Here is a 115,343-nt window from a genome sequence, read left to right as displayed (position 1 = left end):
AGGAAGTGAAATTGATGGAATCTCTGATAAGCTTTTAGAAATTTCAAATCAAATCGTTCACATTAATATGTTTGGAAAAAACAGCAGTATGAATGTTGTTCAGGCTACAAGTATAATTTTGTACGAATTAACTTCTAAATAAAAAATTTAACTTTTTATAAGAACTAGACTACATAAGGGTTCGTAAATTTCTGGTTAATAATTTGTTATAAAAATTTGGTAGTTTACAATATTTGTTATAAAATTGGGTTAATATTTAACCTAAAAGTAATTTTATAACAAAAACCCCTTTATCATGAAAAAAATTTTTTTTTCCGCAATTACAGCTCTTATGCTGTTTTCTTGTCAAAATGAACAAACAGAATCATCAGATTCAAGTTCAAATTTAAATTCAAGTGTTGCTACCAGACGTGGATGTGCGTCCCAACAAGTTTTAGACGCACAGTTAAAAGCGGATCCAATGCTGGCAATCAGAATGAATGAAATTGAAGCATTTACAAACAAAAGCATCCTGACCAACCGTTTAGTAAATGGTAAAATCGAAATTCCTGTTGTTGTAAATGTTTTATACAGAACCGCTGCGCAGAATATTTCAACAGCACAAATTCAATCTCAAATTGATGTTTTAAACAAGGATTTTAATGCCTTAAATTCAGATTACAACAATGTTCCTGCACTTTTTTCTGGTGTAAAAGCAAATGTTGGGATTACATTTGTTTTAGATCAGGTGATTAGAAAATCGACTACCAAAACCCAATGGGGAACAAACGATGCTATGAAAAAAACTGCTCAGGGCGGATTGGCTCCAACTTCACCAACAACGAAACTTAATTTATGGTCATGTGTTATTGGTAATGATATTCTGGGATATGCGCAATTTCCGGGTGGACCATCATCAACTGATGGTGTTGTGATTGATTACAGATATTTTGGATTATCAGGTGCTGCCAATGCTCCTTTTAATTTAGGAAGAACTGGAACTCACGAAGTAGGTCACTGGATGAATTTACGTCATATTTGGGGAGACGCAACTTGTGGAAGTGATTTGGTATCAGACACTCCTGTTCATAACGAAGAAAACTATGGTGTTCCGGCTTACCCGCATTACAGTACATGTCCTGGAACTCCTGTAGAAATGACAATGAACTACATGGATTATACTAATGACAATGCCATGTATATGTTCTCAACAGGCCAAAAAAACAGAATGGCTGCTATATTTGTTTCCGGAGGGCCAAGAGCTTCTTTTGGAATCTAAAAAAGCATACATTATAAAACATCAAAGCGAGATATAACAATCTCGCTTTTTTTGTTTGCAGCAAATAATCTAAAAAGCTTTTCCTATATTTATGGTCAAAATTCAAAACATGATAACATCAAAAATTATTTCAAATGGAATCTTAAGAGCTTTAACAACTATTTTGATTATTGGAGCCGTCTTATATTTTTTGTATGAAATACAAACCGTAATTGTATATCTGTGTATCTCACTCATATTATGTTTGATCGCAAATCCTATGGTTCAGTTTTTAAAAAACAAATTAAAGTTTGGCAATTCCCTGGCTGCTACAACTGCTATCCTTTTTTTTATTTTAATGATGGTTGGTTTTATCTTTTTGTTTGTTCCGTTAATCATTTCACAGGCCAACAATTTAGCATTGTTAGACTCCAATCAGCTGCAATTACAATTTATTGAAACTGAAAGAAGCATAGAAACCTATTTTAATATCAAACATGTAGATATAGATCAAATGCTTAAAGAATCAAAAATAACATCAATGTTTAATTTTAGTTATTTTACGCGATTTATAAACTCTATCTTAGGATTTGTTGCCGATATGGGAATGGGATTAGTTTCTGTATTTTTTATTACTTTTTTCTTTGTAAAGGATCAGGATGATTTTAAAGCAAAGGCCAGAAAAATTTTGCCTGATAATAATGAAGATAAAATTATAAACTCAATTACAAAAATAAATCACTTTTTAACACGCTATTTTATTGGGTTATTATTACAATTAACAGTTGTGTTTATTTTGTATTTGATTGTACTAATCATTTTTGGAAATAAAAATGCTTTTGTAATTGCCTTTTTATGTGCTATTTTAAATATCATTCCGTATATAGGACCAATTATCGGAACAATATTAGCCGGAATTTTAACCATGATTAGTTTGATTGGTGCTGATTTTCAATCTGAAATTTTACCAACAACTATTTATGTCATCATAGGATTCCTGATCGTCCAGGCTATTGATAACAATATTAGCCAGCCTATAATTTCCTCAAAAAGTGTAAATTCGCATCCGCTGGAAATATTTCTGATTACGATAATCAGCGGAATTACTTTTGGAATTGTAGGAATGATTATCGCCATTCCGGTTTTTACAATGGTAAAAGTAATTTTGAAGGAATTTTTTCCTGATAACAAAATTGTGACCGTATTAACCGAAAGAATTTAACATTGAACTATTCGATTTTAAACAAAAACATTCAGGAATTTATATCTAAAAATAGTGGTGCATCCATTTCAAAATTAGCACTTCAGAAAAATCCTTTCCCAGAGGTTGACTGGATTTTAATTTTGAATCAAATTGAGGCCAAAACAAAAGCTAGGGAAAAATTACCCACATGGTTTTCTACAGAAAACATAATTTATCCGGGTAAAGTTTCTGTAGAACAAACTTCTTCAGAGAAAACTGCTTCTTATAAAGCTTCATTAATTTCAGGAAATACGCTGATAGATCTTACAGGTGGTTTTGGCGTTGATGATTATTATTTTTCTAAACAATTTAAAGTCGTTACACATTGTGAAATCAACGAAGATTTATCGGCAATTGTAAAACATAATTTCACGCAATTAGGTGTAAAAAATTGTTTTTGCTACGCCAACGATTCTGCAAATATCTTAAATGAGTCTGAACCAGACTTTAAATGGGATTGGATTTACATAGATCCATCCCGTAGAAATGATGCTAAGGGTAAAGTGTTTATGCTAAAAGACTGCTTGCCAAATGTTCCGGAATTATTGGATTTTTATTTTGAAAAAACAGATTCAATATTAATTAAAACAGCTCCTTTATTAGATATTTCAGCAGGTTTATCAGAATTAAAATTCGTAAAAAACATCCATATTATTGCTTTGGAAAATGAAGTAAAAGAATTGCTTTTTGAAATTCATAATCATTATACTGGCGAAGTAACCGTAAAAACTGCTAATATTTTAAAAGCAAACATTGAAACTTTTGAGTTTGTTTTGGACAAATTAGAATATGCATCATATCATTTACCACAAAAATTTCTGTACGAACCCAATTCGGCAATTATGAAATCGGGAGGTTTTGATGAAGTTAGTACTTCCTTCCAAATAAATAAACTTCATAAACATTCTCATTTATACACTTCTGATGAATTAATTGCTTTTCCAGGACGGAGTTTTGAAATTGAAAAAGTGTTATCATACAACAAAAATGACATGAAATCGGAACTTTTAAATCAGCAGGCAAATATTACTACACGTAATTTTCCTGAAACAGTAGAAAGCATTCGAAAAAAGTGGAAAATAAAAAATGGAGGAAATTCATATTGTTTTTTTACAACTGATAAAAATAATAGCAAAATAGTTTTAATTTGCAGAAAAATAACTTAAAAATGAAACACTTAATTACACTAACTTTTTTTCTGCTAACTTTCTCCACATTTGCCCAAAAACCTTGTGAATATGCTACGAATGTAACGGATTCAATTGGTACATATAAAGTTACAAATGAGTATTTAATCAGTGAAAAAAACTTTGGCGGAACATCAAATTATATCTTTTTTTCTTTGGCAAAAACTGATGCCTTGCCAACATTAAATCTTCAATTAATTCAAAAAAGCAAAGACTTTATAAAAGCGGATTGTTTTGACAAAAACTCGAAAGTATTTTTACAATTGCAAAATGGCAAAATTGTAACCCTATTGCACATTAATCAGGAAAACTGCGGAACACTTATTCGTGATAAAGAGTTTAACAACAGAATAAATTCAGGAATTTTTGTGTTTATGAAAGATAATTATGAAGAATTAAAAAAATCACCTGTTACCATTATGAGAATCAAATATTTAACCGACACTCAGGATTATATTGTACGAAGTGAATTAACTTCTGAAATGAACGGAAAAGTATATCATCCGGATACTTATTTTATGGAAAACATCAGATGTGTTGAATAATTAATCGCAATTCCATTTTTGACTGGAAACCTTGTCTTTCAAACCTGTTTTTAAATTATAATGCCACCATTCTGAATCAAAAGAATTAAAGCCATTTTTAGCCATTATTTTTCTAAGGAATTTTCTATTAGAAATTACTTTTTTTGAAAGTTTAGTATAATTATGACTCGCCTGAATTCCAAAGAAATCAAAGGGAGTTCCCATGTCAACTTCCTTACCTCCGGCATCAACTATAGAAATATCAACGGCTCCACCTCTATTATGAATGGAGCCTTTTTTTGGATCTGCTACATATTCAGGATTGGAAACAATTTCCCACATTTTTTTTTGAATAGACAAAGGTCTGTAACAGTCATACAGTTTTATTCTATAGCCTTTGTTCATAAACTCTTTATTAGCTGCTATCAAAGCCTTTACTGTTTTTAAACGCAAAAAACATTCGGCACAATCATAAACTTTGGCTTTTAAAAAATTATCCTCGGTTGCATATTTCATATCGTAGATAAAATCTTTACTGTACTCTTTTAAATTAACAAAAGTACTATCGGCAATTGTAGTTTCAGATGTATACACTTCATTTTGAGCTATGGAAGAAGAAATCCAAAAAAAAGAGACCAGAAAAAAAAACAAATTTGTAACTGTAGTTAATGGTGATTTTACTTTCATAATGAAGATTACTGTGTTTAGGTAAATATAAACAAAATTTAAAAAATGCCCATATTCTCAGGTTTAATCGTAAATCCTAAACGCACCATACTTTTATGTTCTCGGTAATCAATTAAACTTTCCGTATATCCTACAAACCACTGGAGTGTGAGGTAATAATTCTCATCTTTGTAGGGTCTCCAGTTTACCTGTGTCTGCAGGGATCCGTAATTGATAAGGCCGCTTCCTTTTCTAAAAAGTATGTCTGCACTCCATCGTCCCGGTTGTAGCTGGTAGGTTGCGCTTGCTTCACCATAACCTACATACTTAGTTAGTCCAGGATTATCTTCCTTATCAACAAGAGGAAACCATCCTCTAATGCCAACTATCCATCTTGGCGAAACCTGAGATTTTAAAGAAAAAGCCAGCATATTCCATGTTCTGGAATAAATAGAATCCCTGCCGTTTGATTCATGTTCTAATGAGATTGCCCCATAGGTAAGCCTTCCTCCTTTTAAGTAAAATGGACGAACAATGGCCAAACCCGGATTAAAATTGATTTCTGAAAATGGTTTTGAAGTTGCGTAAATATCCCAAAAAGCTTTTTGAGTGTACATTAAATAAGGAAAGAAACCACCCCACAAAGGTTTTGAATTCAATCGTAATTTAAAGCTAACCTGATATTTTACATCAGCGGAGTTGCGGTCAATATCAGCATTTATTGGTACTCCTGTTAAAAAATAATTATCTCTGTGAACAGAGAAACCAGGTTCTTTTAAAAGTGAATCTGCTGCGCGAAAATCTTTTCCGGGTTCTAAAATTTGAGCGTTTGCCTTGATTGAAAACAAAGCAACGAAAATTAATACGTATTTAAAGTGCATTCTTTTTGTAAATTGTAGTTATTTTTGGATTTATACTAATTTACGTTATTCAAAAAATCATATTAACTCAATAAATAAGAAAGTTAACCCAATAAATTTATTACAATTCCCTGACCGTAAAACATCATTTAAAAAATTAGAACTTATATCCTTTTTTATTGAAATCTCTAATCACTATGCTCTCTCTTTATGTTCTATCAGTTTTAAAATTTTTCCGCACTGTACTTATACCATTTTTATAGCCTGCTGTATAATACGGTTTTTTAAGCTTTTAGGAAAAGATATCACTACTCTTAAATAAACAAGACCGTTTCCCCTTAAATTTTGTCCGTTTGAACTATTTTTTTTGGTGTTCTCTCACTAATGACTTTTACGTTTGTACTATCAAATTAAAAAGGCATGTTGCCTGATAACATTTAAAATAGTAAATCATGAAAAATTTATTTTTGCTCTGCATTGTTCTGGTATCCACAAGTTCTTTTAGCCAAAGTTTTTTCGACAGGCTGCATTTTGGTCTTAAAGCTGGTGGAAATTACAGTGATTTTTACAATGCTGATTTTGACACAGAAGGTCTTCCCGGATTTCATGCCGGAGCGATTATAGCCTTTGATATTAATAAAAACTGGTCAGTACAGGAAGAGTTTTTATACTCTACACAAGGTGCAAAGTTAAAAAGCGAATTCTCTGATGACAAAGACCTGAAACTATCTTATATCTCAGTGCCAATTGTCGTAAAATATAAAACAGACTTCGGGTTATATTTTGAAGCAGGTCCTCAAGTAGGAATTTTAGCTTCTGAAGATTTTAAAGAAATAACCAATGATGATTTCGCAGAAAAAATTGATGCCGGTATGGTTGGCGGAATTGGGTATCAATTTTCGAATGGTTTAGGTATTGGGGCCAGATACTACATGGGATTGACTGATGTAAGCAAAATGAAATCAACCACTGTAAAAACTGATTTTCAAAATCATATGTCACAAGTCAGTCTTTTTTACATTTTTTAAAGCAAATTAATTTCATTTTATAGCTAAAAGACAAATAGTACCACCTGTTGCAGGCGGTATTATTTGTTAATCAAAATTATAAGAGCAGTATTGCTATTTTTTGTACTTTTCCTCCATTAGAATACAAAAACAGAATAAATCCACACTTACAACAGTAATGAATAATATCGCAAAATCTTTCTCTCCTTTAATATTGAGGGAAATTTATAAAATGAACATTTTTTTGACGGTTTTAATATCGTTGATTGCGTTATTTTTTCTGTTCATTTTTAAGAATTCGGCTATTCTCATATTGTTCATGACCTTAAAAAGCGTTTTTTACATTTTTACAGTAACATTTTCACTCTCCGCCATTTTGGAATTCTGTGCCGTAAAATTTCCAAATGATATTATTAAATTCAGGATTTGGCGTTATGGAACAAGTTTTTGTACATCCATAATACTTCAAATGTTATTATGGCCGTTTTTCGCTTACATGGCTAATATTGTCTGGAGTTTTTACGATATTGAACTTATTATGACCTTTTTAATGGAAGCTTTTTTTATTGCTTTTCTCGTACTTTTACTGCAGGATTTTGCCATTTTAAGATTAGCTAAAACACAAACTGAACTTGAAAATTCAAAATTACAGCTTCGTACTGCAGAAGCTGAGAATCTACTTCTAAAACAGCAGATACATCCACATTTTTTATTTAATTCGCTCAATACACTAAAAGCGCTATACAAAAAAGATCTCGCGCTTGGAGAGCATTATCTTATACAGCTGGCCGGTTTTCTAAGAGCTGCCGTTACACTCAATGACAGTATGGTTACAACTTTGCGGGAAGAACTGGATTTTTGTCAAAACTATCTTGAAATGCAGAAAATACGTTTTGGCGAAGCATTAGAATGGAACATCAAAATTAATGATCCCAATATGCTCAAATTCAGTGTTCCTACTTTTTCTCTTCAGCCCTTGGCAGAAAATGCTATCAAGCACAATAGGTTTACAAAACAACAGCCATTAAAAATTAAAATTGAGCAAAAAGAGCAATATATATCAGTATCTAATACAATGAACCTAAAGGAATCCGGTGAAACATCTTTAAAAAGTGGACTGGCAAATCTGGCTGAGCGCTGCTTCATCTGTTCTGGAAATGAAATTATAATCAACAATGACGGCGTTACTTTTTCTGTAAGCTTTAAAATAAATACCGATGAAAATCATAATTATTGAAGATGAATCACTGGTAGCAGAAGATCTGGCATCCAGTCTGAAAAACTGTAGTGACGAGATTGAAATCGTAGCCTTATTGGGATCTGTAAAAGAAGCAATTGTTTACTTCAGAACAAATCCGCAGCCTGATCTTATCTTTAGCGATATTCAGTTAGGAGACGGTCTGAGTTTTGAAATTATAAAAACTGTACCTCTTAATGTTCCTGTAATTTTTTGTACTGCTTTTAATGAATATGCACTTGATGCTTTTAAATCCAATGGAATCGAGTATATTCTGAAGCCTTTTAGTGCAGCCGAATTAAAAGTCGCCCTGGCTAAATTTCACAGCATGCAGCAATTAATGAGCGGTCAGATTGCTGAACAATATCAGAAAGCAATGGAGATAATTTCAAATCTAAAGCAGCCTGTTAGCACCTCTATACTGGTAAAATACAGAGATCGACTCCTTCCTTTTTCCTTAGATAAAATTGCTTTGTTTTATGTCGAAGCCGAAACAACGGTTATGCTCGCACATAATGGAAAAAGTTACACCCTGACTGAAAGCCTTGAAGATATGGAAAAGAGAACCAACCGATTTTTCTTCAGAATGAACAGACAAGTCCTTGTAAACCGTAATGCAATAGCAGATGTAACAGATTATTTTCCGAGAAAGCTAAAAATCAACCTTTCATTACCTTTTCACAAAGATATTTTTGTCAGTAGGGAAAAAAGGTCAAAGGTATTAGCATGGCTAGGAAACTGATCTTAGCAAAAGCATTCGCTTATAAATCAACTTTTGAGTTTTCCTTTAAAATAAATACTCAAACACTCAAGGAGGAGGCATAAAGCTAAAACTTAAGCAACCTCAATACTTCTAATGTATCATTTTCTTCGTTTCCTTTAATCAAAATCCTCACGTATAATTTCTATAACGGTTCACCCGCAAAATTGTCCGTTTGACTTCATTTTTTAAGCTTTATAAGAAATTGCTCTCTTACTTTCGCAGTATAATATCTTATTAAAACCAAATAAAATGATTTAAGGTAAAATATAAGCAAAAGATGAAAAACGAAGTAAAACCCAAAATTAAAATTATGAAAACAATCTTTAAAATGATTTCTGTAAAAGCCTTAGTAATAATAGCACTGCTATCTTTATCTTCTTGTGACAATAATGATATAGATCCCTTTGGTTCTGCACGTCTTAAAGTAGTTAATGCTGCTCCCAACTCAGGCTCGCAAAGATTTGTCATGGCCAATATCCCTTACATTAGTGATCTGGAATATTTAGATCATTCTGTATCTTATCATGATGTAGCTTCAGGAAACAACTTGGTAAGCCAGTTCAGAGATGAAGATGATAATAATTTGTATGCTACCGAAGAACTTGATCTGGATGATGATAAAAGATATACGGTATACCTGACCGGAGAATCAAGATCAGATTCTGAGGTAAGGCTTTATGAAGATAATATTAGTGCTCCCTCTAGTGGAAAAGCCAAAGTAAAATTTATTCATTTAAGTAGTGGAGCTCCCTCAAATATTGATTTTATTGATGGACAGGGCAACAACCTTGCTTTAAATATTACACGCTACAGTCAAAGTAATTACTCTGAGATTAATGCAGGCTCATTAAGTATTCAGGTTCGTGGAAACGGCGGAACTGAAAATCTGGCAACGCTGCAGCCTACAAATTTTGCTTCAGGAAAAGTATATACTGTTTTTATAGCTGGGTCTTCTGCATCAGGATATACAATAGAACAGATTTTACATAATTAAGGTAAAATATATTATAATACGCCCCTCTAAATTGATAATTTAGAGGGGCGTCGTTTTAAATCAAATTGTTTTTATTGTACAGATATATAAAAAACATAAGCTTTAAGAATCAAATTTAAATCGGTTTACGATAATCGGAAAGGATTAAATCTAATTGTTTAAAATATTTAATGCCAAATACAATAGAAATAAAAATCTTATTTCACCAAATAGGAAACTTTATCTGCTTCACAAAGTCTGAAGTAACCAAAAGCAAAATTATTGGAATTAGTTGTATTAATAATATTACCTCTGATATTACCGGGAGGAACAGAGAAAGGATTTCCACCATATATTTCTAAAATTAACTTCATATAATTATAAAAATTTTTAGAAATACCGCGATGTGTAATATTAACCGTATTGCCGGGTTTCATTTTATCTTCGTCCGAAAATCGTGTACTGATTTGATTACCATTAATTAATTCATCATCTGTCAACTCATATTCAGGAAAAATCAGAAATTCACTTTGATAATCAGTAAGATAATAATTGGTCTCATTTGCCGGATCTTTATAATAAAAAGTAAGCTCTATTACATCCTTACCACCAAAATCCGGAACAATTTTTTGTTCTACCTTATCAATTGGTGTTACAGAAGTCAGCTTTTCAGCAGCTGTAAAAGTCTGCCCTTCGGCTGTTACATAAAGTGTGTAATTCATATTGATAACAGGTACAAAGTTTGTACATACATAAAATCCAGGTTCGGTTTCATTAAAAGTAAATATATCACCATTACTGTTTTCAATCCTAACCTGTGCTCCCGAAACTTTTGGTGTAGTATTATTGTAATAAGGAGCTGTTTTACTGATTTTTATAGTCTGTTCATTACCTGTTGTTCCTTTTTTCCAAATAATCTCTGCATCTATAACTATTTTTGTTTCACCTGTTTCTAAATCAAGATTTACTACATCTTCACAAGATGAAAAAAACAGTACAAAAAGAAGGCTTAATAAAGCCAATGCTTTACTTTTAAAAGTATACTTTTCTATTCTTTGCATATTATTAAAATTTAAAATTATAAGAGACACCAGGTACTATTCCAAAAATGGATAGTCTTCTGGTCTCATTCGCTCCTGTATCTTCATTAGTTGCAAACGTCATTGAAGCGGCATTTTTTCTGTTGTAGATATTATAAATGCTAAATACCCAATAGCTTTGCCATCCTTTCTTTTTATCGGGTTTGGGCGTATAAGTCGCAGCCAAATCTAAGTGATGATAAAGTGGCAGCCTATTTTCATTCCTGAGTGAAAAATTAGGGATATTGATTCCTCCAAATTCATAATAGCCATTTGCATACGTTACAGGCTGACCTGACTGTAATGAAAAATTAGCATTAAAAGACCATTTTGGATTGTAGAGATAACTGCCCACAATATTCAAATTATGGAGTTTATCATATCCTGATAAATACCAATCACCGTTTGCAATTCCAGGTTCTTCGGGAGTTCTTCCGGGAGTTTTTTGCTCAGCTCTTGATAAGGTATAAGAAACCCATCCTGTGAAATCACCTGTGTTTTTTCTAAATAATAATTCCATACCGTAAGATCTGGCTTTACCATTCAAAATAACCTGTTCTATATTATTATTTGCCAGTATATCTGCCCCATCTATATAATCAATACGGTTTTGGATATTTTTATAAAATAATTCTCCTTCAAAAGAATATTCAGCATCCTTAAAATTCTTAAAATACCCTATTGCATATTGATCCAGAAGCTGTGGCTTTGTAAAAGGCCCACTCGGAGTCCAGATATTCATGGGTAATGGCGACTGCGTATTGGATAAAATATGAATATATTGTGCCATTCTGTTGTAACTTGCTTTTACTGAATTATTATCATCAAAAGCATATGATAATGCAGCACGCGGTTCTAAATTATTGAACTTACTTATTGTTTCTCCACTTTTATATGAGATACTTCCTGTTGGAGTTCCTTCTTCATAAATATTATATATCGGATTATACGCAACTGCCTGCCCATTTTCATAAGTACTAATATTCTCGCTTCCTAAACGGTAAAACATACTATAACGAAGTCCGTAACGAAGATTCAGCTTCTCTGTAATCTGATGTTCGAAATCAAGGTAAGCAGACGATTCTAAAGCATATTTTTTATCCAGCTGTTTGTAATTGAATTGCGAATCTGAGCTTGTTGGCTGTACTGTCCCCGGGTTAAAATCAAAATATTGACCGTCTATTCCGTAGTTAAGTTTTAGTTTTTCAGATATAGTTTGACTCCAGTTATACTTTAACCCATAGCTTTTTATGGTATTGTCCCACTCAAAATTTTCTGTTGAAATACCCAAATTAAATTTATAATCAGTGTAAAAAACAGATAAATTGGTATTTAATTTATCCGAAAAATTATGCTTCCAGCTTAAGATACCCATAGTATTTCCATAAGTACTGGCAAAACGGTCGCTTATATCAAAAACATCATTTCCAAAATATACTGAAAAAGCAAGCGTGTTGTTAGCACCCAGACGATAATTTAATTTAGCATTAATATCATAAAACATAGCCGAATTATTATTATCTGCCAACTTTAAAAATAAATGAGCGTAAGAGGTACGCGCTGCAACAACAAAGGAACTTGTTTCTTTTTTGATAGGGCCTTGTACTAACAAACGACTCGATATCAATCCAATTCCTCCATTTACTTTATAATCTGTAAAATCTCCGGTTAGCTGACTCACATCAAGAACTGAAGAAACCCTTCCTCCAAACTTAGAAGGAATCCCTCCTTTGTATAAATCCAGTCCGTTGACCACATCTGCATTAAAAATTGAGAAAAAGCCAAACATATGAGAGTCACCATACACCGGAGCTCCGTCTAAAAGAGTCAAATTCTGGTCAGCAGCACCTCCACGAACATTAAAACCTGAAGAAAGCTCCCCTGCATTTGTAACTCCCGGCAATGTCAATATTGATTTTAAGGGATCTGGTTCTCCCATGGCTGATGGTATTTTTTTGATCTCTTCCATCGTAAGCTTATTAACACTCATCTGAGTATTTCTCACATCAACTGCTTTGTTGTTGGTAATAATTACCTGTTCCAGCTGCTGACTATCGGCATCCATAACAAAGTTTATTCTTTCATCATCAGAAATTGTTATTAGCTTTTCTCCATTTTTAAAACCAACATAACTAACGATAATTGTATAAGTCCCTTTATTCAATTCTATTGAAAACTTTCCGTCTGCGTCAGTCGTACCCCCTCTTTCCAGTTCTTTGATAAAAATATTGGCGCCAATAACAGGCTCTTTGTTCTCATCTAAAACCTGACCGGTTAGCTTGTTTTTTTTTTTTGCTGTAGCAGCTTTAGCACTTTTTTGCTTTACGAAAATATTATTTCCAGCGATAGAAAACTGAATCAAAGTATTCTTATTCAGTTCATTGACAAGTGCTTTTATTTCGATATTTTTATAAGTGCTTTTTTGATTAAAATACTTTTGATTTGTATTTATCTGATCCGTAAAAGCAAATTTAAAATCCGTTTGGTTCTCAATTTGCGTAAACACTTCTTTTAATGTCATATTTTGATCTACAGTTACCGTTACATTTTGAGAGAACATAGACAGACTGAATAAAAAAAAGCATGCTGAAATTATATGCTTCATGAAATTTTGTATTTTTGAATTATTATTAAATGGGATAGTTCTATACTATCCTGACTATGAGGAGGATGTTTAGTTTCGCGGCTAGTGCATCCTTTTCTTTTCTATCGAAAAGTAATGTGTTTTAAATTTTCATTTATTTCAAAGTTTAGGTTATACATTTCTGCTATTAATTGAACAATTGTTTTTAAATCTTCTTTTTTATTGATTCGTACTGTAATTCTCTGATTATCATATTCCTGCGGAATAGTCATTTTGTAACCATAGTTCTCCATTATATAATTACTGACAGCACTCAGTTTTTCATTTTCAAAATCCGTAAATCTGTTAAATTCGGCTACCTCAGCAATATTGTTTCCATACATAAATTTTTCTCCCGATTTAAGGATCCACTTTTTATTCTGGTTTTTTACATTCATTTGTACACTTCCTTCATAAAGAGCAACGGTCACTCCTTTTTGTACATTTCCCTGAACCGTAAAACTAGTCCCTAACACAGTGGTTGTAGTTTCATTGCAAAAAACCTGAAAAGGATGTCTTTTATCTTTTTTAACTTTAAAATAAGCTTCTCCCTCAACTATAATCTTTCTGTTTGTTTCAAAATTATTGGCATAAACAATTTTAGAATCCGGGCTCAGTTCTACCCTTGAACTATCCGGCAAGGCTACCGTTTTTATTATTGAAGTATTATTTTCAATTGTATTTGAAGTAAGGTAAAAAGCATCCTGTAAAGGGCTTCTGTTAAAATAAATACCTGTTACTGTCAACATAAAAATGATAACCGCTGCCGCTGCTGCATAACGCCAAATTTTAAACTTTGGTCTTTTAGCATCAAAGGTTTTAGACTGGAATTCTTCCCACGAAGCTTCTTTTTCACTGTCTGAATGCAAAAGAGGGGTTTCATTCCATAATTTTTCAAATTCCTTGTCCAGTTTTTCTTTATCCATGACCTTTTACGGGTTAAGTTTTTTACAATAAAATCCTTGTTTAGAAAAAACACCATACACCATTTCCTGAATCTCTCTGTTGGTTTCGATCCTAAGAATTCTTTCGCGGTTTTTGAAATCAAAATTGATAATACAATCAGAAATGATGAATTGTAAAAGGGCTACAAGCAGACCTGCGTCTTTCTTTGTTCTGACATTCGTTTTATACGCTTCAATATGCATTTTTGTTCTCGTTTTTATATATAACAAACGAGAACAAAAAAGTTCCTAATGGTTTTCGACTTTTTTTCGAATAAATTTACTGGCGAGATAAATATGATTGGCAATTGTCTTTTCAGAAAGGTCTGTAATTGCTGCAATCTCCTTATAACTAAGATTTTCCAGTTTATGTAGCGTAAATATTTTTTGCTGCTGTTCCGGAAGCTGATTAATGAAAATTTGTAGTTTTTCCTGTCTTTCTTCAAAAATTCCGGTATCAGTATCCTCTTGTTCAACTTCGAGTTGCAAAGGGTCAAGCTGAATTATTTTATTTTCACGGTTAACATGATTGATGATAATGTTTTTGCAGATAGTGAACAATTGTTTATCAAACAATACATCTTCATTAAGTAACTCCCTTTTATTATACAACCTCAAAAAAGTTTCCTGAACAAAATCCTGGGGAGTAAGAACTGTAAAATTAAAACGTTTGGCAATGTTTATCAGTTTGTCGTAATACTTTAGATAAGCCTCCTTAAAAGCAGCTTCATTACCTTTTTTTAAACTAACTATAAACTTTTTGTTCATCTGGTAAAGATAATAACTAGTCTTAAAAAGTCAAATATTCCTATAATTTTAAATCAAAATATTTAAAAAGCCTTCCTAAAAAGCAAAAAACCCGAAGTGATCGGGTTTTTGTTTAAAAATTAACTCTGGTAGACAATCTCCTTGCTCCTGTTGAGTTGGGATGAATTTCATCTCGCCAGTACTGGGATGAATTTAAGAGTCCGCGATAATCTATGATTCGGCTTTGAAAACGATAACCCTGATGGGTAAAGTTATTTTTGATTTGCCTCAATAACGAATAAAACTTATCCAATAACCGAATAATGATATAGGCTCTCAAAATTTCGTCAGTAATACCCAAATGATCAAAAACCGGTTTAATCCAGGGGCCTAAAGGCAAATCAATCCCTATAATTGAAGGTCTCACACCAAGTTTGTATAAAGGGTAATCATAAGTATGCATATAAAATATTGTATTGGGAGTAGCATGTGCGTTAACAATACTTCCAAAACCAAGATAATTTTGCTTAATTGTATTAAAAATTAAACCCAGATTGACTGAATTAAAAAGTGCACTATCAAAAGTAGCTGTATTTAAATATCTTTTATATAAAATACATTTTTGATACAAAACATCTCCGGAAGGAAGGTTTTTAAGTTCACTCAATTTTGCCTGATCAGTAAAGAAATTCGAATTAAAAGAAGTAACTCCGGCATTTAATATTCGGCCCAACTGTGGAAAAACATCATTTCCGCCACCACTAAAATAAATCCGGTCAATTCGGTAACCACTAACATATTGTACAAAATGAGTTCTGTCAGCATACATCTGCGAAGTTGTTTCTCCAAATTTTGCCAAATGCAGACAATTTAGATTAAGTCTTTGATTTTGGTCAGTAATCGTGTCGTATAAGTCAAGAATTCTTGGTACAGGGTAATCCAGCCAGGAATCTCCTTCAAAAATCACATTTAGTGTATCGGCATTTCCGGCATTTCTCCTAAATAAAAACGAATTGGTCAAAAACGGCTGATGCAACGACTCATCTTCTCCTTCTGCCAGCGATATGCCTGACAGGCTCAACTGCTTCAATGCATTATAAGTCTCATCATTTGGATTAATCAAACCGGTAACTACAATTTTATAGTTGGTCTGAAAATTCAAAATTGAAATAACAGTATTGTCCATTAAACTGTTTGTAATACTTCCGCTATTGGTTATGGGATATCCTAATATTTTGAGATAATCCTGAATTAGCGAAACATCTGACGGATTGTTTACCCCATTCAATCCAACACTGTTATTTATGACACCTTGTGTTACTACAACAGGCAGATTAGAATTTATAACCGGGGTATTTGAAATTAAATTTTCCATGGTATTTCAGGTTTACGTTATTCTGTTTGGATTGATGTAACCATGTCCGGCTCTAAAAATCTCTAATTTATTATCTTTGAAAGAGGCAGTATCACAGGCGCTAAAAAGTTTTTTTCGTATTGAAATAATATCCAGGTTAGGTTCTTTCTCCAGAATTTTCATTACCAAAGAAGCAACATAGGGTGCTGCCATACTGCTCCCGCTTTTAGAAGTAAGCTTATTTGACGCTCTGTTTTCTCTGCTCGAAGAGGAGCAGGATGATTTTATCTTAAACCCGGGGGCGACAAGTTCTGGCTTCATTCGCCCATCAGCGGTTGGTCCGGAACTGCTAAAAGACAGGATCGGTTTTGCATCATCATTCTGATTGTAGGCTCCTACAACAATACTGTATTTTGAATTACAGATCGAGTTTGTTGTATGCGTTTTATTTACAATAGCTGGTAAAAAGATAGATTGTCCGCCATCATCGCGCTCGATGTAGCAATGGTAGCGACCGTTGTTGACAGTCCTGCCTATTAATTCAATCGTCCAGAATTTAGAATTCAGTTTTCCATTAACGAGAATATTGATTTGATTTTTGCCGGTATTAGGTTCTTTGCATCTGTGCAGACAAATTCCAACCTCATCATCATCTTTTACAATTAATTCATCTTTAAAAGGTGTTGACGAAAGCAATATTTTTTGATTGTCATCATAAATATTGACACTTAAAATATCATCACCGTCGTACCAGATTTCCATTTCGTTGGGTGTACGATCATGCTTTTTGAACATCCACGGAATTTTAACTTTCTGATTCAATTTAATATCACCATAAGTATGCGCATTCGCCTGATGATAATTTCCAGTACTTTGTACAATCGCTGTTCCTTTTCTGTGCGTCACGATATAGTCGATGACCTGTTCAAACAGGGTTAGTCCAAAATGATGATCGCCATGACCTCCCAGACTCATATTTATTACAAGCGGCCGTTCACCGGCTTGTTTTGTAATAAAATATAAACCATCGCAGCCTTTTACAGAATCGCCCAAAGACAAATTAGATCCGTTTACATAATTGGTCCCCATATCTACCGCTATAATCGAGGCATTTGGCGCAAAGCTTTTGGGTGCAACGGCACCATTTCCACAGGCAATTCCGAGTACATGCGTACCATGAGTTCCATTACCAAATAAATCGGATTTTCCCGGATGATAACCAAGTTTCTTAAAAGGAAACTCATCTAATAATGCTTCATTAATCTGTGCCTGACTAATTATCCTTCCATATCCAAATTCATTGCCATCATATCTGTCAGACTGCACCCAAATTTTTTCAAAGCGTGTTTTACCGTTATTAATAAAATCGGGATGGCTAAAATCGAAACCAAAATCAATAATTCCAAAAACCACATTCGAGACAGTATCGCTTAAAACCTCATTTTTTTTATCTAAAACCCTGGTTTCAGGATTAGGCTCAACATCGTCATTTGCAGGAATCACACTTGGTGCTTTCAGACTTTTTACTTTTTTACTGTTGTAAATAGAACATAAATAACGACGTTGCGTTTGGATGCTTACAATTTCTCCAAATTCTGAAATAATTTTACAATGATCAGGATAGTCTTTTTCTTTTTCCAAACGCATTAACAACGATAGTTCTTCGTCAGGATTACCATATAATATAACTTTGAGTCTTGGATCCATTGGTTTGTTTTTAAGGTTGCAGATTAATTTGGTCTAACTTATATTTTATCTCATACAATTCAGAATTGAGATACGTGAAATAGAGATTTTCTTCGACCAAAGAGAAGAAAACTACATTTATTTCGTTTTCCTGAGTAATGAAATTGTTGATTTCGCTAATATATTGGGTATTTTTAAGATCAATTTTTTTTAATCCTGAAATAAAATCCTGATCGATTTGCTGCAGTTTCAAAAAATTAGTATCAGCTGCTATTTTACTAACCAGTTCGATTGTTTTATCAATTGAAAAAACCTTTTTTGGGATTAGCTCTTTAAACAATAATTTTTTTTCTTCCTCGGCTTTTTTTGAAAATTTCAGATTACTGGAAAACAAACCGGGACGAATACAATTGATTTTTTTCAGAATTTCAGTGGTCGTTTTCTCAATTCTGTCTAACACAACGGTTTCAGGGTGATCAACTGCCGTTTTCATTTCTGATTATTTTTAGGAAGCCCTTTTTGGTCTTTTGTAGCTCCAGAAGTATCAGGAGTCTGATTTACTTTAGAAATTTCCTCCAGTTTCTTTTTGATTTCCAGAATTGATTCATTTATTACTATATGGTTCTTTTCTAAAAACGTAATTTTTGTGTCTAATTTTTCTGCAATCATCTTATTAAATTCTGCTTTGTTGGCTTCTAAACCTTTAGTAATCTCATCTTTTAAAATTTGATTACTATTTGAAATTTCATTTTTTACCGCTTCTAATGTTACAACTTCTGTCTGTGTTGCCGGGGTTCCGGTTGGAGTTTCGGTAGAAGTTCCTGACGGATTTGCAGGCGTGCCTGTACCCGTTGCAGGGTTTGTCCCCGGAGTAGTACCTGGTACTGGTGTAGCAGGATTAGTGCCGGTACCAGGAGTTTTTGTTACAGTAGCTGGCGTACTAAACTTCTCTCCTTCTATTTTAGCTTTGTTATCGATAATTAAATAGCTCATCAATGGATTTTCAGAAACCATACCTGTTAACAAGGCTGTATTCGTTATTTCCTGATTACCGGGAACATTATAAAATGCTGCCCTGCTGTTTGCTATTATGTAATTGACTAATATATTAAATGGATTCATTTTTTTATTTTTAAGTGTTAATAGAATAAAAGGGCAATTGGGTGTCAATTGCCCTTTTTACATTTATTTATTCATCATCATCATCATGACAAGAGGCATCATCGTATTATTGTTATTGCCGCTAGTACCCTGATTTTGCTGAGACATAATCATTACCATTGGTAACATCATGTTCATATTGTCTGATTTTCCGGAACCAGAATCTCCCATAGTTGTCATCATTGGTAAAAGCATAGACATTGTCTGATCAACATAAATAGCACTTGTATCTTTTTTTTCAGCTATATGTTTTGAAACTACATCCCCTTCTTTATCCAGAACTTCAATAATCTCTAAATTTTCAGGTTTAAGTTTTGGCTGATTCAATAAAGCCCCCATCATGCTCATCATTTGCATGTTCTTTAAAACCTTGGTTTGATTTTCACCTTTACGGGCATCCAACTTTGCAAGTTCTGTATGTTTTTGATCTAATGCAACCAATGTTTTATTTGTTGCCAAAGAGGTTTTCTTCAATTCGTTTACCTGGCTTGAAATCGCGTCTAATGATTTCTTTAACTCGCTTTTGGTAGCATAATCATTTGCTCTTCCGCTTAGTGCTTTTCCAAAATTAGATCTTTGCTTTACGGCTGAACTCACATTTGGTCTTATTCCTTTTATTGAAGGTCTTCTGCGTTTGGCAGCTTCATCATAACTTTCGTCATAGCTTTCTAATAAATCTTCGCCTAAAAGGTCTTCGTTGAAATAATCTTCATTTAATAAATCTTCATCTAAATAACTTTCGAAATAATTCATAATTTTAAATATTAATGGTTAATTTTTATTGAAATAATGTTTGTTATATTTTTGGATGGCAGGCTGAATATATTTGTTGAACAGAATAAAATCAGGAGTGCTGTAACCCGGTTTTCCAATTCCAAAACATTCCGGGCAATCGTCATTTTCGCCGAAACATTCAGAACAGGCTCCAATGGCTTTTGCCAAATCATCGTTCTGATTTAACTCAAATTCCAGCTGAAATTTCAATCCCTCGATTATCGTAAAAAGTTTCTGATTGATTTTTTTAAGTTTCTTGATTCTTTCTTCAAGTTCCAAATCAACTTTTGGCGGTTCTGTTTGCTCTTCCGGTTCTTTTTTTTCCATCAGGGGCTGCATAAGCTCAAAATATTTAGCCATCTCGGGATTATGTTCTTTCAAATATTCTATATAAGCATCCATTTGTATAACTTTTAAGTTTTATAAACTGGCAATAGAATTTTCAATTCTATTGATTCTGTTTGGTGTATTCGAACCCACAAATTGTCCATATTGATCTACATAATAGTCTTCTGTCGGAATTAGTCCTCCGTTGTAATATTCATATAAAATATTCTCGGTTAGATAATTAACAGTCTCAATTAGTTCAGCAAAAGAATGGCTTTCAATAGGTGCATTTGGACTTGCAGTACCTAAACTTTGCTGTGCTTGTCCTGCCTGAAATTGAGGATTATTAATTACGCCTCCCAACTGGTTGTACAAACCTTGTACTCTGGCAATATCCTGTGCTGCCTGTGGACGCAACTGAACAGGGTTATCCTGAACATATTGCTGGATTGCCGGCAAAGCTGCTCTTCCAGCATCGGCCAAATAGCGGGTTGTATTTCCCCACGCTTGCCCCAGTGGTGAAGGTGCTTGTCTGCGTCTGTTATTATTAGCTGGTCTTCGCTGTTGTTGCGGAGGTCCTTGTCTGCGTTGTTGCTGACGACTGTTGTCTAATGCAGCACTTCCTGCTCCTGCCAGATTACTAACCAGTCCACCAACCGCTCCGCCTATTTGAGGTGCTCCAAAATAAGTACCAACAGCAGTTCCTACTATTGGAGCCACTGCCGAAACACCGCGCAAAACTCCTGAACCAATACTGCTGGCTACATTTCCTAAACTTGACCAAAACCCTTCTGCTTCACTTTCAGACATTTGATCTACTCTTGATAAAAGGACATCTTCTAATTCACTTTCATTCAAATTAGCATATTCCGGTCCTAAAACATATCGTACAGCTTCAAAATAATTGTCTTCGCTGAATGATTCTCCTGCAAAAACTTCGTGATATAAACTCATAACTTTAGTATTATAATTAGCTCTTACTCTTTTAACTAGGCTTTTCAGATTTCACCTATCCATTTTGTGCACCAAATGAACGATGTAAAATTGATTTTATTTATTTTCCTACAAAACAGTGTTATAACCCAAATTTTTAAATAAATTTACCCTACAAAAAAAGGGTGATTTTCCCCTTTGTTTTTGTAAGAATTTAAAATAATTTTGCTCAAACAAAAACATTTAAAATATTAAATAACAATTAATTAACCCCTAACTATTAAAAAAATCATGGAAAGAGAACCAGAAAGACCCACTCAATTAATTACAAAAAGATTCGCGAAGGAATTGCATTTAAATTTTATGAAATACCGCGCCCGGGTAATTGCTAAATACATTACAAAAGAAGATGCCAATAATGTTTGGTTTTCTGTAGAAGAGCTTGAAAATTATATTCATTATATTAAGGCTAAAGGCAAGAAAAAAGGATATGATGTAAACGGAATCCGTTTTTACTATGGTGTATATCCAGATGAAAGAAAATATGAAGAAAAAGCAGGCCGGATGACCATTTTTTTAACACCCACAGGAACAAAAATCAGAAAAACTGCACCTGATGACATACAACCTTTTGCTTTGGTTCGTCAAATTGGTATCGAAGAAATACCAGGAATTGAACCAATGAATTACGGAAGTATCGGAAATCCTCCCAGCAAAACATACTAGAAGATTATGTTTGAATTTTTAAGATTTTATACTGTCTATTTAGCTTTATTTTCCGGAATTATCGGCCTAATTTCCTGGCACAAACTTCCTACGAATAAAGCTAAATTTTTAGTAATTTTGATTTGGTTTTCTGCCGCAATAGAAAGAATAGGTTATTATTTTACGGCATGGACAGGCATATTAAATTATTATGTTTTTAATTTTTATATGCTGGTCAGTTTTTGTGCTTTTATCTTACTTTTAAGGAGTGTTTTGTCCAAAACAAATTATCGAATAACAGGACTTTTCAGTTTAATACTGTTTATCCTTTCATTTTTTTTGAATATCTTATATTTTAAAGAAGATATTAACCAGTCATATACCTATAGTTTTGCCATTGGCGTGCTGTTAATTATGATATTATCCTGCTTATACTTAGTCGAAATTTTTAATTCAAACAAAATATTAAATTTTAAAAAATCAGTCTTTTTTTGGTACATATTAGGAATTTTAGTTTTTCATGTACCATTCCTGCCCTTTATGCTTGCTTTAAACTGGTTCCTGATCAAACATGACGAATCTATTTTTAGCTTAGTAGTGTTTATTTTAAATGTCCTGGCCCACAGCTGCTATATTATTGGATTCTTATGGAGCGAAAAGAAATACAATTATTAGTCATTTCGTTAAGTATTGTTTTTTTAACTTTACTGATTACTTTGCTTGTGATATTCTTTTATTTTTTAAAAAAGAAAAACAATTATCTGGTAGAGAAAATGGAATCAGAATTGTATTTTCAATCCGAGTTAATTAAAACCAGGATTGAAATTAAAGATCAGACTCTTAGCGAAATTAGTAAAGAACTCCATGACAATATAGGTCAGATAGTTTCTGTGGGTATTATGCAGCTCAATATGTATCTTAACAATGGGAAACCTGTCCTGGTAAATGAGCTTAATGATCTTAAAGAAATACTAGCCAAATCACTGGATGAGATTCGGATTTTATCCAGGATCATCAATAAAGACAATCTACTGCACAGCAATTTTATTGAAGCCATAAAACAAGATCTTGAGCGTATAAAAAAACTAAAAAACATTCCATACAATTATACCGTTACGGGAGAAATTCCCCAGATTGATCAGGAACATGATTTGTTTATTTATCGCATTTTTCAGGAAGCCCTGCACAACAGCCTTAAACATTCTCACAGTGATTTATTTGAAGTAGCCATTAATACAACTGATACTGTTTTTCGATTAAAAATAAAGGATTTTGGAATTGGCTACGATACCAGTCAGATAAATTCGGGATTAGGCTTAAACAACATGAAATTAAGAGCCAAGTTAATTGGAGCAATCTTAATAATGGAATCAAATTCATCAGGAACGACCGTAATTTTAGAATATCCTTTAACCCAAAACAATGAAACCTAAAAACAAAATTATTATTGTAGATGATCATCAGCTCTTTTCACAATCACTGGAACTTTTAATCAATAGTTTTAAGGATTTTGAGGTAATTAACCGATTCGAAAATGGCAAAGTCTTCGTTTCCTACCTGCAAGATCATGAAAATGCAGATGTCGATTTAATTTTACTGGATGTCAATATGCCGGTTTTGGATGGCGTTAGCACCATGAAATGGATTAAAGAAAACAGACCTGATTTGAAGGTAATCGCACTTTCTGTCAATGATGATGAAGAAATAATCATCAAAATGATTACGAATGGTGCAAAAGGTTACTTACTAAAAGATACTTCTCCGGAAATATTTAAGGAAGCCATGATTTCAGTTATTGAAAAAGGCTTTTATTTAACAGAATTAGTTTCGGGGATGCTGGTAAAAAAAGCCAATGATGACTCTAAAAAAATCAATCTGAAAGAAAAAGAAATTGTTTTTATAAAACACGCCTGTACCGAAAAAACGTATAAAGAGATTGCCTCAGAAATGTGTTTAAGTCCAAAAACAATCGACGGATACCGGGAATGTTTATTTGATAAACTAGAAATAAAAACCCGAATTGGATTGGTTTTATATGCAGTGAAGCACAAAATAGTATTGGTTTAGAAATTCTAATACACTCACTTAGTCCATTGGGTACAATACATAAGTCAAAACCTTATGAATTACACTGACTTATTTGCGACGGAATCCAATAGATTGCGCCATACAAAAGAATTGAAATCTTAGAGAAAACAACCTATAACCAATTGAAGATTTCAAATAATTAATTCTTTTTATATAATTGCTTTATGTTGTTAAACGATTAGGATATTTTTCAGTCTTAATCTGATGTCAAATATATCCATAGATGAAAATCTTTACTCCTGCTTCGGCAGAGACCTATCTTTTATAGTAACTTTGCGCACCTGTAAAAGCAAAAACATGGAAATATAACTTACAGATGTATCTATTAGAAATAAGAGTTATAATTATTTAGACTCTTGAACTCAGTATCAATAGTATCTGTGTTTGTTTTCTTATGTAAATCAAGATCCGGTAAAAAGTGGAAGTAAAAAAAGTGCAAAATGAAATGGAAAGCTGGACAATTTGTCCGGAATGCCAGGGACGCGGAAAAAAAAGTCGAAGGCTAACTAAAAAAGTAAGACTCCATTACCAAATCGCATTAGATGAATTTGAAAAAACTAATGGTAAAGGTACAGCACCTGTTCAGCCTAAAGGCAACTTATATTCATGCGTAAACTGTTCCGGAACCGGTCTGCTTCCTGCCCACAGGCCTCCTGTTGCAAATAAAGAGAATTATCCTCACGTGGCAATTATTGGCGGGGGCATAGGCGGAATCGCCCTGGCTGTTGCTTGTTTACACCGTGGAATCCCTTTTACTCTTTATGAGCGCGATAAAGACTTTAATGCCCGATCTCAGGGTTATGGACTAACATTACAGCAAGCCAGTAAAGCAATTCAGGGCTTAGGTATTATTTCTTTAAAAGAAGGAGTATTTTCAACCAGACATCTGGTTCATACTCCCGAAGGAAAAGTTATCGGTGAATGGGGAGTCAGAAAGTGGCTTCAGTCAGAAGAGAGAATGCCCCCAAAACGTAGCAATATTCATATCGCAAGACAATCTTTGCGATTCGCACTATTGGAGCAACTTGGTGGAAACGATAACATACAATGGGGACACCAGTTAATCGATTTTAAACATAGTGATGGTAATGTTCATCTCAACTTTCAGGTCGATGGAAAGATGAAGAGTGCCAAAGCAGATCTTGTAGTTGGAGCCGATGGTATTCGTAGTTCGGTCCGTAAATTACTTATTGGAGAAGATATTACTCCCCTATGTTATTTGGGCTGTATCGTAATATTAGGGATTTGCCCTTTGAGTGCTGTCCAAAATCTGAATAGTGCTTTATTAGATTCCGCTACTGTATTCCAAACTGCTAATGGCAATGAACGAATCTATGTCATGCCTTACACGGCCGATTCTGTAATGTGGCAGCTTAGCTTTCCAATGCCGGAAGATGAGGCAAAAAAGTTAAGTGCGAAAGGTCCTCAGGCACTCAAGGAAGAAGCCTGCCGAAGAACGCAGTGGCACGACCCGATTCCTCAAATTTTATTAGCCACCCAGGAAGCTTATATTTCGGGATATCCCGTGTATGACCGCGAATTACTCACACCGGAATTATTAGAGAACTCAGGACAAGTCACTGTGATTGGAGATGCTGCTCATCCTATGAGTCCTTTTAAAGGCCAGGGTGCGAATCAGGCGTTGCTGGACGCCCTTGCGCTTGCACGGGAAATTGCAAAAGGATGTAAATCTTTATCTCACTGGAAAAAAACTGGTTTGAGGGAAAGTGTATTAACCGGATTTGAATCCGAAATGCTGACACGCAGTGCCTCAAAAGTGCAAGATTCAGCTGATGCCGCAGAGTTCTTACATTCCGAAATTGTACTTCATGAAAGTGATACGCCCAGAAGATGGTTCAAGAAAAATAACGAGTAAAAAGTATTTACCTGATAGATTAGCTTATCTCTTTTTAGATAAGGTCAAAATTAAAACACGTGAATTAAGGAAAACCGTAAAAACAACATCACCTTAAAGCCTAAATTTAAAACAATAATTAAAGATACCTGTTGAAGACAATAACGGGGATGTATAATTTCAAGTTAAATTTATGCTAAAGAGAACCATTTTAATTGAAAACAAATTTTCTATAACAGCTAAAAACAATCAGCTTGTATTAAAATCAGAAATAAAGGAAAGCACTATTCCCATTGAAGATATAGGCTTTCTCGTTCTTGATCATAATGAGATCTACCTCAGCATACCGGCCATGAATTTACTTGTTGACAATAACACTTCTATCATTATCTGCGGAAAAAACCATCTTCCCAACGGAATGTTCTTAAACCTGAACAGCCATCATATTCAGCAGGAAATATTCAAAAATCAAATTGAAGCTTCCATACCTTTAAAGAAACAGTTATGGCAGCAAACCATAATTGAAAAAATTAAAAATCAGGGGCAGTTACTTGAAAAAATAACCGAATCCAAAAATAGTTTTTCATTTCTGGCCAGTAAAGTCTTAAGTGGAGATTCTACAAATATGGAAGGAGTTGCTGCACAGCAATACTGGAAATATTTCCCTCAGCCTAATTTAGAATTTGACGGAATAAAACGGGAACGATATGGCGACTATCCTAATAATTTCCTGAATTATGGTTATGCCATTTTAAGAGCTGCAACTGCAAGAGCTCTTTCCGGAAGCGGATTATTGAATACATTAGGAATCCACCATAAAAGTAAATACAATGCTTTTGCACTTGCCGATGATATTATGGAGCCTTTTCGTCCTATTGTAGACGAAAAAGTCTTTGAAATTATGCAACGTTTTAGTGAACAGGAACTAAACACTGCTATCAAATCTGAATTATTACAAATATTAACGAGAACAGTTTATTTTAAAGATGAGAAAAGTCCTTTGATGATCGCATTACAAAAAACGTCAAGTTCTCTCCAACAATGCTTCACGGGAAATCGAAAAAAAATTAAATATCCTGTACTATGGAGCTTAACGGATATCGAATAATGTGGCTGTTTGTTTTCTTTGATCTTCCCACAGAAACAAAAAAAGACAGAAGAAATGCGTCCGGATTTAGAACTAATTTATTGAAGGACGGCTTTTCAATGATGCAGTATTCTGTTTATGTACGTCACTGCGCAAGTAGTGAAAGCGCTGATGTTCATGAAAAGAGAATCCACAAACTACTACCGCCTTTAGGCAAAGTAAGCGTGCTACGAATAACCGATAAACAATTTGGCAATATTTTGAATTTCTGGGGAAAAGCAGCCGTGCCATCTGCTCCTCAGCCTACACAACTGGAATTGTTTTAGCCTAAACTGAACTAAATTATTATTTAGAAACAAAAAAATGCTTCAATCGTGGGTTATCAATCCAAAAAAGAAGCATTTTTTTATACGATATTTCAATTTAATCTTTTGATTATTAGATGGTAACAAGCCAACTAATATCGTGTTTTCTAATCTTTAATCAAATCACAACATTTTTAAAGTAGAATTACATTTTTGAAATTTTTCCGGAAACTGAAACTTTTACTTTGATTGGATTAAAAGAATCCCAACCTGTTTTACCTGAGCCAAATCCTCTTATTTGTTCATAAATAGGTGAAACTTTATTTTGAGATTCTGCATTAATAGACTGTCTAAATTCATAATATTTGGAAGACAAACTTTGAACCCTGTAAAAACTATCTCTTAAAATTTCATAATCAGGATTTTCCCAATTTACCTCATCTTCATTTAACCCTAATAAAAACATATCATTAATATGCAAAGTCGTAACTATTTCCTTGCCATCTAATGGCAATTGATAAGTTGGAAAACCTTTTCTTTTTCTTTCTACTACTGTCCAGAAAGTCACGACTTCTTCTTTTAAATTTCCTTTCTCATCTTTATAAATAAGCACGTGATGATTATTTCGTGGATTTACCCATTGATTTAAATTATCTTTTAACTGCTCGGCACCACCTATATTTTCTCTCATTCTAATTTTTAAAATTGGGACTGGTGCTCCACTTTTATTTGGTAAAAATATCTGAGGTTGCTTTACTCCATTTTCATCAACAACAAAAAATGTGTTTGCAGGAATAGTTCCTTTTACAAATCCTCCAATTTCCTGAATTCTTTTATGAATTAGCTTTCTAATAGTTTCGTCAACTACTTTTTCTAATTGCTTTTCAGTTGTTAAACTATCAATTGATTTCCTAACGTGAAATGCTTCCTCTCCATTAAAGTTTCGCTTTCCAAAAACAGTTTCTTTATGTAATTGTCCTCTTGCTGCTACTCCAATGTTTTTATGAATTACTCCGTTTTTTTCTACTTTATGTGTTCTAACAGTTACAATATTATTTAGCCTTTTGTGCGAAATCAATATTTTATCAACTGCTTTTTCTGCATCATAACGAAATGTTTCCCATGGCATAGGAAAGTCTTTTAAATCATAATTTCTATTATAACGATTCCATTTTGATAATTCCTGCAAATAACTTGTCTTACCACAAGCCATTACTAAAGCATCTATTGCATGATGACGATGGTCTTCACGAGTTTTAGCATTCTCATCATTTAAAACAGTATTTAAACCCCATTTTTGACGCAAATTTGCAGTCATCTGTCCAGGTGAAACAGCTACTTTGTTGCATATTTGAGTCAAATAGTTTTTAGCTTCCTTGCTTATATATCTTGTATCATTTAATTGTCTTGAAGAAAAATCATCATCAAACTTTTGTTGTACAAATCGCTTAAATTTTTGATATGCATTTGGGTATTCTTTCGTGTCAGAGAATAGTTTTAAGGCTCGTTCTTTTCGGGCAATCCAATCCAATTCATCATTTCCATAAAACTCAAATGGTGTTTTATCTCCCTTACGTCTGTTTTCATCAGCATAACACAAAGTTTTATTATTGAAACTGTCGTTTAATGAACGACTCCAAGGATGAATATGTTCGATTTGAACTTCACCAGTAAACAATTTAGCAATAGGAATTGGAACTCCTGTATATGCACAAGTTTGTTTACACTCTTCCCAAAGTTTAAATTTTAAAATATTATCATGAGAAACTCTGACATATTTTTCAACTTCAGTTTTAACTCTGTCATTTTCTCTTTCTAATCGTTTTTGATCTCTGCGAATTTTATTTCGTTGTGATTTAGATATTTTCAAATCACGAGCCATTTCAACTTTTATTTCGTCAAGTTGGCCGTGTTCATCAATTAATTCATTGACCAACTTACGCAATTCAAACAATGCATTAATTACAATAGGATTTCTAATGGCTTGAATTTCCTTGTCGGCATCCTTTCCAACGGGCAATTTTTCAAGCAATGATGCTACATCAATTGTTGCAGAATGATGATAAAGTTTTTTTAATTGTTTGTCGTTAAATTGAAATTCTTTACGAAGTAAATCCTTAATGGTATCTATAAAACCGCCTGAAATTTTAGACCTGACAATTCCTTCAATGTTATCAATTAAATCTAATTGTTTCTGATTATTTTCTGATGTGTCATTTTGCCATTTCTCGCCAAAAGTATTTTTTATTCCACCCATAACAACTGCAACATCATAGGTATATCCTTTTTGCATGAATGGCAAAATATTACCAATAGCTTTTCTACTTAAACTCGCATAACCATCTTTTACATTAAACTTTGATATTGCTATAGCTTGTTCTTCTGTGAAATTCCAGTTTTTAACAGCATATTCTTTAAGATTTGATTTACTGTCAAAAAAATATAAAACGTGCCAAATATCTTCTTGTTCTTTATCTGAAAATTCAAACCATTTTTTACCAAAGAATTTTTTATTTGACAGATTAGAAATAGTGTGCGTTCCAACTATTTTATCATCATCCTTATAATTGAATTTGAATTCTGCACTTTCTTTACCAATAGCTTTTCGCAATTTTTTGAATTCAATTTTATCTGACAAAAGTAATTGCTCAATCAGTTTATCTTTTTCCTCCTGAGATATTTTCTTTCCATTATATTCAACAGTGTTTACCCATTGATAAATTCTGAACATTTCAACAGGAACAGCACTTACCGGGCATTTCGTTTTTGTAGGTTCAAAGGAACAGTTACCAACTAAATGCTTTTGTGAACGCAAAGGTCTTTGATGAAACAAAATACCATCTTCTTTGTAATTATCCTGCTTTCTTCCTCCAAAAATTGTTTTTAAATCATAATTTAAAACCGAATGAAATTCTGCTTGTTTGTCCCAAATCAATTCAAATTCATCAACATACATTTTACGTGTGGTGTACCTGTTTCTGATTCTTTCCAAACCATCCTGAAAAGGTTGATTCGCTTTTGGATATATTTCATATAAATAAGAACCTAATGTTTTACCTTCAATACTTTCTAATGTATCATCAATTCCTATTTTTCCTTCCTTTGCATTTCCTTTAAAAATAGCTCCATCGTCATTACCTCCTTTTCTACTGTTACTTAAAAATCCACGTCTTTGAATTAAATGGTAAAAAATTCTGCCAATTTCTTCTAATGATAGTTTTTCGTTTAAGGCTTTTTTTCTAAGCTCATATGGATTTAATGCAAACCACTTTGAGAGTTTATCTGTTGGGAATAATTTTGTTTTTTTCCAATCCTCAAAATCATCAGAATTCATTGGACACATATTATTTTCAGAAAGCTTTTGTAGTAAAATTTTCTTTCTTAAACGTCTTCTAAAAAATTGACGCCGAACTCCTCTTGCACCAGTTCTACTTGCATTTTTTGACATTTCGTTATCGCCATCCCCCAGATTTTCAACTCCCATTGGAAATATTCTACTTCCAATACCTAATATTTTATTTTGAACATCATCAATCAATGCCCAACCAATTGAGTTTGTTCCTAAATCCAATCCTAAAATTTTCGCCATATCTCTTAAAATTTAAACCGAACGAAATATAGCACAAAATAAATTAAAGCAAATACGGTTTTCCTTATTCAAACCAATTTACTTTTTCTATATATTTGTAACTGATTAAAATTTCTAATCTTTAATCTTATCACAATAAGGCTATATGCCGTAGATGAAAATCTTTAGTCCTGCTTCGGTGGGACTTTTTTATTTAGATAAACCAGAAAAGGTATACCACGGTATACCTTTTAATACTAAGCTTTTTTAGTAACAATAATTAGTTAGATATTCCCTAATCCTGCTTAATAAAATACAGTTGCTGCAGGTCATTTGCAATTGACACTAATACATTGTAAATATATTGAGACACCAAAGCTCCTCCTTCAATATTTATTAAATCAATATCGTCTTCGGGTGTATGATATTGCGGGTGGCCTCCGGTATGAAATCCTACAGCGGATATACCAGCTTTATAAAACGAGACATGATCAGAGCCTCCCACTTCGCCAGCATGTACAACCGGATTAAGGGAACTGTTTTCTCCTAATTTTTTCATCAATTCTACTCCATCTGGAAACGTTCCTGCGCCTCCCATGTAAATTTGCTTCTCTTCATTTAACCTTCCCACCATATCCATATTCAACATTACTTTTACAGCGTCTTTTTGAACCGGTAAATGTGAGACAAAATATTTAGAGCCTAATAATCCTTCCTCTTCTCCGCTAAAAGAGATAAAAATAATACTTCTTTTAGGCTTGACTTTAGCATTTGATAATTCCTGCAATATGCATAGCAAAGCCGAAACTCCGGAAGCATTGTCATCTGCTCCGTTATGAATGGCGAAAGCTTCTTTCTTTTTACTGCCTGAATTTTGTCCGCCCCATCCCCAATGATCATAATGAGCTCCTATTACTATATATTCGTTCTTAAGTTTCTCATCTGATCCTTCTAGGTAACCCACAACATTTTGAGTCGATACACTATCTGATTTCATCTTGTTTATTCCTTCTTTCACAAAAAGTGTAAAAGGCTGATAAAAGTTGTTATCAAATTTTTTCAACCCGTATTTTTTAAAATATTTTTTGATATAAGCAGCTGCTTCATTATTTCCTGTAGTTCCCGGAAAACGTCCTTCTAACTTATCCGAAGAAAGGTATTTATCATGTTTATAGAATGTCTGTGCCAGATTGTTTTTTTGGGCATTTACAGTAATCCCTAAAAATAACAGACTGCCAAAAATGATTGTAATTTGTTTACGCTTAAAAAATTTCATAATTGAATTTATCGGTTGAAGTCTATTTGAGTTCGAAAATTTTATCCATTAAAAGCCATTTTTCTCTCGTTTTTGCCTGAGGAAGTGCTTTTTGAAATTCCCACATCAAAGTTTCCCATTCCTGAACTTTTGGATTTTCTGCATCCCGTTTTGCTTTTTCTTCGAATGAAAAATCAGAATTGGCCTCAATAATCATAAACAAACGATCAGCAACATTATAAATTTCAAGACTGATAATTCCGGAATCTAAAATGCTCTGCTGTATTTCGGGCCAGACGTTTTTATGAAATTCTATATATTCGGCAATTAAATCCGGATCATTTTTTAAGTCCAGAGCAAGGCAAAATTTTTGCATCTTTTTTTATTTTAAATCAAAAATTGTGTGTTTAATAAATTTACGATTATAAGTATATAAAACATGTACTTTTTTATCTGAAGTCCGGATAATGGCCGGGTAACTGAATTCGCCTTCTTTTTGATTTTCCAAATCAAATAATTTGCTCCAGAACAGACCATCTTTAGAATATTCTACATCAAGGACATTTCTTCCGTTAAACCAGTCTTTTCCCATCTTTAAAGGGTTATTAACCAATAAAAAAGATTTATTGGATAAAGTCACTGCATCTACTCCCGAATTCGAATTCACAACGTTGATACTGTCTGTTTTCTGCCAGGTTTTACCATTATCTTCTGACCAGCTTGAAATTAATTTATTGTGCCTGCTTCGTGATAAAATCTGAATCTCTTTAGCCGAATGAACTAAAAAAGTGGGCTGGATGATGTCGAAATTTTTCCTGTCATTAATATCCGTTATTGTCCAGCTGTCTGTTGCTTCGGTATACGTTTCTATGAATACTCTCCATTTATTATCATCGATACTTTCAGTGCTGCTTCCGCACAAAATAACTCCAGCGGTCGTTTCAATTGGTTTATTTCGAATTGGTCCTAATATTCCTTTTGGAAGATATTTTGCCTCACTCCAGGTGTTTCCGTTATCTTTAGAAACTATCATAGCACCAAACCATTCTCTCGGGTTCTTGCCGACTTTATAAAACAAATATAATTTTTGAGCTTTACTTTTAAATAAAACCGGATTCCAGCAAGGCAGGGTATCACCATCTTTAATTAGTGGCTCAATAATTTTTTTAGGCGCTGACCATTTTTTTTCTTTATAGGAAGAAATATAAATACTTACATCTTTTGCTCCTTCATGTTTTCCGCCAAACCAGGCAGCCAAAAGAACGTTAGGCTCTATTTCAACCAATGTTGAGGCGTGACTCGCTGTTGTAACAGGATTTTCAGTAATATAGCTTTGAGTAATATTAACAGCTTCCGGATTAGTTTGTAATGAACTGCAGGAAAAAACAGTTAGTACTAATAGCAGGATTACATAATTAAATTTTAAAATTATTTTCATTTCACAATTAATCTTTCAATTCGCCCACCAAAACTCCTGAAACATTCCAATGGTTTGTACTCGGACCTTCATTTGGGCCTTGTTCTATAACTACTTCTATTATATGATTACCTTTTGGCAGCTTCAGCGGAATAATATAAGGAGGGGTTAATGTTCCCGGACACCAATTTGACCTACTTAAATCACTGGAAGATAAACCATCAGAGAAATTCCCCGAAGCCGGATTAGATAATCGATAGGTTGCACAATCAGTTCGCCAGGGAATAATTTTAAAAACCTCCTGACCATCAACAAACACTTTATTCATTCTTGGTACAAACTCATCTCCATTTCCCCAGCCTCCATGACCAGTTGTGGTATACAAAAGCTGTAAATTTTGTAGATTTTCCTTAATTTCGAAATTTACTTTTAAAGTATCATTCGCAAAAAGACCTCCGTAATTCTGACCTGACATTTCCATCGTATTTACTGTTGAAAATAAAGGTGCTACGTACTTTTTCTTATTTGGTTTCTCTTCGTTATTTTTCATTGATGGATAAGCATCGAGTTCGAGACTTATTGTGTGACCTCCAGCATCATAATTACCAATAAAAACACCAATCCAGATTTCATCTTCATCGGTAGGAATAAGAGAAGTGACGTCTTCTTTATAAACAACGTCTTTTGCCCAGTTATAATTATTTATTTTTCGTTTATCATTAAAATAATTAACTCCAAATGGCGTAAAAAACCGGAGTATTTCTATTGCCGGCGTATAGTCTTTTTCTTTTTTAATTCCCTGATATTTGTTTTTTTTATTATCTGTATAAATTGGTAATTTATCTAATCCATGTAAATAAGCATCTAATAACGTAGTCGTATTTTCCTCTTTTTTTGCTGGGATAATAAATACTGAACCAGTTCTGTCATACGCATCACCAGTAGACTTACTGGTTAGTTTTGCAAAAATGGCACTGCTGTTTTTTAATTCGGGAGTAATTTTTATTTTTTTTAATACGACACTTCCTTTTGAAAAATGATACACTTTATCTGTTGCAAGTTCCGATTCTTTAGGAATAACACGATTGGGGTCAAAATTTAAAATTTCATTATCAAAAATCCTTAAGACTTTATACCTTGAATTTATTGCAATTTCCTCGAATTCAGATGTAGTAACAACCTTGGTTTTATCATCATAATTAAGCTCAGGAATATATTTGTTTTCTTTATTGATGGCGCTAGCGATAAAAGCATAATTCCCATTAACAACAAGTTGTAAAACAAGCGCATTTTTATTGGGTAAATAACTACTATTTGGGCTTCCTTTTACAGTTGTTTGTTCAGTAAACCAAACATCTATGGTATTAGAAAAATAGGAAAATGTAGCATGTTGACATTTATACCCCATTATTATTCGGGTATCACTATCAAATTTAGGTTTAGGCAAGCTGTCAAATGGAATTATTTTTTTGAAAACAATATTTCCATCCTTGATGGTGGTAACGTTGTAATTGTTTTTTAAATCGATGTATTGTTGTATTTTATCTGTTGGTTTTGATAAAAAAACCATTTGATTGTATACATAGATTGCGATATTCTCGCCTGTTTTTTTTCCGTTTTCAAATTTATCATACTTAATTTTATATACCTCTGATTTGGTTTGAGCAACGAGTACTAAAGAAAACAACAACAATATGGTATTGAAAAATTTTATCATGTATTTACAAATCATTTATTATCTAATTTTTGACAAATATTAAACTGGAAAAAACAGAGGTAAGAATTACATCTTACCTCTGTTTAAACTTATAAGTGCTTTAATCGCACATTATTATTGGAATTTTACTTTATATCCCAGAATATTTTGGTACTTAAATTATCATTTGCTTTTACAGCATTATAATTATCCGGATTATAAACACTCTCTGAAGTTGGATATGTCCAGCGTGTTGGTGGTGTTTTTCTCACACTGCTTGTTTCATCTTCACGGAATGTAAGAGCGGGAAGTTTCAATCTTCTTTGTTCAGCCCAGGATTCATCAGCCTGCATTATATTGTAATGAATGTACTTTTGAAAAGCAATTAATTCCAATTGAGCTGCAGGTGTTGTAGCTCCTGCAAAGTTTATAGCAGCAATATAAGCATCAACTTCAAGTGTTGTAGGCTCTACAGTTGGTTTCCAGTTCAAAACATCAGCTTTATCAGCTAATCTTACATAATACTCTACAGATTGTCTGATCGCTTTTTCGAAATGTGTTTTAGCCGTTGCTGAATTACCATTTCTTGAATAGTACTCGGCAAGAATGAGGTTTACTTCAGGAGCATTTATTAATGTTCCCGGCAACCATTTATTTCTACTGAGAACCGAACGATTGTAAACAGCAATCTTACCATCAGTTATTAATTGTGTCTGAGCCCCGGATGCCAATGCAGGATCCAGTCCTTCATAAGTAGGAGCCACTATCACTACGTTGTTCACTACACGTGATCCTCTTTCAAACAGCCAGGATTTACGAGGATCATTATTTGCATTCATGTGATCAATCATTGCTTTTGGAGCAAGATTATTTAAATCATCTTCTAAAGCATTAATAAAACCTGAAGTATCTAAATCAGTATCCTGAGTATAAACCCTGAAAGCAATATTTTCGGAATTTTCATCTACAATTTCTCCAGCAGCAATGATTTCAGCCATTTCAGTATTTGCTCTTGTTGCAAAAGCAGGAACTGCAGAAACTCTGTTCAAGATTTTTAAGCGCAAGGAATTACAATAGTTTTTCCAGCTTACCAGGTTTCCTTTGTTGATCAAATCCTGATTTTGGAATTCTAATGCCACACCAGCAGACAAAGTAATAGTATTCAATTCAGTAGAAAAAGCTTTCAATTGATCCAACATAAGGGTATATAGTTCTGTTTGGTTATCATACTTTGCTAATGCAGCACCATAATTACCTCCTGTTAAACTAATTTTACCTGCCTGAGAAAAAGGAATATCTCCATAGTTATCAATCATTTTTTGAGTATGATCGTATAAATAAATAGTTGAAGTAATGGTATAGATTCTATTTTCAGTCTGCGTAGCAGCAGGCAAAGAAGCCATCACTTTTTCCAACTCTCTATATTGAGCCATAAACTTATAAAATCTATCCCATCTGTTCACTGGTGCAGCTCCTGAAACATAGCGCCCGGATGAATTTACAAATCCATGTGCCTGCGTGTAGCTAAGAGAAGTAGATTTTAGAACTGTATAATAATTCCAGTAAGAAGGAATTACATCCTCAAAGTTAATTTTCATGAATCCGGCAAACTGTTTAGGTACAGTAGTTGTTTCAACCGTAGACGGATTAGTATACGCATCTGCAAAATCGTCTTTTGAACAAGAGCTTAAAAAAACTGCTGCAGTTGTTAGCGATATATATAATAATTTTCTCATGTTATATTTTTTAAATTATGAAATATCAAATTAAAAAGATGCTCTTAACATACATCCAATACTTCTGGTAGCCGGATTGGTTCCCGCATTGTTAATGTTTTGAGACCATTTAGAGCCTGCAGTAGTTGCTTCTGGGTCCATATCCTTAATTGACCTGTAGATAAAGAATAGATTACGTCCATAAGCTGAAAAATTAACTTTAGAAGCACCAATTTTACTAGCCCATGCACTTGGCAAACTATACGATAAGGATATTTCTCTCATTTTTATATAATTATTTTCCTGAATATACAATTCATAACGTGAGCTGCTGTATTGAGGTCCTCCCCAGTTATAAGTCATGTTATAGTAACCTGCCTGAGATATTACATTTGTATTTGTTGCGCCATCTGCTGTCACACCATTCATCAACATACCATCACGATATAATGTTTGACCGCCTGGTCCACTTGTAGCACTATTAGGAACCTGAACACCCTTACCATTAGCATCTACAAAATAAGTCAGACCACCACGCTCGTTAGTACTGTAATTCAAACTTTCTTCCGTCAATCCTCTTGAAGTCATCCAATTAACCCCAGTTGGCATCAAATACCCTCCATAAGAATAATCAATATTAACATCTAAAGTGAAATTTTTATAGGTGAATGTGTTCAATAAACCTCCCACACCTTTAGGCATTGCACTACCATATTTTTGCCATTTATCTCCATCAATCATATAAAATCCATCGGAGTCAACCATTTTATTACCATCGGCATCTGTCTTAACAGGGTGTGCATAAATACCTCCCATTGGATCACCTACTACTGATTTTAACTGAGCTGCTGATCCATCATAGTCAGCATGTAATAATTCAGATGCACCGTTAGCCAATTTCACCACTTTGTTTACATTTTTGGCCCAGTTTAAAGTAACATCCCATGAAAAAGATGCAGTTTTTATCGGAGTAGCGGTTAAAGATATTTCAACTCCCTGGTTACTCAATTCTCCAACATTCGCTAAAATTGACGATGCTCCTGTTGTAGGCGCCAGTGTCAAATCTAAAATTTGATCATAAACCTTTGCATTGTAGTACGAAACATCCAATCCCAATCTTCTGTCAAAGAATTTGGTTTCAAAACCAAGCTCATATTCATTTTTCATCTCAGGTTTTATACCTTCATTACCATAATTATTCATAGAGTTTGTAATCAACACAGGAGTAGTTGTACCCTGATTACCCAGTGTCGTTTGATTGAAAGCTACGTTAGCCTTATATAGCTCCGGATAGTTACCCACAATACCCCAGGAAGCACGTAGTTTTGCATAACTGATTACTTCAGGTAATTTAACCGCTTCTGACAATACAAAAGAGGAGTTTACAGAAGGATACGTAAATGCATTATTATTAGGATTCATAGTAGAAGTACGATCTCTTCTTAATGTTCCTTCAAGGAACAAGTAGTTTTTGTAGCTACCATTTACAGTTCCAAATACAGCGTCCTTTACAACTTCATATTTTGTACTAGTACTTTTTGCAGTGTTTACTGAAGAATTCATATCATACCAGCCTTCAACACTCAAACCACCATCTGTAAATCTTGCTAAAGTAGATCCCGTTTCTTTTGTTGCCGTATAACCAGCTGAAGCACCAATTTCGAAAGCTTCATTAATTTTTTTGTTGTAAGTCAACATCACATCTCCATAAAGAATATTATAGTCTTTAGCATCCATTTGATAAGAACCAGTACCAAATCCATAAACCAAAGGCCTTTCAACCGGGTTTTTAGTTTCTACATTTACTGATGTTAAATCAGTAGAAACACGACCACGTAATTTCAAATCTTTATGAATCGTATAGGTTTCAGTAACACTGGCAATCAAACGATTTGTAATTTCGTCTTGTTGATTTGCATCTGTATTCCAAAAATAATCAGCAACATCTGCCTTGAAACCATTACGAATGATATTTTCATCTGGAGTCAAACTTTGATTTGACCCGGTAACATATTTGTATCCTAAACTGGTTCTGTATTTAGCTTTGTACCAATCACCATTATCAAACGGACTTATCATACCCGTAAAGTTATTGATCAATCGATCCATACCAATAGCACGGTTATGAATATTTTGATTCATATAGCTCACGATCACATCAGTTTTCAAATTTTCACCAGTTTTGAATGATGCATTAAGGTTAAGTGTATTCTTTTTATTCATGTTCCCCATACTCAACCCTTTTGATTCATTGTGGGTGTAAGAAAAACGAATACTGCTATTATCTGTATTGTTAGAAAGCGCGATGTTTGTTACTCCATCCCATGAATTTTGGAACATGTTTTTGTATCCGTCTTTTTGAGCCGAATAAGGACGAACAACCCCATCCCATGACATAATTGGCTGACCATCGAACCAAGGTCCAAAGTTATTAGTACTGGCTGAAACACCTCTGGTATCGTTAATTCCATCATTATTTGTATCATAATGAGCAAAACCATCAGGTGCTAAGTAGCCAGAAGAATAATTTGCATTTGTCCAGCCCGGACCTCTTTCATATTGAAATCTTGGTAAGTATGCAATTTGGTTTTGTGCATAACTGGTACTAAAATCTACACCAAGCCCTTTTTTACCTTTACCGGATTTAGATGTAATCAATACAACTCCGTTTACGGCTTCAGAACCATATAATGCAGCTGCTGAAGCTCCTTTAAGAATAGATATACTCTCAATGTCTTCAGGGTTAATATCTGCCAGACCATTGCTTCTAATACGCTGATCACTCCAATAATCATTATTTTTAGCCTCTCCATCACGAATTGGGACACCATCTAAAACAATAAGCGGTTGGTTCTTACCTGTAATAGAGTTAATCCCACGAATCTGGATATTGATATTTCCAGCTCCGCCAGGAGTAGAAGTAATACGCACCCCTGGTGCTTTACCATACAGAGCATTAGCAACGGTAGGTGAACCTGTCTTAACGATTGCCTCAGACTTAATCACACTGGTAGCATACCCTAAAGCCTTTTTCTCTTTAGACTGACCAAGTGCAGTTACAACAACTTCTCCTAATTGCTGACTGTCTGCACTTAAAGCTACATTAACAGTCGTCTGTCCTGAAACAGGAACTTCTTTTGTAGCAGAACCTACATAAGAAAATATCAAAATTGCAGATTGATTGGGAACAGCAATGCTGTATTTACCATCAAAATCCGATGATGTATTGGTTTTAGTCCCTTTGACATTCACATTTACTCCTGGAATTGGCATTCCTTCAGCATCTGTGATTGTTCCTGTTACTGTCGCTGTTTGAGCCTGAAGGTTTTGAAAACCGAACAAGAAAAACAAAAACAGTAATTTTAGTACGTTTTGATTCATAGTTTAAATTGTTTTTTGAGTTAATAACATGTTAAATTTAAGAATCCATTTTGTTAACTAAATCATTATTTCGACAAATGACATCTTTCAAAAGGTGTTGGGCAAAATTTTGGTCAAAACACTTTATTTTACCACTAAAATCTTTACTTTTTTGGAAGTAGCAATATCATAATCTTTGCGATTTGTTAATTTCTTAAAAGAATTATTTACAAAAAACTTAAAACGTTAATTATTATACATCATCATTGCACAAAGATTACTTTATAACCTTAAAATTTAATCTTAGCAGATTTGTCGAATTTCCTCCAACCATTACTTCAAAGTCGCCCGGCTCAACAACAAACTTCATTTCCCTGTTATACAGACCTAATTCGTCCGGAGTAAGTATAAATTCAACAGTTGTAGTATCTCCTTTTTTAATATTTAATCTTTTAAAACCTCTTAAAGTTTTCTCAGGAGTCGTTACAGAACTGTAAACATCATTCACATACAATTGTACCACTTCATCTCCATCAAAATTTCCAGTATTTTTTACATCAACAGAAACTTTTACTTCTCCGTTTGGTTTGATTTCGTCAGCACTGATTTTCAAATTTGAATATTCAAACTTTGTGTAACTCAATCCATAACCAAAAGTGTATAAAGGATTTTCGCTTTCGCTAACGTATCTATGAATCGCAGATGGTTTTTGGTTATAATATATAGGTAACTGTCCTACTGATTTTGGAACTGTAATTGGCAGTCTTCCACCTGGATTGTAATCTCCAAATAAAACATCTGCTACAGCTCTTCCTCCTAATTCCCCAGGGAACCATCCTTCTAAAACTGCAGGAATGTTTTCGGCAATCCAGTTTACAGAAAGTGGACGTCCGTTTAATAATACACAAACAACCGGAGTTCCTGTTTTTTGGATGGCTTCGATTAATTCTTGTTGTATTCCGTGTAAATTCAAATCAGCAACGTCTCTGTTTTCTTCTACTAATTCGTTAGATTCTCCTAAAACTACAATCGCAACATCTGCCTTTTTTGCGGCATCGATTGCTGGCTGCATGTTTACTTTTTCTAAGTTCCAACGCAAGTGCGCTCTGGCCCCCCAGCCGCCTTCCCACATTTCAATGCGGACTTTGTATTTCTTTCCTGCTTCAATATTTTTTGGAGTTGTTACGATACTTGTAGCACCTTTTGTCCAATTGTCAATAACCAATTGATTGTCAACCCACATTCTGATTCCGTCATCAGAACTCAAACCTAACCAGCCGTCAAATGATTTGTCTGATTGAATGTAACCTGTCCAGCGAATAGAGAAATCATCCACATTAACACCATCACCAGGAGCCCAAGGCCAGTCAAATTCTAATTGGCTGTCAATACGAGTTAAAGCTGGAGTTCCTTCAAGATTTCTATTATTGAAATATTCTCCTTTTAATCCGTTTTGAGATCCGTCTGAAGTAAATAAATATTTTGATGGAATAGCCTGTCCTTTAACAATCAGCGGTACTCCTTCTTCGTAAACCACATTCGCTGTTTTACCAACTAACTGTTGAACACCTTCAAAAACTGTAACTCCAACACTATTTTTGGGAGAATAACCTCCAAGTCTTGAGGCATTTGCGTTTGGCCCGATAACAGCAATGTTTTTAAGATTTTTACTTAATGGCAAAATATTGTTCTCATTTTTAAGTAAAACCATCGATTTTTGAGCTGCTTCTAAAGCAACAGCCTGGTTTTCTTTGGTATGAAAACGCTCTTTAATCAGATTTTTATCTGTGTACGGATTTTCAAATAATCCTAATAAGAATTTTAAACGTAAAACTGCTCCTGCTGCACGATCAATATTTTCTTGAGTTAATTTTTTCTCATTTACTAATTCAATAATGGTGTTTTGCCAGAATTCATTTGTAAAATCATAAAACTGCATATCAACTCCTGCAGAAACTGCTTCTCTAATACTTTCTTTTGGAGAATCAGAAACTTTGTGTGTCGTCTGAATGTATTTAATCGCTCCTAAATCAGAAACTACAAGTCCTTTAAAGCCCCATTCTTTTCTCAAAACATCCGTCAATAACCAATGATTTGCCGCACAAGGAATTCCGTCTAACTCAGAATACGCACACATGGTTCCCAACGCACCGCCTTTCATAAATGCTTTTTGGAAAGAAGGCAAATGGTCTTCTCGAGCCGAACGTTCTCCTACTAAAATCGGAGAAGAATTTCCTCCTGCTTGCGGAATACCGTGAACAGCAAAGTGTTTTGGCTCAGCAATAATAGAACGATCCGATTTTAAATCATCTCCTTGAAGTCCCTTGATGAATGCCAAACCAATTTCACTATTCAAAAAAGCATCTTCTCCGAAAGTTTCAGCAACCCTTCCCCATCTTGGTTCGCGTCCTAAATCTAAGTTTGGACCAAATCCAAAATGAACGCCATGAGCTCGGGCTTCCATACCAATCACTTTTCCAACTTTATCCAATACATTCACATCCCAGGTTGCACCAAGTCCGATATTCATTGGGAAAGCCGTACTTCCTTCATCTAAATAGCCGTGAAGCATTTCGCACATAATCAATGCTGGAATTCCCCAACGGTTTCCTTTGATTACATTGGTTTGCAAATCATTAATCATTTTTGCCGAACGCGGATAAAGATCATGAATCGCTCCAATTCCTAATTTGCCGATTTTTTCTGCCGATTTAGATTTTGCAAAATCTTCTTTATCTTTAAAAAAGTCACCTCTGTACATATCCATCTGACGCACTTTTTCTTCAAGTGTCATTCTGCTTAACAAATCTTTTACCCTATCTTCTACCGGCATTTTTGAATCCTGATACGGGTATTTTTTCTGTGCATAGTTCTGGTTAAAAAAACCTACAGCCATTACGAGGATAATGGCTGTCTTTTTAATTCTTACTTGTAACATAGTAGTGTGTTTTTAATTTTGAATCACTTTTAGCATTGTTCCATTCACAAAATCGTTATGCGAAATAAAAAAGCTGTTAAGTGATTTTCCGTTTAGTTCAATCGAATTGATTTTTCCGTCATTATTGATTTGTCTTTCAATTACAATGCTTTCCTTTTTATAATATCTTGGATCTAATTTGATCGTTATTCTATGAAACAATGGTGCTGTGATGGTATAAATTGGATCACCGGGAGAAATTGGGTAAATTCCCATCATCGAATATACCAGCCAGGCCGACATTGTTCCTGTATCATCATTTCCGGGTAACCCTTTTGGTTTGTTTTGGAAATATTCTTTCACCAATTTTTTCACCATTTCCTGACTTTTCCATTCTTCACCTTTTATATAATTGAATAAATAAGGATAAGCAATATCCGGCTCGTTTGCCATATCAAATTGTTTGCTGTCAAAAACCTTTTGCAACTGATCTGAAAAAGGTTTCTCGCCGCCCATCAGTTTCATCAATCCTTTGATGTCATGCGGCACCATAAAAGCATATTGCCACGCATTGCCTTCTATAAAACCAACATTTTCCTGAAAATTAGCTCCGGATTCAGGATCAAAAGGTTCATACCATTTTCCGTTAGCCGTTTTTGGACGAAGTAATTTTAAATCTTTGTCAAATAATTTTCGGTAGGATAGCGAACGTTTCGTAAAACGCTTATAATCTTCTTTTTCACCAAAAGCTTTTGCTAAAAGCGAAATCGCATAATCTGAAGTATTGTATTCCAGTGTTGTAGAAACGGGACCGCGATAATTTGTTGATAAATATCCTTTTTCGATATATTCTTTAAGTCCCGGACGCAGCGGATTATTTTCAATTTGATCAGCACCTTTTAACATGGCATAGTAGGCTTTGTAAAAATCAAAATCCTGAATTCCTTTTAAGCAGGCGTCAACTATCACGATACTTGCGGGATCTCCTACCATTGTAAAGGTTTCTGTTGAATTTAATTCCCATTTGGGCAGCCAGCCGTTTTCATCATACATTTCCAACATACTTTTTATCATATCCGATTGTTGCTTAGGATAAACCAAAGACGTTAACGGATGCATATTTCGATAGGTATCCCACAATGAAAACGTGGTATAACGAGTGCCTTCGGTTTTTGCAATCTTACTTCTTTTTATCACCGGATATTCTCCATTGACATCGTTTAAAGTATTTGGGTGAATTAAAGTGTGGTATAATGCCGTGTAAAAAATAGTATTGTCGTCATTTGATCCTCCTTCGACTAAAATCTTCGAAAGTTCTTCGTTCCACTCCTTATAAGTGTCATTATAAACGGTTTCGAACGATTTACTTCCGGTTTCTTTTTCTAAGTTTTCACGGGCATTTGCAATGCTTACATACGAAATTCCAATTTTAACCTCAACAGTTTCCTGCTTATCAAATTTATAGGTAAAATAAGTCCCAATGCTGTCACCAACAACCGTTTTAATGGTATTATCCATCATTCTGGTTTTGCCGTTGTAGGTCATCCACTGTGCCTCTGTGCCTTCGTATTTTGATGGCTTTTTCCAAACACCGAATTTGTTTGCTGGTTTAGAAAATTTGGCAACGAAATAAACCGGATAAGCATCTTCAGGACTGTTGTAACAAAATGATCCAACGCTTCGCATTCCTTCAATTTCTGTCGAAGACACCACTTTTACCATCGCCCCTTCTTCATTTGTTAAACCAAGACCAAGATTTAGTAAAACATTCGATTGCCCTTTCGGGAAAGTAAATTTACTTACGCCCACTCTTTTAGATGCTGTAAACTCTGCTTTTATATTGTATTTGTCAATGTCGACACTGTAATATGCTGTCTTTGCAACTTCATTTTTATAAGTTGAACCGTATTTTAAATGATCTGTTTCTACAGGTCCCGTTGTTGGCATTAATAATAAAATACCTAATTCGGGACAGCCCACACCGCTTATATTAACCTGACTAAATCCGGTTAAAAAAGTATTTTCGTTTACATACGGATTCGAAAGCCACTGACTGTCTTTTTCTAATTTATTTTGTTTCCCGGCAACATTAAACGGACTAATACTCGCCATTCCTCTTGGTGCAATTGGCCCTGGAAAAGTGGCTCCGTAATTGGAAGTTCCAATAAACGGATTTACAAAATCTGCAGGTTCTTTCTGTGCAAAAATAGGGATGCTAAAAAACAGCATATACAAAATACATGCTGTTTTTGATATTATTTTTTTTGATATTGAAAACATACTTTTATCTGTTAAATAGCTTCAATTTTTAAAGCCCAGGCTTCTTTACATGGTAAATTATTTCTTAAATTTTCCGGAATAACTACTTTAAATCCGTTTCCTTCTTTTGTCCATTTTAAAGAAGTTTTAGAACCTAACATGGTAATTTTTGTTCCTTTTTTAGGACTGATTGATTTTACAGTAACTGCAGCAGGAATTTTATTTTCTCCTTCTTTAGCTAAATAAAATGCAAATACATTACCCGCTTTATTTTGTGTAAAACAAATGTTTTCTTCTTTATAAGGTTCGATTGGTTTTGTGTTGTAAATCGCTGTGCTGTTTACTTTCATCCAGTCTCCGTAAGCCTGCAATAAATCGTAAGCCCCTTTGTCCCATTCTCCTTCCGGACCAGGCGCAATATTCAATAATAAGTTACCGCCTTTTGCTACAATATCGACTAACATATGAATTCCTTGTCTTCCGGTCATGTATTCAGCACCTGGCGAATAAGACCACCCGCCACCAGCGGGAATACAAGATTCCCAAGGGTAAGGCAGCGTTTTAGCTGGAACACGTCCTTCCGGAGTTAAGTAGTTTTGATTTTTACCATGAACGGCTCTGTCAACAACAATTAATCCTGGTTGTTTTTGACGTGCTTTTACAACCAATTCATCCATTTTAGGATCTTGATCTACCACTCTGTGTTTGATGAAACCGTTTTTAGATTCGTTTTCAGTAAATTTCTCGTCGTAGTTTTCTTTGATGTTCACTTGGTCTCTTTTTCTAACCCATCCTCCATCTAACCATAAAATATCAACTTTACCATAGTTAGAAAGAATTTCTAAGATTTGGTTGTGCGTGAAATCAACATATTTCTGCCATTTTTCTGGGTATAATGAGGGATCATAGTTTACGTTTCTGTCGAATGGAGGAAAGTAAGGATCCCAGTAGTTTTCGTTATGCCAGTCAGGTTTAGAAAAATAAGCTCCAGTTGAAATACCTTCACCTCTAAAAGAGTTGAAGATCTCTTTTAAAACATCTGCTTTTGGGTTTGTATGAAAAGGAACGTCTTTACTCGTAATTTTATAATCAGAATATTTAGTATCATACATATTAAATCCGTCATGGTGTTTTGTGGTGAAAACCATGTATTTCATTCCCGCATATTTAGCTGCTTTTGCCCATTTAGCAGGATCAAATTTTACAGGATTAAACGTTTTTCTTAACCCTTCATAATCTGCAATGTACTGATTGTAATTAGCAGGATTACTGCCTTTTTTACGCTCACACCATCCGTAATCTTCCGGGCAGATAGACCATGATTCTACAATTCCCCATTGGCTGTAAGTCCCCCAGTGCATTAGCAGACCAAATTTTTTGCCTTGCCATTCGTCTAAGTTTTTTAACACCAGCGGATCTGTTTCCGGTACGTATCTTTCATCTTCATAGATCGCCTGTGCGAAAATCTGAGCTGAAAATAAAAGGGCGATTATGAATATTCCTTTTTTCATCTTTAATCTAATTTATTATTCTTTGTTTTTTAGTTTAGTTTATCAAGTATCGGTTGATCTGTAAAAATTAATTCTTTTTGGGTATTTTCATTAAGCTGCTCGAATACAACAAAATTATTTGCACCAGTTTTCAACCAACAGCTTGGCACATAAAGCGTTTGCTGCGGCCCTACTTTCCAGTAGCGTCCAAGATTGTGTCCATTAACAAATACAATTCCCTTTCCCCAATTGGTCATATCGAGAAAAGTATCGGCTGTTTTCTCTATGTTTACTGTAGATTCATATAAAACCGGACGTCCAGGTTTTATCGTTTCATTTTTAAGAACTGGAACTTCATTCATTGGCATTTTATACATTTCCCATCCACCACTAATTTCATATTCATTAATAAATACTGGAGAAATAATTCCTTTAGTATTATGTACTATTTCCGCTCCATAATTAATACGTCCCATATTTTCAACAAGAATTTCTAAAATACCGTTAAAAGGAATAGAAACTGTCAACTCGTAATTTTTGAAAACTCTATTCAATTCACCCACCTTAACTCCATTTACGTAAACTGTAGCAAAGTCTCTCAATCCCTCAATCTTTAATTTTCCGGAAGAAATTGGCTGCGTAAATCGTTTACGATATAAAACATATCCATGTCCCTGACCTAATTTTTCAAATGTTAACGGCTGATCATTTACAACCGCTTTTTCTGTTTTGATCCAGCTTAAAACATCCATACTCGATTTGATAAGCTGATTAGGATATTTTGCAACTGGTATTTTCTCTGGAATCGGTGCTAATTTTGCTTTAGAATACTTTTGCATGACTTCACGTATAGCCATGAATTTTGGTGTTGCCCAACCTGCTTCGCTAATAGGCGCATCATAATCATAGCTTGTAATATCCGGCTGAATATCACTTTCTTCATTATAATTTGCTCCAGAGGTAAATCCAAAATTAGTACCACCGTGCACCATATAATAATTAAAAGAAACGCCTGCATCTAGGTACTTTTTAGTTTGACTTGCAATCTCCTCAGATCCAATTTTAATAAATGGTTCTGCCCAATGATCTAACCAGCCAGAATAAAACTCTGCGACCATGTAAGGCCCCTGACCTTTATGGTATTTATCAACCTGTTTTTTTAAATTTTCTATATTTGATTCGCCATTTGCAGTTGGCAACACGCCTTCAACAGCGCCTCCTTCAAACAACCAAGTACCGTCAGAAGTAAAAAAAGGCTCTGGAAACCCAGTTTCTTTAAGCATATTGTAAATTGCAGTTTTGTATGCTTTATGATCATCGGCACTAATATCCGTTCTTTGAGAAACATAAGAACCAAATTCATTTTCGGCCTGAACCATAATAATTGGTCCTCCCTGATTAGCAAAATTTCCTTTTACCACTGCATACAAATGTTCTAGGTACGTTTTACAAGCTTCTAAAAATGCTTTGTTATTGGTACGAATTACTAAATCTGGATTATTTTGCAACCACCAAGGATATCCTCCAAATTCCCATTCACCACATGCATACGGACCTGGTCTAAGAATCACATATAATCCTTCACTTTTAGCAATACGTAAAAACTCTCCTAAATCTCTATTTCCTGTTTTAAAATCCCATACACCTGGCTCTATTTCGTGATAATTCCAAAACACATAGGTTGCTACAGTATTCAATCCCATAGCTTTAATCATTTGTAGCCTATGTCTCCAATACTCTTTAGGAATACGCTCATAGTGCATTTCTCCTGAATGTATTTTTATAATTTTCCCATCTTTTTGAAATTCTCCATTAGATATAGAAAATCCTTTGCTTTGTGCCATAGTAAAAAACGGCATAAAGCAAATCAATAATACTCCGAGCTTAAATAATATCTTATTCATTTTTTTTCAGATTATACATTTATGACTTTAAACTTTGTGTTAGAAACTAGTTTCTTTCTAAACTCTTTTCAAAAAGTCAAAAAATCTATGTTTCTATGTGTTTAAAAATATTTAATTCACCAAAATCTCATCCACAAACAACCAAGAGCTTTCTCCTTTCGGACTTTTCTTCAAGTTACCTCCAATTACTTTTACAAAACGTGCATTTTGCTTTTGGAAATTGATTTTGAAATCTTTCAATTCTGGAACTGCATTTACCGCATACGGGCGTGTTATTTTTCCAACTTGTGTATATTTAATTCCGTCTGTAGAAATCAACACTTTGACTTGAATTGGAAAATTAACTCCTGCGCCTTGGCTTTCTAAAGCTCCAACAGTGACTTGTTCAATACTTTCTACTTTTTCAAGATCAATTATCAATTCCATATCATTAACCAGCCAAGCTTGCCATTGTCCATCGTGGAAATTTTTACTTCCTCTGATAGTGTTCACCATTGTATTTGCATCTCCTTTATAATTCTGATTATAAGGTGTTAAGTATTTCACTTTTTGTGCAAATGCTTTATGGAAAACAATTGTATCTGTGTATGTTTTTCCTACTGGTTTATCATTTTGAAATAAAGAAGCTTTTAAAACTGTTGTTTCTTTGATTTCAATTGGAACAACATATTTTACAGCATGATGATCGATGCTTTTATCTCCTAAAGCATAACGAATGTCTGGATTAGGAAACTCGTTTTTCAATTCTACTTTAATTTGTTTGTTTGCCAAATCAGCTGTTGAAGAAGCTGTTACCAAATACGCACTTTTCGCATAATTGATTCCTAAATAATCGTAACGTTTGAATAAAGAGAATAATCTTGTGGTAAAATCATTCCAGTTGCGTTTCTCTTTCGGACTCCATAAAGTCTCTGATAATGCAGCCAATCTTGGAAAAATCATATACTCAGAATCTTTTGGACCAGCGATATGTTCTGCCCATAAATTGGCTTGTCCACCTAAAACGTGCGCTGCTTCCTGAGGTGTCATTGTTGCAACTACAGGATCAAATTTGTACACTTCGTTTAACGGATTATAAGCATCAAATGCTAAAGGTTCTTCGTTTTGCGGACCTTGATAAAAATTAAAATAACAAGGATTTTCCGGTGTCATAATTACATCGTGACCTTGATCTGCTGCTTCGATGCCGCCTTTCATTCCTCTCCAGCTCATTACTGTTGCTTCAGGAGCTAAACCACCTTCTAAAATCTCATCCCAGCCAATTACTCTTTTTCCTTTTGAATTGATGTATTTTTCCATTCGTTTTACAAAATAACTTTGTAATTCTTCTACGCTTTTAAGGTTATTGTCTTTGATTCTTTTCTGGCAGTGCGGACATTTTGCCCAATTGGTTTTAGTAGCTTCGTCTCCGCCAATATGAATATACTTTGAAGGGAAAATCGTAATTACTTCGTCAATTACATTTTTTAAAAACTCAAACGTCGTTTCTTTTCCTGCACAATAAATATCTGTAATTGGCCATAATCCGCCTGACGGAACACCAATTTTCTGATCAAAACATGCCAGTTCAGGATACGAGGCAATAGCACTGCTTACGTGTGCCGGCATTTCGATTTCCGGGATTACTTCAATGTTTTTTGATGCGGCATATTTTACAATTTCTTTTAACTCTTCCTGAGTAAAAAAGCCTCCGTACGTTCCTTTTTGATCTGCTGTTACCGGAAGTCTTGCATTCCAGGATAAGTTTTCCTGATCTACTCTCCAAGCGCCAACTTCAGTTAGTTTTGGATATTTTTTAATTTCGATTCTCCAGCCTTGATCATCAACTAAATGCAAATGCAAAACATTCATTTTGTGCATTGCCAAACGATCGATTGTAGCCAGAATGTAATTTTTATCAAAGAAATGACGTGATAAATCCAGCATTAAACCTCTCCATTTAAAACGAGGTTCGTCTGTTATGGTCAAACTTGGAATTTCCCATTTTGCAGTAGAAATCGCAAATTTACTTTCAATTGCTTCAGGAAGTAATTGTCTTATACTTTCTAAACCATACATAAAACCTACATTTCCTTTAGCAGCAATAACAATGCTCGTCGGATTTACATCTAAAACGTAAGCTTCATTTTTTAAGTTCGGATCAACTTTAAACTGAACAAAATTGCTTACTGGCGCTTTTGTTGTCGTTTCTGGTTTCCATCCTGCAGCAACTTCAAATTTAGAAGCCAAAGCATTTGCGGCATCTTTTTGGAAATCACCGTTTACTACAAATTTTGTATCTTTTGTAAATTCAAAAACACCAGTTTTAATAAGAGTCTGACTCGGTTTTGGAATGATACGAATATCATTTTCCGTGTAAACTTTCTGCGCGTTAGCCGAGAAAATTGAAGTGATTAGGGTTAATAGGAATAGTACTTTTTTCATTCTTTGTTTTTTGGGTTCTCTATGCGATTATTTCTTAAACACATATAGACATAGTTTTTTAAAGCTTAGAAAGGCGTTACACTATGCATGAATGCACATAGAAACTGGTTTTATTTTTATGTTTTGAAGTTTTTGACTTCAGTTTGTCATTTCGACGAAGGAGACCCGAGCGATATCGAACAGACGAAGTAAATCTTCGTTAGTAGCTCCTCAACGTAACTCGTCAATCTTTGTAGAGTTTCTTGCGGAGATTTCTCCTTCGTCGAAATGACAAATATTGCGTATATTCCAATCTGTGTCGAATCCCGAGTATGATTCCTCGTTCCTCGGAATAACAAAACTTTGTCACAATTATTTATCCCACGACATTTTAAATTTTGCATCCTCCATTCTGTGACCTTTTTCATCATCTGAAACGGCGAAATTAAATCCTGATCTTAAACTGTAACCTGCGTATTCACCATTTTTATTCAAAGCAATAAAACCAACCTGCAGGTATTCCATGTCTTTGTGGTTTTTATGTTTGTTGTAAATACGCTCTGTAATTTCTTTACAGGCATCGTAAGGAGATTTTCCCTGACGCATTAATTCAACAACCATGGCGCTTCCTGCGGTTCTGATAACAGCTTCGCCTAAACCGGTTGCTGCAGCCGCCCCTACTTCATTATCCAGAAAAAGCCCCGCACCGATTATTGGGGAGTCGCCAACGCGTCCGTGCATTTTCCAGGCAGCACCACTTGTTGTACAGCCTCCGGCAAGATTGCCGTCCTGATCTAACATTAGCATGCTTATGGTATCGTGATTTTCTATATTGATAACGGGTTTATATTTAGAATCTTCCAGCCATTTTTTCCAGTCTTTCTCTGATTCTGGAGTTAACAGGTTTTCTTCTTTAAATCCTTCTGATAAAGCAAATTGCAAAGCTCCTTGTCCGGCTAACATCACGTGAGGCGTGTTTTCTAAAACCCTTTTAGCAACCGAAATTGGGTGTTTAATTCCCTGCAGAAAACATACAGAACCGCAATTGCTATTGTGATCCATAATACAGGCATCTAAAGTTACTTTTCCTTCGCGGTCTGGATATCCTCCGTAACCCACACTACGAACAGTCGGGTCTGCTTCTGGAATTTTCATTCCGGCTTCGATTGCATCTAAAGCTGATTTTCCTGCTTTTAACTGTTTCCAGGTTTCCTGATTGGCAGGCAAGCCATGATTCCAGGTCGAAATTACAATTGGCTTTTTTGAAGGAAATTCTAACGCACCTTCTTTTTCATCTTCTTTCTCTGCAAATCCGCTAAAGCCAATAACAGAACTTACGGCTGCTGCACCTAAAGCGGCTTTTTTGATAAAATCTCTTCTATTTGACATGCTTTTTACTTTTAGTTATATTTAAACACATAGGGACATAGTTTTTGAAACCGTATAAAAGGCGTTTCACTTGCATTAACAAACATAGCTATGTGTTAGAAACTAGTTTCTTTTTATATTCTTTTTATTCAGACTTAAAACCTATGTTTCTATGTGTTTAAAAGATATTACTTTAAACTTGATTTTGTTTCTTTGATTGTCTTTAAATTACTTTCTGACAATGCATTTCCGTCGAAAAATGAAACACCAACTGCCCCATTTTCTTTTGCTAACAAAATAGCTTTTTTTAATTCTGCATCGTTTTTCAAACCCGGAATATAAATTCCTGTATTGATTTTCGTTTTCTTATCTTCTAAATCAGCAACGCCCTGTTTTGTAGCATAACCCACCCAGTCAATTTCTTCATCATAAAAACTATGATAAATCATGGGATAAACCTCATCGATATTCCATTTATCCCAACGCTGGCGCACCATGTGATCTGCCATTTCAGGATAAGGAAAAACGGCCGCCGTTAATTGTTTGTTGTGTTGGTGTGCAATTTTGTATGCATCATCAACAACGGCTTTAATCGCATTGAGTCTGAAGTTTTTCCACTCCATATCGATGGAAGTATTATGACTCTCTTTTGGATTTTTATGATGTATTTTTTCAAATGCTTTTACACATTCGTCACAATAACAGAAATCAAACTGAGGCAACTCTACATCCTGAACAAGATTGTATTTTGGCAATAAGCTGATTGGTAAAAAGATGTCCGGAAAGCGGATATAATCTAAATGAACACTTTCGATTCCTTCAACTTTTGCCAGTTCTTCGACTAAATGCAAAACGTGATTTCTAGATTCTTTTCTTGTAGGACAAAGCCATTGGTAATAATCGACATAAGGGCGATTATCAAAACAGGATTTACCTTCTTTGCTCACCTGATACCATTCCGGATGCTGCAATGCAACTGAATCTCCGGGTCTGTTCATCGCCATAATCCAGGCGTGAACTTTTAAACCTTCTTTTGTAGCTAAAGGCACTATTCTTTTTAAAAGTTTTGGATCAGTTCCCGTATTGATTAATACTTCGTCGATGCCTCCTTCTTTGTATTTTTTAAACTCTTTTGTATAGTCTGCATCTGACTTTTTAGCATCAGCGGTTGTCCAGACTCCGAATTTAAAAGTGGTTTGTTCTTCTTTTTTTGCACATGAAAAAATACTAAGTGCCAGTAAAAAAAGTAATAGTTTTGGTAGTTTCATACTTAATTTCTTTGTTTTGTTAGACTTGCACTTTGGTACAGTTTGTTTAATAATTCCTGATTATTGTCTAAACTATATTCCCAAAACATAGCACCGCCTAATTTTTTCTGTTTAATAAACGCTGCTTTTAAAGCAATTTCTTTTGGAGTTTCATAAGAAATAAAAATATTTTCCTGGGCATTCCATAAATAAGATGCTTTTGCCGAATCATCATATAATTCCTGAAATTTTCCTGATTTTAATGCTGCAGCAATTTCCCAGGATGCCACAATAGCACTTCCTGTTAAGGCTGACTGGTATAAACCATTATTTTCGGGTGTTACTTTTTCCCACTTTCTTCCATAAAAAGGGATTCCTAAAATAAGCTTGTGAGCAGGCACACCTTCTTTGAAGAATGCATCTACCGACTCACTAATACTGTTTCCTCCAAATTTTTCTTCTTTGGAAGGATATAAATTAGCGTGATGTCCTGTTTGATAAAACCAGCCGTTATAAAAATCATAACACATCAGATTTATAAAATCAAGATATTGATGTGCTTTTTTCAAATCAGTATGGTTGATGTATTCCTGATCCGCTGCTGCTGCAATAGTGAGCAAATAATGCTGATTATCTATTTTAGTCTGAATTTCTAATTGTTTCCGCAATTCGCCCAATAATAAGGTAAAATTTTCTTTGTCTGAAGGTCTGAAAATATTATCCTCTGCACGTTGTCCGGGAAATTCCCAGTCGATATCAATTCCGTCAAAGCCGTAAGCTTTCATTAGTTTAACAGCACTTTTAGCAAATTTTTCTCTTGATTGAGCATAAGCAGCTATATTTGAAAACTGATCTGACCAAACCCAGCCGCCAATAGAATACACTATTTTTAAACCGGGATTTTGCTTTTTAAGCGCCATTACGCTTTCTATTTTCGCTTTATCAGTAGCCAGCTCAAACTGAACATTACCATCAACAATATTAGCAAAGGCATAATTAAGGTGAGTCAATTTGCCCGCATGAATTTTTGCGGGATCAAAATTCTCATACCCGGCAACGTATCCAATTATTTTAAAATCCTCTTTGGGTTGATTTTGTTTTCTTTCTAAGGAAGAACAAGCAAAAAACAGACTGATAATCAGGACTGAAAAAAGGGATTTAATTGCCATAATATGTTGCTTAAAATGAATCATTACTGATAAATTGTCTAATTGTTTTTACTTTAAGAACTGACCATCTTCTTTAATGGTAAAAGTTTGGTTTGAAAAAGGGCTTTTTACCAAAATATTATATCCCGAAGAATGATTTTCTAAGATAGGTTTTAAAACTTTACCATCGACTTTGATTGTTTCTTTCGTTAAATCCGTTAATGCTTTTGCCCAGGCTTTATTTTTTTGATAATATTCTTTTTGAGTCCGATATAAATTATAGAGCTCCCATTTTACTTTTTCGTCCTGCGGAATTGTAAAAGTGTCTTTTTCCTCTTTCGAAGAAAAATAAACATATCCCCACTTTTCAGGTTCATGCATATTAATTACGCCCATTGGCGACCAGACCCAGTTATACTCAGGCAGAAATTTTCCGTCAGCATCTTTTTTACGTTCGTATTTACCATCAACCAGTGAATGCTGCCAGTTTACTCTTGAGAAATTAACACGCCAGAATTTATCTGCCGGCACATTATTTTCGTTGTAAGATTTTTTATAAGATGCCCAGGGAATTGCCATTTCTAAAACCCATCCTTCATCAGTATCATTTGGGTTATTAAGCGTTCCGCTGATTTTTACCGCTGATTTCAGACCCGGAATATTCCAGTCGTTTAAAACAACATTATCATTTTCTCTGTAAGGTTTTGATAAAAACAGGTCCCAGGCTGTATTTAATGCATTTATCTCTAATTCATAATAATTAAAAGTGTCGCCGTCGGGATCAATAAAAACTTCAAAATCGTTGTTGTAAAAAATAATGGTATCACGTTGTTTTAAATTTGCCCAAACATGCGGCTCCTCAATTTTTGCTAAAATATAAAAATTGGTTTCATCCCAGAGCATTTTAACTTTTGTTGCATATTTAGGTTTAATATCGTTTTCGATATCTTCGAAAAGAGCAGTCCAGGCTGCATTTTTCCAAGCCGGATCTGATTCATCTCCATCAATTAAAATTGGTTTTGTAATTTTATTCGCCGTATAGGTTTTAGGTACAATAGTATTTTTCTTCGATTGTGAAAACACTGCAATCGAAGAAAAAACTAAAACAATTGTTAACCATTGATTTTTTAAAAGCATGCTTATTTTTTATAAACTATTATCTTTTGTAAACTGAATCACTTCACTCAATTTTCCGAAAGCTATTGCTACTGCGGTATCTGCTGCACCATAATAAACGGTTAATTTATCCTCTTCAGTATCATGCAAAGCTGCACATGGAAAAACTACATTTGGAACATCTCCAACCATTTCATAAATCTCTGCAGGTCCTAATAAATACGGCTGTGTTCTGAATTTTACTTTATCCGGTGAATCGACATCAAGCAGCGCAGATCCCATTGCATAACGAAAACCGTTGCAGGTATTGATAACGCCGTGATAAATCATCAACCATCCTTCGTTGGTTAAAATAGGGATTGGCCCTGCCCCAACTTTTGTACACTGCCACGCGCTGTCTTCAAAAGGAGTTGGTTTCATAACTAATCTGTGCTCACCCCAGTATTTCATATCCGGACTGTAGCTAATCCAGATATCTCCAAAAGGCGTATGTCCGTTATCACTCGGACGGCTTAACATGGCGTATTTTCCGTTAATTTTTTGTGGAAATAAAACGCCGTTTCTGTTGAAAGGTAAAAATGCATTTTCGCATTGAAAAAACTCTTTAAAATCAAAAGTATATCCAATTCCGATTGTTGGGCCATTATAGCCATTACACCAGGTAATCCAGTAACGATCTTCTATAAAAACCACACGCGGATCGTATTTATAAGCAGATTCAATCATATCTGTATTACCGGACTGCATTACAATTGGTTCATGATTAATATCCCAATCGATTCCGTTTTTACTGAATCCGGCAAAAATATTCATTTGAACCGCTTTGTTGTCACATCTGAAAACTCCCGCAAATCCTTCTTCAAAAGGAACTACTGCACTATTAAAAATACTGTTTGATGATGGTATTGCGTATCGGTCAATAATTGGATTTTCAGAATATCTCCACATTACATCTTTACTGTTTTCGGGTCTGTCTTGCCAGGGAATACTGCTCATTTTTTTGTTTTTTTATTGTTTTTTATTTTTATTCTCTCTGTTTTGTCATCCTGACGAAGGAAGGATCTTCGTAAGTGACTCCACTCAGAAATTCGCCAATTTTTGTAGAGTTTCTCGTGAAGATTCTTCCTTCGTCAGAATGACAAACTGTGACGTCAATCTTTGTCGAGTTACGCGTGTGATTTCTCCTCTGTCGAAATGACAAATTAGACGTTTAAAACTTTGACAAAGCTGTCCTGTGTTTTATATTTTCTAATTGACTAATTATCCTATTCTCTAATTTTCTAATTCTCTAATCTTCTATTCGACGAACTTTATCCAACCATGTAAACTTCAATATCGTTGTTGTCACTAAAAATACCACTAATGCTGTAATCGCTTTTGGATAATCTCTGATGATAAAAAATATCGGAAGCAAAATCATACTCGACTGCCATACAATTCCGATAGCACAATTCATCATATCTCTCCAGAAATCATTGTTTTTTTCGAAAGCCAGATCTTCGGCTTTTAACAATTTATAAACCGGACTCCAGAATCCCCACGGTCTTACGTTTGAATAAAAGGATTTTAAAACTTCCATATCTGTTGGTTTGCTCAAATATGTTCCTAAGAGGCAACCTAAAATTGAGAATCCAAATATTAATGGGAACAGGTAAATAGCTTGTACTTGTGCTAAATCATATAAAAATGATCCTTCTGACAAGCCTCCTTTGGCCTGACCTAAAGCAAATTGCAAAGAAGCTACGATTAATCCGGCGAACATTCCCCAGAAATAACCCCAGCCGTTAAAACGCCACCAAATCCATTTCAGAAAGTTTGCCGCTACGTAACCTCCGTATAATGCACTTGTAATCCATAAAGTCAATGAATTGATCGAATCTGCAAAGAATCCCATAAAAACGCCTAAACCAACAACAAGGAAAGACGAAATCTGACTTACTTTTATATAATGTGCATTTGTTGCTACCGGTTTGAAGTATTTTTTGTAAATATCATTTACTATATACGCTGGTCCTGCATTTACAAATGCTGAGAATCCTGACATAAAAGCGGCTAGCAAACCTGCCAGTAAAATACCTTTTATTCCAACCGGAATGTATAAATTCACCACTTTTGGCATTAATAATTCTAAATCGGCTCCGGTTAAACCTGTGTTTGCATTTAATTCAGGTGCTAAGTTTACCAAAGCGATTACCACAATTCCGGTGATTAATAAATATCTCGGAATGAATAGAATCAGGTTGGTAAAACCACTCATATAAGCGGCTTCTTTGACTGATTTGGTTGAAAGAACCCTTTGCAAATCATAACTTGGTGTTGGCCCTGCCACACTCGCAAAGAAACCTTTAAATAAGGTCATTCCGATGAAAGCGCCAAACATTTTGTACCCCTCTGAATCAATTAAATTATTGAAAGTCTGAAATTTATCGCTCCACTGGGTTTCAAACTGCCATCCAAAAAAAACATTTTTCCATTCCTCTGTAATAACTGCATTAATCTGAATATCGGTATAATTAATGAAGGCATAACCTGCAATTAAAACTCCGGCTATAATCATAATTAAATATTGTACAACTTCTGTTGCAACTACTGAGAACATTCCGCCTTTTACGGTATAAATTGTCGTTAAGAAAATGATTAACAAGGCATAAGAACGCTCTGAGGTCAATAAAATCATATCGCCGTAGTGAAGCGTCAAATCCCACGGAAGGATGATGGTTACAAATTTTCCGATTCCTTCGAAGAAATACGCAATGAAACCAATTGTTGAGATAATGGCAAAAATAGCTACAATAATATGAGATGCTTTTCCGGCTCTGTCGCTTCCAAAACGAGTCAGAATCCATTCAGAACCCGTCATAACTTTTGATCTTCTGATCCAGACGGCAAGGAACATCATGACGAAAATCTGGTTCCATATCGGCCACAGCCACATAAACATGAAGCTTTTTACGCCGTACAGAAATAAAACTCCAATCATCCATGAGGTTCCCGAAACATCAAACATTCCTGATCCGTTGCTCAGACCTAAGAAATACCATTTAATTGTTTTTCCACCCAGGAAATAATCATCTAGTCCTTTTGATGCTTTTCTTGAAATCCAAATTCCTATACCTACCGAGAGCAGAATATAAGCTACGATGATTGATACGTCAATAATATCCATTAATTTTTTGTTGTTAGGTTAGTTTTGTTTTATGTATTTATTTTTGGATTCCCCAGTTTTTATTTGGCTGTGCTCCCATTACAAAATGTAAAGTCCCTCCTTTTAAAATCTGTTGATGTTTGATTGCTGTCTGATTGAATTCAACTCCGTTTAAAGTTGCTGACTGGATGTAAAAATTTTTATCTGAAACATTTTCGGCTTCAATTACGAACGTTTTGCCTCCTTCAAGATTGATGGTTGCTTTTTCGAAAATCGGACTTCCAATTTCATATTCTCCGGAAGCCGGATTCATTGGATATAATCCCATGGAGCTGAAAACGTACCAGGCCGACATTTGTCCGCAGTCTTCGTTACCGCTTAATCCGTTTGGTGTTGTGTTGTATTGCGTATCTAAAATATAACGAACCCAGTATTGTGTTCTCCATGGCTGACCTGCCGCATTAAACATATAAGCAATATGGTGGCTTGGTTCGTTTCCGTGTGCATACTGACCGATTAATCCAGATATATCTGCCGAAACATTGTTTCCTGTAATCTCTGAACTCTCTGTAAACAATTGTTCTAAACGTTTGGTAAAGATTTCGTTACTTCCGTGAAGCGAAATAACATCCTTCACATTATGAGGTACGAACCAACTGTGCTGCCAGGCATTTCCTTCAGTATAATCTGTATGTTCCCTGTGGTTCGAATGTTTTGGATCGAAAGGTTCGTTCCATGATTTTCCATCTTCGGATTTTCCTCTCATGAAACCCGTTTTCGGATCAAATAAATATCGGTATGCCTGAGAACGTTTTAAGAAAAACTGGTAATCTTCATTTTTACCCAAAGCTTTCGCCATCTGCGCTACACACCAGTCATCATAAGCATATTCGAGAGTAATTGTAACCGATTCGTCTAATAAATTATACGGAATGTAACCGTATTTTTTGTAGAAATTCAGTCCTCTTTCATCCTGCATCATGGTGGTTTTCATTGCCTCGAATGCTTTTTCGGCATCAAAACCTTTTATACCTTTTAAATACGCATCGACAATTACAGGAATAGAATGATAACCTGTCATCGTATTGGTTTCGTTGCCATAAAGTGTCCAGACCGGTAATATTTTTTTGGTATCGTAATACGCTAACATTGAGTTGACAATGTCCGAAGCTTTGTCTGGAGCCAGTAAAGTCAATAAAGGATTTTCGGCTCTAAAAGTATCCCATAGTGATAAAGTTGAATAGGCAGTATGATCTTTTGCCGTAACAATCTGATCGTCCTCTCTTCTATACTGCCCATTTTTATCACTATAGGTTACAGGCGCAACTTGTGCGTGATACATTGCGGTATAAAAAATTGTTTTTAATGAATCTATCGGTGTTTCAACTTTTATTTTGCCTAAAGCTCCATTCCAAATTGAAGATGCATTTGCTTTCGTTTCATCGAAATTAACTTTTGGATCGTCTAAATTGTCTTTTGCATTTGCTACACTTACAGATGAGAGTGCTACTTTCACAAACAATTCAGTTGCGTTTTTCGGGTCAAAAAACAATTGTAACGAAGTATTTTCTCCTTCTGCTTTTTTAGCATTAACAATTTGTTTATCAGCCGTTAAAACTGATTCTGAAATAGGTTTTGAAAACTTTGCTACAAAAAACACTTTCTGGTTTAATGCCCAGCCTTTACTATAACGGTAACCGCTTATAGTATAATCGTCTTCAATTGTAATTCCGGTTTTTAGGGCTTTATCCCAATTTATGGCAAATCCTAAATCGACAACCACGGATTGCTTGTCGTTTTTAGCAAATGTATATTTATGATAAGCTGTTCTTTGTGAAGACGTTAATTCTACATTAATCTTAGGATCCTCAAGAAAAACCTGGTAAGAACCCGGTACTGCTTTTTCGTTAGCATGACTGTAAGCTGATTTATAAGGTAATTGATCTCGTGAAGTTGTTTGTAATGTTAAATCGACTTTTTTGTTTGTCGGCATGAATAAAATATCGGCCAAATCTCCAATTCCGGTTCCGCTTAAGTGCAAATGACCAAAACCAGCCACAACAGAATCTGAATAATGATAACCTGAACACCAATCCCAGCCCGAAATACCGTTGTCAGGACTTACCTGAAGCATTCCAAAAGGAAGAGTCGCTCCCGGATACGTATGTCCATGTCCTCCAGTGCCTATGAAAGGATCAACCTGACTTACAAAAATATCTTTCGGATTATTATTTTTGTTTACATTTATTTTACAACTTGCAACCAGAATTACAAATAAAAGACATAGTAAAAAATTCTTCATATAATACAACCTTAATTTAACTTTAAATTTAAATAAATTTGACTTTTGTTAAAACTAATTTAGACGGACAACACATAAACTTAGATAAACATCAAAAAAAGTCACAAAATGCACTTTTATTATGAATTTCAATTCTAACAAATTATATCGGATACCATTGCGTTATCATGTGTTTTTCTGGCTGACTTATTTCTTGTTTAATACTTTTAGATGGGGAAGTTATTTTAACAATTACAGCTATTCATTAAAAACAAATTTATTAGGTTTTCCTATTCATATGACTTTGTGTTATCTGAATATACTGGTTTTTATGCCTTTTTTGGTTTATCGAAAAAAATATATTCTGTATGTATTGTCTGTATTAGCAACCATTTTTTTAATGGTCGTTATTAAATTCAATCTTACCTATTTATTAATTACGCACCAAGTGTGGCCTGAAGGCCCTGAAACTATTCAAAAACTCACCCTCAATTATACCATTGACATGATGATGGGCGAATTGTATGTGATGACTTTTGTAACTGCAATTAAAATAACTTTAGATTTCAAGAAAGAACAAAAAAGAGTAACCGATTTAGAGAAATCACAACTGGAAACAGAATTGCTTTTTCTTAAATCTCAAATTTCGCCTCATTTCTTTTTTAATACACTGAATAATATTTATTCGTTATCTGTAGAAAAATCAAACAAAACCCCAAAAATTGTACTTAAACTTTCTGAACTGATGCGGTATATGCTTTACGATACGAAGGGTAAAAAACAATCTTTAGAAAATGAAATTTTATGCATCCAAAATTACCTTGATCTGGAGCGAATTAGAAATGATGAAAGACTGGAAATAAACATGGCAGTTTCCGGTGATATACATGATAAAGAAATTTCTCCGGTGATATTACTTACTTTTATTGAAAATGCCTTTAAACATGGTGTAAATAAAAACACAGGAAAGGTCAAAATTGATATAAATTTTAAAGTTAAAGAAGACTTTCTTCATTTTACAATTTCAAATCCAAAGCCCCAAATTACAGGGCATAAAGACAATTTTAACAAGTCAAGTGGTATAGGTCTCGAAAATGTCAAAAAAAGACTTGAATTAGGCTATAATAAAAATGACTACAAGCTTTCTTTTAAAAATAAAAAGAATATTTTTGTCGTAAAGCTTGTGATTAAAGTCACCTAAAACAAATACTCCCCTTATTGATTTCACCTGCAAAATTATTTCGCTCAAATAACTAAGATTATAGAAATGAAAATAAATTGTTTGATTATAGACGATGAGCCATTGGCAATTAATATTATTAAAAATTACTTAGAGCCACTTGAAAATTTTGAGGTAACAAATACTTTCAGTAATCCGATTGAAGGCCTGAATTTTATTAAAAATAATAATGTCGATGTTATTTTTCTGGACATAAACATGCCCGTTCTCGATGGAATTAATTTTATAAAAAGTCTCGAAAACCCTCCTTTAATTGTAATCACAAGTGCCTATAGCCAGTTTGCAATAGAAACTTATGAACTTGACGTTTTAGATTATTTAGTGAAACCCATTGAGTTTCCAAGATTGATGAAAACGTTAAATAAAATAAGCAGGAGGATTGAGAAAAAGGACAATTCAAGTCCGGACAGCCATCCGGACAGCCCTTTTATATTCGTTAAAATTGACAAAAAGAGAATGAAGAAAATTTTCTTTAACGAAATTCTGGTGATCGAAAGCCTTAAAGACTATCTAAAAATAAACACTTTAACAGGCAAATATATAATTCACAGTACCTTGTCTGATTTTACCGATTTATTACCCGAAAAAAATTTCCTGAGAATACACCGATCATACACGATTGCAATTGACAAAATCGATGCCGTTGAAGGAAATAGTATCGAGATCGAAGGACTGAGATATGTTATTGGAAGATCGTACATCGATCATGTAAAACAGCGGATTTTGAATTCTTCGATTTAAATTTTCCTAAACCCATTCAAATTCACTCAGGATAAACCTAATTGAAAAATGTCATGTAAAGCAAAAATTTTAAACTTTGTTAGAATGACTATTTTGTATTATCAAATTATCAAAATTTAGCGAAAACCGTTCTTTTATCACTTGAGAGTGGTGAAATAAATATAATAATTCAGTTTTCCGGAACAAGTTAATATATAAAAGTAAAAGCAGTTTCAAGTTTTGAAACTGCTTTTTATTACTACTAATAAAACACATCGAGTTGGTACGATTTATTAATCACAACCCATTTTCTTTTTTCTTTTTTCATGATTATTAAATAATTATCAGTTAAGCCATTAATTGATTCAGTCGTTCCTTGACCAACTTTAAAAACTAAATACTTTTTACCACTATAAAATATAGGTTCTGAAAACGAAAAAATATTTGTGATTGGGCGATGTTGTTCTGAATGATAGACAATAAATTCTATAAATAAATGAGCTGAAAATAATTCAATATGTTTATAATCAAAATCCGTAGAAACCCATAAATTATTTGCTACAGTATTTTCTTCAGCTTTATGATAATATTTTTTTTTCATTTTTCTCCAATCCTCTTCATTATAGAGAGGTGGTTTAATTTCTTCTCTTTCATCTCTTTTATATTCATTGGTTAGAGAATTTTTAGAAGTTTTACCTTTAAAAATATCAATTACATGATTTGTACTTGTTTTCTCTTTTGTTATAAATATTTTTTGATTATAATCAGGAATGATTGTATGTAAAAAATCATTTATGGCTTGTTTTTTATTCTGGGCATTTGTTAAATTAGTTATAAAAAAGAGAGTAACTAATAGATATAAAAACTGTTCTGCCTTTTTAGAAAGACGAATATTCCCAATCAACTTCATATTTTATCAATTTATTGTTATTTTTTCTTTCCAATATATAAACCTTAAAGTACGGAAAAAAATTGGTTACTGGATTTAAAACGAGAAGTTTACTATTTGTTTTTCTTTCTACTTCTTGTTTTTTATTTTTAAAATATTTGTATGCATTCTTCTGTAAATCTGCAGGATTATCCAATTTTATTTTTTGTAAAAAATTTATTGGGCAAGTGTCTACGGCATAATTTTTTTTATAAACAAAACTTTCTCCCATAATATGGAAATAAATTTTTTGTTTGTCTTTTTTGCGTTCAGTATTAGGATTTAAAGAATCGAAAAGCACATATTTTACAGGTTTCAAATATTTCTCACCTCCTTTATAAAGGGTAAAATAATCGCTTTCTTTTGTTTGAGCATTTAAAGATGTTGATGCTATAAAGAATATTATATAAATTATATTTTTCATAATTAATTTACTGCGAATTAATATTTACACTTAACTTTTGCCAATCCGGTGATTTATAACTTGATCCGTAAAAAGTCTTCACTAAAAGTCTATAATGAGCGAAGCGGAATGAACTCTGGATAACAAGTATTTCCAGAAGCATAGAGCGTTTACTCAAAATTAATTATTTATACCAAAATAAAAACTTTGATTATAAAACACAAAAAATGCAGCCAACCACGGCTGCATTTTCAAAACTTGGTAACTAACTAACCAAAATAAACTACATGAAATAGTTTATTATATTTTTAAAATTTTCTTAGAAGAAATATCTCTTGAAAGCTTCGATTGCTGAATAATCTGCTAATCCTAAAGCATGATATTTTTCTGCAGTTAATCTGTTTCTGTCTTCTGCTCTTATCCAGAATTCCCTACTGTCATCACCCTGAAACATCACACCATCTTTTTGAGACTGGTGGAAGAAAATAGCATGACGCTTTTTAAGCACCTGATCCGGACTCATTGGAACTGCCATTTCAATTTGATACGATTCCCATTCGTGCCATGCACCTCTGTACAACCAAACCCAACAGTCATCCATGAAACTTTTGTGTTTTAATCTCTTCAAAGCTTCGAATAAACTATCCAGACAAACTTTGTGCGTCCCGTGCGGATCTGCTAAATCTCCGGCTGCGTAAATTTGGTGTGGTTTGATTCTTTCAATGATATCGCACATAATCTGTATATCTGCTTCACCTAAATTATTTTTCTTTACCGTTCCTGTTTCATAAAATGGCAGGTCAAGGAAATTCACATTAGAATCCGATACACTTAAATATCTTGTTGCTCCTAAAGATTCGCTTCTTCTAATTAAACCTTTTAGTTTTCTGACTTCCAGCAAATCGACATCGTTGCTTTTTTTATTTTTCAGAAAGTTGATAATCGTTTCAGCTTCAGCAGAATCAGGATTTAATGCTTTTGTAATTTCAGCAAATTTCAATGCCTCTTCGTTTGAAACGGCAATATTTCCTGAAGTCTGATATGCAATATGCACATCGTGTCCCTGCTCTACCAATCTGTCAAAAGTGCCTCCCATCGAGATAACGTCGTCATCCGGGTGTGGACTAAAAATGATAATTCTTTTTTTCTCCGGAGTTGCACGTTCCGGTCTGTACGTGTCATCGGCATTTGGTTTTCCGCCCGGCCATCCTGTGATGGTTTGCTGCATTTTGTTGAACATTTTAATATTCAAATCGTAGGCAGTTCCTTCTTCAGACAACACGCTTGACATCCCGTTATCATTATAATCTTTATCTGTCAGTTTAAGGAAAGGTTTTTTAGTCAACTCACTTAACCAAACCACTGCTTTCAGTTTTAATTCTTCTGTCCAGATTACCGATTTTACCAACCAGGGGGTTTTTACTCTCGTTAATTCTGATGAAGCTTCTGTGTCTAAAACAAATGTTGTGTTGCTGTGCTGCTGCAAATACGTAGCCGGAACACGAGATGAAATTTCACCTTCAATGGTTTTCTTAATAATTTCTGCTTTGCTGATTCCCCATCCAAGAAGTACAATTCTTTTGGCATTTTTTACGGTACCAATTCCCATTGTAATCGCTTTTTTAGGTACATTGTCAATTCCTAAAAATGATGATGCCGCATCTACTCTCGTTAAGTGATCCAGTGTAATACTTCTTGTACCTGAATTAACATGAGATCCCGGTTCGTTAAAACCAATATGACCTGTCCTTCCAATTCCTAAAAGCTGAAAATCCAATCCGCCGTATGATTTAATTTTCATTTCGTAATCAATACAATATTGCTGCAGATCTTCATTGCTGATGTTTCCGTCAGGAATATTAATATTTTGAGGCAAAATGTTCACATGATTAAAAAGATGCTCATGCATAAAGTACCAGTAACTCTGAATATTGTTTTTATCCATCGGATAATATTCATCTAAGTTAAAAGTTACTACATTTTCAAAACTTAAGCCCTCTTCTTTATGAAGCCTTACTAATTCTTCGTATACTTTTATTGGTGATGATCCGGTTGCTAATCCTAAAACGCAAGGTTCGTTTAACTCTTCTTTTCTCTGAATTATATTCGCTATCTCCTGTGCTACCAATACAGATGCCTCGTGAGATGAATCGAAAATTACATTATGAATCTTCTCAAAACGAGTTTCTTCAAACTTTCCCGCTTCTTTGAAATTTATACTTTCTTTAATCATTTCCCTGATGTTCTAATTTATTAGTATAAAATTAAGTATTACATAATCTAATAAATCAAAAATTCGACTAATAACCTGTTAACTTCGTTAGAAAACATAGTTTGAAACTTTAAACAAATTAAAGGTCAATTACTGTTCAATGATATTTATTTCTGCAATAGAAACAGCTGCCCCTTTTCCTACTGCCGACTTAGCAACGAAACGAATATATCGGGCTTTCCTTTTCTTAAATGTCTTAATTTGCTCAATCGGATTGTGTTTTATATTCGAAAATTCGCCTTGTGACTCTAACGTCCATTTTACATTATCCATACTGGAATAGAATTCATAGTTCGAAATCAAATTGAGATTATTTCCAACCTGTTGTGGCAGATAAGTGAACCCTTTTAGACTTAAAACACCTCCCATATCGATTGTGATTTCCTGAGGCAGTTTATTAGAATCATTTCCAAAACTCCAGTCTGTATTTGGATTTCCATCTATAATTCTGTCGGCCTGTTTTAAATCGCCACTTGAAGCGGTAACAATTTTCCAGTTTTCTTTTGATACACCGAATTTTGCTGTTTTTACAGCACTGCTTACACTCTCTTGTGTATTCATAGCAACAGCTTTTATCTGACCTGCATTCTTATACTGAAATGTTCCTTTATACAAAATACTTTTTTTCGTTGGATTTTTTCCTTCAAGCGAATAATAAACAGGATTTCCGTCTTCAGATTTTATGGTTACATTGCCATTTTTATCACGGATGATTTCTGGCATACGTACATAAGTTGGTGCATTATAAGCCTGAATATTTGAAATAACAATATTGGCTTTTGAATCGGTTATATTAATTCTTAATGCCGATGCTTTAACTCTTTCGATTCTTAGAATTCTTTTATAGCCAATAGTTGTTTCATTAACTACCGCTTTCCAGTTTCCATCCACTTTAACTTCAACATTAAAAGATTTTACACGTTGTCCAAGTGCTATGTTTTCTTGTAACAGAATACGATTAACATCAGTTGGTTTATCAAATTCAAAAGTAATTGAAGCTGTTTTTACATTGTCGTCTGTTGCCCAGTAGGTATTTTTATCTCCGTCTGTTACATTTTTTGCCGAAAATAAAGTGCTGTTTCCTCTTATATTATCAGCAGAAACTTTTGTTCCTGCTAATAATTCGGTTTTAAAATCGGATTTTATAGTCGAAACTAACTCTTTTAATCGGGCTTCATCATTTTCATGAACCAAACCTCTTCTGTCAACCGGAAGATTCAATAATAAAGTAGCATTACGGCCAATTGATTCATAATAAATATCAACCATCTCGTCCAGTGATCGTACTTTATCGTCTTCAACTTTATGATAAAACCATCCCGGTCTGATGGAAACATCGGCTTCGCCAGGAACCCATTTCTCTCCATCTTCATGCCCCGACATAAATTCGGTATAATGAACTTTGCCTGCCAATTCATCTTTTTGGCGTAAAAGCGACCAATTGGTTTTTCCGGCACGTCCTTCTTCATTTCCAATCCATCTTGCTTCAGACGGGCCGACTCCCCAAACCAGAGTTTTAGGTGCGGTTTTGTAAATTAATTTATAAGTTTCGTCCCAATTGTAATATTCCAGTGTATTAATTTTTCTTATTTCGTTGGCTCCGCCATAATAACCATCTCCTCCATTGGCACCATCAAACCACATTTCGAATACATCTCCATAATTGGTCAATAATTCTTTTAACTGATTTCTGAAATAGGTTATATATTCAGGTTTGCCGTATGCAGCGTGGTTTCTGTCCCATGGAGAAAGATACAATCCTAATTTTAAATTATACTCTTTGCATGCTTCAGCCAATTCTTTTACTACATCTCCTTTTCCATTTTTCCATGGAGAATTTTTCACAGAGCGTTCTGTATACGCTGACGGCCACAAACAAAAACCATCGTGATGCTTGGCCACCAAAATAATTCCTTTCATTCCGGCAGCTTTTACAATGCGCGCCCATTGTCGAACATCTAAATTCGTTGGATTAAATAATTGCGGTGACTCATCGCCATAACCCCACTCTTTATTGGTAAAAGTATTTAACGAAAAATGCACAAAAGCATAAAACTCCATTTCCTGCCAGTCGATTTGTTTTTGTGTTGGCAACGGACCAAAAGGCTCAGGAGATTTTACCAATTCCTGAGAAAAAACCGGTGTTCCTATTAAAAAAAGAATAAGTAATAAAAATATGTTCTTCATTGGGTCAGAAATTAATATTTTTTGTTAGTAAGACTAATTAAAATATAAATTTACAGTAAATCAATATTCTATTTCATACTATTTCGACCAACAACGTTTTTAAAAGTGGATTGGGAGGATTGTAAAGTACTGCAAAAGGTTTTGTGGAAATACAAAAAAAAAAAACGAACTAAAAGAGGCTTAAGTTTGAATGCAGAAGGATTAGTAAGAAAAACTTAAAAATCTAACGCTCTAAAATATGTTTGTAACCTGGTGTGATATGTATATTAATTTATTTATCGACGTCGATATTAATTTGTATCATTTAGCCCGAAATAATTTCACCAAACTGGTTTACATAGATTGCAATTAAACATAACATACTAAATATCAAATAATTAAATACAAACCGTTGCGTGAAATTGATTAAAAAAATTGACTTGATTATAAAAAGTATAAAATCGGGATTAAAAATCATTTATAACTTAAAGAATTGATGTCATCCTGAGCGGAGTCGAAGGCTTTTGAACACGAAAGGGCTTCGACTAAGTTTATCCTGAGCGAAGACGAATGGACTCAACCTGACACTTATTTTTAATTTCATCCAGCGGGTTAAATATAATTATACTTTAAAAAAAGACATCTGTAGTCAACAAAAGCTTGTTTTAAAACTATAATAATAATCGGGAATTCGATGTTTACGGCATTAATATAAAAGCTTGTTTAATTCAAAATAATTTATTGAATATTATATAATCTTCTTAATCACACGAAGCTTATGAGTGTGTTTTTTTAATTCAGGATTATAGATTCCTAAATGGTCCAAACGGTCAACGCGTACTTTTCCACTTGCGTGAATGATGTAGTTGTTTTCCATTATAATTCCGACGTGAATAATGTTTCCTTCGTCATTATCAAAAAAGGCTAAATCCCCTACTTCACTTTCTTCGATAAAGCTTAAAGGTTCACCCTCGAGTGCCTGCTGAGAGGCATCACGATGAATTCTGTAACCGTTTAATTTATAAACCATTTGTGTAAAACCCGAACAGTCGATTCCAAAAGGTGTTTTTCCGCCCCAGAGGTAAGGAGCGTTTAAATACATAAATGCCGTGCTGATTAATGCACTTTTAGGTTTAATTCCGCTGGTTTTTGTGCCTTCAAAATCAAAGTTTGAAGTATTGATTTCACTATTGTTCAGAAAAGACAATGAAGCGCCAAGCGGAATTGGAAGTAATAAATTATCCGGTGCACTGATATAATCAATCAAATCAGCGTTTAAAATAATAGCTTCTTTGCTTAATTGATTAAAATGCTCCTTAGAAATTACCTGATATTGTTTAGAATCTACCCAGCCCTCATAATCATCGAACTGAATTCTTATTCGCGCCCATTGATTTTGGCGTTCTAATATTTCGATATGTTCACCAAACAAAAGCTGTGTAACAATTTCACTTCTGTCACTAGCTTCAGCTCGAACGGGTACTATGGCAAGATTGCAGATTCCGAACATTTAAGGTAATTTATAAGTTTAAAATTAGGAGCATTTGAATTCAATAACTCCTAAAATAGAATATTTATTTAAGCTTTTTCGATAACAATAGCCGAAGCACCACCACCGCCATTGCAAATTGCAGCAGCTCCTGTTTTAGCATTGTTTTGTTCTAAAACATTTAACAAAGTAACAATAATTCGGGCTCCTGATGCTCCAAGAGGATGTCCTAAAGAAACTGCTCCGCCATTTACGTTTACTTTATCGTTATCTAAATTAAGGATTTTGGAATTAGCTAAACCTACTACAGAAAAAGCTTCGTTGAATTCGAAATAATCAACATCCCCAATTCCGATTCCTGCTTTTTCCAAGGCTTTAGGCAGTGCTTTTGCAGGACTTGTAGTAAACCATTTTGGTTCCTGAGCGGCATCAGCATAACCTTTTATATAGGCCAAAGGTTTTAATCCTAATTCAGTTGCTTTTTCTTCAGACATTAAAATTAATGCTGCAGCTCCGTCATTAATAGTGGAGGCATTTGCTGCTGTAACAGTTCCGTCTTTGGTAAAAACAGCACTTAAAGAAGGTATTTTGTCTAGTTTTACATTCGTATATTCTTCATCTTTTGAAACGATAATAGGTTCTCCACGTCTTTGTGGAACCTCTACAGGAATAACTTCATTATCAAATTTTCCGGCGTCCCATGCTTTTGCACTTCTTTCGTACGACTGAATAGCAAAATTATCCTGCTCTTCACGGCTGATGTTGTATTCAGTGGCACATAAATCAGCGCAAACTCCCATTGCGTTGTTATCGTAAGCATCTGTCAAACCATCTTTTTGCATTCCGTCCAGCAGAGTCGCAGGACCAAATTTATTTCCGGAACGCATTTGTACGTAGTGCGGAATTAAACTCATGCTTTCCATTCCGCCTGCCACAACAATTTCAGCATCTCCGCAGGTAATTGCCTGAGCAGCTAACATTACGGCTTTCATTCCGGAAGCACAAACTTTATTTACAGTTGTAGCAACTACTTCTTCCGATAATCCGGCAAAAAGTGCTGCCTGACGTGCAGGAGCTTGTCCAACTCCGGCCTGAATAACATTACCCATGAAAACTTCATCCACAAACTTTGGATCAAGATTAATTTTTTGGAGTGCTCCTTTTATAGCAGCCGCACCTAATTTTGGTGCCGGTACAGTAGACAATCCTCCCATGAAACTTCCGATAGGTGTTCTAACGGCAGAAACGATAACAACTCTTTTGTTCATTGTTCTGTAATTATTAGTTATTCTAGCAAATTTAATCTTTATTTATACAAATTCAAATTTTGAATCAATTCGAATGAATTTTAAATTTAAGATCATTTTTTTGTTAATTCTATTCGTTTGATTGTGAAGTGTTTTAAAAAAAATATTGAAAAAAGATAAAAAAAAGCACCGAAATACTTGTGAGATATGGAATGTTGTCTTACATTTGCAACCGCAAAATAGGGCATGTTCCTTGAGCTTGGAGAGTTGCCTGAGTGGCCGAAAGGACTTGTTTGCTAAACAAGCGTATGGGGAACTGTACCAAGGGTTCGAATCCCTTACTCTCCGCTTAAATTTTGCCTTCGGGGTGTAGCGTAGCCCGGTTATCGCGCCTGCTTTGGGAGCAGGAGGCCGCAGGTTCGAATCCTGCCACCCCGACAGAAACTTTGCTATAAAGTTTTAAAACAAATGGTTCCATAGCTCAGCTGGATAGAGCAACGCACTTCTAATGCGTAGGTCGAAGGTTCGAATCCTTCTGGGATCACATCAAAAGCCACTCAAATCGAGTGGCTTTTTTGTTATATACAATCATGATTGATTTATTGTTTGCGATTTTCTTCTAACTTATCTCGTTTATAGATTTAGAATCGTATTTTTATAATCAATTATTCTAAATTGTATAAAATGGAATCTTTGGTAGCAAAATTTAATAGTTTAGGAATTACTGATGTATTGCATTATGAGAAGTTCAATCTAATTTCCATAAGCCACCATTCTACAAAAATTGAAGGATCAACTTTGACAGAATTAGAAACTCAAATTCTGTTGGATGATGGTCTAACACCTAAAGGTAAACCTGTAAACGATACCTTAATGGTTACGGATCATTTTAAAGCACTTCATTTTATTATCGATAAAGCAAAGAATCAAATACCAGTTACAACTGAATTAATCAAAGAAATTAATGCAGTTGTAATGAAAAGTACAGGAGGTATTTATAATACTATTTTGGGCGAGGTTGATGCCAGTAAAGGAATGTTTAGAAAAGGAAATATTACAGCCGGCGTTTCTTATTTTCCAAATTATGATAAAGTTGAAAGATTGACAAATGAATTAGTAAAATTCATTAATACAAGTATGAATAATAATCTTTCAATTGATGAAAAATTAAATTTATCATTTGACGCTCATTTTAATCTTGTAAGTATTCATCCATTTTATGATGGAAATGGTAGAACTTCCAGATTGCTAATGAATTATATTCAGGCATTTTATAATCTTCCACTTGCTATTGTTAATAGTGAAGATAAACAGGATTATATTCAGGCGTTAATTGATACACGAGAAAATGAAAATATTGAGCTTTTTAGAACCTTTATGAAAAACCAATATGAGCAATATCTTTTGAAAGAAATCAAAAAATTTGAAGAAGGTTTTTCATCTAAATCAAATAAGGGATTTAGTTTTTTGTTCTAATTTATTTCTTCTACAGATTTAACAGACCACTCAAATCGAGTGGCTTTTTTTTTGTCCTGCATCCCAGCTCTTGAAATCATATCATGTGCAAAGTTCTCAGCTTACAATTGAACTTTCTTATAACGAAATTATATATTCCTAATTATTTCTACTGATATGATATTCCCCCTGTGACATTCATATTTTTCAGGCAGCAACAGCAACCTTATTCTACTTCCAAACTGCTTTTTAAGATTGCATCTGTCAAGGTTTTCTATTTTTTTTATTTATTAGGCGTGGTCCCACTCATTTTGGATACAACCTGCTTTGTTTTGAATACGCATTGTATTTATAAAACCTGGAAATTTGTAATTATAAAATTTAAAAAAATATCAATGGGTCAAATATTAAAAGATAAAGTAGTCATCGTAACTGGTGCATCAAAAGGAATTGGTGCCGGAATAGCTCGCGAAGCCGGAGCTGCAGGAGCTAAAGTTGTGGTTAATTACGCATCCAGCAGAGAAGATGCTAATTCGGTTGTTGATGAAATCACAAACCAAGGAGGCCAAGCTATTAGCGTACAGGGCGATATGTCTAAAAAAGAAGATGTACAGAAACTTTTTAAAGCTGCAGAAGATGCTTACAGCAAGGTCGACGCAGTGATCAATAACGCAGGAGTATATGAATTTGCGCCACTAGAAGCGATTACTGAAGAATCATACAGACGAATGTTCGACATTAACGTTTTAGGGATACTTCTCGCTTCCCAGGAAGCTGTTAGAGCTTTTGGTAACCGGGGAGGAAGTATTGTAAACATTACTTCTTATGCAGGAACAAGACCTGATCCTTATTCTATCGTTTATGGATCGTCAAAAGCTGCTGCAGACGCACTGACCATTTCAATGTCACAGGAGTTGGGACCTAAAAACATCAGAGTCAATTCTATCAGACCTGGAGGTGTTCTAACAGAAGGGGTCGCAAAGTTGGGAGTCGATAGTGATTCCGAAGTGATAAGAGAAACAATAAACAGAAGTGCATTAGGCAGGATGGCGAAGCCTGAAGATATAGGTAAGATGGCCGTGTTTTTTGCATCTGACGAATCTAAGATAATTACCGGACAGATGGTGGAAGTTTCCGGTGGTTACAAATAAATGATTAACTTAACATTTTGATCGTATACAAAGAGATCGTGTGTAAGTTTGTAATTTCAAAAAAATAATGTATTATGGCTAAAGAAGAAAAATCGGTAACCATCATCAATTCAGTATCAGAACTGCACCGAATGCTGAAGTTGCCTCCCCCAAAGAACACACTGATATCGCTGATTAATCATAAGGATGAAGTACCACAAGACCAAACGGTGGAGCGATTAGTTTTGAATTTTTACCAGATCTGTATTAAACGGAATTTCAAAGGCCAATTCAAATACGGACGAAATTATTATGATTTTGACAAGGGGACGATGACCTTTTCTGCACCTCAACAGGTTATTTCTGTCGATCAGGGAGACGAAAAGGATAATGAAGGCTGGTCTTTACTATTTCATCCGGATCTCATCAGGAACTATCCTTTGGGAAAAAATATTAAGAACTACGGTTTTTTTTCCTATGAGGTCAATGAAGCGCTTCATTTGTCAGATGATGAGGAACAACTGATCGAAGGTCTGGTTAGCAATATCGTTACAGAATATGAGTCTCGAATCGACAACCTCAGTGCTGATGTGATTGTTTCAAATCTGGAATTACTTTTAAACTATTGTAATCGTTTTTACAGCCGACAATTCATTACCAGAAAAATGGCAAATAACGATGTGCTGACCAGATTTGAGATGGCTTTAAATAAGCATTTTGAAGATGATGCAATTACAGGCTTACCGACGGTTCACAGCCTGGCATCAGAAATGGGAATTTCATCGAGCTATCTGAGTGATATGCTGCGTACCCTGACAGGCCAAAATACACAACATCATATTCATGAAAAACTGATTGAGAAAGCAAAAGAAAATCTGGCCACCACCAATTTGTCAGTTAGTGAGATCGCTTTTAAACTAGGGTTTGAGTATCCTCAATCCTTCAGTAAATTATTTAAAAGCAAAATGGATATAACTCCATTGGAATATAGACAGTCTTACAGTTGATGTCACTGTATATTTTCAAATCGATATATTAACAAGTATTTTAAATCGCTGTAATTAATTCAAGAGAATTACTACTTAACTCTAAGTTTACTTAAGGTGTAACCATTTTTGATTACACCTTTTATATTTTTATCAATCTATGATTTTGCAATTAATTATTTAGAATCAATGCAATACCTCTTGTGGCAATGTTTATTTAGATCTTTTGAATATCTCTATTCTTTAAAGATTCTAATTAAATATCCCCCTTCTGAATGATATTCAATTCCTTATTAAAAGAATTTCTGTATTTTTTGATATACTCTGAAGGTTTCATCCCAAACAATTTTACGAACTGTTGGCGGAAATAGCGCTGATCTTCTATACCAACCTGAGGTCCAACCTGTGCGATATTAATGTTTTCAGTAAGCATAATTACTGCGGCTCTTCGGATTCTGATAGACCTGATAAAACCATTTACGGTTTGTCCCGAAATTGCTTTAATCTTTTTATAAAGACTTGAATGACTCATTCCCATGGCAGTAGAGAAACTCTTTAGATTAAATTCACTGTTTTCAAGATTAGCTTCTACTATTTCGATACATTTATCCAGAAATTCTTTGTATTCAAGTGGAACCTTATTCACATTTTCACGAAGTGTTATGCTGTCCAGGAAATACCTGCGCAATTGCCCTCTGTTTCGAAGAACAGCATCAACGCGTGCTAAAAGTATATTGTTATCAAAAGGTTTGGTAACATAATCATCTGCGCCTTCAGTAATACTCTGCAAATGAATGTCATTGCTGGTTGTAGCTGTGAGAAGTATCACCGGAATATGGCTTGAATCATCATTTTGTTTGATTTCTTTACATAAATTCAAACCGTTCATACCTTCCATAGAAATATCGCTCAGTACAATATCAGGCATGTGTTTTTGAACAAGCTTCAGTCCTTCGAGTCCATTTGTTGCCGAATAAACAATATAGTTTTTGGAGAAAAGCTGTACCAGATAATGATTCATTGCGGTATTGTCTTCCACAATTAGCAATACTTTTTTTGTACTGATTAATGCTGACTCTATGTTTTCAGGGGTTGATTGCTGATTGTCGCTTTCAGGAGTATTTTGGTTATCTGTTGGCAGTCCTTCAAGAAGTTCGCCTACAAGAGGCGACATTTGAGGATAATTCTCATTGATACTAATTTCCGCAAAATGACTTCTTCCTTTTGGCAACACAATAGTAAACGAAGTACCCTTCCCTACTTTACTTGTACATGTTATTTGTCCATGATGTTTATTCACAAAATATTTAACCACATAAAGACCTATTCCAAACCCATTGCTGCTCTTGGACTGAATTTGCTTGAACTTTTCAAAAATAGTATCAATATCTTTCTCATGAATTCCGCTGCCGGTATCCGATATAACAACAGAAACATCATCCGTTTTTTCGATTACCTGAATACTTATACTTCCTTTATTGGGTGTAAATTTGAAAGCGTTTGATATTAAATTAAACAGCGTAATCTCTATTTTTTCATAATCGCCATAGATTTCTGCAGGTGTTTTTTCTTCGATAAACTGATAATTTAAACTTTTAACCGCTGCCATCTGCGTAAAGCTTTCATAGATATCACGGCACAGACTGTTTAAATTAATCTTGGAAATTTTGAGTTCATCAAGATCCGTTTCTGCTTTTCTGAATAGCAATAACTGATCCGTAAGACTCAATAACCTTTTGGCATTTTTATAGGCTAGCCTTAGGTCAAAATCATCTTCAGAAGCATTTTTTCTGTCAATGGTACTTTTTAACGGATTTATAATTAAAGACAGTGGAGTGCGCAATTCATGAGCTATATAGGTAAACATAGAAAACTGTTTTTCGGCATGTTCCTTGTCTTTTTTGTGCTCCATACGCGTAAGTTTAATTTCGTAGCGAAGCCTTTCCTTATTTTTATGATACCCTATGTAGGCATAAATGGCCCCGGCAACAGCGATTAAATAAAATGTATAAGCCCACCATGTTCTGTACCATGGCGGAAGGATTTTTACCGTCGCGAGTGTTACCTCATCGGTCCAGTTTCCAAAAATATCGGTTGTTTTTACCTTAAAAACATAGGTTCCTTCTGTCAGTCTGGAATAATTTGCCCTGTTGTTCTTTGAGGTATAGTTCCAGTCTTTGTCCCATCCTTCGAGGAAATAAGCGGTATTGATTTTTTCAGAATTGACATAATCCAGATAAACAAAGTCAAAACTCAATGCTGATTTTTCATAAGGAAGTTCCGCTTCGCTTATCATTTCGAGTTTCTTTTCTGTGATATAAGGACTATCGAGTTTTAAGGACTGATTGTTTACCAGTAAATCATTTAATAAAAATTTGCCCGTATTTTTTTTGTCTTTTATATTATCAGGATTAAAAATATTGAATCCGTTTATACCGCCAAAAATAAACTCTCCTGTCGAAAGTTTGGAGCCGGAATTCCAACTAAACTGAATGCCCTGAAGTCCGTCAGAGACCCCAAAGTTTCTGAAAGTATTATTTTTAGTATTCAATCTGGAAATCCCATGGTATGTACTCATCCATAAATTTCCTTTTTTGTCTTCTAAAAGGCGAAGTATGGTGTTGCTTGAAAGACCGTTTTGTGTGGTAAAGTTTTTGAAAGTGCCTTTTTTTCGGTTGTATAAAAGCAAACCGCCTTCAACAGTACCAATCCAAAGATTTTTGTTTTGATCTTCCGTGATGCATCTGATTGTATAATCAGAGTGATAGCTTTTTATTTTTTTTGTTTTTGGTTCTATTTCAAAAAACGAATTAAAAGTTCCGCCCCAGATTTTTCCGTCTTTGGTTTCGTAGAGACAGGTAACATCGCGTAGCGTATTACTGTAGCAGATAAATTTATTTTGTTTTCTGTCAAATTGATAAAGTGCTCCATTATTCGTAATGGCAAGCCACAATGTTTTTTTTGAATCTAAAAACAGCAGCCATGATTCCTGTTCTGCTTTTTTAGTGAATTGATTATAAATGGAGAAATTCTGAATTGCTTTTGATTTGGGATCAATACGGCAGACCCCGCCTTTCCACATCGCCACCCAGATGGCATTATCAGAATCCCTGACGATGCTGGTCACAAAATCGCTCTGAATTTTTCTGCCGGCAGCTGATGTGGTCGAGTAAACGTCATAAGTATTTTGTTTTCTGTTCCAATATCGCATTCCGGCACCATCAGTACCAATCCAGATGTTTTTATTTTCATCTTCACAGAAAGACTGCATGAAGTTTGCTGCAGGATCTTCATCTTCTTTATTGGTGAGCGGATCCTTGATTTTAAAATGATTAAAATCAAGCGGGTTTTTCCCCATCATGCTTACACCCCCACGCAGGGTTCCGAACCACATTTCTCCGTTTTTGCTTTGAAATATATCATACAGCGATTTACTGTTTAGTAATGAAACAGGACCGCTGGCGCGGTATAAAACAGGAGTAGTCTGATTTTTTGTAATGGTATAAAGACCAGCTCCATCAGTAGCGATCCAGAGTCTGTGTTCCTGCTGAAAAAAATCGCGTACGACTGTTTTTTTCTGAAAGTAATTTTTAGAGTAGGTATTCAGCCTGTCATTATATAAGTACGCACCTTCGTCTGACCCGATCCAGAGTCCTTCATGGGTCAGTTTAATGCAATTTGCTCCTGTAATTGAATTAGTAAGAAGCGTTAGTTTTTTGGATTTAATATCGTACTTACAAAGACCGGTTCCGGTTATAAAAACATAGAAAATTTGTTTTTTGGCATTATAAGATATAGATCTTGCGATATAATTTAATTTTCCGTTAAAAGGTATTGCCATTCCGGTTTTCTCACCTTCCTTAAAAAGTACGATTGCCCCTTTTGTAGCGACAAGAATTAGATGCAGAGGATGTACAGCAATTATTTCGTAGGCCGTAACGTTTAAAGGTTTGATTTTTTTGTCTGAATCATAATATTGCAACGGACTAAAAACAGATCGTTCTGCATTAAAAATTACGGGCCCTGCAGTTGTTCCTATCCATAAATTATTTTCAAAATCACCCTCTATACAGCTAATAGCATTTCCCTGAATAGAATTTGGATCGGTATGGATATGGCGGTAAATTTTAAAATCATTTCCATCATATCTGTTAAGACCATCAAAAGTTCCAAACCACATATAGCCATTTTGATCCTGATATATTGACGCAACAGAATTATTAGAAAGTCCTGATGAAATATTGAGATGCTTTATTGGGGAATTCTGTCCAAATATATTTAGAGTAACAAGTATAATAATAAGAAGAAGAAAAGACTTTAGTTTATTCATAGATTTTTTTAAAAGCTGTTCTTTCATATACGAAAAATAGAAGAAATGAGATCTAAAACGGGATCATTTTTTATATGATTATGGCGAAATCTGCCTACTCTGCGAAAATAAGGATTTATTATATATTGATAAAATACATCCTGTTTTTTAGATTATTTATAAGTTGTGTTTTATATGTTTTTCTCCTATAAAAGATTAATATTTAAGGTTCTTTTAAGTAAATATTTAGAAATTATCAATTAAAAACCACAACCTTATTGATTATTAATATATTATTAAAATGACTGATTACTTGTTTTGTCATTTTTTTAGGACGAAAAAACAAAAAACATGTTTTTCATGAAGTGCTGTATTGGTGTTTTTACGAAATTGCCCCCCTTTATAAACGAATTTTTCCCTGTCTTTAGAGCATACAGTATCCTTAATTTTGCAGCGTGAGTTGATAAGCTTGAATGTTTGAATAATTATGTTTTATTTTTCGTTTAAAGCACACTAATCACAAAACCCAACTCAAACAAAAAAACTAAAAAAGTATGAAAAAAATTTACAACAAATTTTTACTTTTATTATTACTGCTTCCTTTTTGTGTTTTCGCTCAGAGCACAGTAAAAGGGATTGTTCTGGACAAAAGCACCGGACAACCAATACCAGGGGTAAATATAAAAGTATCACAAGGTAATTTAAGCATGACTACGGATTTTGACGGTAAATTCCAGTTTAATGGTCTGAAAGAACAAACTCAAATTACTTTTTCATTTACAGGTTTCACAACTCAGACTATTACTGTTGGTACACAGAGAGATATCACTGTTACCCTTGAGGAAGATCCTAACCTGCTTCAGGAAGTTGTGGTACAGGTCGGATACGGTTCTGTAAAAAAGAAGGACGCAACAGGTTCTGTAGTGGCACTTACTACAAAAGACTTTAATAAAGGTAACAATATTACCACTGAAAACCTTCTTAACGGACGTGTTGCCGGTTTGTCTATTAATTCTTCCGGAGCTCCGGGTTCTTTATCTGAAATACGAATCAGGGGTGGTAGTTCGCTTTTTGCAAGCAACAACCCGTTGATCGTTATCGACGGATTACCATTAGAAAATACAACTAATACTGGTTCTGCCTCCTTTTTGGCTTCTTTAAACCCAGCTACTGTAGAGTCGATGACAGTCTTAAAAGATGCATCTGCTACGGCAATTTATGGTTCACGAGCTTCGAATGGTGTAATCATTATTACAACAAAAAAAGGAAGCAGTACATTTTCTGTTGATTATAATGCACAATATGCTGCAGGAAAACTTACTAAAACAGTTGATGTTTTTAGTGCAGATGAGTTCAGAAAACTTATCGCAGACAGAAGACCTCAGGATTCAGGTAAGTTAGGTACAGCAAATACAGACTGGCAAAAAGCGATTTACAGAAACACCGGATCTTTTGATCAGAGTGTGGCGGTTAGAGGAAGTTTATTTGACATTATCCCTACGAGTCTTACTTTAGGAAATACAAATCAGGAAGGTTTACGTATCACAAATGAGTTTAAAAGAAATACTGTTGGATTGGTAATGAATCCTACCTTCTTTGAGAACAGCTTAAAAGTAAAATTATCTGCTAATTATGCTCACGAAAGAAACAGATTTACAGATGCTGTAGAAGGAACTGCTATTGGTTTTGACCCTACACAGCCTATAAGAGTTGAAGGCGCGCCATATGATGGTTTTTTTGAATATCTTAGTGCAGTTGATGGAGACGGAAACTATCCCCTGAATCCAAATGCAGCCAGAAACCCGGTTTCGCAATTGCTTAATACAAGAGATATCGCAAAAAGCAACCGATTCTTTGGAAATATCGAAGTAGACTATAAACTTTACTTTTTCCCGGACGTAAGAGCAGTTGTGAATGTAGGTTTTGATGAATCTAATGGAGAAAGAACAAGAAAGGTTAACCCGAATGCAGGTTCAGGTCCAACACTTGAGAACTTCCCTTACGGTGCTAATGAATACACTGATGCAAAAAGACAAAATAAACTATTAGACGCCTATTTAGTTTACAATAAGACTTTTAACGAATTAATTTTTGAATTAACAGGTGGTTATTCTTATCAAAGATTTGAAAGTTCAAGATTCGAGACCGGTAATATTTTAAACCCAAATCTACCATCAACATTCCCTGAGACTACTTTAGATACTGAAACTGTGTTAATCGGTTTTTTTGCCCGAACAAACTTAAACTTCAAAGATAAATATTTATTGACTTTATCATACAGAAGAGATGGTTCTTCAAGATTTGACAAAGAAAATCGTTGGGGTAATTTCCCTTCTGTGGCTTTTGCATGGAAACTTAAAGAAGATTTATTTAAAGATAACAAAACGATATCTGATTTAAAATTAAGATTGAGTTATGGTATTACAGGTCAGCAGGATATTCCTGAACCTAACGGTTATCTTAAAAAATACGAATTGGGAACAGGAAACTCTCAATATTATTTCGGAACTGATCCGGTTACAATCGCACTTCCATACAAACTAACAAATGGTTTGAAATGGGAAGAAACAACTACTTACAATGCCGGTATAGATTTTGGAATTTTAGATAATCGTATCACAGCCAGTCTGGATGCGTATTACAAAGACTCTGAAGATTTATTAGCCAATGTAGCAATCTCTGACGGAAGTAATTTTTCTAACAGAGTATATCAAAACATTGGTAGCTTTACTACAAAAGGGGTTGAACTTACAGTTAATGCAAGTGCCATTAAAACGGAAAACTTCTCTTGGAATGTTAACTTCAATGCGGCTAAATTTGAAAGAAGAATTAGTGAATTAGCTTATAATGCAGATATCTTTTTAGGGGACAATATTACCGGAAACGGAAGTACTTCTCAAATTTTCAGAGAAGGATACACACCATATTCTTTCTACGTTTACAAACAATTATATGATACTGCAGGAAAACCAATTGATGGTGCTTTTGCTGATTTGAACGGTGATAATATCAAGAATGATGCTGACAAATACATTTATAACAATCCTGATCCGGATGTTACTTTAGGATTTGCATCAAATATGAATTACAAGAAATTTGATTTCTCTTTCAATTTAAGAGCAAGTATTGGTAACAATATTTTTAATGGAATGGATGCTTCAAGAGCGCAGTACAGTTCTTTGATAAATGCCGGAGTTTTAAATAATATACCAACTCAGGTAAAAGAAACTAACTTTCAAACCACTGAGAATGTTGTAATGTCAGATATTTATGTAGAAAATGCTTCTTTCTTAAAAATGGACAATATTTCTTTAGGATATACTTTCGATAAAGTTATTAATGAAAAAGTTTCTTTAAGATTATCAACAGGAGTACAAAACGTTTTTGTAATTACCAAATACAGTGGTTTAGATCCTGAAATTACAAATAACGGTGTTGATAAAACGATTTATCCAAGACAACGCACTTTCTTGTTTGGTGCAAACCTTAAATTTTAATAAAATGAAAAAATATATAATAATAACTATCATAGCGTTAGCTACTGTTTTTCATTCGTGTACAGATGACCTGAATGTAGTTTCTGAAGATGATGACGTACTTTCAGCAGATGCTTTGTTTTCTTCTCCGGAAGGGTATAAAAAAGCACTGGCAGGAGTATACGGAAACCTTACTCTTACAGGCACTCAAGGACCCGTTTTTTCTTCATTGGAAGGTTTAGCAGCCGGAACAAGTCAGTATGTAAGATGTTTGTTGAACCTACAGGAACTAACAACAGACGAAATGATCTGGAGTTATGAAAATGACGAAGGAACTGCAGAATTACAACGAAATATTTGGACAGCTGCAAATCCTGTTATTTTAGGAATGTACAGTCGTACAATGGCTTCTGTTGCCTATGCCAATGATTTTTTGCGCGAAAGTACACCTGAAAAATTAAAAGGAAGAAACATTACAAATGCTGAAACTGTAGCCGAAATTGAACTTTACAGAAAAGAAGTTCGTGTTTTAAGAGCATATGCCTATTACAACATGATGGACCTGTTTGGAAAAGCAGCTATGTATACAGAAAATGATCCGTTAAATTTTTCGGGTCCTGAATATGACAGAAAGCAATTATTTGAATTTATTGAAACCGAATTAAAAGAAGTTTTACCAGACTTAAAACCTGCAAGAACCAATGTATACGGAAGAGTAGATCAGGCTGTTGCACGTATGATTCTGGCTAAAATATATTTGAATGCTCAGGTATATACACAAACTGACCGATTTAATGATTGTGTTACAATGTGTAACGAAATCATTGCAGGAGGATATACGCTTAAACCAAAATATCTGGAAAACTTTATGGCTGATAACCATACATCTGAAGAAATGATTTTTACAATTCAGTCAGATGGAGTTCTTACTCAAAACTGGGGAGGTACAACCTTTTTAATCAATGGCCAAATTGGAGAATGGGAAAATAATGCGGCTGATTTTGGAATTACCGGATGGACAGGCGCACTCCGCATCAGAAAACAATTTGTACAAAAATTTGATGGTACAAAATTCAGTCAGGATGACAGAAATACTATTGGAACAGGTACTGCAACACAACAAAGAACAATAGATATTGCCGATATTAGTGTAAAAACACAAGGATATATTTTATCAAAATTCTCTAATAAAACTTCTGCCGGAGTAAACGGAAAAAACAGAGATTTTGCAGATACAGATTTCCCTTTATTCAGGTTGGCTGACGTTTACCTAATGTATGCAGAAGCAACTTTAAGAGGAGGAAATGGTACAATAGCCCAATCACTTGTTTATGTAAATAACCTGAGAGAAAGAGCTAATAATAACGCTACAACTTCAAATATTACAGCGAGCGAGTTAAACCTGCAATTTATAATTGACGAAAGAGCACGTGAATTACACTGGGAAGGTCACAGAAGACAAGATTTAATCCGTTTTGGTTTATATAGCGGAGGAACTTACAACTGGGCATGGAAAGGAAATGCTGCCAGAGGAATTTCAATTCCTTCTCACAGAAGACTTTTTCCAATTCCTGAAGGATCACTGGGAGCTAATAAAAACTTAACTCAAAATACAGGTTACTAAAACCCTTTTTTAACAATATAAAAAGATAAAAAAATGAAAAATATTTATAAAATTTTTATTGCTGTAGCGATACTTACAGGATTATGGTCTTGTGAAAACGAAGAAAATTTAATGATTTTAAAACCTCAGGAAGCGGCTTTTTCAATCATTACACCAGAAAGCGGATCTTCAATTATCCTTAATGAAGCAACACCAGCCAATACTGCACTTACAGTGACCTGGGAAAAAGTAAGTTACGGAGCACCAACAGTTGTTACATACACTGTTCAAATTGCAGCTAATGACACTGAATTTGCAGCTCCTGTTGATGTTACATCATCAACTTCGACCTATTCGATTATAGATGTTGCAGAACTTAACACAAGAGCATTAGAACTTGGATTAGCACCAAATGTTGAAAGTTCTATTGATGTAAGAATTAAAGCCACTACAGGAGTAGCAAATGCTGAACCAAAATACTCAGATGTTATCACCATTTCAGTAACTCCATACGGAAGTATAGAAACACCTGTTGTTACTTTGTACTTAGTAGGTGACGCCACTTTTGCAGGCTGGAATCTTAACAACAACAACATGCCACTTTTTACAGATCCTAAAGACAATAAAAAACATTATTATACAGGATATTTTACTGCAGGTGGCTTTAAATTACTTGAAAAAATTGATTCATGGTTACCTGCCTATGGTAACGACGGAACCAAAGCGGTAAAAAGAACGTCTTTTGAGCAAAATGATCCAAGTAGTTTCCCAACTCCAACTTCGGGTTATTACACTTTCGAAATCAATATTGAAACTTTAGCATATACAATCGCTCCTTTCACAGGATCAACAGCAACTACATATAGCGAAATATTTTACTCAGGTAGCACTATAAGCGGAGATGACAATGATTGGAGCCAACAAATTGCTTTGACAAAATCAACATTTGATTCTCACATTTGGAAAGTTTCAGGTCAAACTCTAAAAGAAGGAAATATGAAATTCCATACTGCTGGATGGGCTAAAGAATGGGGAGACAATGGCGGAAACATATTTGTTGAAGCAGGAAAATATGATATTTGGTTAAACGATTTAGATGGTCGTTATACTTTTATCAAAGTACAATAATAAATAAAAAAGTAAGCCTCAAATCCTATTATTTGAGGCTTCTTATTCCTTTTTTTTTAAAATTATATTAAAAAAAACTATAGGTACTGGTGTGTTACTTTAAAAGGTTTAATTTTCAATAACTACTTTACATATAGATCGATAAAAAACTTATATATGAAAAAACATATAAAATTTCTTGCATTGCTTGCAATAGCAGCAGTTCAATTTGCTTGTTCAGGCGACGATGACAAAGGAACAAATGTTCCTCAACCACCTACAGACGACACTTTTATCAGAGCTTCTGACATCTCTTATCTTCCTGAAATGGAAGCTGTACAAACTAAGTTCTACAATAATGGGAAGGAAGAAAACATGCTTACAACACTTAAAAATGCAGGTTGTAATGCAGTGCGAATCCGTTTATGGAAAAATCCTGTAAATGGTCGCTCAGGTATGGCAGAAGTAAAAGCGCTTGCAGAAAAGTCAAGAAAAGCAGGTCTTAGAGTTTGGTTAACGGTTCATTATTCTGATCACTGGGCAGATCCGGGTGCACAGACAACTCCTGAAGAGTGGAAAAATTTATCTTTTGATCAATTAAAAACAGCTGTTACAACCTACACAGAAACAATTATCAAAGAAATCAATCCTGATATTATCCAGATAGGAAACGAAATCAACAGCGGATTACTTTGGCCTAAGGGACATTTAATTGACAATGAACAACAATGTATTTCTTTATTATCAGCTGCAAGTAAAGCTGTTCGTGCTAAAGCCCCAAAAACAAAAATCATGATCCATTATGCTGGTATAAATGGTGGTGGTACTGATTGGTTTTTCAACAAAATGAAAACTATTGATTATGACTATATAGGATTATCATACTACCCTATTCATCACGGAAAAGATTTGACTGAAGTAGCATCTACAATTGATGCCCTTGGAGAAAAATATGGTAAAAAAGTTGTGATTGCAGAAACATCTTACCCTTTTACATTCTTGTATAATGATTTTACAAATAACATTATAGGTAATAATACACAAATAATACCTGAATTTCCAGCAACTCCCGCGGGGCAAAAAGCCTTTGTTCTTGCTGTCAGAGCTTCGGTTGAAGCGTCAGCACACGGACAGGGATTTGCTTACTGGGGTGGCGAATGGGTTGCTTTTAGAGGGAAACAATCTGCATTCGGTTCTACTTATGAAAATCAGGCTTTATATAGTTTTGACAATAATGCTTTATCAGTAATGCAGGCTTTCGCCAGATAATAAAGCATGAAAAAACATTTTAAAATAGTACCTTTTTTGCTTGTCATAGCACTTGTATTTACTTCATGTAAAACAAAAATGGCAAGTAAAGAAGGTTCTTTTTCTAAAGGAGCCGATGTGGGCTGGCTACCACAGATGGAAGCCACAGGTTATAAATTTTATGATGCAGACGGTTCTGAAAAAGACTGCCTGCAATTATTAAAAGACAGAGGAATCAATTCCATTCGTTTGCGCGTTTGGGTAAACCCCAATAATGATAAAGCCAGTGGGCACTGCAGTCCCCAAGAAACAGTTGTCATGGCGGTTCGCGCGCAAAAGATTGGAATGCGTATCATGATCGATTTTCATTACAGCGATTCGTGGGCTGATCCCGGCAAACAAAATAAACCGGCAGCCTGGGCAAACCACTCTTTTCCTGAATTACTGAACGATGTTTACAATCATACCTACGATGTGCTGAAATTGCTAAAAAAAGCCGGAGTTACACCTGAATGGGTTCAGGTTGGAAATGAAATTCCAAGCGGTATGCTTTGGCCAGAAGGGCATACAGACAACTTTCCTCAATTGGCGCAATTGCTTAATAAAGGATATGAGGCTACAAAAGCCATAGATTCAAAAATTAAGGTGATAGTACACTTAGACGAAGGCAATAAAAACGAAAAATTCAGATGGTTTTTTGACAAAGCTACAGAACTGAATGTAAAATACGACGTAATTGGTCTTTCTTACTACCCGTTTTGGCTAAAAACGGATTATAAAGAAAACATTGCCGATTTAGAAAATAATCTAAAAGACATGACCTCCCGCTACAATAAAGAAGTGATGGTGGTCGAAGTTGGCGGTGATTATACATTAGAACAAAACACCAAAGAAATGCTTGAAGCCACTTTAAAAGCTGTAAAAAACGTACCTGATAATAAAGTTTTAGGCGTTATTTACTGGGAACCCCAGGGTGCAAAAAGCTGGAGCGGTTATCAACTAAATGCATGGCTGGAAAACGGAAAACCTTCACCGGCACTGGATGCTTTCAAAAATTAAATAAACAATTAAGTTTTACCATTAGGGTTAAACTTAATTTCTTAATGGTAAACGAACAAAACGAAAATGAAATTAATTTTTAAATCAATAGTATTCTTATTTCTGCTAGTTTTTTCATCCGGAAAAATGTGGTCACAATCCACTACTGTTGTTTTAAAAGACAATTGGAGTTTTTCTAAAGAGGTAAAAGAAGATGCCTTTGCTGTAGATTTTGACGCTTCGAAATGGGAGAAAGTCAGTGTGCCTCACGATTGGGCTATTTACGGACCTTTTGATAAAAAATGGGACATCCAGACCGGTATCATTGAACAAAACGGTGAAAAAGAAGCAACTGAAAAAACGGGGCGTACCGGAGCACTGCCTCATATTGGAACGGGTTGGTACCGCAATACATTTGCTATTCAAGAGTTTAAAAAAGGGAAAAAAGCACTTCTTATCTTTGAAGGCGCCATGAGTGAACCTCAGGTTTATTTAAACGGGAAAAAGGTTGGACAATGGGGCTATGGGTACAGTTATTTTTTCATCGATATTTCAAAAGATATTATAGAAGGAGCAAAAAACACATTAGCTGTTAAATTGACCAATGAGCCTTTTTCTTCGAGATGGTATCCCGGAGCAGGTCTTTACAGAAAAGTTAGTATTGTAGTAAAGGAGGAAGAAAGTTTTGCACAGTGGGGAACTTTTATCACAACTCCTGATATAAAAGCAAATAATGCTGTTGTTGATATTAAAGCTGAGTTTCATGGCAGTAATGTGTCAATGGTAACCCAAATAAAAGATGCTAATAACAAGGTTATTGCTACACAAAAAAGTACAGAAACGAAAGAAGGGAAATTTCATCAGATAGTGGAAGTTGCAAAGCCTCATTTGTGGAGTCCTGAAACGCCTTATTTGTACACCGCAGTAACCAAATTATACGCAGCCGACGGAACTTTAAAAGACGAACAAAACATAAAGTTTGGTATCCGATTTATTAAATATGAACCGAAGACAGGATTTAGCCTTAATGGTAAAGTCACAAAATTCAAAGGTGTTTGTCTTCACCATGATTTAGGACCACTTGGCGCGGCGGTTAATAAAGCGGCACTTCGAAGACAGCTTACCATTCTAAAAGACATGGGATGTAACGCTATCCGAAGTTCTCACAATATGCCTTCTTTTGAACAGCTTGAATTGGCTGACGAAATGGGGTTTATGTTCCTGGCTGAAAGTTTTGATGAATGGGCAAAGCCAAAAGTTGAAAACGGATACAATCGTTTTTTTAAAGAATATGCAGAAAAAGACATTGTGAATCTTGTGAGAGCCACACGAAATCATCCTTGTATCGTAATGTGGAGTTCAGGAAACGAAGTTCCGGATCAATGGGGAGCTGAAGGGGTAAAACGTGCCAAATGGCTGCAGGATATTTTTCATCGTGAAGATCCTACAAGACCTGTGACTGTTGGTATGGATCAGGTAAAAGCAACTATGGAATCTGGTTTTGGAGCTTTGCTGGATATTCCTGGATTAAATTACAGAGTTCATCTTTATGAAGAAGCGTATAAAACATTTCCGCAAGGATTCATATTAGGTTCAGAAACTGCTTCGACAGTGAGTTCAAGAGGAATTTATAAATTCCCTGTGGTTCAGAAAAAGAATAAACAATACCCTGATTTTCAAAGTTCGTCTTATGATCTTGAAGCCTGCAGCTGGTCAAATGTTCCTGACGAAGATTTTGTATTGCAGGACGACAAACCCTGGGTTATTGGAGAATTTGTCTGGACAGGCTTCGATTATTTAGGAGAGCCTACCCCTTATGATGAAAAATGGCCTTCAAGAAGTTCTTATTTTGGAATTTCAGATTTAGCCGGACTTCCTAAAGACCGTTTTTATCTTTACAGAAGCAGATGGAATAAGGAAGACAAAACGCTTCACATATTGCCACATTGGAACTGGAAAGGAAGAGAAGGAGAAATTACGCCGGTTTTCGTTTACACGAATTACGACAGTGCAGAGCTTTTTATAAACGGAAAAAGCATGGGAGTTCAGAAGAAAAATAATGCAACTCCCCAAAACCGCTATCGTTTAATGTGGAATGACGTTAAATATGAGCCTGGAACGGTAAAAGTTGTAGCATTTGATTCCAATGGAAAAATAGCTGCTAAAAATGAGGTTAAAACAGCCGGAGATCCATATAAAATTGTACTGAATGCAGATCGCAAAACAATTAAAGCAAATGGTGAGGATATCTCTTTTGTAACGGTTTCGGTAGTTGATAAAAACGGAATTCCATGTCCTTTAGCCGATAATGAATTACAGTTTAAAGTAACCGGCTCCGCAACTTACAGAGCTGCATGTAACGGTGATGCGACATCATTAGAGGTATTTCATCAGGATCATATGAAGCTTTTCAGCGGTAAATTGGTTGTTTTGGTTAAAGCAATCGAAACTGCAGGCACCATCCAGTTGGAAGTAACAGGTCAAGGCCTTCAGAAAGGTAAAATAAATTTAAAATCAGAACGTCAATAATTTAGAATATTGGAATCCTAAAAAGCGATTTCCGTTTTCAAAATTACTTTTAAATATTGAGTTTGCTTTTACTTAAATGATAAATGTATTTACATCACAAATACGATAAAAAGAATCTGCTGAAAGTTTCAGCGTTCGCAATGAAACCCGCTATTTTAACGGGTTTTCTTGTTTATACTCCTTTTCATATTTACCTCTGCAAGAAGTCACTTTTTTTGCAAGTTGAATTTAGACCTTTCAAACGAATCCTGATAACGAAATATTATTGCCGATTCATTAGAACAAATAATCCAAAACGAAATCAGTAAATTAAGAACGGGTAAAACAGAGCATTTCGATTTTATTATCGGAAAAGAAGATTAATTTTTTATTTCTCTCGCAGATTTGGCAGATCGGGCAGATTTATTTTTTTATCTGTTTAAATCAGTAAAATCTGCGAGAGAAAATAATAAGCCACAAAAGAAAATCCTTTATAATTCTTTTTCAAAAAGAATTAGTGATAATTAGTGCAATCCGTGTTTAAGCACTCAATCGAATCGTCTTCCTAAACTCAGAAGGACTATACCCCTTTTGTTTTCTAAAAAACTTATTAAAGTGGCTTTCATCCGTAAAACCAAATTCATACGCAATTTCATTAATACGCTTATCACTGAACTGCAGACGATGTTCAATTAATTTGGTTTTATAATTACTGATATATTGCTGCATCGTTTCGCTGGCATGTTTCTTAAAGTAACGCCCTAAATAGGTATTCGAAATTCCGAAATAATCACTTATAGATTCTGCTTTTATTTTCTCCGGATAGTAAATATTGTTCTGAATATATTGCAGAATATCCATCGCTTTTGCCTCTGTATCAATATTTATCTGCTCCGGAAGATATTTTGCAATGTTTCTCGCTACAATAATAATCAGCGTATTAACCAATTGCTGAATCAACTCCTGATTGTAAATATCCTTATCTTTCTTTTCCCGGCAAATGGCTTCGATCATAACCTTTACCAAACATTTATCAGGATCATTTTTCAAAATACAGCCCGGCTGATGATTCGCATTTTGAAGGATATATTCCAGTCGCTGAATATTTTCATTTTGCAGACTTGAATTTTTCAAATAAATATCATTAAACCTCAAAAAGAAAAATTTCGTTTCGGTTTCGATTGTGAAATTATGACAGTCTTCGGGCGTCAATAAAAACAAATGCCCCGGGTCATACCAAAAAATATTTTTGTTGATACACTGCGAACCCGTCCCTTCCAAAATATAAACCAGCTCAAAAAAATTATGACGATCTCCCACATCCGGATATTCACTCAGCGTTTCAAAAGAAACAGTAAAAGGCTCGTATAAATTTTCTTTTTTCATAATTCAATTTATTTGAAGGTGCAAATATACCTAAAAAAGACAAAATTATACCAAATAAGAATCATAAAAACAGTATAATTTTGCCTAATCAATTTTAAACAGAAAAAATCACAATCATGGAATATAGAAAATTAGGCAGCTCTGAACTTGAATTATCAACAATCACTTACGGTGCTTTTGCTATTGGCGGAACCATGTGGGCAGGAACAGATAAAAAAGATTCAATCGACTCCATTCATGCTTCAATCGACCACGGTGTTACAACAATAGACACCGCTCCTTTTTATGGTTTTGGTTTAAGCGAAGAAATGATTGGCGAAGCTGTCAAAAGCCACGATCGTTCTAAAGTGCAGTTATTGACTAAATTCGGTTTGGTTTGGGACGGAAGCAACAACGGAAAAGGCGATTACTTTTTTGACGCTGATGACAACGGTAAAAAAGTTCCAATTTACAAATATTCATCCAAAGCAAGCGTAATTAAAGAAGTTGAAGAAAGCCTAAAACGTCTTCAGACGGATTATATCGATTTACTGCAAATTCACTGGCCAGACGTTACAACGCCAATTTCTGAAACAATGGAAGCCGCTGAAACTTTATTACAACAAGGAAAAATCAGAGCATTCGGAGTAAGCAATTACAATGTTGCACAAATTCAGGAAGCACAAAAAACAGTTCAGGTAGTTTCTGATCAGGTTTCCTATAGCATGCTAAACCGTAAAATTGAAGAAGAACTAATTCCATTCACCGTTGCAGAAAACATCGGAATCATTGCTTACAGCCCAATGGAAAGAGGTTTATTGACCGGGAAATATTTCTTAGATAGTAAATTAAAGGAAAACGACCACAGAAACGGTTATTTCGGCAAATTTGACCTTCAGCAGGTAAAAACCTTAATCGAGGAATTGAGTTCGTTAGCCCATTCTAAACACATTTCAATTTCGCAGCTGGTTTTACGCTGGACCACTTTACAAAAAGGAATTGCGATTGTTTTAGCCGGTGCCAGAAATGCAGAGCAAGCCATTTCAAACGCAAAAGCAATGGATTTTGACCTTTCTTCTTCCGAATTAGAATTCATTAATCAGGCGATTTCAAAAGTCAAATAATATTTATACATAAAAATAATTGGGGTGTGACCCTCCGGGTCGGGCTTTCGGCTTTATCTTTTGCTTCATTTCATTTCGCAAAAGGATACCGCCTCTATCCCTCACACATCCGTTTTCAAAAGAAGTAACAATTTAAAATGAAAAATATATTCATAATCAATGGCGGGCAAAAATTTGCTCATTCCGGAGGACAATTCAATCAAACCGTACAGGACTGGACAGTCGAATTTCTTTCAAAAAACAGTACATACGAAATCAAAACAACCCATATCGAAAACGAAATCGATCTTCAGGAAGAAGTAGAAAAATTCGTCTGGGCTGATTTAGTTATCTATCACACACCGGTTTGGTGGTTTCAAATTCCCAACCTTTTCAAAAAATACATCGACGATGTTTTCACTCAGGGACACAACAACGGAATCTACAAAAGTGACGGAAGAAGCCGCGTAAATCCCGACATCAATTACGGAACCGGCGGACTTTTATACGGACGCAAGTACATGCTTACCACCAGCTGGAATGCGCCAGCAACTGCTTTTACGCTTCCTGGCGAATTCTTCGACGAAACTTCTGTTGATGATGGTGTCATGTTTGGTTTCCACAAAATGAATAAATTCACAGGAATGGAATGCGTAAACGGATTTCATTTTCATGATGTTGAAAAAGGCGCAACACCTGAAAATATTCTTATATTTAAAGAAAATTACACCAATCATTTAAAAGAAATTTTTAAAACTTTATAATCATGATTTCAATTACTGCCATCTTCAAAGGTAAACCGGAACATAACGACCAAATTCAAAACATGCAGCACCATCTCGTTACCGAAACCAGAAAAGAAGAAGCCTGTGTTCGCTACGATTTACATAAAGCCGAAAATGTATTCATCATTTGGGAAGAATGGAAACACCAGCCGGGACTTGATATTCACAATTCACAACCTTATTTAGCCGATTTTATTTCTCAAATCAGAGATCTCGTTTCAGATCCGATTCAGGTTTATAAAACCAACCAGATTTTATAAAAGAATAAATAGCACCCGAAAAATCTACTTGATAACATGAGTAACTATCATCTTGCAGAAATTAATATTGCCAAAATGAAAGGAGTCGACATCAACGACCCAATAATGAAAGAATTCGTAGATAATTTAGAAGCTGTAAACACTTTAGCCGAAGAGAGCGAAGGTTTTATCTGGAGATTAAAAGATGATACAGACAGTTACAATGCTACAAGTCTGAATCCGTACAACGATGAACAGATTATCATCAACGTATCAGTTTGGGAAAGCATCGAGACATTAGAGCATTATATGTACAAAACTTTTCACAGCGAATTTCTAAGACGCAGAAAAGAATGGTTTCAGAAATTCGGAAAGGCGCATACAGCCATGTGGTGGATTCCAAAAGGTCAAATTCCAACTATGGAAGAAGCCGTAGAAAAATTAGATTACCTTCAGAAAAATGGCCCCTCAGAATTAGTTTTCGACCTCAGAAACAAATATCCGATGCCCGTTGAAATATAAATTTTATTCTCCACGAATAAGCGAAGCAATTCGTGGAGAATAAAACTTTTATTTAATCCCTCCAAAAGCCCCGAAACACATATTCTTATGTAAAATTTCGACTTTTGAGAAACCAACTTTCTTCATCAAATCCAATTGGTAATTCATAGATCTAGGAGAATCTTCTTTCTCAATATAATCCAACACTTTCTGACGATACTCTGCCCCTCCAATTCCTTCCAAATAATCTCCATAACGCTGCCAGGTATATTCATTTAATAAATCAGTATCTTGTGTGATTAAGTCCGAAATCATCAAGCAGCCGCCCGGTTTCAACAATTTAAACAATTTAGTAAAAGTGGTTTCCCAATCCTGATCGTCTCTCAAATGATGCAAAACTGCTCCGGCCAAAATAATATCAAAACTATTTTCTTCTAAATCTGCTTCGCGAATATCACCTTGTTTAACTCGTACTTTTCCGTTTGTCACAGCCGAAACTCTTTCAAAAGCACGATCCAGCATTGGCAAACTCAAATCGACCAAAGTGCAGTTTAAATCCGGTACTTTAGACAACATCATTAAAGTATAATTTCCTGCTCCGCATCCGACATCCAAAACAGCTGCAGCATTCGGAACAATACGTTTTGAAGCTTCTGTTATTAATTCTAAAGAAATAGCAGCGTCGATTGTCGCCACTTGTCCAGTTTCTAAATTTGAAAATCTTTCGACATCATTGTCAAATCGCTCTTTGATTTCTTCGATAGTTGATTTTTTCATGGTCTTTGTTTTTTAATCTCTCGCAGAATAAGCAGATTAACAGGATCTTTTTGCTAATATTGATCGGGATATTGTGATTAAGATGATTTTATCTAAATTCATTAATCTGCTATATCTTCCCAATCTGCGAGAGAGTTATTTTTTCATTTTCAAAACTACCTCTTTGATAAATACTTTGAAAATACTATTTTTATCAATCAATAATACTTTAAAAGTATCATGGAATTACGTCATTTAAAATATTTTCTGGCTGTTGCCGAAGAACTGAACTTTACCAAAGCCTCAGAAAAACTCTTTATTTCGCAGCCTCCATTAAGCCGACAAATAGCCGAATTAGAAGAAGAACTTCAGGCAAAACTCTTCATCCGAAACAACAAAAAAGTAGAATTGACCGAAGCAGGAAAATATTTTAAGGAAGAAGTAACAGCACTTTTTCAGCATCTGGAACGCATTGCTGTGAAAACAAAAAAGATCGCAGAGAACGTTTCGGGCGAATTCAGAATCGCTTATATCAGTTCGATTTATTCGTCTGTCATTTCCGATTTGATAAAACATCTGAAAGCGCAATTTCCATACGTAAATTTTAAACTTTTTGAAGTATCAACTACCAAACAAATCGCTGCTTTAGAAAAGGGAAAAATCGAGATGGGAATCATTCGATCACCTATTCATTCGCCCAAAATAAAATCGCATTTATGGTTTAAAGATGGATTTTCATTGGTTTACAATAAAAATACCGTTCAGATAAGATCAGAAAACGAGATTTTAAAACTGAAAGACGAAACATTTGTGTTTTTTAATAAAGATTACGCCCCGCATTATCATGAAGTTTTACTGGAACTGTGTGCCTTTTATGGCTTTACACCGAAGATAATTCACGAAGCGAATAATATAAACTCGATTGTGCAATTAGTTAAAAACGGATTAGGAATTTCGATTGTTCCTTCGAATATTGCAAAAAATAATCAGGATTTAGAAGTTGGTTTTATTGAATTGAAAAAAGTAAACCTATTTACAAATGTTTCTTTAATTACTTCAAAAGATGATTATTCTGAAATAACACAATCGGCTGTTGAGTTTTTATTGTCACAAAGTCGTTAGGACGCTAAGTTCTTATCATTTTAAAATCTGCGTGAAACAAAAAGTGAAAGCAATTCATGCTTATACAAAAAAATCGTTACAATTTAGTACACTAATCCACATCTTAAAAAGAGAACTTTTAAATACCTTAGCAAATTATAATTCCACTCCATAAAATCAACAAAAATGGCTGAACAATCTTCAATTCAGTGCCCAAACTGCGGAACTCCTATCGATGTAAATGATGTTTTAAAACACCAGCTGGAAGATAGTATCCGTAAAGAATTTCAACAAAAAGCAAATATTCAAAACCGTGAATTAGAGCTTAAAAACGAACAATTCGAAAAAGCCAAAGCCGAATTTGAAGCCAAGAAAAAGCAGGAAAACGAATTATTTGCTGAACGATTGGAACGTGAAAAAAAGGCTGCTGAAAAAGAAATTGGTGAAAAGCTAAAAACCAAACTGGAAGAAGAGAACAAAGACCGTTTACTTTTGATGGAAAAAGAACTTTCTGAAAAGTCGGATAAAATTCGTGAATTGAATAAAATGCAGGGCGAAATTGCCAAATTACAGCGTGAAAAACTGGAAATGAAGGAAGCAATCGAAGCCGAAGCTCAAAAACAGCTTAACGCCACTTTGGTCCTGGAAAGAGATAAAATCCGTAAGCAGGAAGAAGAAAAAAATGAACTAAAAATAAAAGAATACCAAAAACAATCAGACGACCAAAAAAAGCTGATTGAAGAAATGAAACGCAAACAGGAACAAGGCTCTATGCAGTTGCAGGGCGAAGTAATGGAATTAGCAATTGAGGAATGGCTGGCCAATAATTTCCCGCTAGACAGCATTGATGAAGTCAAAAAAGGCGCTAATGGTGCTGATTGTCTTCAGATTGTTAACACCCGCGAATTGCAAAACTGTGGTTCTATTTATTACGAAAGCAAAAGAACAAAAGCGTTTCAGCCAGCATGGATTGAGAAATTCAAAAATGATATCCGAACAAAAAGAGCCAACATTGGCGTTTTGGTTACCGAAGTAATGCCTGCCGGAATGGAAAGAATGGGCATGCGTGACGGGATCTGGATTTGTACGTATGAAGAATTTAAAGGTTTAAGCGCTGTTTTACGTCAGTCACTAATTCAGGTTAGCCAGGCCGTTCAGGCACAAGAAAATAAAGGCGATAAAATGTCGATGTTGTACGATTTCTTAACAAGTAATGAATTCCGTTTGCAGATTGAAGGAATTGTCGAAGGCTTCACCCAAATGCAGGGCGATCTGGATGCCGAAAAAAGAGCCATGCAAAGAATCTGGAAACAGCGTGAAAAACAAATCGAAAAAGTAGTCCATAATACCTTAGGAATGTACGGGTCAATTCGCGGTATTGCAGGAAATGCGGTTCAGACCGTGAGAGCTTTAGAACTCGATTTTATCGAAGATGACAATGAAGATCCTAAAGAATTAGAATAGTTTTACATTTAACAATCAGGAGCTTATTCCAGCTGTACACTATATCTTTTATGGCGAACCCCGCCATAAAAGGATGCCGTTTCCATCTGGGCTAGGCTGTCATTTATTATGACCTTTAAAATTTCAAAAACATTATTTTTCCAAATTATAGTCCAATTTTTCATGTAGAATTGTTAAGAAATTTTGATTTTTATTTTTAGCTAAAAATTCAAGCGATTAGTTTTCAAAGACTTATTGCTTTTTTTTTACTAAAAACTTAACATTGGAAAGCTTGTTTTATAATTATCTTTACTTAACGATCAGTTAACAATTTAGTTACATTGTAAAGATAATTCTCATTAAATGCACTTATAATATGGAAAACAAGACCGAAGAAACAACTCCCGAGAAAATTGATTCTCCAAAAACTGAAAATATTCAGCCGGCTACACAAAACGAAAATACACCGGAAATAAAAAAGCCTGTCCGCAGAGCTCCGGCTAAAGCAACTCCTGCTAAATCTGCTACAGCGGGCACAACAAAACCCCCTGTAAAATCTACAGCAGCTACTAAAACGGCAGAAATAAAAAAAGCTCCTGCAAAAAATATAGTATCTACAACGGAACAACCAGAAGAAATAGCTGCAGAATCTGCTGTTACTGAATCAATTCAAACTACAAACGAAGTTGCTGTTACAGAAACTTCAAAAGACAAATCCGATAAAAAGAAGAAAAAAGTGAAAGACAAAGAAAAAGAAAAAGCAAAAAAGAAATTAGCTAAGAAAAAAGAAGAAGCGAAAAAAGACAAAAAGAAAGAAAAAGCGAAAAAAGCAAAACTAAAAGCGGCTGCCAAGAAAAAGGAAAAAGCTAAAAAAGCTAAGGAAAAAGCGAAAGCTAAAAAAATAGCAAAAAAGAAAGCAAAGTCTAAAAAGAAGGCAAAAGCTAAAAAGAAAAAATAATATGAATAAAGGTTTGACTTTAGTAAAGTTGAACCTTTTTTTTATTTTCACACTTTGTCATTGCGAGGAACGAAGCAAACACATTATCTTTAAAAGGCTTCGACTCCGCTCAGCCCGACAAACGTTGTGTCCTCCTGAGCGGAGTCGAAGGACATTTAGCAACAAAAAATTACCCTCCAATCGCAATCATACTACGATTATCAAAATGCAGATTTGGATCATCCATTTCAGAAATCGTAACCATACCTGATCTGACTTTTTTCTTGCTTTTAACAGAAGCCGAAATCAATTCGGTAATTGATTCACCGTTTCTAAAAGCAGTCAGTAAATCGGTTTCAGAATTAGAGAAAAGGCAATTTTTGATTTTTCCGTTTGCCGTCAGGCGGATTCTGTTGCAGCCATCACAAAACGGATTTGTAATGGAACTTATGATTCCGAAATCGCCCTGAAAACCTTTGATTTTGTAGGTTCTGGCCGTGAAGTTTTTCTCGTCTTCCAGTTTCTGAATTTCATCCAGAGAAAAATTTTCCTCTACTTGTGATAAAATTTCCTTTTGCGAAACCATTTTGCTCCTGTCCCACTCATTTCCGGCGAAAGGCATAAACTCAATAAAACGGACAGCAATTGGCAATGACTCGGTTAAATTGACGAAATCAATAATTTCATTATCATTAAAACCTTTCATCAAAACCACATTTACTTTTACCTGAAAATGATGATTCAGCAATAAATGCAGATTATCAATCACTTTCTCAAACTGATTTCGAAGTGTTATCGAATGAAATTTTGATGCAATCAGCGTATCTAAACTCAGGTTGATTTTTTTGATTCCGGCCTGTTTTAAAACGTCAATATGACGGTCGATTAAAATACCGTTGGTCGTGATTGAAAGTGAAACTTCTAAAGTTGATAATTTCGCAACAATCTCAGGAAAATCCTTTCTCAACAAAGGTTCTCCCCCTGTCAGTCTGATTTTATCGACACCACTTTCCACGAAAGTCTGGGCAATTGCAAAAATCTCTTCGGCCGTCATTAAGCTTGCTTTTGGAGACAGCGCAATTCCGTCAGCAGGCATGCAATACGTACAACGCAAATTGCATTTCTCCAGCAACGAAATACGCAAATAGTTGTGTTTTCGCCCAAAATCATCCGTTAAAATGGTTTTAGAGGGTATCATGATTTTTTCCTTTTAAAATATGAAAAACGTGCATCACATGCGGAAAAACAGCATCCATAGATTCTCTTGCTCCATTTGTTGATCCCGGCAAGGCCAAAACCAGGCTTTTTCCCAATGTTCCTGCCACTGTTCTGGATAACATTGCATATGGCATACGCTGCTGCCCGTAATCGCGAATGGCTTCTTCGATTCCCGGAATTCTGCTTTCTAATATCGATGAAAGCGCTTCAGGTGTTACATCCCTTGGAGACAATCCTGTTCCTCCGGTAAAAATAACCAGCTGGTTCTCTTTGGCGAAAGCCTTCGTTTTTTCCTGAATAATTTCTAACTCATCCGGAATAACTTCGTAATGAGACGTTTCAACTCCGTAAGAATCTAACTTTTCTACAATGATTTTTCCGGATCGGTCTTCTTTATCACCTGCAAAAATAGAGTCGGAACACACAAAAACTGCTGCTTTTATTGTGTACGGAAATTTATTTTTGAAAGACGATTTACCGCCTTCTTTGTTGATTAATTTGATGGTTGAAATTTCGATTTCTTTATCAATTGGTTTCAGCATATCGTACATCGTAAGCGCTACAATTGAAGCTCCGTGCATCGCCTCTACCTCTACTCCAGTTTTATAAACGGTTTTTACTTTAAAGATAATATGAATAGCTAAACCTTCAATGTTATATTCTACCGATGTAAATTCAATTGGCAGCGGATGGCAATCCGGAATCGATAAATGTGTATTTTTTACCGCAAATAATCCGGCTGTTTTTGCCATTTCGAGCACATTCCCTTTTGGAACGAGATTGTTAACAACTGCATCAATTGTTTCCTGTTTGCTGACTTTGACAATTGCTGTAGCTGTTGCGACTCTTAATGTGCTTATTTTATGCGTAATATCTACCATTTTAGGTGTTTTGTTTCCAGGTGAATGTATCGTTTTCAAACATTTCCTTGCCAAAAATCGGCACATCAGTTTTAATCCAGTTTACAATAGCTTCTGTGGCCTCGTAAACTTGTTTCCTGCGTGTTGCCGATACAAATACGAACAAACATATTTCACCCGCTTTTACAACTCCTAAACTGTGGTAAATATGCATACAGGTCAAGTCGAATTTGGCAAAAGCTTTTTCACGAATGGTATGCAAAGCTTCGTTTGCCATATCAGTGTAAGCCGAATAATCAATGGCAACAACCGTATTATCATGAATCACATCGGCACGAACCTGGCCCAGAAAAATATTGTGTGCCCCAATTGTATGTTTGGATTGATGTTTGGCAATCGACTCCGCAATAAATTCGGGAGAAATTGGTCCTTCTACAAATACATTTTTACTCATTTTCTTTTTATTTTTTATATCAAAGATTTCACAGATTAAAAGTTTTTTTTGCCACAAATTATACAAATTTTCATTACTTAATTCTATAAAAAGAATAATCGCAATATTGTCGTTTCGACGGAGGAGAAATCCCCGCAAGAAACTCTACAAAGATTGGCGACATTCTATACTGAGTTACTTGCGAAGATTCTTCGTTCCTCAGAATGACAAACTTTACAGACAATTGTGTCTTTTAATCTTTGACTATATTTTTATTTCTTTAGTTAATAATTCTTTCAATGCCAAAGCACCGCCTTCAACACTTTTTAGATTTTTAAAATTCATTTTCTGAAGCAATTCAACAGCTATTTTACTTCTGATGCCGGATTGGCAGAAAACATAAATCGTTTGATTTGAATCTAGTTTTTCAATTTCATTTTCCAGATTTATTAACGGAATCTGAATACCGTTCTTGAATATTATTTTTGGAAGTTCATCTTCATTACGAACATCTAAAAACAAGACTTCTTCATTATCAATTTGATTCAAAACTGCTTCAGCTGAAATCTCTTCGACACGGTTTTCTTTTTGAGAATATTTTTCTTCAAAAGTATTTCTGTCCATTACAAAAGAATCATTTTTTTCAAAATCATATTTCTGCTGTTCATTATTCAGAACATTATAAACCAATATTTTTCCGCTCAAAACTTCTCCTGTTTCCAGAATCATTTTTATGACTTCATTGGCCTGCAGCATTCCAATAATTCCGACCGAAATTCCGATAACTCCCGCATCCGTACAATTCACAGACGAACTGTTTTCATCCGGATATAAACATCTGTAGGTTGGTCCATTTTGATAATTAAAAACCGAAACCTGCCCCTGAAACCTGAAAATTGATCCGTAAACCATTGGTTTATCCGTAATCAGACAGGCATCATTTATCAGGTATTTTATTTGAAGATTATCCGTTGCATCCACAATAATGTCATACTTTTCGAATAAAGCAATGGCATTTTTCCCTGAAAGTTTTTCAGCAATGGCGCTTACTCTAACGTCAGGATTTAATGCTGTTATCATTGCTTTGGCTTCTTCAACCTTGTATTTTCCGACAGATGAACTTTTGTAAATTACCTGACGCTGCAAATTTGAAAGTTCGACAACATCATCATCCACAATTCCGATTTCACCAACTCCGGCAGCTGCCAGATAAGGCAATATCGCAGCACCCAGACCTCCTGCACCAATAATTAAAACTTTGGATTTTAATAATTTGTACTGGCCTGTTTCTCCAATCTCGGGAAGCATTATTTGTCGGTTATAACGGGAAGATGCATTCATAAATTGTAAATTATCCTCCGGCAAAAGGAGGCAATAAAGCAACAATATCGCTGGTTTTTAAAGTATAATCTGTTGTTTTTGAAACTATTTTCTGATTGACGGCAACACTGAAAGAAAGTGATTCGAATTTGTATTTTGCTTCTAAATCCTGCAATAAATCCTGCAGGGAAATATTCGAAGAAACCACATTTTCAAAAGTGCATTGTGTTTTTTCTGCAACAGCTCCAAAATATTTAACTTCAATCATTATTATAGATTTAAATTCTGAAATATAAATTCGTCTTCAAAATGTTCCTGAAAATAAGAGGTAAGTTTTGAAGTATTTTTTACCACTTCTCCAATTACAATAATCGCTGGTGATGAAATGTTTTTTTCTGCGACTAATTTAGTAATTGAGCTAATGTTTCCAGCTACTTTTTGTTCTGAATTTTTAGTTCCGTTTTGTATAATGGCAATCGGTAAATCGTCAGTTCTGTTTTCCTTGTAAATCGAAATGATTTCATCTAACTTGTGCATTCCCATCAAAATAACCACAGTTGCAGCTGATTTTGAAGCCAAATGTACATCTTTAGACAATTCATGACTGGAAGTTGTACCTGTAATTACCCAGAAACTCTCTGCTACTTTTCGCTGCGTAAGGCTTATTCCTACTGAAGCAGGAACGCCTAATGCTGATGAAATTCCGGGAACAACAGCCGTTTCCAAACCAAATTTTTCTGAATATTCGATTTCTTCGCTTCCACGCCCGAAAATAAACGGATCTCCACCTTTCAAACGAACCACATGTCCGTAACGGTTGGCCATCGAAACAATCAATTCGTTAATTTGATCCTGTGTGTAAGCATGGCATCCTAAGCGTTTCCCCACAAAAACAATCTCTGCCTTAGTCGCATATTGCAATAATTCTTCGTTAACCAAAGCATCATACAAAACTACATCGGCATTTTCTAACGCTTTAATTGCTTTTAGCGTGATCAATTCAACATCTCCCGGGCCTGCGCCTACTACTGTTAACTTTGGTGTTTTTGAGTTTTGCATAATCTATTAACTTAAATTGATATTCAGGTCGTTTAATTCGTCAACCGAATTAATGTTCGTTAAAGGAAAGTTTTCACTTTCTTCTATTTTTATAATCTGATGAGGCACTTTTGATAGAAAATCCATCATTTTCAGTTCATTTTCATCAATCGCTTCTTTTATAACCGGAAGCAATTTTTTCGAATAAATTCCGATTAACGGATGTATCCTGCTTTCTGTCGCAAATATGGTAATCTGGGCTTCCTGATTGTGTTTTGATATCAATTCAGTTAACAATTCCGAAGAAATTAACGGAATATCACAACTCAGTATCAGATTAAATTCGGTTTCAGAATTCTCCAGTGCGGTATAAATTCCGCCCAAAGGCCCTTTATCTTTTACAATATCAGCCCTTTTTTGATACGGCAGATAATCGTATTCTTTTGTATTCGTTATGAACTCAATGTTTCCTGTAATAGGCAAAACAGCCTGAATTATATGTTCAATAAATGGTTTTCCCTGAAACAGAACCAATCCTTTCTCAGACTTCATTCGGGAACTTTTTCCTCCGCAAAGAATAAATGCTGTTAGTGTTTCCATTATTGATTATTTTATTTGTTTCAAATTTCAGGTTTTACAAATCTCTACGGAAAAATCAATTTTATACTTGCCATCAAAATCACGGTTCCTAACACTATTTTTAAGGTTTTGTTCGAAAAATAACCGCTTCCGTAAAACCCACCTAACATTCCGCCTATCACTGCAATAGGAACCAGATAAAAGCTCTCTATTGGAATAATTTTTCCTCCCAAAAGAAATCCTAACATTCCTGCAAATGAATTGACAAATATGAACAGGCTTGAAATAGCCGCTGATTCTTTTACTGAAGCCCATCCCAGAAACAATAAAATCGGACTTAAGATAATGCCACCGCCAATACCCAACATCCCTGACAACAAACCAATTACAAATCCGATTGCCAACGCAAAAGGTAATTGAATCTTAACAGCTTCTTTTTCCTTAAAGTTGAATATTCCAAACAATCTTAAAGCAGCAAATACCAATACAATTCCTAAAACAACTTTATAAATTGTATTGTCCAGTGTAATAAATCCGCCAATAAAAGCTGCCGGTACAGAAGCTATCGCAAACGGATAAAAGAGTTTCGGTTTGAAATAATTCATTCTGTAATAAAACAAAAATGAAATACTCGAAACAAATAAATTCAGTAACAAAGCCGAAGGTTTCATAATCGCCACCGGAAAAGCAAAAATCGTCATTAAAGCCAAATAACCTGATGCTCCGCCATGCCCTACACTTGAGTACAAAAACGCAATCACGATTAATGCGAAGCTGAATAAGATTATATTTTCGGAAGTAAGTAAATTCATTTTGTTTCAGGTTTTCTTTGTTTCAGGTTACGCTATATGTTTATTTTTATACACTGCGTTTTAAAACTGAAATTCTTTATTCTTTATTCTTTATTCTTTATTCTTTATTCTTTATTCTTTATTCTAATCAATCGGCAATAATGTTACCAATTGTTCTTTTTTAAGGTTTTCAAAATCATTTGGTACAATGAGCAAACAATTTGCTGTAGCAAAAGTGTTGAGCATTGCTGAGCTCTGACCCTCTAAAACCGTTACGTGGGTTTCATCATACAAAGCTTTTAAGAACAATGTTTTTCCCGAATTATTAGAAATTCCGGCGTTTAATTTTCGGACTAATTTTGGCAGATGAATATCCGAAAATCCCATTCGGTTTCGGATTGCCGGATACACATACACATAAAAATTAGTCAGTGACGAAGCCGGATTTCCGGGTAAAGCAAAAACTAAAGTTTCTTTTTTAGAGCCGAAAAACATTGGTTTTCCTGGTTTCTGATTGATTTTATAAAAAAGTTCTTCTACTCCATTTTTCAGTAATGCTTCTTTTACAAAATCATAATCCCCAACTGAAATTCCGCCCGAAACTAAAACCACATCATATTTTTTCAGGATATCTTTTAAGGCTTCCTTCGTTGCTTTTAGATTATCTTTTACCTTAAAAACCTTTGTTTTATTTACACCTATCGTTTGAAGCGCAGCCTCCAGCATCACTGAATTGCTTTCGTAAATTTTACCTTTTGGCAATTTTTTACCGGGTTTTACCAATTCGTTTCCGGTTACCAAAATGGCTACTTTTGGCTTTTTGTAAACTGTAATTTCTGTAATTCCCAAACAAGCCAGAAAACCAATTGCAGCCGGTGTAATTAAAGTATTGGCCTCAAAAACGATTCCATCTTTATCAATCTGCTCCCCTTTTGCACGAACATTTGCAAACTGCTCCGGCATTTTGGCAATCAAAATCGAATTTTCATTCGCCATAACATGCTCCTGCATCACCACTGTATCGGCATCATCCGGAACAAAAGCTCCGGTAAAAATCCTTACTGCTTCATTTTCTTTCAGTTTTATATTAGAATGATCTCCTGCTTGTGAACTGCTCACCACATCATATTGATGTTTTCTGCTGTGAATAAAAGCATAACCGTCCATTGCTGACTGGCGAAACGGCGGCATTGCAATTGGCGAATAAACCGTTTCTGCCAAAACATATCCCAGTGCTTTTTTCACTGCTATTTTTTGAAATGGCATTTTTGAACTGTTTTCAGCTACGATTGTTAAAGCTTCATTTACTTGTATCATTTAATAAAATATAAAACTAAGTAAAAATACTTATTGCAAATATACGTATTTTTTACTAGTATGGTTAAAAAAAAATAATTTATTTTTCTACCTATAAAATTACTCTAATTTATTTAAAATCATGGTTTAAATTAAATCTAGTTTTTGGTTTGAAATTCTGTTTTTTGAATCCCTGCAGATACTTTTCAGTCTTATTTAACGTCTTATAGTATTAAAATTGATAAATAAAAAAGAATAAATTAAGTATAAAATACTACATTTCAATGTCGCCTGAAATATATTTTTAACATTTATTTAAATCAATAAAAAACAATAAAACACTGATATACAAATAATTAACAATTAAAATTCATTCTTAAATTTATATTTATTTAATTATTTCAAAAAAAAATCAACAAATTTTTGGATATTATTATATTAAAATTAACTTTGTCTATAGGATTAGTAGAGTTTAAAATTATATTTAAAACCATAAAAAACTATATTTTGAAAACAACCGAAAGCATATCGTATTATAATCTTCAAAAAAAATATACTTATAACACTAGCTGTTGTATGTGCTTCTGTTGTTAAACCTTACAGCAATAATTCTATGTTTATAGTCAACTCTTCAATACTAAACTGACTTTAAACAAACCTTACAAAAATTACAAGTAAATCTTACTGAACATTCCATAATCTTATTTGATGCAACAAATTTGTATCGAAAAGACTATTGAAACTATACCTATTAATTAAGAAAAATGAAATAAAAACTAAAAACAATAAAATAAAAAAGATGCACAACAATTGCTGTAAATAAACAAAAAAGCCATTTCTGCGGCAACAGAAATGGCGAGGCTTAAAGAAAATTTATCGCTAAATAAAGGAAACACGAGAGAGTTGAAAAATCAACTTTCAGGACTCCTTGTTAATTACTTAAACCAATACAAAGAAATGAAAAAAAATATAAATGTTTATACATTATTATTTTTCCTGTTTTTAACATCAGGAATAAATGCACAAAATACAACACCTCTTATACAGTCTAAACTGGACGGAACGGTAGTAGATGATATTACAAACCAGCCAATTATTGGGGCTTCAGTTATTATTAAAGGAACAACACACGGAGTTCAGACTGATACTGAAGGGAAATTTTATTTTCAGACTGGTCAGAAATTACCTTATACTTTAATAATAACCTATATCGGATATAAAAAAACTGAAATTATTGTAGACAAAAACCCTGTCACTATCAGTTTAAAAGAAGAACGTCAGGAACTGGATGAGTTAGTCGTTGTTGGATACGGTTCTCAAAAGAGAAAAGACATTACCGGTTCAGTATCATCCGTTCCAAAAGCAAATCTTTCTCAGGTTACATCCTCTGCAGATAACTTATTGAGAGGTGCTATTTCCGGAGTGGTTGTTACACAGAGTTCAGGACGTCCGGGAGCTTCTTCCAGTGTTCGCATTAGAGGAGGAAACTCTATCACTGCCGGTAATGAGCCTCTTTATGTGGTTGACGGAATTTTAATTTATAATGATAACAATAACAGTAGCGCAGGAGTAACTTATGCGGGTGCATCTTTAAATGTATTATCTACTATTAATCCGGGAGATATTGAATCTATTGAAGTCCTGAAAGACGCCTCAGCAACTGCAATTTACGGATCACGAGGTGCTAATGGAGTTGTAATTATTACGACTAAAAAAGGAACGAAAGGACAAGACAATATTTCATACCAGGGTTATTTTGGGGTTCAGAATGTTTCTAAAAAATTAGATTTGTTAAATGCAAGCCAATGGGCAAGTCTACGTAATGATGTTCAGGCAAGTATTGGTCAGTCACCATCGTTTACACCAGCTCAAATAGAAGCGCTTAAAACATCGGGAGGTTACGACTGGCAGTCCGCTGTTTTTAGAACTGCTGCACCAATTCAGAATCATCAGTTGTCTTTTTCAGGAGGAGACGAACGTTCACGTTATGCAATTTCGGCAGGTTATTTTCAACAAGACGGGATTGTAATTGCATCAGATTTTAAAAGAATTTCGCTTCGTGCCAACTACGAAAGGAATTATTCACAAAATTTTAAATTTGGTGTGAACGCTAATTATACTAACTCTGTTGCAAATGGTGTAGGAACCAATGGTGGTACTTCTGCCGGGAGACAGCCTAATCCATTAGTTGTTGCTTTATATCAACCACCTGTTGTTCCTATTAAAAATGCAGACGGAAGTTATAACTTAACTAATAATCCTTATGCAACTGCAGTTAATGGCGTTATTGCAAATCCAATTAATGATTTGGTTAGCACAACAAACGAAACCAAAATCAACAGAATTCTAACCAGCTTATTCGGTGAATACAAAATAACCAAAAAACTGACTGCAAAGGTGGCTGTAAGCGGTGACGTTATTGATACCAAACAAAATTATTATGCTCCGTCAACTACAACAACGGGAGCCGGAACAAAAGGCTTAGGATCAGTTGGAAACAGACTGGTAAGTTCTATACTAAATGAAAATACACTGAACTACAATACTAACTTTAGTGATGATCACAAATTTTCGGCTTTAGGGGGGTATACTCTTCAATACACCAAAGGTGAAGTTGTAAATGCGGGTGCAAATACTTTTATAAACGACGCTAATACTTACAATTCCTTACAAGATGGTGTTCCGATAAAACCCTATAGTGATGCCTTCGAAAGTGTGCTAAAATCGTGGTTAGCAAGAGTAAATTATTCTTATAAAGGAAAATATAACTTTACGCTCTCTGCACGTGCAGACGGGTCTTCAAGATTTGGTTCAGAATCACTTTGGGGTTACTTTCCTTCGGCTGGATTTTCATGGAATATTACGGATGAAGAATTTGCCAACAACATTAAAGGTGTAACCGAAGCCAAACTTAGAATAACAGCCGGAACTACAGGAAATCAGGAAATTGGAAATTATCTTTCCCTGGCTCAGATGGGCTCTGTTAATTACTCCTTTGGAGGCATACTATATACAGGACTTGCCCCTACCCGACTGAAAAATCCGGATTTAAGATGGGAGAAAACAAATCAATATAACGTTGGTTTAGACTTATCATTATTAGACAGAAAAATCAATTTTGTTTTTGATGTTTACTACAAAAAAACAAACGATTTGCTTATAAGTGTTCCTGTGCCGCTTACTTCAGGATATGCTACAATACTTCAAAACATTGGAGGTGTTGAAAATAAAGGTATTGAGATTGGCCTGATAACAGAAAATATAAAAACCGAAAACTTTTCATGGAATTCCAACTTCGTTTTTTCTGCTAACAGAAATAAGGTTGTTGCAATTGGAAATGGTGTTGACCAGTTTTTTCCAATCGTTCCAAACGGTGCTTTATTGCAGCAACAGCCTGTAACGGTAAAAGTTGGTTTGCCTTTAGGGACTTTTTGGGGATACAGAACCAATGGTATTTTCCAGACTCAAGAAGAAGTAAATACACAGCCTAAAATAAACAGTCTTGCCAATACAAAAGTTGGTGACAGAAAATATGTAGACAGCAACGGTGATGGCGTAATTACAGCTCTTGACAAAGGAAATCTTGGATCATCACAGCCAAAATTTGTTGGAAGTTTCAGCAATACGATCTCTTATAACGACTTTGATCTGAATTTTTCTTTCCAGGGCTCTTATGGCGGAAAAATATTCAATGCTTTAAATCAGCAATTAGAAATTTCAACATTGGGAACAAATGCTAATGCTAATCTTAATGATCGCTGGACACCAACAAATCCAAGTAATGAAATTCCGAGAGCATCTAGTTCTCCATTAGGAATAGTTTCTGAGCGTTATGTAGAAGATGCTTCTTTCCTGAGGCTAAAATTAATCACTTTAGGATATACACTACCTAAAAGCATTTCTAAAAAACTAGGAACAAAAAGCGTCAAGTTTTATGTATCTGCCGAAAATTTAATTACATGGACAAAATACACGGGATATGATCCTGAGGTAAGTTCATACGAACAAAACAACTTATATCCGGGAATTGATTTTGGTTCTTATCCAAACTCTAAAACATTCATTTCAGGTCTGAATATAACTTTCTAAGTAAAAAATATAAAATGAAAAAGAGTATTATAACATTATTATTAAGTGCCGGACTATTTGTATCGTGCACAGAATTAGAGGTAACACCAACCTCTTTTGTAACCGAAGATAATTACTTTATAACCCAAGATGATGCTGTTGCGAGTGTAACTGCGGTTTATGCTTCTTTAAGCCTTGATCCAGGAGAGCAGAGTTTATTCGGGAGAAACTTGTATTTCTTAACAGATATGGGTTCTGATTATGCTGCGGCCGGAGTTTCTGCAACAAACCCTCAAGTTAGAGCAATGAGCAGTTTAACGCATGACGCTACAAATGACCGTGTACAAGTGGCGTGGAGACAAATTTATGCAGGAATCAACAGAGCCAATGTTTCTATTGATAATATCCCAAAAGTATCTGGATCTGAAGTTATAAAAACAAGATTAATTAACGAAGCAAAGTTTATACGCGGATTACTTTATTTTCAGGCTGTTCGTATTTGGGGCGGTGTTCCAATTGTTTTACACGAACCAACTTCTATTCAATTAGAAAGTTTAAAATCTAAAAGAGCAACTGTTGATGAAGTTTACGCTCAAATTATTTCAGATTTAACTGCTGCCGAAAGTTTACCTGCAACTTATTCTGCTGCAGATGCCGGACGTGCTACTTCTGGAGCTGCAAAAGCTATTTTGGCAAAAGTATATTTAACTAGAAAAGATTATCCAAATGCTATTTTAAAAGCAAGAGAAGTAATTAACGGTGGATATGGTTATGCTTTGTTCGAAAACTTTCAGGACATTTTTACGAAAACAAAAAAGAATGGAAAAGAGCATATTTTCTCTGTTCAGTTTGAGCCAAATCAGGCAGGAAACGGTTCTAGCGGAAGTACTTTTCAGGCGACTTCATTTACCGGATTTACTGCTACTGAACCGGCAGATATTATTTCGGATGTGGCTTTGTTTTATGATATTTATGCAGCAGGAGATGTAAGAAGAGATGTTAGTTATAAAAAACAATTATTGAATCCCGCTACAGGAACACTTTATACTTTTCCAAAACCAATTTTCAGCAAATATCTTGACCTGACCAATCTAGCTACTCCTTCAAATGTAGCCATTAATTTTCCGGTTATTCGCTATGCAGACATCTTATTGTCCCTGGCAGAAGCCATAAATGAACAGGGAGCGCCAACAGCTGAAGCTTATGAATTGATTAATCAGGTAAGAAGAAGAGCTTTTGGAAAACCAATCACAACGCCAGACGCAACTGTAGATTTAGTTGGATTAAACCAAACCACTTTTAGAGCTGCGATTCAGGAAGAGCGCAAAAAAGAGTTTGTTCAGGAAGGTCAAAGATGGTTCGATTTGGTTCGTTGGGGAACTTTGGTTACCGAAATCAAGAAGGTAACTGCAAAAAACTCAGTTTCAGAGCGTAATAATCTGTATCCAATTCCGCAAAGCGAAAGAAATATTGATCCAACAGGGTTACCACAGAATCCAGGCTATTAATAAAAAGGATTACATACAAGTAAATAAAATGATTAAAAAACTGTTCATTATCGCCCTATTGGTTGTTGCACAATTACAGCTGTCTGCACAGAAAAAGCAACCTAACATCATCGTCATTCTGGCGGATGATTTAGGTTTCTCAGATATTGGTGCTTTTGGCTCAGAAATTAAAACTCCAAACCTGGATAAACTTGCTAAAAACGGGCTTATTCTAAAGCAGTTTTATAATGCAGGACGCTGCTGTCCATCCCGGGCCTCACTACTAACGGGGTTATACTCGCACCAGGCAGGTATTGGGGACATGGTGCAGGACAAGGGGTTTCCTGCCTATCAGGGCTATTTAAACGAGCATTGCATCACGATTGGGCAGGCACTCAAACAGGCAGGTTACAACACTATCGTTTCCGGAAAATGGCACGTTGGTTTAGTACCGTCAGCCTGGGCGGTTAATAGAGGGTTTGATGATTCATTTACGTTACAAAACAATGGGAGCAGTTATTTCAACTCGGAACCTTTATATAATGATGGAAGAAAGGTAACTTTTTTGAAAGGAGACAAAGAAATTATTCGCACGGATACCTCGACTTATCTGACTCAGGAAATAACCAATTTTGCCATTAATTCTTTAGAAAAACATCGCGATGAACAAAAGCCTTTTTTTCTCTATGTTGCTTATAATGCGCCACATTGGCCCATTCAGGCATTACCGGAAGATATTGCAAAATACAAAGGCAAATACCTAGAAGGCTGGGATAAACTGAGAGCAAGCCGTTTTAAAAAATTAAAAGAACGAGGAATTATTGATAAAAACTGGGACTTATCCAATCGTTTTGAAAAAGTGCCGGATTGGGAAAAAGTAAGTGACGAAGAAAAAGGCAAATGGGACACCCGCATGGCAATTTATGCTGCCATGATTGACCGAATGGATTCCGGAATTGGGGAAATCCTTCAAAAAGTAAAATCTTTGGGAGAAGAAGATAATACCCTGATACTTTTTCTTTCTGATAATGGCGGAAGTGCAGATGATGTGAAAAACTGGAATTATGTTACACAAAAAAATGGAACACCAGGTTCAGTTGCGTCGATTGACAGTTACGAAAGTCCGTGGGGAAATGTGAGCAACACGCCTTTTCAATTATTCAAAAAAAACACTCATGAAGGCGGAATTGCTTCACCTTTTATAGCGTATTATCCAAAGCATATTAAGGCAGGTACACTAAGCAGCAGAGTAAGCCATTTGATTGATATTTTTCCAACTTGTCTGGAGTATGCCGGTTTTCAATATCCGGACTCTTTTGAGGAAAAAAAACTCACACCATTAGAAGGTATTAGTTTAAAAAAGGAATTCGAAGGGCAACGATCTAATGCACATGAAGCTTTATTTTGGGAACATGAAGGCAGTAAAGCAGTACGAAAAGGACAATGGAAAGCAGTAGCCGAAAACAATCAGCCCTGGGAATTGTACAATCTTTCTACAGACCGAACCGAAACAAAGAATCTGGCAAAATCAGAACCAAAACTGCTCCAAAATCTAATTGAATTACATAGACAATGGTCAGCAAAAGTAGGTGTCGAAGACTGGAATACAATAAAATAATATAGCTATAATACTGATTACAGAATTCTATTATTAATGTAATAACGTAACAATAATATAAAATGGAAAAGTTTAAAAATAATGTTACAATCAAAAATCCTCAAAAAGGATTTTTGATTACTGCAATTTTACTTGCACAATTGGGTTTTGCACAAACAAAACCAGCAGAATTTAAAGGAGTCATTGGCAAAACCTTAGCCGAATCTAAAGAATACTGGCCAGAACCTGTTACTGCTCCAAAAGGTGCTCCCAATGTAGTCTGGATTATTTTGGATGACGTGGGGTATGGTGCTTCCAGTGCTTTTGGAGGTTTAATCGAAACGCCCATTTTAGAGAGTCTGGCCAACAACGGACTGCGATATACTAATTTTCACACTACAGCCATTTGTGCTCCTACCCGTGCCGCATTATTAACAGGAAGTAATTCTCATAAAGTACATGTTGGAGGATTCTCGCATACCATTATGTCTGCAGGATTTCCGGGATGGGACGGAAGATTACCTTCGAAAAATGGAACTGTTGCAGAAATTTTACGTGACAAAGGATACAATACTTTTGGTGTAGGTAAATACGGCATTACTCCTGATGAAGATGCAACCGACGCAGGTCCTTTTGACAGATGGCCAACAGGAAAAGGATTTGACCACTTCTTTGGTTTCCTGGGTTCAGCAACCGATCAGTACAAACCGGATTTAATTGAAGATCAGGTTCACATTACTCCTGATGGAAGACATCTTAGCGAACAAATTACCGATAAGGCGATTAGTTATCTTCAGAAACAGCAAAAAGCAGCGCCGGGAAAACCGTTCTTTTTATATTATTCTCCAGCAGCCGTTCATGCACCACATCAGGTTGAAGCAAAATGGAGTGATGCCTACAAAGGAAAATTTGATGAAGGCTGGGACGCTTACCGCGAAAAAACACTGACCAACCAAAAGAAATTAGGAGTTGTTCCTGCCAATGCGGTATTGCCAGAGCGCAATTCACTTATTGCAGACTGGAAAAAATTAACACCGGATCAAAAGAAAGTATATTCAAAATTCATGGAGGTGTATGCCGGATATTTGACTTACACTGATTATGAAATTGGAAGATTGGTTAATTATTTAAAAGAAACCAATCAATTAGACAATACTGTCGTTTTTGTTTTAATCGGAGATAATGGAGCCAGTAAAGAAGGAACGCTGCAAGGCGCTGTCGACAGACAAACCTATGTAGCCGGAGTAACAGATGAGCAGGTATTTCAAAATAATTTAAAACGAATTGGTGAAATTGGAACACCGCAAACCTATGCCAATTATCCTTTGGGATGGGCTCAGGCCACTAATACTCCGTTTAAATCCTGGAAACAAGATGCCAATACTGAAGGTGGAACGCACAATCCGTTGATTGTTCATTATCCCAACGGAATCAAAGACAAAGGCGG

General features: G+C 34.8%; 89 protein-coding genes and 3 tRNA genes (2 of these 92 running past the window's edge). 40 read left to right on the top strand and 52 right to left on the bottom strand.

Annotated elements, in window-relative coordinates:
• The 5 genes from JE46_RS13690 to JE46_RS13670 form a co-directional block, all read left to right on the top strand.
• Positions 1-142, top strand: partial view of a TrmH family RNA methyltransferase gene (locus JE46_RS13690; RefSeq protein ID WP_031455859.1) — the 3' end only. Its footprint begins 356 nt before the window's first position; the window shows 142 of its 498 coding nt (coding positions 357-498); the start codon falls outside the window, past its left edge; its stop codon occupies positions 140-142.
• A gap of 153 nt (positions 143-295) precedes the next feature.
• Positions 296-1,258 (top strand): zinc metalloprotease, encoded by a 963-nt coding sequence (locus JE46_RS13685; protein ID WP_031455858.1) that lies wholly within the window; start codon positions 296-298, stop codon positions 1,256-1,258.
• Positions 1,259-1,367: 109 nt separating this feature from the next.
• Positions 1,368-2,459: an AI-2E family transporter gene (locus tag JE46_RS13680; protein WP_031455857.1), complete on the top strand. Its 1,092-nt coding sequence runs from the start codon at positions 1,368-1,370 to the stop codon at positions 2,457-2,459.
• Between the two features lie 2 nt (positions 2,460-2,461).
• Entirely contained in the window at positions 2,462-3,646 is a 1,185-nt protein-coding gene (locus JE46_RS13675) for a THUMP-like domain-containing protein (RefSeq protein ID WP_031455856.1), read from the top strand.
• Positions 3,647-3,648: 2 nt separating this feature from the next.
• Positions 3,649-4,212: a hypothetical protein gene (locus JE46_RS13670; RefSeq protein WP_031455855.1), complete on the top strand. Its 564-nt coding sequence runs from the start codon at positions 3,649-3,651 to the stop codon at positions 4,210-4,212.
• Here the strand turns inward: JE46_RS13670 and JE46_RS13665 are convergent, their stop codons facing one another.
• Together JE46_RS13665 and JE46_RS13660 are read right to left on the bottom strand one after the other, a co-directional pair.
• Positions 4,213-4,878, bottom strand: a complete 666-nt coding sequence (locus JE46_RS13665) for a M15 family metallopeptidase (RefSeq protein ID WP_031455854.1) — start codon at positions 4,876-4,878, stop codon at positions 4,213-4,215.
• Positions 4,879-4,916: 38 nt separating this feature from the next.
• Positions 4,917-5,738, bottom strand: coding sequence for a phospholipase A (locus tag JE46_RS13660; RefSeq protein ID WP_031455853.1), 822 nt, complete (start codon positions 5,736-5,738; stop codon positions 4,917-4,919).
• Positions 5,739-6,169: 431 nt separating this feature from the next.
• Between JE46_RS13660 and JE46_RS13655 the strand changes: the two genes are divergently transcribed.
• The 4 genes from JE46_RS13655 to JE46_RS13640 all read left to right on the top strand — a co-directional run bounded on the left by JE46_RS13655 (position 6,170) and on the right by JE46_RS13640 (position 9,718).
• The gene (locus JE46_RS13655; RefSeq protein ID WP_035136587.1) at positions 6,170-6,745 is read left to right on the top strand and encodes a porin family protein; all 576 of its coding nucleotides are present in this window, start codon (positions 6,170-6,172) and stop codon (positions 6,743-6,745) included.
• Positions 6,746-7,043: 298 nt separating this feature from the next.
• On the top strand, positions 7,044-7,961 hold the full coding sequence (locus tag JE46_RS13650) for a sensor histidine kinase (protein ID WP_051872885.1): 918 nt from the start codon (positions 7,044-7,046) through the stop codon (positions 7,959-7,961).
• Positions 7,942-8,703: a LytR/AlgR family response regulator transcription factor gene (locus tag JE46_RS13645; protein WP_031455850.1), complete on the top strand. Its 762-nt coding sequence runs from the start codon at positions 7,942-7,944 to the stop codon at positions 8,701-8,703. Before JE46_RS13650 ends, JE46_RS13645 begins: the two co-directional genes overlap by 20 nt.
• A 331-nt stretch (positions 8,704-9,034) precedes the next feature.
• Positions 9,035-9,718, top strand: coding sequence for a DUF4397 domain-containing protein (locus tag JE46_RS13640; RefSeq protein WP_167343440.1), 684 nt, complete (start codon positions 9,035-9,037; stop codon positions 9,716-9,718).
• Between the two features lie 197 nt (positions 9,719-9,915).
• Here the strand turns inward: JE46_RS13640 and JE46_RS13635 are convergent, their stop codons facing one another.
• From JE46_RS13635 to JE46_RS13580, 12 genes are all read right to left on the bottom strand, one after another.
• The gene (locus JE46_RS13635) at positions 9,916-10,758 is read right to left on the bottom strand and encodes a DUF4249 domain-containing protein (protein ID WP_031455848.1); all 843 of its coding nucleotides are present in this window, start codon (positions 10,756-10,758) and stop codon (positions 9,916-9,918) included.
• Positions 10,759-10,762: 4 nt separating this feature from the next.
• Positions 10,763-13,381: a TonB-dependent receptor gene (locus tag JE46_RS13630; protein WP_031455847.1), complete on the bottom strand. Its 2,619-nt coding sequence runs from the start codon at positions 13,379-13,381 to the stop codon at positions 10,763-10,765.
• A 101-nt stretch (positions 13,382-13,482) separates the two neighbouring features.
• Positions 13,483-14,325 (bottom strand): FecR family protein, encoded by an 843-nt coding sequence (locus JE46_RS13625; protein ID WP_031455846.1) that lies wholly within the window; start codon positions 14,323-14,325, stop codon positions 13,483-13,485.
• A 6-nt stretch (positions 14,326-14,331) separates the two neighbouring features.
• Complete coding sequence (locus JE46_RS13620; protein WP_031455845.1) at positions 14,332-14,547, bottom strand: hypothetical protein; 216 nt, start codon at positions 14,545-14,547, stop codon at positions 14,332-14,334.
• A gap of 45 nt (positions 14,548-14,592) precedes the next feature.
• Positions 14,593-15,111: an RNA polymerase sigma factor gene (locus JE46_RS13615; RefSeq protein WP_031455844.1), complete on the bottom strand. Its 519-nt coding sequence runs from the start codon at positions 15,109-15,111 to the stop codon at positions 14,593-14,595.
• A 112-nt stretch (positions 15,112-15,223) separates the two neighbouring features.
• A complete protein-coding gene (locus JE46_RS13610) occupies positions 15,224-16,465 on the bottom strand; it encodes a peptidoglycan-binding domain-containing protein (protein ID WP_031455843.1) in 1,242 nt (413 codons plus the stop codon).
• 12 nt (positions 16,466-16,477) lie between these two features.
• Positions 16,478-18,151 (bottom strand): S8 family serine peptidase, encoded by a 1,674-nt coding sequence (locus JE46_RS13605; RefSeq protein ID WP_031455842.1) that lies wholly within the window; start codon positions 18,149-18,151, stop codon positions 16,478-16,480.
• Positions 18,152-18,161: 10 nt separating this feature from the next.
• Positions 18,162-18,623, bottom strand: a complete 462-nt coding sequence (locus JE46_RS13600) for a hypothetical protein (RefSeq protein WP_031455841.1) — start codon at positions 18,621-18,623, stop codon at positions 18,162-18,164.
• Entirely contained in the window at positions 18,620-19,252 is a 633-nt protein-coding gene (locus JE46_RS13595; protein ID WP_031455840.1) for a hypothetical protein, read from the bottom strand. Before JE46_RS13595 ends, JE46_RS13600 begins: the two co-directional genes overlap by 4 nt.
• A 63-nt stretch (positions 19,253-19,315) precedes the next feature.
• Entirely contained in the window at positions 19,316-20,044 is a 729-nt protein-coding gene (locus JE46_RS13590; protein ID WP_031455839.1) for a hypothetical protein, read from the bottom strand.
• An 18-nt stretch (positions 20,045-20,062) separates the two neighbouring features.
• Positions 20,063-20,467 carry a hypothetical protein gene (locus JE46_RS13585; protein WP_031455838.1) on the bottom strand — a complete coding sequence of 135 codons (405 nt, stop codon included), beginning with the start codon at positions 20,465-20,467 and terminating at the stop codon, positions 20,063-20,065.
• 18 nt (positions 20,468-20,485) lie between these two features.
• Positions 20,486-21,346, bottom strand: coding sequence for a hypothetical protein (locus JE46_RS13580; RefSeq protein ID WP_031455837.1), 861 nt, complete (start codon positions 21,344-21,346; stop codon positions 20,486-20,488).
• A gap of 270 nt (positions 21,347-21,616) precedes the next feature.
• On the opposite strand from JE46_RS13580, the gene JE46_RS13575 reads away from it, so the two are divergent.
• The 6 genes from JE46_RS13575 (at position 21,617) to cas2 (ending at position 27,386) form a co-directional block, all read left to right on the top strand.
• Positions 21,617-22,051: a hypothetical protein gene (locus JE46_RS13575; RefSeq protein WP_031455836.1), complete on the top strand. Its 435-nt coding sequence runs from the start codon at positions 21,617-21,619 to the stop codon at positions 22,049-22,051.
• A 752-nt stretch (positions 22,052-22,803) separates the two neighbouring features.
• Complete coding sequence (locus JE46_RS13565) at positions 22,804-23,463, top strand: sensor histidine kinase (protein WP_236010699.1); 660 nt, start codon at positions 22,804-22,806, stop codon at positions 23,461-23,463.
• On the top strand, positions 23,453-24,097 hold the full coding sequence (locus JE46_RS13560) for a response regulator transcription factor (protein WP_031455833.1): 645 nt from the start codon (positions 23,453-23,455) through the stop codon (positions 24,095-24,097). Before JE46_RS13565 ends, JE46_RS13560 begins: the two co-directional genes overlap by 11 nt.
• Before the next feature lie 466 nt (positions 24,098-24,563).
• A complete protein-coding gene (locus JE46_RS13555) occupies positions 24,564-25,994 on the top strand; it encodes an FAD-dependent oxidoreductase (RefSeq protein WP_031455832.1) in 1,431 nt (476 codons plus the stop codon).
• A 172-nt stretch (positions 25,995-26,166) separates the two neighbouring features.
• A complete protein-coding gene (gene cas1 / locus JE46_RS13550) occupies positions 26,167-27,081 on the top strand; it encodes a type II CRISPR-associated endonuclease Cas1 (RefSeq protein WP_031455831.1) in 915 nt (304 codons plus the stop codon).
• Positions 27,057-27,386: a CRISPR-associated endonuclease Cas2 gene (gene cas2 / locus JE46_RS13545; protein WP_031455830.1), complete on the top strand. Its 330-nt coding sequence runs from the start codon at positions 27,057-27,059 to the stop codon at positions 27,384-27,386. Before cas1 ends, cas2 begins: the two co-directional genes overlap by 25 nt.
• Positions 27,387-27,570: 184 nt before the next feature.
• Here the strand turns inward: cas2 and cas9 are convergent, their stop codons facing one another.
• From cas9 to JE46_RS13450, 19 genes are all read right to left on the bottom strand, one after another.
• Positions 27,571-30,954 carry a type II CRISPR RNA-guided endonuclease Cas9 gene (cas9, locus tag JE46_RS13540; protein ID WP_031455829.1) on the bottom strand — a complete coding sequence of 1,128 codons (3,384 nt, stop codon included), beginning with the start codon at positions 30,952-30,954 and terminating at the stop codon, positions 27,571-27,573.
• 274 nt (positions 30,955-31,228) lie between these two features.
• A complete protein-coding gene (locus JE46_RS13535) occupies positions 31,229-32,209 on the bottom strand; it encodes a M20/M25/M40 family metallo-hydrolase (protein ID WP_031455828.1) in 981 nt (326 codons plus the stop codon).
• Positions 32,210-32,231: 22 nt separating this feature from the next.
• Positions 32,232-32,564: an L-rhamnose mutarotase gene (locus JE46_RS13530; protein ID WP_031455827.1), complete on the bottom strand. Its 333-nt coding sequence runs from the start codon at positions 32,562-32,564 to the stop codon at positions 32,232-32,234.
• Between the two features lie 6 nt (positions 32,565-32,570).
• Positions 32,571-33,626: a sialidase family protein gene (locus tag JE46_RS13525; RefSeq protein WP_157505925.1), complete on the bottom strand. Its 1,056-nt coding sequence runs from the start codon at positions 33,624-33,626 to the stop codon at positions 32,571-32,573.
• Between the two features lie 7 nt (positions 33,627-33,633).
• The gene (locus JE46_RS13520) at positions 33,634-35,322 is read right to left on the bottom strand and encodes a PNGase F N-terminal domain-containing protein (protein WP_035136583.1); all 1,689 of its coding nucleotides are present in this window, start codon (positions 35,320-35,322) and stop codon (positions 33,634-33,636) included.
• Between the two features lie 125 nt (positions 35,323-35,447).
• Entirely contained in the window at positions 35,448-37,037 is a 1,590-nt protein-coding gene (locus JE46_RS13515; protein ID WP_031455824.1) for a SusD/RagB family nutrient-binding outer membrane lipoprotein, read from the bottom strand.
• A 30-nt stretch (positions 37,038-37,067) separates the two neighbouring features.
• Positions 37,068-40,397, bottom strand: a complete 3,330-nt coding sequence (locus tag JE46_RS13510; protein WP_031455823.1) for a SusC/RagA family TonB-linked outer membrane protein — start codon at positions 40,395-40,397, stop codon at positions 37,068-37,070.
• A 256-nt stretch (positions 40,398-40,653) separates the two neighbouring features.
• A complete protein-coding gene (locus tag JE46_RS13505) occupies positions 40,654-43,314 on the bottom strand; it encodes a glycoside hydrolase family 3 N-terminal domain-containing protein (protein WP_031455822.1) in 2,661 nt (886 codons plus the stop codon).
• A gap of 12 nt (positions 43,315-43,326) precedes the next feature.
• Complete coding sequence (locus JE46_RS13500; RefSeq protein WP_031455821.1) at positions 43,327-45,573, bottom strand: GH92 family glycosyl hydrolase; 2,247 nt, start codon at positions 45,571-45,573, stop codon at positions 43,327-43,329.
• 11 nt (positions 45,574-45,584) lie between these two features.
• The gene (locus tag JE46_RS13495) at positions 45,585-47,063 is read right to left on the bottom strand and encodes an alpha-L-fucosidase (RefSeq protein WP_031455820.1); all 1,479 of its coding nucleotides are present in this window, start codon (positions 47,061-47,063) and stop codon (positions 45,585-45,587) included.
• Positions 47,064-47,092: 29 nt separating this feature from the next.
• Positions 47,093-48,946, bottom strand: a complete 1,854-nt coding sequence (locus JE46_RS13490) for a beta-galactosidase (RefSeq protein WP_031455819.1) — start codon at positions 48,944-48,946, stop codon at positions 47,093-47,095.
• 111 nt (positions 48,947-49,057) lie between these two features.
• Positions 49,058-51,370 (bottom strand): beta-N-acetylhexosaminidase, encoded by a 2,313-nt coding sequence (locus JE46_RS13485; protein WP_031455818.1) that lies wholly within the window; start codon positions 51,368-51,370, stop codon positions 49,058-49,060.
• A 351-nt stretch (positions 51,371-51,721) separates the two neighbouring features.
• Complete coding sequence (locus JE46_RS13480; RefSeq protein ID WP_031455817.1) at positions 51,722-52,738, bottom strand: isoaspartyl peptidase/L-asparaginase family protein; 1,017 nt, start codon at positions 52,736-52,738, stop codon at positions 51,722-51,724.
• A 167-nt stretch (positions 52,739-52,905) separates the two neighbouring features.
• Complete coding sequence (locus tag JE46_RS13475) at positions 52,906-53,985, bottom strand: putative glycoside hydrolase (RefSeq protein WP_031455816.1); 1,080 nt, start codon at positions 53,983-53,985, stop codon at positions 52,906-52,908.
• Positions 53,986-53,987: 2 nt separating this feature from the next.
• Positions 53,988-55,133, bottom strand: a complete 1,146-nt coding sequence (locus JE46_RS13470; RefSeq protein WP_236010681.1) for a glycoside hydrolase family 18 protein — start codon at positions 55,131-55,133, stop codon at positions 53,988-53,990.
• A gap of 48 nt (positions 55,134-55,181) precedes the next feature.
• A complete protein-coding gene (locus tag JE46_RS13465) occupies positions 55,182-56,249 on the bottom strand; it encodes a carbohydrate-binding family 9-like protein (protein WP_031455814.1) in 1,068 nt (355 codons plus the stop codon).
• Between the two features lie 9 nt (positions 56,250-56,258).
• Positions 56,259-57,224: a glycoside hydrolase family 130 protein gene (locus tag JE46_RS13460; protein ID WP_031455813.1), complete on the bottom strand. Its 966-nt coding sequence runs from the start codon at positions 57,222-57,224 to the stop codon at positions 56,259-56,261.
• Positions 57,225-57,516: 292 nt separating this feature from the next.
• A complete protein-coding gene (locus JE46_RS13455; protein ID WP_031455812.1) occupies positions 57,517-59,394 on the bottom strand; it encodes a sodium:solute symporter family protein in 1,878 nt (625 codons plus the stop codon).
• Positions 59,395-59,431: 37 nt separating this feature from the next.
• Positions 59,432-61,675, bottom strand: a complete 2,244-nt coding sequence (locus JE46_RS13450) for a GH92 family glycosyl hydrolase (protein WP_031455811.1) — start codon at positions 61,673-61,675, stop codon at positions 59,432-59,434.
• 121 nt (positions 61,676-61,796) lie between these two features.
• Between JE46_RS13450 and JE46_RS13445 the strand changes: the two genes are divergently transcribed.
• On the top strand, positions 61,797-62,855 hold the full coding sequence (locus tag JE46_RS13445; protein WP_031455810.1) for a sensor histidine kinase: 1,059 nt from the start codon (positions 61,797-61,799) through the stop codon (positions 62,853-62,855).
• 66 nt (positions 62,856-62,921) lie between these two features.
• Positions 62,922-63,635 carry a LytR/AlgR family response regulator transcription factor gene (locus tag JE46_RS13440; RefSeq protein ID WP_031455809.1) on the top strand — a complete coding sequence of 238 codons (714 nt, stop codon included), beginning with the start codon at positions 62,922-62,924 and terminating at the stop codon, positions 63,633-63,635.
• A gap of 241 nt (positions 63,636-63,876) precedes the next feature.
• Here the strand turns inward: JE46_RS13440 and JE46_RS13435 are convergent, their stop codons facing one another.
• The 6 genes from JE46_RS13435 to JE46_RS13410 form a co-directional block, all read right to left on the bottom strand.
• Positions 63,877-64,524: a hypothetical protein gene (locus JE46_RS13435; RefSeq protein WP_031455808.1), complete on the bottom strand. Its 648-nt coding sequence runs from the start codon at positions 64,522-64,524 to the stop codon at positions 63,877-63,879.
• A complete protein-coding gene (locus JE46_RS13430; protein ID WP_031455807.1) occupies positions 64,493-64,966 on the bottom strand; it encodes a hypothetical protein in 474 nt (157 codons plus the stop codon). The genes JE46_RS13435 and JE46_RS13430 overlap by 32 nt, the downstream gene beginning before the upstream one ends.
• 298 nt (positions 64,967-65,264) lie before the next feature.
• Positions 65,265-67,178, bottom strand: a complete 1,914-nt coding sequence (gene nagB, locus JE46_RS13425; RefSeq protein ID WP_031455806.1) for a glucosamine-6-phosphate deaminase — start codon at positions 67,176-67,178, stop codon at positions 65,265-65,267.
• A 129-nt stretch (positions 67,179-67,307) separates the two neighbouring features.
• On the bottom strand, positions 67,308-69,404 hold the full coding sequence (locus JE46_RS13420) for an alpha-L-fucosidase (RefSeq protein ID WP_031455805.1): 2,097 nt from the start codon (positions 69,402-69,404) through the stop codon (positions 67,308-67,310).
• A 727-nt stretch (positions 69,405-70,131) separates the two neighbouring features.
• On the bottom strand, positions 70,132-70,893 hold the full coding sequence (locus JE46_RS13415; protein ID WP_031455804.1) for a C40 family peptidase: 762 nt from the start codon (positions 70,891-70,893) through the stop codon (positions 70,132-70,134).
• Positions 70,894-70,961: 68 nt separating this feature from the next.
• Positions 70,962-72,140 carry an acetyl-CoA C-acyltransferase gene (locus JE46_RS13410; protein WP_031455803.1) on the bottom strand — a complete coding sequence of 393 codons (1,179 nt, stop codon included), beginning with the start codon at positions 72,138-72,140 and terminating at the stop codon, positions 70,962-70,964.
• 240 nt (positions 72,141-72,380) lie between these two features.
• Between JE46_RS13410 and JE46_RS13405 the strand changes: the two genes are divergently transcribed.
• From JE46_RS13405 to JE46_RS13380, 6 genes are all read left to right on the top strand, one after another.
• Positions 72,381-72,467, top strand: a tRNA-Ser gene (locus JE46_RS13405).
• Positions 72,468-72,482: 15 nt separating this feature from the next.
• Positions 72,483-72,557: transfer RNA gene (locus tag JE46_RS13400), tRNA-Pro, on the top strand.
• A gap of 32 nt (positions 72,558-72,589) precedes the next feature.
• Positions 72,590-72,663 (top strand) — tRNA-Arg (locus tag JE46_RS13395).
• Positions 72,664-72,803: 140 nt separating this feature from the next.
• Positions 72,804-73,595 (top strand): Fic family protein, encoded by a 792-nt coding sequence (locus tag JE46_RS13390; RefSeq protein WP_031455802.1) that lies wholly within the window; start codon positions 72,804-72,806, stop codon positions 73,593-73,595.
• Positions 73,596-73,969: 374 nt separating this feature from the next.
• On the top strand, positions 73,970-74,725 hold the full coding sequence (locus JE46_RS13385) for an SDR family NAD(P)-dependent oxidoreductase (RefSeq protein ID WP_031455801.1): 756 nt from the start codon (positions 73,970-73,972) through the stop codon (positions 74,723-74,725).
• Between the two features lie 74 nt (positions 74,726-74,799).
• Positions 74,800-75,711, top strand: coding sequence for a helix-turn-helix domain-containing protein (locus JE46_RS13380; protein ID WP_031455800.1), 912 nt, complete (start codon positions 74,800-74,802; stop codon positions 75,709-75,711).
• Positions 75,712-75,946: 235 nt separating this feature from the next.
• Here JE46_RS13380 and JE46_RS13375 read toward each other — a convergent pair whose 3' ends face one another.
• Positions 75,947-80,020 carry a hybrid sensor histidine kinase/response regulator transcription factor gene (locus JE46_RS13375; RefSeq protein WP_031455799.1) on the bottom strand — a complete coding sequence of 1,358 codons (4,074 nt, stop codon included), beginning with the start codon at positions 80,018-80,020 and terminating at the stop codon, positions 75,947-75,949.
• A gap of 533 nt (positions 80,021-80,553) precedes the next feature.
• On the opposite strand from JE46_RS13375, the gene JE46_RS13370 reads away from it, so the two are divergent.
• The 6 genes from JE46_RS13370 to JE46_RS13345 all read left to right on the top strand — a co-directional run bounded on the left by JE46_RS13370 (position 80,554) and on the right by JE46_RS13345 (position 91,000).
• Positions 80,554-83,496: a SusC/RagA family TonB-linked outer membrane protein gene (locus JE46_RS13370; RefSeq protein ID WP_031455798.1), complete on the top strand. Its 2,943-nt coding sequence runs from the start codon at positions 80,554-80,556 to the stop codon at positions 83,494-83,496.
• Between the two features lie 4 nt (positions 83,497-83,500).
• Positions 83,501-85,099: a RagB/SusD family nutrient uptake outer membrane protein gene (locus JE46_RS13365; RefSeq protein WP_031455797.1), complete on the top strand. Its 1,599-nt coding sequence runs from the start codon at positions 83,501-83,503 to the stop codon at positions 85,097-85,099.
• 33 nt (positions 85,100-85,132) lie between these two features.
• Complete coding sequence (locus JE46_RS13360; RefSeq protein WP_031455796.1) at positions 85,133-86,206, top strand: SusE domain-containing protein; 1,074 nt, start codon at positions 85,133-85,135, stop codon at positions 86,204-86,206.
• Positions 86,207-86,362: 156 nt separating this feature from the next.
• On the top strand, positions 86,363-87,454 hold the full coding sequence (locus JE46_RS13355) for a glycoside hydrolase family 53 protein (RefSeq protein ID WP_031455795.1): 1,092 nt from the start codon (positions 86,363-86,365) through the stop codon (positions 87,452-87,454).
• A gap of 78 nt (positions 87,455-87,532) precedes the next feature.
• Positions 87,533-88,492 carry a glycoside hydrolase family 53 protein gene (locus JE46_RS13350; protein WP_167343439.1) on the top strand — a complete coding sequence of 320 codons (960 nt, stop codon included), beginning with the start codon at positions 87,533-87,535 and terminating at the stop codon, positions 88,490-88,492.
• A gap of 66 nt (positions 88,493-88,558) precedes the next feature.
• Positions 88,559-91,000 (top strand): DUF4982 domain-containing protein, encoded by a 2,442-nt coding sequence (locus tag JE46_RS13345; RefSeq protein WP_031455793.1) that lies wholly within the window; start codon positions 88,559-88,561, stop codon positions 90,998-91,000.
• Positions 91,001-91,519: 519 nt separating this feature from the next.
• On the opposite strand, the gene JE46_RS13340 is transcribed toward JE46_RS13345, so the two are convergent.
• The gene (locus tag JE46_RS13340; protein WP_031455792.1) at positions 91,520-92,365 is read right to left on the bottom strand and encodes an AraC family transcriptional regulator; all 846 of its coding nucleotides are present in this window, start codon (positions 92,363-92,365) and stop codon (positions 91,520-91,522) included.
• Positions 92,366-92,481: 116 nt separating this feature from the next.
• Here JE46_RS13340 and JE46_RS13335 point away from each other — a divergent pair, with 116 nt between their 5' ends.
• The 4 genes from JE46_RS13335 (at position 92,482) to JE46_RS13320 (ending at position 94,993) form a co-directional block, all read left to right on the top strand.
• Positions 92,482-93,468, top strand: a complete 987-nt coding sequence (locus JE46_RS13335) for an aldo/keto reductase (protein ID WP_031455791.1) — start codon at positions 92,482-92,484, stop codon at positions 93,466-93,468.
• 137 nt (positions 93,469-93,605) lie between these two features.
• Positions 93,606-94,211 carry an NAD(P)H-dependent oxidoreductase gene (locus JE46_RS13330; protein ID WP_031455790.1) on the top strand — a complete coding sequence of 202 codons (606 nt, stop codon included), beginning with the start codon at positions 93,606-93,608 and terminating at the stop codon, positions 94,209-94,211.
• A 2-nt stretch (positions 94,212-94,213) separates the two neighbouring features.
• A complete protein-coding gene (locus JE46_RS13325) occupies positions 94,214-94,492 on the top strand; it encodes a putative quinol monooxygenase (protein WP_031455789.1) in 279 nt (92 codons plus the stop codon).
• Between the two features lie 36 nt (positions 94,493-94,528).
• Positions 94,529-94,993: a DUF3291 domain-containing protein gene (locus JE46_RS13320; RefSeq protein ID WP_031455788.1), complete on the top strand. Its 465-nt coding sequence runs from the start codon at positions 94,529-94,531 to the stop codon at positions 94,991-94,993.
• Between the two features lie 48 nt (positions 94,994-95,041).
• Here JE46_RS13320 and JE46_RS13315 read toward each other — a convergent pair whose 3' ends face one another.
• A complete protein-coding gene (locus JE46_RS13315) occupies positions 95,042-95,749 on the bottom strand; it encodes a class I SAM-dependent methyltransferase (RefSeq protein WP_031455787.1) in 708 nt (235 codons plus the stop codon).
• Positions 95,750-95,968: 219 nt separating this feature from the next.
• Here JE46_RS13315 and JE46_RS13310 point away from each other — a divergent pair, with 219 nt between their 5' ends.
• Together JE46_RS13310 and JE46_RS13305 are read left to right on the top strand one after the other, a co-directional pair.
• Entirely contained in the window at positions 95,969-96,850 is an 882-nt protein-coding gene (locus JE46_RS13310; protein ID WP_031455786.1) for a LysR family transcriptional regulator, read from the top strand.
• A gap of 165 nt (positions 96,851-97,015) precedes the next feature.
• Positions 97,016-98,293: a DUF2130 domain-containing protein gene (locus tag JE46_RS13305; RefSeq protein ID WP_031455785.1), complete on the top strand. Its 1,278-nt coding sequence runs from the start codon at positions 97,016-97,018 to the stop codon at positions 98,291-98,293.
• A gap of 23 nt (positions 98,294-98,316) precedes the next feature.
• Here the strand turns inward: JE46_RS13305 and JE46_RS24055 are convergent, their stop codons facing one another.
• Positions 98,317-98,457: a hypothetical protein gene (locus tag JE46_RS24055; RefSeq protein WP_157505923.1), complete on the bottom strand. Its 141-nt coding sequence runs from the start codon at positions 98,455-98,457 to the stop codon at positions 98,317-98,319.
• 191 nt (positions 98,458-98,648) lie between these two features.
• Here JE46_RS24055 and JE46_RS13300 point away from each other — a divergent pair, with 191 nt between their 5' ends.
• Positions 98,649-99,230 (top strand): hypothetical protein, encoded by a 582-nt coding sequence (locus tag JE46_RS13300; RefSeq protein ID WP_031455784.1) that lies wholly within the window; start codon positions 98,649-98,651, stop codon positions 99,228-99,230.
• Between the two features lie 169 nt (positions 99,231-99,399).
• Here the strand turns inward: JE46_RS13300 and moaA are convergent, their stop codons facing one another.
• The 9 genes from moaA to JE46_RS13255 form a co-directional block, all read right to left on the bottom strand.
• Entirely contained in the window at positions 99,400-100,407 is a 1,008-nt protein-coding gene (moaA, locus tag JE46_RS13295; RefSeq protein WP_031455783.1) for a GTP 3',8-cyclase MoaA, read from the bottom strand.
• Positions 100,394-101,308, bottom strand: coding sequence for a bifunctional molybdenum cofactor biosynthesis protein MoaC/MoaB (gene moaCB / locus JE46_RS13290; protein ID WP_031455782.1), 915 nt, complete (start codon positions 101,306-101,308; stop codon positions 100,394-100,396). Before moaCB ends, moaA begins: the two co-directional genes overlap by 14 nt.
• A 1-nt stretch (position 101,309) precedes the next feature.
• Positions 101,310-101,741, bottom strand: a complete 432-nt coding sequence (locus JE46_RS13285) for a molybdenum cofactor biosynthesis protein MoaE (RefSeq protein WP_007807486.1) — start codon at positions 101,739-101,741, stop codon at positions 101,310-101,312.
• Between the two features lie 243 nt (positions 101,742-101,984).
• The gene (gene moeB / locus JE46_RS13280) at positions 101,985-103,061 is read right to left on the bottom strand and encodes a HesA/MoeB/ThiF family protein (RefSeq protein ID WP_031455781.1); all 1,077 of its coding nucleotides are present in this window, start codon (positions 103,059-103,061) and stop codon (positions 101,985-101,987) included.
• Positions 103,062-103,071: 10 nt separating this feature from the next.
• On the bottom strand, positions 103,072-103,308 hold the full coding sequence (locus JE46_RS13275) for a MoaD/ThiS family protein (RefSeq protein ID WP_031455780.1): 237 nt from the start codon (positions 103,306-103,308) through the stop codon (positions 103,072-103,074).
• 2 nt (positions 103,309-103,310) lie between these two features.
• Complete coding sequence (cobA, locus tag JE46_RS13270) at positions 103,311-104,099, bottom strand: uroporphyrinogen-III C-methyltransferase (protein ID WP_031455779.1); 789 nt, start codon at positions 104,097-104,099, stop codon at positions 103,311-103,313.
• Positions 104,100-104,105: 6 nt separating this feature from the next.
• Positions 104,106-104,678, bottom strand: a complete 573-nt coding sequence (locus JE46_RS13265; RefSeq protein ID WP_031455778.1) for a molybdenum cofactor guanylyltransferase — start codon at positions 104,676-104,678, stop codon at positions 104,106-104,108.
• Between the two features lie 44 nt (positions 104,679-104,722).
• On the bottom strand, positions 104,723-105,469 hold the full coding sequence (locus JE46_RS13260) for a sulfite exporter TauE/SafE family protein (RefSeq protein ID WP_031455777.1): 747 nt from the start codon (positions 105,467-105,469) through the stop codon (positions 104,723-104,725).
• Positions 105,470-105,592: 123 nt separating this feature from the next.
• Entirely contained in the window at positions 105,593-106,765 is a 1,173-nt protein-coding gene (locus JE46_RS13255; protein ID WP_031455776.1) for a molybdopterin molybdotransferase MoeA, read from the bottom strand.
• A 936-nt stretch (positions 106,766-107,701) separates the two neighbouring features.
• Here JE46_RS13255 and JE46_RS13250 point away from each other — a divergent pair.
• The 4 genes from JE46_RS13250 to JE46_RS13235 all read left to right on the top strand — a co-directional run.
• A complete protein-coding gene (locus JE46_RS13250) occupies positions 107,702-110,833 on the top strand; it encodes a SusC/RagA family TonB-linked outer membrane protein (protein ID WP_031455775.1) in 3,132 nt (1,043 codons plus the stop codon).
• A gap of 14 nt (positions 110,834-110,847) precedes the next feature.
• On the top strand, positions 110,848-112,320 hold the full coding sequence (locus JE46_RS13245) for a RagB/SusD family nutrient uptake outer membrane protein (protein ID WP_031455774.1): 1,473 nt from the start codon (positions 110,848-110,850) through the stop codon (positions 112,318-112,320).
• Between the two features lie 28 nt (positions 112,321-112,348).
• Positions 112,349-113,917, top strand: a complete 1,569-nt coding sequence (locus JE46_RS13240) for an arylsulfatase (protein WP_031455773.1) — start codon at positions 112,349-112,351, stop codon at positions 113,915-113,917.
• 62 nt (positions 113,918-113,979) lie between these two features.
• Positions 113,980-115,343, top strand: partial view of an arylsulfatase gene (locus JE46_RS13235; protein WP_031455772.1) — the 5' portion only. Its footprint extends 541 nt past the window's final position; only the first 1,364 of its 1,905 coding nucleotides appear in the window; it begins with the start codon at positions 113,980-113,982; its stop codon lies beyond the right edge, outside the window.

The sequence above is a fragment of the Flavobacterium chungangense LMG 26729 genome (assembly GCF_000735715.2).
GTDB lineage: Bacteria > Bacteroidota > Bacteroidia > Flavobacteriales > Flavobacteriaceae > Flavobacterium > Flavobacterium chungangense.
The sequence above is the reverse complement of the archived record's forward strand: the minus strand, read 5'-3'. Positions and strand labels throughout refer to the sequence as shown.

What these genes read in the sequence shown, in the direction of transcription:
- JE46_RS13685 (WP_031455858.1), top strand. Translation starts at nt 296, where the DNA reads ATGAAAAAAATTTTTTTTTCCGCAATTACAGCTCTTATGCTGTTTTCT.
- JE46_RS13680 (WP_031455857.1), top strand. Translation starts at nt 1,368, where the DNA reads ATGATAACATCAAAAATTATTTCAAATGGAATCTTAAGAGCTTTAACA.
- JE46_RS13670 (WP_031455855.1), top strand. Translation starts at nt 3,649, where the DNA reads ATGAAACACTTAATTACACTAACTTTTTTTCTGCTAACTTTCTCCACA.
- JE46_RS13665 (WP_031455854.1), bottom strand. Translation starts at nt 4,878, where the DNA reads ATGAAAGTAAAATCACCATTAACTACAGTTACAAATTTGTTTTTTTTT.
- JE46_RS13660 (WP_031455853.1), bottom strand. Translation starts at nt 5,738, where the DNA reads ATGCACTTTAAATACGTATTAATTTTCGTTGCTTTGTTTTCAATCAAG.
- JE46_RS13655 (WP_035136587.1), top strand. Translation starts at nt 6,170, where the DNA reads ATGAAAAATTTATTTTTGCTCTGCATTGTTCTGGTATCCACAAGTTCT.
- JE46_RS13650 (WP_051872885.1), top strand. Translation starts at nt 7,044, where the DNA reads ATGACCTTAAAAAGCGTTTTTTACATTTTTACAGTAACATTTTCACTC.
- JE46_RS13645 (WP_031455850.1), top strand. Translation starts at nt 7,942, where the DNA reads ATGAAAATCATAATTATTGAAGATGAATCACTGGTAGCAGAAGATCTG.
- JE46_RS13640 (WP_167343440.1), top strand. Translation starts at nt 9,035, where the DNA reads ATGAAAACAATCTTTAAAATGATTTCTGTAAAAGCCTTAGTAATAATA.
- JE46_RS13635 (WP_031455848.1), bottom strand. Translation starts at nt 10,758, where the DNA reads ATGCAAAGAATAGAAAAGTATACTTTTAAAAGTAAAGCATTGGCTTTA.
- JE46_RS13630 (WP_031455847.1), bottom strand. Translation starts at nt 13,381, where the DNA reads ATGAAGCATATAATTTCAGCATGCTTTTTTTTATTCAGTCTGTCTATG.
- JE46_RS13625 (WP_031455846.1), bottom strand. Translation starts at nt 14,325, where the DNA reads ATGGATAAAGAAAAACTGGACAAGGAATTTGAAAAATTATGGAATGAA.
- JE46_RS13620 (WP_031455845.1), bottom strand. Translation starts at nt 14,547, where the DNA reads ATGCATATTGAAGCGTATAAAACGAATGTCAGAACAAAGAAAGACGCA.
- JE46_RS13615 (WP_031455844.1), bottom strand. Translation starts at nt 15,111, where the DNA reads ATGAACAAAAAGTTTATAGTTAGTTTAAAAAAAGGTAATGAAGCTGCT.
- JE46_RS13610 (WP_031455843.1), bottom strand. Translation starts at nt 16,465, where the DNA reads ATGGAAAATTTAATTTCAAATACCCCGGTTATAAATTCTAATCTGCCT.
- JE46_RS13605 (WP_031455842.1), bottom strand. Translation starts at nt 18,151, where the DNA reads ATGGATCCAAGACTCAAAGTTATATTATATGGTAATCCTGACGAAGAA.
- JE46_RS13600 (WP_031455841.1), bottom strand. Translation starts at nt 18,623, where the DNA reads ATGAAAACGGCAGTTGATCACCCTGAAACCGTTGTGTTAGACAGAATT.
- JE46_RS13595 (WP_031455840.1), bottom strand. Translation starts at nt 19,252, where the DNA reads ATGAATCCATTTAATATATTAGTCAATTACATAATAGCAAACAGCAGG.
- JE46_RS13590 (WP_031455839.1), bottom strand. Translation starts at nt 20,044, where the DNA reads ATGAATTATTTCGAAAGTTATTTAGATGAAGATTTATTAAATGAAGAT.
- JE46_RS13585 (WP_031455838.1), bottom strand. Translation starts at nt 20,467, where the DNA reads ATGGATGCTTATATAGAATATTTGAAAGAACATAATCCCGAGATGGCT.
- JE46_RS13580 (WP_031455837.1), bottom strand. Translation starts at nt 21,346, where the DNA reads ATGAGTTTATATCACGAAGTTTTTGCAGGAGAATCATTCAGCGAAGAC.
- JE46_RS13575 (WP_031455836.1), top strand. Translation starts at nt 21,617, where the DNA reads ATGGAAAGAGAACCAGAAAGACCCACTCAATTAATTACAAAAAGATTC.
- JE46_RS13565 (WP_236010699.1), top strand. Translation starts at nt 22,804, where the DNA reads ATGGAATCAGAATTGTATTTTCAATCCGAGTTAATTAAAACCAGGATT.
- JE46_RS13560 (WP_031455833.1), top strand. Translation starts at nt 23,453, where the DNA reads ATGAAACCTAAAAACAAAATTATTATTGTAGATGATCATCAGCTCTTT.
- JE46_RS13555 (WP_031455832.1), top strand. Translation starts at nt 24,564, where the DNA reads ATGGAAAGCTGGACAATTTGTCCGGAATGCCAGGGACGCGGAAAAAAA.
- cas1 (WP_031455831.1), top strand. Translation starts at nt 26,167, where the DNA reads ATGCTAAAGAGAACCATTTTAATTGAAAACAAATTTTCTATAACAGCT.
- cas2 (WP_031455830.1), top strand. Translation starts at nt 27,057, where the DNA reads ATGGAGCTTAACGGATATCGAATAATGTGGCTGTTTGTTTTCTTTGAT.
- cas9 (WP_031455829.1), bottom strand. Translation starts at nt 30,954, where the DNA reads ATGGCGAAAATTTTAGGATTGGATTTAGGAACAAACTCAATTGGTTGG.
- JE46_RS13535 (WP_031455828.1), bottom strand. Translation starts at nt 32,209, where the DNA reads ATGAAATTTTTTAAGCGTAAACAAATTACAATCATTTTTGGCAGTCTG.
- JE46_RS13530 (WP_031455827.1), bottom strand. Translation starts at nt 32,564, where the DNA reads ATGCAAAAATTTTGCCTTGCTCTGGACTTAAAAAATGATCCGGATTTA.
- JE46_RS13525 (WP_157505925.1), bottom strand. Translation starts at nt 33,626, where the DNA reads ATGAAAATAATTTTAAAATTTAATTATGTAATCCTGCTATTAGTACTA.
- JE46_RS13520 (WP_035136583.1), bottom strand. Translation starts at nt 35,322, where the DNA reads ATGATAAAATTTTTCAATACCATATTGTTGTTGTTTTCTTTAGTACTC.
- JE46_RS13515 (WP_031455824.1), bottom strand. Translation starts at nt 37,037, where the DNA reads ATGAGAAAATTATTATATATATCGCTAACAACTGCAGCAGTTTTTTTA.
- JE46_RS13510 (WP_031455823.1), bottom strand. Translation starts at nt 40,397, where the DNA reads ATGAATCAAAACGTACTAAAATTACTGTTTTTGTTTTTCTTGTTCGGT.
- JE46_RS13505 (WP_031455822.1), bottom strand. Translation starts at nt 43,314, where the DNA reads ATGTTACAAGTAAGAATTAAAAAGACAGCCATTATCCTCGTAATGGCT.
- JE46_RS13500 (WP_031455821.1), bottom strand. Translation starts at nt 45,573, where the DNA reads ATGTTTTCAATATCAAAAAAAATAATATCAAAAACAGCATGTATTTTG.
- JE46_RS13495 (WP_031455820.1), bottom strand. Translation starts at nt 47,063, where the DNA reads ATGAAAAAAGGAATATTCATAATCGCCCTTTTATTTTCAGCTCAGATT.
- JE46_RS13490 (WP_031455819.1), bottom strand. Translation starts at nt 48,946, where the DNA reads ATGAATAAGATATTATTTAAGCTCGGAGTATTATTGATTTGCTTTATG.
- JE46_RS13485 (WP_031455818.1), bottom strand. Translation starts at nt 51,370, where the DNA reads ATGAAAAAAGTACTATTCCTATTAACCCTAATCACTTCAATTTTCTCG.
- JE46_RS13480 (WP_031455817.1), bottom strand. Translation starts at nt 52,738, where the DNA reads ATGTCAAATAGAAGAGATTTTATCAAAAAAGCCGCTTTAGGTGCAGCA.
- JE46_RS13475 (WP_031455816.1), bottom strand. Translation starts at nt 53,985, where the DNA reads ATGAAACTACCAAAACTATTACTTTTTTTACTGGCACTTAGTATTTTT.
- JE46_RS13470 (WP_236010681.1), bottom strand. Translation starts at nt 55,133, where the DNA reads ATGGCAATTAAATCCCTTTTTTCAGTCCTGATTATCAGTCTGTTTTTT.
- JE46_RS13465 (WP_031455814.1), bottom strand. Translation starts at nt 56,249, where the DNA reads ATGCTTTTAAAAAATCAATGGTTAACAATTGTTTTAGTTTTTTCTTCG.
- JE46_RS13460 (WP_031455813.1), bottom strand. Translation starts at nt 57,224, where the DNA reads ATGAGCAGTATTCCCTGGCAAGACAGACCCGAAAACAGTAAAGATGTA.
- JE46_RS13455 (WP_031455812.1), bottom strand. Translation starts at nt 59,394, where the DNA reads ATGGATATTATTGACGTATCAATCATCGTAGCTTATATTCTGCTCTCG.
- JE46_RS13450 (WP_031455811.1), bottom strand. Translation starts at nt 61,675, where the DNA reads ATGAAGAATTTTTTACTATGTCTTTTATTTGTAATTCTGGTTGCAAGT.
- JE46_RS13445 (WP_031455810.1), top strand. Translation starts at nt 61,797, where the DNA reads ATGAATTTCAATTCTAACAAATTATATCGGATACCATTGCGTTATCAT.
- JE46_RS13440 (WP_031455809.1), top strand. Translation starts at nt 62,922, where the DNA reads ATGAAAATAAATTGTTTGATTATAGACGATGAGCCATTGGCAATTAAT.
- JE46_RS13435 (WP_031455808.1), bottom strand. Translation starts at nt 64,524, where the DNA reads ATGAAGTTGATTGGGAATATTCGTCTTTCTAAAAAGGCAGAACAGTTT.
- JE46_RS13430 (WP_031455807.1), bottom strand. Translation starts at nt 64,966, where the DNA reads ATGAAAAATATAATTTATATAATATTCTTTATAGCATCAACATCTTTA.
- nagB (WP_031455806.1), bottom strand. Translation starts at nt 67,178, where the DNA reads ATGATTAAAGAAAGTATAAATTTCAAAGAAGCGGGAAAGTTTGAAGAA.
- JE46_RS13420 (WP_031455805.1), bottom strand. Translation starts at nt 69,404, where the DNA reads ATGAAGAACATATTTTTATTACTTATTCTTTTTTTAATAGGAACACCG.
- JE46_RS13415 (WP_031455804.1), bottom strand. Translation starts at nt 70,893, where the DNA reads ATGTTCGGAATCTGCAATCTTGCCATAGTACCCGTTCGAGCTGAAGCT.
- JE46_RS13410 (WP_031455803.1), bottom strand. Translation starts at nt 72,140, where the DNA reads ATGAACAAAAGAGTTGTTATCGTTTCTGCCGTTAGAACACCTATCGGA.
- JE46_RS13390 (WP_031455802.1), top strand. Translation starts at nt 72,804, where the DNA reads ATGGAATCTTTGGTAGCAAAATTTAATAGTTTAGGAATTACTGATGTA.
- JE46_RS13385 (WP_031455801.1), top strand. Translation starts at nt 73,970, where the DNA reads ATGGGTCAAATATTAAAAGATAAAGTAGTCATCGTAACTGGTGCATCA.
- JE46_RS13380 (WP_031455800.1), top strand. Translation starts at nt 74,800, where the DNA reads ATGGCTAAAGAAGAAAAATCGGTAACCATCATCAATTCAGTATCAGAA.
- JE46_RS13375 (WP_031455799.1), bottom strand. Translation starts at nt 80,020, where the DNA reads ATGAATAAACTAAAGTCTTTTCTTCTTCTTATTATTATACTTGTTACT.
- JE46_RS13370 (WP_031455798.1), top strand. Translation starts at nt 80,554, where the DNA reads ATGAAAAAAATTTACAACAAATTTTTACTTTTATTATTACTGCTTCCT.
- JE46_RS13365 (WP_031455797.1), top strand. Translation starts at nt 83,501, where the DNA reads ATGAAAAAATATATAATAATAACTATCATAGCGTTAGCTACTGTTTTT.
- JE46_RS13360 (WP_031455796.1), top strand. Translation starts at nt 85,133, where the DNA reads ATGAAAAATATTTATAAAATTTTTATTGCTGTAGCGATACTTACAGGA.
- JE46_RS13355 (WP_031455795.1), top strand. Translation starts at nt 86,363, where the DNA reads ATGAAAAAACATATAAAATTTCTTGCATTGCTTGCAATAGCAGCAGTT.
- JE46_RS13350 (WP_167343439.1), top strand. Translation starts at nt 87,533, where the DNA reads ATGGCAAGTAAAGAAGGTTCTTTTTCTAAAGGAGCCGATGTGGGCTGG.
- JE46_RS13345 (WP_031455793.1), top strand. Translation starts at nt 88,559, where the DNA reads ATGAAATTAATTTTTAAATCAATAGTATTCTTATTTCTGCTAGTTTTT.
- JE46_RS13340 (WP_031455792.1), bottom strand. Translation starts at nt 92,365, where the DNA reads ATGAAAAAAGAAAATTTATACGAGCCTTTTACTGTTTCTTTTGAAACG.
- JE46_RS13335 (WP_031455791.1), top strand. Translation starts at nt 92,482, where the DNA reads ATGGAATATAGAAAATTAGGCAGCTCTGAACTTGAATTATCAACAATC.
- JE46_RS13330 (WP_031455790.1), top strand. Translation starts at nt 93,606, where the DNA reads ATGAAAAATATATTCATAATCAATGGCGGGCAAAAATTTGCTCATTCC.
- JE46_RS13325 (WP_031455789.1), top strand. Translation starts at nt 94,214, where the DNA reads ATGATTTCAATTACTGCCATCTTCAAAGGTAAACCGGAACATAACGAC.
- JE46_RS13320 (WP_031455788.1), top strand. Translation starts at nt 94,529, where the DNA reads ATGAGTAACTATCATCTTGCAGAAATTAATATTGCCAAAATGAAAGGA.
- JE46_RS13315 (WP_031455787.1), bottom strand. Translation starts at nt 95,749, where the DNA reads ATGAAAAAATCAACTATCGAAGAAATCAAAGAGCGATTTGACAATGAT.
- JE46_RS13310 (WP_031455786.1), top strand. Translation starts at nt 95,969, where the DNA reads ATGGAATTACGTCATTTAAAATATTTTCTGGCTGTTGCCGAAGAACTG.
- JE46_RS13305 (WP_031455785.1), top strand. Translation starts at nt 97,016, where the DNA reads ATGGCTGAACAATCTTCAATTCAGTGCCCAAACTGCGGAACTCCTATC.
- JE46_RS24055 (WP_157505923.1), bottom strand. Translation starts at nt 98,457, where the DNA reads ATGAAAAATTGGACTATAATTTGGAAAAATAATGTTTTTGAAATTTTA.
- JE46_RS13300 (WP_031455784.1), top strand. Translation starts at nt 98,649, where the DNA reads ATGGAAAACAAGACCGAAGAAACAACTCCCGAGAAAATTGATTCTCCA.
- moaA (WP_031455783.1), bottom strand. Translation starts at nt 100,407, where the DNA reads ATGATACCCTCTAAAACCATTTTAACGGATGATTTTGGGCGAAAACAC.
- moaCB (WP_031455782.1), bottom strand. Translation starts at nt 101,308, where the DNA reads ATGGTAGATATTACGCATAAAATAAGCACATTAAGAGTCGCAACAGCT.
- JE46_RS13285 (WP_007807486.1), bottom strand. Translation starts at nt 101,741, where the DNA reads ATGAGTAAAAATGTATTTGTAGAAGGACCAATTTCTCCCGAATTTATT.
- moeB (WP_031455781.1), bottom strand. Translation starts at nt 103,061, where the DNA reads ATGAATGCATCTTCCCGTTATAACCGACAAATAATGCTTCCCGAGATT.
- JE46_RS13275 (WP_031455780.1), bottom strand. Translation starts at nt 103,308, where the DNA reads ATGATTGAAGTTAAATATTTTGGAGCTGTTGCAGAAAAAACACAATGC.
- cobA (WP_031455779.1), bottom strand. Translation starts at nt 104,099, where the DNA reads ATGCAAAACTCAAAAACACCAAAGTTAACAGTAGTAGGCGCAGGCCCG.
- JE46_RS13265 (WP_031455778.1), bottom strand. Translation starts at nt 104,678, where the DNA reads ATGGAAACACTAACAGCATTTATTCTTTGCGGAGGAAAAAGTTCCCGA.
- JE46_RS13260 (WP_031455777.1), bottom strand. Translation starts at nt 105,469, where the DNA reads ATGAATTTACTTACTTCCGAAAATATAATCTTATTCAGCTTCGCATTA.
- JE46_RS13255 (WP_031455776.1), bottom strand. Translation starts at nt 106,765, where the DNA reads ATGATACAAGTAAATGAAGCTTTAACAATCGTAGCTGAAAACAGTTCA.
- JE46_RS13250 (WP_031455775.1), top strand. Translation starts at nt 107,702, where the DNA reads ATGAAAAAAAATATAAATGTTTATACATTATTATTTTTCCTGTTTTTA.
- JE46_RS13245 (WP_031455774.1), top strand. Translation starts at nt 110,848, where the DNA reads ATGAAAAAGAGTATTATAACATTATTATTAAGTGCCGGACTATTTGTA.
- JE46_RS13240 (WP_031455773.1), top strand. Translation starts at nt 112,349, where the DNA reads ATGATTAAAAAACTGTTCATTATCGCCCTATTGGTTGTTGCACAATTA.